The sequence below is a fragment of the Cryobacterium sp. TMT1-2-1 genome, from assembly GCF_004403955.1.
Classification (GTDB): domain Bacteria; phylum Actinomycetota; class Actinomycetes; order Actinomycetales; family Microbacteriaceae; genus Cryobacterium; species Cryobacterium psychrotolerans.
The window spans coordinates 1-83,286 of sequence record NZ_SOHC01000002.1 but is presented as its reverse complement, the minus strand read 5'-3'; the positions used below and the strand labels follow the sequence as shown (position 1 = coordinate 83,286).

73 protein-coding genes and 1 pseudogene are annotated in these 83,286 nt (G+C 69.3%); 44 read left to right on the top strand and 30 right to left on the bottom strand.

The features are described from left to right. Positions 1-214: 214 nt before the first annotated feature. From E3T33_RS00500 to E3T33_RS00490, 3 genes are all read left to right on the top strand, one after another. Positions 215-1,498 carry an MFS transporter gene (locus tag E3T33_RS00500; protein WP_241982772.1) on the top strand — a complete coding sequence of 428 codons (1,284 nt, stop codon included), beginning with the start codon at positions 215-217 and terminating at the stop codon, positions 1,496-1,498. Positions 1,499-1,540: 42 nt separating this feature from the next. Next, a complete protein-coding gene (locus tag E3T33_RS00495; protein ID WP_092321364.1) occupies positions 1,541-2,119 on the top strand; it encodes a hypothetical protein in 579 nt (192 codons plus the stop codon). Between the two features lie 127 nt (positions 2,120-2,246). After that, positions 2,247-2,699 carry a DUF4383 domain-containing protein gene (locus E3T33_RS00490; RefSeq protein ID WP_092321365.1) on the top strand — a complete coding sequence of 151 codons (453 nt, stop codon included), beginning with the start codon at positions 2,247-2,249 and terminating at the stop codon, positions 2,697-2,699. A gap of 35 nt (positions 2,700-2,734) precedes the next feature. On the opposite strand, the gene E3T33_RS00485 is transcribed toward E3T33_RS00490, so the two are convergent. Further along, positions 2,735-3,466 (bottom strand): PIG-L family deacetylase, encoded by a 732-nt coding sequence (locus tag E3T33_RS00485; protein WP_092321366.1) that lies wholly within the window; start codon positions 3,464-3,466, stop codon positions 2,735-2,737. Further along, on the bottom strand, positions 3,463-4,692 hold the full coding sequence (locus E3T33_RS00480; protein ID WP_241982771.1) for a glycosyltransferase: 1,230 nt from the start codon (positions 4,690-4,692) through the stop codon (positions 3,463-3,465). Before E3T33_RS00480 ends, E3T33_RS00485 begins: the two co-directional genes overlap by 4 nt. A gap of 110 nt (positions 4,693-4,802) precedes the next feature. Here E3T33_RS00480 and E3T33_RS00475 point away from each other — a divergent pair, with 110 nt between their 5' ends. Then, positions 4,803-7,031: an ATP-binding domain-containing protein gene (locus E3T33_RS00475; protein WP_092321367.1), complete on the top strand. Its 2,229-nt coding sequence runs from the start codon at positions 4,803-4,805 to the stop codon at positions 7,029-7,031. Here E3T33_RS00475 and E3T33_RS00470 read toward each other — a convergent pair. Further along, on the bottom strand, positions 7,028-8,008 hold the full coding sequence (locus E3T33_RS00470; RefSeq protein ID WP_198417227.1) for a 1-phosphofructokinase family hexose kinase: 981 nt from the start codon (positions 8,006-8,008) through the stop codon (positions 7,028-7,030). The genes E3T33_RS00475 and E3T33_RS00470 overlap by 4 nt on opposite strands. 164 nt (positions 8,009-8,172) lie before the next feature. Between E3T33_RS00470 and E3T33_RS00465 the strand changes: the two genes are divergently transcribed. Together E3T33_RS00465 and E3T33_RS00460 are read left to right on the top strand one after the other, a co-directional pair. Beyond that, complete coding sequence (locus tag E3T33_RS00465) at positions 8,173-8,433, top strand: hypothetical protein (RefSeq protein ID WP_092321368.1); 261 nt, start codon at positions 8,173-8,175, stop codon at positions 8,431-8,433. 176 nt (positions 8,434-8,609) lie between these two features. Beyond that, positions 8,610-11,198 carry an ATP-dependent Clp protease ATP-binding subunit gene (locus E3T33_RS00460; RefSeq protein ID WP_134574521.1) on the top strand — a complete coding sequence of 863 codons (2,589 nt, stop codon included), beginning with the start codon at positions 8,610-8,612 and terminating at the stop codon, positions 11,196-11,198. A gap of 353 nt (positions 11,199-11,551) precedes the next feature. Here E3T33_RS00460 and E3T33_RS15095 read toward each other — a convergent pair whose 3' ends face one another. The 4 genes from E3T33_RS15095 to E3T33_RS00440 form a co-directional block, all read right to left on the bottom strand. Continuing rightward, the gene (locus E3T33_RS15095) at positions 11,552-12,016 is read right to left on the bottom strand and encodes a sortase (RefSeq protein WP_256332680.1); all 465 of its coding nucleotides are present in this window, start codon (positions 12,014-12,016) and stop codon (positions 11,552-11,554) included. A gap of 199 nt (positions 12,017-12,215) precedes the next feature. Further along, the gene (locus E3T33_RS00450; RefSeq protein ID WP_134574520.1) at positions 12,216-13,118 is read right to left on the bottom strand and encodes a hypothetical protein; all 903 of its coding nucleotides are present in this window, start codon (positions 13,116-13,118) and stop codon (positions 12,216-12,218) included. A gap of 269 nt (positions 13,119-13,387) precedes the next feature. Further along, positions 13,388-14,263, bottom strand: a complete 876-nt coding sequence (locus tag E3T33_RS00445) for a hypothetical protein (protein WP_134574519.1) — start codon at positions 14,261-14,263, stop codon at positions 13,388-13,390. Positions 14,264-14,310: 47 nt separating this feature from the next. Then, positions 14,311-15,087: a GntR family transcriptional regulator gene (locus E3T33_RS00440; RefSeq protein WP_092321374.1), complete on the bottom strand. Its 777-nt coding sequence runs from the start codon at positions 15,085-15,087 to the stop codon at positions 14,311-14,313. A 68-nt stretch (positions 15,088-15,155) separates the two neighbouring features. Here E3T33_RS00440 and E3T33_RS00435 point away from each other — a divergent pair, with 68 nt between their 5' ends. The 8 genes from E3T33_RS00435 (at position 15,156) to ligD (ending at position 22,373) form a co-directional block, all read left to right on the top strand. Continuing rightward, positions 15,156-15,896: a thioredoxin domain-containing protein gene (locus tag E3T33_RS00435; RefSeq protein ID WP_092321375.1), complete on the top strand. Its 741-nt coding sequence runs from the start codon at positions 15,156-15,158 to the stop codon at positions 15,894-15,896. Then, on the top strand, positions 15,896-16,723 hold the full coding sequence (locus E3T33_RS00430; protein WP_092321376.1) for a cytochrome c biogenesis CcdA family protein: 828 nt from the start codon (positions 15,896-15,898) through the stop codon (positions 16,721-16,723). Before E3T33_RS00435 ends, E3T33_RS00430 begins: the two co-directional genes overlap by 1 nt. Next, entirely contained in the window at positions 16,720-17,061 is a 342-nt protein-coding gene (locus E3T33_RS00425; protein ID WP_092321377.1) for a DsrE family protein, read from the top strand. The genes E3T33_RS00430 and E3T33_RS00425 overlap by 4 nt, the downstream gene beginning before the upstream one ends. 87 nt (positions 17,062-17,148) lie before the next feature. After that, a complete protein-coding gene (locus E3T33_RS15465) occupies positions 17,149-18,279 on the top strand; it encodes a PIG-L family deacetylase (protein WP_241982770.1) in 1,131 nt (376 codons plus the stop codon). Between the two features lie 101 nt (positions 18,280-18,380). Continuing rightward, entirely contained in the window at positions 18,381-18,806 is a 426-nt protein-coding gene (locus tag E3T33_RS00410; protein ID WP_092321378.1) for a VOC family protein, read from the top strand. A gap of 45 nt (positions 18,807-18,851) precedes the next feature. Continuing rightward, on the top strand, positions 18,852-19,199 hold the full coding sequence (locus tag E3T33_RS00405) for a zinc ribbon domain-containing protein YjdM (protein ID WP_092321379.1): 348 nt from the start codon (positions 18,852-18,854) through the stop codon (positions 19,197-19,199). A 138-nt stretch (positions 19,200-19,337) separates the two neighbouring features. Then, entirely contained in the window at positions 19,338-21,299 is a 1,962-nt protein-coding gene (locus E3T33_RS00400; protein WP_198417226.1) for a heparinase II/III family protein, read from the top strand. Positions 21,300-21,350: 51 nt separating this feature from the next. Beyond that, on the top strand, positions 21,351-22,373 hold the full coding sequence (gene ligD, locus E3T33_RS00395; RefSeq protein WP_092321381.1) for a non-homologous end-joining DNA ligase: 1,023 nt from the start codon (positions 21,351-21,353) through the stop codon (positions 22,371-22,373). Here the strand turns inward: ligD and E3T33_RS00390 are convergent. Genes E3T33_RS00390 through E3T33_RS00380 form a run of 3 tightly spaced genes read right to left on the bottom strand, consistent with a single transcriptional unit; the run spans position 22,370 to position 25,063 of the window. Beyond that, complete coding sequence (locus E3T33_RS00390; RefSeq protein WP_241982769.1) at positions 22,370-23,296, bottom strand: cytochrome b/b6 domain-containing protein; 927 nt, start codon at positions 23,294-23,296, stop codon at positions 22,370-22,372. The two genes, ligD and E3T33_RS00390, sit on opposite strands and share 4 nt — an antisense overlap. Position 23,297: 1 nt before the next feature. Continuing rightward, positions 23,298-24,269 (bottom strand): electron transfer flavoprotein subunit alpha/FixB family protein, encoded by a 972-nt coding sequence (locus E3T33_RS00385; RefSeq protein WP_092321383.1) that lies wholly within the window; start codon positions 24,267-24,269, stop codon positions 23,298-23,300. Between the two features lie 11 nt (positions 24,270-24,280). Beyond that, positions 24,281-25,063: an electron transfer flavoprotein subunit beta/FixA family protein gene (locus E3T33_RS00380; protein WP_166784346.1), complete on the bottom strand. Its 783-nt coding sequence runs from the start codon at positions 25,061-25,063 to the stop codon at positions 24,281-24,283. Between the two features lie 125 nt (positions 25,064-25,188). Between E3T33_RS00380 and E3T33_RS00375 the strand changes: the two genes are divergently transcribed. From E3T33_RS00375 to E3T33_RS00355, 5 genes are all read left to right on the top strand, one after another. After that, a complete protein-coding gene (locus tag E3T33_RS00375; RefSeq protein ID WP_134574517.1) occupies positions 25,189-26,328 on the top strand; it encodes an acyl-CoA dehydrogenase family protein in 1,140 nt (379 codons plus the stop codon). Continuing rightward, positions 26,325-27,413 (top strand): enoyl-CoA hydratase/isomerase family protein, encoded by a 1,089-nt coding sequence (locus E3T33_RS00370; RefSeq protein WP_092321386.1) that lies wholly within the window; start codon positions 26,325-26,327, stop codon positions 27,411-27,413. The genes E3T33_RS00375 and E3T33_RS00370 overlap by 4 nt, the downstream gene beginning before the upstream one ends. Beyond that, a complete protein-coding gene (gene mmsB / locus E3T33_RS00365; protein WP_092321387.1) occupies positions 27,410-28,312 on the top strand; it encodes a 3-hydroxyisobutyrate dehydrogenase in 903 nt (300 codons plus the stop codon). The genes E3T33_RS00370 and mmsB overlap by 4 nt, the downstream gene beginning before the upstream one ends. Next, complete coding sequence (locus E3T33_RS00360) at positions 28,309-29,085, top strand: enoyl-CoA hydratase (RefSeq protein WP_092321388.1); 777 nt, start codon at positions 28,309-28,311, stop codon at positions 29,083-29,085. The genes mmsB and E3T33_RS00360 overlap by 4 nt, the downstream gene beginning before the upstream one ends. A gap of 67 nt (positions 29,086-29,152) precedes the next feature. Beyond that, positions 29,153-30,304 (top strand): acyl-CoA dehydrogenase family protein, encoded by a 1,152-nt coding sequence (locus tag E3T33_RS00355; protein ID WP_092321389.1) that lies wholly within the window; start codon positions 29,153-29,155, stop codon positions 30,302-30,304. A gap of 114 nt (positions 30,305-30,418) precedes the next feature. Here the strand turns inward: E3T33_RS00355 and E3T33_RS00350 are convergent, their stop codons facing one another. Together E3T33_RS00350 and E3T33_RS00345 are read right to left on the bottom strand one after the other, a co-directional pair. Further along, positions 30,419-31,015, bottom strand: a complete 597-nt coding sequence (locus E3T33_RS00350; RefSeq protein ID WP_092321390.1) for a TetR/AcrR family transcriptional regulator — start codon at positions 31,013-31,015, stop codon at positions 30,419-30,421. Then, a complete protein-coding gene (locus E3T33_RS00345) occupies positions 31,012-31,857 on the bottom strand; it encodes a TIGR03084 family metal-binding protein (protein ID WP_092321391.1) in 846 nt (281 codons plus the stop codon). The genes E3T33_RS00350 and E3T33_RS00345 overlap by 4 nt, the downstream gene beginning before the upstream one ends. A 176-nt stretch (positions 31,858-32,033) precedes the next feature. Between E3T33_RS00345 and E3T33_RS00340 the strand changes: the two genes are divergently transcribed. Continuing rightward, positions 32,034-34,949, top strand: a complete 2,916-nt coding sequence (locus E3T33_RS00340; RefSeq protein WP_092321392.1) for a bifunctional diguanylate cyclase/phosphodiesterase — start codon at positions 32,034-32,036, stop codon at positions 34,947-34,949. 92 nt (positions 34,950-35,041) lie between these two features. Here E3T33_RS00340 and E3T33_RS00335 read toward each other — a convergent pair whose 3' ends face one another. Then, a complete protein-coding gene (locus E3T33_RS00335; RefSeq protein ID WP_134574516.1) occupies positions 35,042-38,446 on the bottom strand; it encodes a lamin tail domain-containing protein in 3,405 nt (1,134 codons plus the stop codon). A 529-nt stretch (positions 38,447-38,975) separates the two neighbouring features. Here E3T33_RS00335 and E3T33_RS00330 point away from each other — a divergent pair. Both E3T33_RS00330 and E3T33_RS00325 read left to right on the top strand, forming a co-directional pair. Then, a complete protein-coding gene (locus tag E3T33_RS00330) occupies positions 38,976-39,917 on the top strand; it encodes an ABC transporter ATP-binding protein (protein WP_134574515.1) in 942 nt (313 codons plus the stop codon). Continuing rightward, positions 39,914-41,575 carry an ABC transporter permease gene (locus E3T33_RS00325; protein WP_092321395.1) on the top strand — a complete coding sequence of 554 codons (1,662 nt, stop codon included), beginning with the start codon at positions 39,914-39,916 and terminating at the stop codon, positions 41,573-41,575. The genes E3T33_RS00330 and E3T33_RS00325 overlap by 4 nt, the downstream gene beginning before the upstream one ends. A gap of 23 nt (positions 41,576-41,598) precedes the next feature. Here E3T33_RS00325 and E3T33_RS00320 read toward each other — a convergent pair whose 3' ends face one another. From E3T33_RS00320 to E3T33_RS00300, 5 genes are all read right to left on the bottom strand, one after another. Continuing rightward, entirely contained in the window at positions 41,599-42,138 is a 540-nt protein-coding gene (locus tag E3T33_RS00320; protein ID WP_092321396.1) for a flavodoxin domain-containing protein, read from the bottom strand. 84 nt (positions 42,139-42,222) lie between these two features. Continuing rightward, positions 42,223-43,608 (bottom strand): adenylate/guanylate cyclase domain-containing protein, encoded by a 1,386-nt coding sequence (locus E3T33_RS00315; RefSeq protein ID WP_134574514.1) that lies wholly within the window; start codon positions 43,606-43,608, stop codon positions 42,223-42,225. Continuing rightward, entirely contained in the window at positions 43,605-45,338 is a 1,734-nt protein-coding gene (locus E3T33_RS00310) for an FAD-dependent oxidoreductase (protein WP_166784345.1), read from the bottom strand. The genes E3T33_RS00315 and E3T33_RS00310 overlap by 4 nt, the downstream gene beginning before the upstream one ends. A gap of 135 nt (positions 45,339-45,473) precedes the next feature. Next, positions 45,474-46,955, bottom strand: a complete 1,482-nt coding sequence (locus E3T33_RS00305) for a phosphotransferase (RefSeq protein WP_166784344.1) — start codon at positions 46,953-46,955, stop codon at positions 45,474-45,476. Between the two features lie 29 nt (positions 46,956-46,984). Then, positions 46,985-47,824, bottom strand: coding sequence for a TIGR00645 family protein (locus tag E3T33_RS00300; protein WP_135109219.1), 840 nt, complete (start codon positions 47,822-47,824; stop codon positions 46,985-46,987). Between the two features lie 201 nt (positions 47,825-48,025). Here E3T33_RS00300 and E3T33_RS00295 point away from each other — a divergent pair, with 201 nt between their 5' ends. Further along, positions 48,026-50,353 (top strand): transglycosylase domain-containing protein, encoded by a 2,328-nt coding sequence (locus E3T33_RS00295; protein WP_166784343.1) that lies wholly within the window; start codon positions 48,026-48,028, stop codon positions 50,351-50,353. A gap of 10 nt (positions 50,354-50,363) precedes the next feature. Here E3T33_RS00295 and dnaE read toward each other — a convergent pair whose 3' ends face one another. After that, positions 50,364-53,747, bottom strand: a complete 3,384-nt coding sequence (dnaE, locus tag E3T33_RS00290) for a DNA polymerase III subunit alpha (protein ID WP_241982768.1) — start codon at positions 53,745-53,747, stop codon at positions 50,364-50,366. After that, complete coding sequence (locus E3T33_RS00285) at positions 53,744-54,061, bottom strand: hypothetical protein (protein WP_092321401.1); 318 nt, start codon at positions 54,059-54,061, stop codon at positions 53,744-53,746. Before E3T33_RS00285 ends, dnaE begins: the two co-directional genes overlap by 4 nt. Positions 54,062-54,610: 549 nt before the next feature. Here E3T33_RS00285 and moaA point away from each other — a divergent pair. Both moaA and fdhD read left to right on the top strand, forming a co-directional pair. After that, the gene (moaA, locus tag E3T33_RS00280) at positions 54,611-55,720 is read left to right on the top strand and encodes a GTP 3',8-cyclase MoaA (RefSeq protein WP_092321402.1); all 1,110 of its coding nucleotides are present in this window, start codon (positions 54,611-54,613) and stop codon (positions 55,718-55,720) included. Between the two features lie 6 nt (positions 55,721-55,726). After that, positions 55,727-56,587 (top strand): formate dehydrogenase accessory sulfurtransferase FdhD, encoded by an 861-nt coding sequence (fdhD, locus tag E3T33_RS00275; RefSeq protein ID WP_092321403.1) that lies wholly within the window; start codon positions 55,727-55,729, stop codon positions 56,585-56,587. A gap of 156 nt (positions 56,588-56,743) precedes the next feature. Here fdhD and E3T33_RS00270 read toward each other — a convergent pair whose 3' ends face one another. Beyond that, on the bottom strand, positions 56,744-59,056 hold the full coding sequence (locus tag E3T33_RS00270; RefSeq protein WP_092321404.1) for an FdhF/YdeP family oxidoreductase: 2,313 nt from the start codon (positions 59,054-59,056) through the stop codon (positions 56,744-56,746). Between the two features lie 149 nt (positions 59,057-59,205). On the opposite strand from E3T33_RS00270, the gene E3T33_RS00265 reads away from it, so the two are divergent. Then, positions 59,206-60,600, top strand: coding sequence for an OFA family MFS transporter (locus tag E3T33_RS00265; protein WP_134574513.1), 1,395 nt, complete (start codon positions 59,206-59,208; stop codon positions 60,598-60,600). Between the two features lie 127 nt (positions 60,601-60,727). Here E3T33_RS00265 and E3T33_RS00260 read toward each other — a convergent pair whose 3' ends face one another. Together E3T33_RS00260 and clpS are read right to left on the bottom strand one after the other, a co-directional pair. Further along, entirely contained in the window at positions 60,728-61,291 is a 564-nt protein-coding gene (locus E3T33_RS00260) for a DUF2017 family protein (RefSeq protein ID WP_166784342.1), read from the bottom strand. Positions 61,292-61,299: 8 nt separating this feature from the next. Beyond that, positions 61,300-61,542, bottom strand: coding sequence for an ATP-dependent Clp protease adapter ClpS (clpS, locus tag E3T33_RS00255; protein ID WP_134574523.1), 243 nt, complete (start codon positions 61,540-61,542; stop codon positions 61,300-61,302). A 124-nt stretch (positions 61,543-61,666) separates the two neighbouring features. Between clpS and E3T33_RS00250 the strand changes: the two genes are divergently transcribed. Then, positions 61,667-62,467 carry an HNH endonuclease family protein gene (locus E3T33_RS00250; RefSeq protein WP_134574512.1) on the top strand — a complete coding sequence of 267 codons (801 nt, stop codon included), beginning with the start codon at positions 61,667-61,669 and terminating at the stop codon, positions 62,465-62,467. Here the strand turns inward: E3T33_RS00250 and E3T33_RS00245 are convergent. Further along, complete coding sequence (locus tag E3T33_RS00245; RefSeq protein ID WP_134574511.1) at positions 62,464-62,832, bottom strand: hypothetical protein; 369 nt, start codon at positions 62,830-62,832, stop codon at positions 62,464-62,466. The genes E3T33_RS00250 and E3T33_RS00245 overlap by 4 nt on opposite strands. A gap of 161 nt (positions 62,833-62,993) precedes the next feature. Beyond that, positions 62,994-63,332, bottom strand: a complete 339-nt coding sequence (locus E3T33_RS00240; protein ID WP_092321409.1) for a hypothetical protein — start codon at positions 63,330-63,332, stop codon at positions 62,994-62,996. Between the two features lie 101 nt (positions 63,333-63,433). On the opposite strand from E3T33_RS00240, the gene E3T33_RS00235 reads away from it, so the two are divergent. Both E3T33_RS00235 and E3T33_RS00230 read left to right on the top strand, forming a co-directional pair. Next, the gene (locus E3T33_RS00235) at positions 63,434-65,683 is read left to right on the top strand and encodes a glycosyltransferase (protein ID WP_134574510.1); all 2,250 of its coding nucleotides are present in this window, start codon (positions 63,434-63,436) and stop codon (positions 65,681-65,683) included. After that, the gene (locus E3T33_RS00230) at positions 65,680-66,993 is read left to right on the top strand and encodes a nucleotide disphospho-sugar-binding domain-containing protein (RefSeq protein WP_134574509.1); all 1,314 of its coding nucleotides are present in this window, start codon (positions 65,680-65,682) and stop codon (positions 66,991-66,993) included. The genes E3T33_RS00235 and E3T33_RS00230 overlap by 4 nt, the downstream gene beginning before the upstream one ends. A gap of 24 nt (positions 66,994-67,017) precedes the next feature. On the opposite strand, the gene E3T33_RS00225 is transcribed toward E3T33_RS00230, so the two are convergent. The 5 genes from E3T33_RS00225 to E3T33_RS00205 all read right to left on the bottom strand — a co-directional run bounded on the left by E3T33_RS00225 (position 67,018) and on the right by E3T33_RS00205 (position 71,036). Then, positions 67,018-67,683 (bottom strand): NTP transferase domain-containing protein, encoded by a 666-nt coding sequence (locus tag E3T33_RS00225; protein ID WP_092321412.1) that lies wholly within the window; start codon positions 67,681-67,683, stop codon positions 67,018-67,020. A 119-nt stretch (positions 67,684-67,802) separates the two neighbouring features. Further along, positions 67,803-68,186, bottom strand: coding sequence for a flagellar assembly protein FliW (locus tag E3T33_RS00220; RefSeq protein ID WP_092321413.1), 384 nt, complete (start codon positions 68,184-68,186; stop codon positions 67,803-67,805). Next, on the bottom strand, positions 68,183-69,061 hold the full coding sequence (gene flgL, locus E3T33_RS00215; RefSeq protein WP_338419102.1) for a flagellar hook-associated protein FlgL: 879 nt from the start codon (positions 69,059-69,061) through the stop codon (positions 68,183-68,185). Before flgL ends, E3T33_RS00220 begins: the two co-directional genes overlap by 4 nt. A gap of 15 nt (positions 69,062-69,076) precedes the next feature. Beyond that, positions 69,077-70,534, bottom strand: a complete 1,458-nt coding sequence (gene flgK / locus E3T33_RS00210; RefSeq protein WP_092321415.1) for a flagellar hook-associated protein FlgK — start codon at positions 70,532-70,534, stop codon at positions 69,077-69,079. 10 nt (positions 70,535-70,544) lie between these two features. After that, the gene (locus E3T33_RS00205; protein ID WP_092321416.1) at positions 70,545-71,036 is read right to left on the bottom strand and encodes a flagellar protein FlgN; all 492 of its coding nucleotides are present in this window, start codon (positions 71,034-71,036) and stop codon (positions 70,545-70,547) included. A 304-nt stretch (positions 71,037-71,340) separates the two neighbouring features. On the opposite strand from E3T33_RS00205, the gene E3T33_RS00200 reads away from it, so the two are divergent. From E3T33_RS00200 to E3T33_RS00130, 15 genes and pseudogenes are all read left to right on the top strand, one after another. Further along, entirely contained in the window at positions 71,341-72,204 is an 864-nt protein-coding gene (locus E3T33_RS00200) for a sigma-70 family RNA polymerase sigma factor (protein ID WP_092321417.1), read from the top strand. An 83-nt stretch (positions 72,205-72,287) separates the two neighbouring features. Continuing rightward, entirely contained in the window at positions 72,288-73,478 is a 1,191-nt protein-coding gene (locus E3T33_RS00195) for a flagellin (RefSeq protein ID WP_092321418.1), read from the top strand. Positions 73,479-73,640: 162 nt separating this feature from the next. After that, positions 73,641-74,951 (top strand): flagellar filament capping protein FliD, encoded by a 1,311-nt coding sequence (fliD, locus tag E3T33_RS00190; RefSeq protein ID WP_241982773.1) that lies wholly within the window; start codon positions 73,641-73,643, stop codon positions 74,949-74,951. Next, complete coding sequence (locus tag E3T33_RS00185; protein ID WP_092321420.1) at positions 74,951-75,379, top strand: flagellar export chaperone FliS; 429 nt, start codon at positions 74,951-74,953, stop codon at positions 75,377-75,379. The genes fliD and E3T33_RS00185 overlap by 1 nt, the downstream gene beginning before the upstream one ends. Continuing rightward, positions 75,372-75,677, top strand: a complete 306-nt coding sequence (locus tag E3T33_RS00180) for a hypothetical protein (protein WP_134574508.1) — start codon at positions 75,372-75,374, stop codon at positions 75,675-75,677. The genes E3T33_RS00185 and E3T33_RS00180 overlap by 8 nt, the downstream gene beginning before the upstream one ends. Before the next feature lie 153 nt (positions 75,678-75,830). After that, positions 75,831-76,172: a flagellar basal body protein gene (locus tag E3T33_RS00175; RefSeq protein WP_092321692.1), complete on the top strand. Its 342-nt coding sequence runs from the start codon at positions 75,831-75,833 to the stop codon at positions 76,170-76,172. Next, complete coding sequence (locus E3T33_RS00170) at positions 76,172-76,564, top strand: flagellar basal body rod C-terminal domain-containing protein (RefSeq protein WP_092321422.1); 393 nt, start codon at positions 76,172-76,174, stop codon at positions 76,562-76,564. Before E3T33_RS00175 ends, E3T33_RS00170 begins: the two co-directional genes overlap by 1 nt. After that, on the top strand, positions 76,564-76,896 hold the full coding sequence (gene fliE / locus E3T33_RS00165; RefSeq protein ID WP_092321423.1) for a flagellar hook-basal body complex protein FliE: 333 nt from the start codon (positions 76,564-76,566) through the stop codon (positions 76,894-76,896). Before E3T33_RS00170 ends, fliE begins: the two co-directional genes overlap by 1 nt. After that, a complete protein-coding gene (fliF, locus tag E3T33_RS00160) occupies positions 76,896-78,491 on the top strand; it encodes a flagellar basal-body MS-ring/collar protein FliF (protein ID WP_092321424.1) in 1,596 nt (531 codons plus the stop codon). The genes fliE and fliF overlap by 1 nt, the downstream gene beginning before the upstream one ends. Beyond that, positions 78,488-79,516, top strand: a complete 1,029-nt coding sequence (gene fliG / locus E3T33_RS00155; RefSeq protein WP_092321425.1) for a flagellar motor switch protein FliG — start codon at positions 78,488-78,490, stop codon at positions 79,514-79,516. Before fliF ends, fliG begins: the two co-directional genes overlap by 4 nt. Further along, positions 79,506-80,114, top strand: coding sequence for a FliH/SctL family protein (locus E3T33_RS00150; protein WP_166784341.1), 609 nt, complete (start codon positions 79,506-79,508; stop codon positions 80,112-80,114). Before fliG ends, E3T33_RS00150 begins: the two co-directional genes overlap by 11 nt. Next, complete coding sequence (locus E3T33_RS00145) at positions 80,111-81,439, top strand: FliI/YscN family ATPase (protein ID WP_241982767.1); 1,329 nt, start codon at positions 80,111-80,113, stop codon at positions 81,437-81,439. Before E3T33_RS00150 ends, E3T33_RS00145 begins: the two co-directional genes overlap by 4 nt. After that, a complete protein-coding gene (locus tag E3T33_RS00140) occupies positions 81,436-81,870 on the top strand; it encodes a hypothetical protein (protein WP_092321427.1) in 435 nt (144 codons plus the stop codon). The genes E3T33_RS00145 and E3T33_RS00140 overlap by 4 nt, the downstream gene beginning before the upstream one ends. Beyond that, on the top strand, positions 81,867-82,502 hold the full coding sequence (locus tag E3T33_RS00135; protein WP_134574506.1) for a C40 family peptidase: 636 nt from the start codon (positions 81,867-81,869) through the stop codon (positions 82,500-82,502). The genes E3T33_RS00140 and E3T33_RS00135 overlap by 4 nt, the downstream gene beginning before the upstream one ends. A gap of 17 nt (positions 82,503-82,519) precedes the next feature. After that, positions 82,520-83,286: pseudogene (locus tag E3T33_RS00130) on the top strand (hypothetical protein); the annotation flags it as partial.

Genomic DNA, 83,286 nt, shown 5'->3' with positions numbered 1-83,286 from the left:
CTCGCCACTCGCTACGACAAACTCGCCCTCACCTACCGCGGAGGCGTCGTCCTCCGTGCCATCACCATCTGGTTACACGAATTAGGAGACACGCCCTAGCGCTGAACGATCCGCCGACAGGGGCGGCGAGGCCGACCGGCCTCGCCGCCCCTGTCGCATGATTGCCCGGAGTAGGATGCGCATGCGCATTTTGCCGGGCGGACGGAGGCCTCGAGTGAAGTCGGGAGCCCCGCAGTGGACGGCCTGGCAGGTTGTGGTCGGATTCGGCGCGATCAGCCTCATGGTCGACGTGGTCGCCGACGGCGCGCGCTCCGTTGCCGGCCCGTTGCTCGGCGAGCTCGGGGCCACGGCCCTGGTCGTTGGCCTGGTGACCGGCGCGGCCGAGGCCCTCGGTTACACCCTGCGGCTGGCCACCGGCCCCCTGGTCGATCGCACCGGCCGATACTGGGGTTTCACGATCGTCGGATACGCCGTGACCGGGCTGAGTGTGCCCCTCCTCGCGTTCACCCCGTTCCTGGGCGCGATCGGGCTCTCGGTGGCCGCCACGCTCATCCTGCTCGAGCGCACGGGCAAGGCTGTGCGCACCCCGGCCAAGACGGTCCTGCTCGGCTTCGCGGCCGGCGCCGTCGGCCGCGGGCGCGGGTTCGCCGTGCACAAGCTGTTCGACCAGCTCGGCGCTTTCGGCGGCCCACTGCTCGTCGCCGCTCTCATCGCCACGACCGGGAGCCTCTGGCCCGCGTTCGCGGCGCTATCGATTCCCGCAGTGCTCGCGTTCGCAATGTTGTTGTGGATGCGAAGCCGGGTGCCGGACCCGAGCGTGTACGAGCCCGGACAGGTCTCCGACGAGACTGCGGTTGCCGGGCGGGAGGACGAAACCGAGGCCACGGTGCGTGGCGGGGCCGCGGCACCCGTCGGGAGCGCCGGGCAGGACGGCCTGCCGCTCACCTTCCTGCTCTTCTCCGTCTCGACCGGATTGATCATGTTCGGGCTGGTGGGCTTCGGCGTCATCTCGTTCCATCTCATCGACTCGGACCTGGTCGAGCTCGCCGCTGTGCCGCTGGTGTTCGCGGCCGGTACGCTCGCCGCCGCGGCGGCGGCCCTCGGCAGCGGCTGGGCCTACGACCACATCGGTGGAGCGGTGCTGCTCGTTGTCCCGTTCCTCGTGGCGGGGGTCCCGGCGCTCTCGCTCTCCCCGACACTGGCGGGGGCGCTGCTCGGTGTGGTTCTCTGGGGTGCGGCCATGGGCGTCCAGGACTCGACGGTGAAGGCGCTGGTGGCCGATCTGGTGCCCTCGCCTCGGCGCGGCACCGCGTACGGGGTGTTCGCGGTGTTCCAGGGCGCCGGCGCCTTCGCGGGCGCCGCGTTCGCGGGCGCGCTCTACCCGGATGCGGCGCAGTTGAGCCTGATCACGGTGCCGGCGCAGGCGGTCGCCCTGGTGCTGCTCATCGCGGTGGTCCGACGCCAACGACGGCTGGCGCGGGTCCCCGCCCCGGACTGAATCCCACCGTGTCGGCGCAGTAGGATCGGGTGAGACCTGCCGATGACACATTCGAAAGCCGCCCCGCCGCCCGTCAGACGCATTGTCGACGAAGGCCTGCTCATCGCGATTTCCGCGGTGCGCATGGCGGTGAAGAACGCCATCATCGTCGGTGCCCTGCGCGAGCACAACGACTACGATCCGGCCAGGTATGCCCGGGCGGCGCAGCACGAACTGCACGTGCTCGCACGCCAGAACGAGGAGTACGGCAAACGCGTGCGCGGGCTCAGGAAGGTGCTCGCCCGGTCCGGGCGGGTGCACCTGCTCACCGAAGACGAGCGAGCCGACATCAGTCAATTCGCGCTTCGGCGCCGTGTGCACAAGAAGCTCGCCCTCGCCCTGGACGCCGTGGCCGCCGATGACGCCCAGGTCGCCCGCATCGTTGAGGATGCCCGACAGGCCGCCAGCGCGGAGATCCGTGACGCAGTGTCCGCACGGCTCATCCGGCTGGCCATCGATCGGCGGGATCCCGACTACGAAGAGCGACGTGCCGAGCGCATCGAGGTGTTCAAGCTTGTGAACCTGGCCCTGCTGAAGGCGGCGCATTCCGCCCGGAACGGCACAGCCCACAACGAGTACTGACGCCGGCCGCATTGCGGCCGGGACGCATCGTCGCCAGGGGGCTTGCGGGGCGCGCAAACCGAGAGAATGCTGGGGGTGTTCCTCGGAATATTCACGAATCCATCGTGACTTTGATAGGAGGCACCTCATGTTTAAATCCCCGAACCGCATCCTCGGGATCATCTTCGGAGCGGTCTATATCCTGGTCGGCCTGTGGGGCTTCACGGTGACCAGCACCGTCGGATTCATGACGACGTCCGGCGAATTGCTCATCGGGGTCTTCGAGGTCAACCCGCTGCTCAACGTGGCCCACCTGATCCTGGGTGCCGCCCTGCTGATCGCTGGACTGGCCGGAGTGATGGCGGCGAAGATCGCCAACGGCACGGTCGGTGCGCTGCTTCTCGTCGTCGGCATCGTCGGGTTCTTCATTGTGGACACGACGATGAACGTCCTCGCCCTGAACACGGCCGACCACTACCTGCACCTGGTGAGCGCCGTTGTGCTGGTGGCGGTTGCACTGGCCGCGGAACGGACCCTGACGAGTGACGCGATGGCGCCCGCAGAGCAGCGCGCCCAACGCCGCACCAGCGACACCGACTAGCCGATCGACACCGACTAACATCGACACCGACTAACTCAGAGCAGGCGCAAGCCGACGGATGTCGTGATCGGCTCCCTCTGCCCTCCGGAGTGCACGATGTCGGAACCGTGGACGGTGAGCTGGCTGGCGTGGCACCGCAAGGCCGCCGTCACGGTTCCGACGTGCGCGTCGAGGCCGAACCACTCGGTTTCGAGGCCGGGGGTGTGCACGATTTCGGCGAACGGGGTGCCGTGGGCTCGGGCGGCCGCCAGCGCGGCCTCGTGCATGCGCACGTGGTCGGGGTGGCCGTAGCCTCCGCCGCTGTCGTAGCTGATCACCAGTGTCGGGCGCAGGTGCGCGATGAGGGCGGCGACATCATCCGTCACCTCGCCCAGCGCCGTTCGCACCAGGGCGTCGTCGTCGGTGTCCTCCGCGGCTCCGGCGAGTCCGGGTCGGATCCAGGTCATTCCCGAATCGCGGTAGCGTCGAGGCGCGAGGCCGTCCGCGCGCGCCGGAGGATCGCCGAGCCAGAACCGCCGGGCGATGCCGAGGGTGTCCGCGGCACGCTGCAGTTCGCGTTCGCGTTCTCGGGTGAGCGCATCCGTGCCCGCGAGGGCCGACAGCGGCCCCCGCACCACTTCGCCTCGTTCGCCTCGCGTTGCGGTCAGCAGCGAAACCCTGGTGCCGCGCGTGACCAGCTCGGCGATGAGCACCCCCGTTGAAATCGTCTCGTCGTCGGGATGCGCGTGCACGAACAGAACCGACGGCGCGGCGTCGAGAATGCTCATGCGCGGGCGAGCGTGTGCCGCACGCTGGTCGGGCCCGGCCGGAGGAGGGCGGCGTACACGGTCAGCAGGCCTTCGGCGGAACGCAGCCAGTCGAAGTGTTCGGCGCGGTCGCGGGCGGCCAGGGACAGCCGCCGGGCCAGCCCCGGGTCCGCCAGGATCCTGGTGATGGCCCCGGCCCACGCGGCGGGGTCGCGCGACTCGACGACCAGGCCCGTCTCGCCGTTGACGACGGCTTCCCGCAGGCCCCCGGATGCCGCGGCGACGACGGGCACGCCACTCGCCGCGCCTTCCAGGGCAACGAGCCCGAACGTCTCAGAGTGCGAGGGGATGAGCACCACGCGGGCGCCGCGCAGCAGCGCCGCGAGGTCGGTGCGGGGCTGCGGGCCGACGAAGCGCACCCCGGCCCCGATCCCGCGGCCGGCGGCGAGCGCCCGGAGCTCCTCCACGTAGCCGTCGAAATCGGACGAGGCGTCGCCGGCGATGACGAGTTCGGGCCGGAGAGGCTCCGGCACTGCCGCGATCGCTTCGATCGCGAGGTCAAGGCCCTTCAACGGCTGCAGGCGCGCGGCGACGACGGCGTAGCCGCGGCCGTGCGACGGTTCGACTGCCGGGCGGAACAGCGTGCCGTCCACCCCGGGCGGCACGACCGCGATGCGATCCGCTTCGCCGCCGAGGCGTTCCACGACGGTCGCCGCCTCCGCGTCGCTGATCGCCACGACGGCATCCGACTCCCGGGCCAGCCAGGCCTCACCCATCATGCGCCCCGCGGATTCCGCGCGTTCGCCCCAGGACAGCGGCGTCGACTCGTCGGCGGCAATGCTGTGAAAGCTCTGCACATGCGGAATCCCGAGTTGGCGGGCGAGGGGGAGCGCCGCCATGCCCGAGAACCAGTGGTGCGAGTGGATGAGGTCGTACGGTCCCAGCGCGGCCATGCGTATCCGGAACTCATCGATGAACGCCTCATGGTCGCCCTTGGCCACCGGTTCGGCCGGTCCCGCGTCGAGGAAGCGCAGCGTGACCCCGGGCGTGAGCTGCTGGTCGCCCGGCGCCTCGAACGACGAACGGCGGGTGAGGATGTCGACGGTGTGACCCAGCGACGCCATCGCCTCGGCCTGGTGGCGCACGACGACATTCATGCCGCCGGCATCGCCCGAGCCGGGCTCGGCGGCCGGCGAGGTGTGCAGGCTGACGAGTGCGATGCGCAAGGGAGCTGGGGAGTGGAGCACCCGGGAATCTTAACCGATGGGGGTGTGAATCACCCGGCCCGCAGAGGGGCTGTCCGGGGTTCGGCGCGAAGGCGAGTAAACTCAAAGGTTGGATTTGAAGGGGTGTGTGAGTGGTCGACCAGGAACTGCAGCGGGAACAGGACTATGTCGCGACGCTGTACGCGCGGCTGGACGCGTTGCAGCGTGAGGCCGAGCAGCAGCTCACGGCCGTGCGCATGCTCAATGTCGGCGGCAACCACCAGTCTCGTTCCGAGCGCGACACGTTTGCCCGCCTGTATGAAGACCGGATCGTGCAGCTGCGCGAGGTGGACGACCGCCTCGCCTTCGGCCGGCTGGAGACCGCACCCGACGAGAGCGGCGAACCGGTCTACCGCTACATCGGACGGGTCGGCCTGCGCGACGAAGACCTGAGCCCCCTGCTCCTGGACTGGCGCGTGCCGCAGGCGAGCGCGTTCTACCAGGCCACCGCCGCGACGCCGCTCGGGGCACGGGCCCGCCGCCACCTGCTGTCCAAGGGGCGCCGGATCATCCGGATCGAAGACGAGATCCTCGACGCCGAGCTGCTGGAGCGCGATGCGGCTTCGAACCACCAGGGCGAGGGTGCCCTGCTCGCCGCCCTGACCGCGCAGCGCACCGGGCACATGTCCGACATCGTCTCCACCATCCAGGCCGAGCAGGACCGGATCATCCGCTCCGACCTCAAGGGTGTCCTCGTCGTGCAAGGGGGGCCCGGCACCGGCAAGACCGCCGTGGCCCTGCACCGCGCGGCGTACCTGCTCTACACGCACCGCGATCGTCTGAAGAACTCCGGTGTGCTCATCGTCGGCCCGTCCCCGTCCTTCCTGCAGTACATCGAGGCCGTCCTGCCGTCGCTGGGCGAAACCGGCGTGGTACTGGCCTCGGTCGGCCAGCTCTACCCCGGCGTCGAGGCGACCCGCGAGGACGCCCCGGCCGTGGCCGCACTCAAGGGCCAGACCTTCATGGCGGATCTCATCGCCCGCGCGGTGAGATCCCGCCAGCGTGTGCCCGCAGCCCCGCAGCAGCTCATCGTCAACGGCGACCGGCTGACCCTGCAGCCGCAGCTGATCGAGAACGCCATCCATCGCGCCCGGGTGGGCGGCAAGCCGCACAACGAAGCCCGCGTCGCCTTCGTGAAGAGCGCGCTGAACGCCCTCTCTCGCGAGTGGCTCGCGCAGCTGCAGGCGCAGGGCCGGTCGATGGACGACACAGACCTGCCCATGCTGCGCGAGGACCTCCGCCTGGCCGACGACGTGCGGGTGGCCCTGAACACGGCCTGGCTGCCGCTCACGCCGGAGAAGCTGCTGCAGGACCTGTACGCACGCCCGCAGTGGCTCGCCCAGCTGACCCCGCGCTGGAAGCCCGAGCAGCGCGCGCTCCTGCAACGCCCCCGCGACGCCGAGTTCACGATCGCCGACATCCCCCTGCTCGACGAGGCGGCCGAGTATCTCGGCGAGTACAACGTCGTCGACGCGGCCGCGAAGCGAGCGCAAAAGGAACAGCGGGCGCGCGACATCGAGAACGCCGAACTGGCCATCTCGAACATGAAGGTGAAGGGGCTCGTCAACGCGAAGGCGCTCGCCGACAACTTCGCCGAACTGGGCGATCGGGCGACGACGGCGGAACGCGCCGCGCTGGACCGCAGCTGGACCTACGGCCATGTCGTGATCGACGAAGCCCAGGAGCTCTCTCCGATGCAGTGGCGGCTTGTCTTGCGCCGCGGTCCGCTCCGGTCGTTCACGATCGTCGGCGACATCGCCCAGGCGGCGTCGGCGGCGTCGGCCGGCAGCTGGAAGGACGCGCTCAGACCCGTCCTGCAGTCGTCGCTCGAAGCCGACCGCTGGCGTCTCGAGGAGCTCACCGTGAACTACCGGACCCCGAGCCAGATCGCCCAGGTCGCCGAGACCGTGGCGATGGCGCACGACCTGCCGATCACGCCGTCCCGCGCGGTGCGCGCGAGCGAATGGCCGGTGGAGACGGTGACGGATGTCGCCGAGGCCATCCGTCGCGACCGCGCCCTCGAGGCCGGCGGGACCCTCGCGGTGATCGTCGTCGACGCCGCCATCGATGCCCTGCACGAAGCGCTGGCCGCCGAATTCGACGGCCTGGTGGGCCGCGGGCCGGCCGGCCTCACGCGCGACATCGCGCTGCTCACCCCGCGGGACGCCAAGGGGCTCGAGTTCGATGCGGTGATCGTGGTCGATCCGACGGCCATCGTCGCGGCATCCGAGCGCGGCGCCGGCGCCCTGTACGTGGCGATGACCCGGTCAACGCAACGCCTGTACCTGGTCTCCGACGGGCCGCTGCCGGCCGGTTTCTAGACCGACTGGGCCGTCCGATCCGCCAGGGCAGCGAGTTCCGCTTCCAGGCGTTCGACGTCGTCCCGGTGGCACAGTTCGGTTCCCGGCGTCATCGTGGTGGCCGTTCCGGCGGCAACGGCAGAGCGGAAGGCCGAATCCGGCTCATGACCCTGCGCCATCCGCAGCACGAACGCGCCGACGAAACTGTCGCCGGCCCCCACGGTGCTCCGCACGCGCACGCGCGGCACGGGGAGACGGAGGATCCCGGTTGACGAGGCGAGCACGGCTCCCGCCGCACCCAGCGAGAGGGCGACGAATTCCGCCGAACCCTGGGCGACGAGGGCGGAAGCCGCCTCGACCTGGCTCTGCACGGAGTCGAGCGGCGCACCCATGTGCTCAGCCAGTTCGCGCCGGCTGGGTTTGACCAGGAACACTCCTTCCGCGAGGGCTTCGGCCAGCGCCGGACCGGAGGCATCCACCAGGCATCGCGCATCGCGTGCGCGAGCCAGGCTGGCCACCCGCGCGTAGAAATCGTGGGGAACCCCCGGCGGCAGGCTGCCGCTGGCGACCACGTACCCGGCCGCCGGGATCGCCTCCTCGACGGCCGCCAGGCAGGCACGCCACTCGGCTTCACTCAGCTCGGGCCCCTGCAGCACGAAGCGATACTGCTTGTCCGTGGACGACTCGTCCACCGTGAAGCTCTCTCGCGTGCTCCCGGCTATCGGCACCGCCACCGCCGGCACTCGTTCGGCTTTGATCAGCTGGCGGTAGGCCTCCCCGGTGGGACCGCCCACGGCATAGACCGCGAGCGCCTGCCCGCCGAGCCGCTGCACCACCCGGGCCACGTTGACCCCGCCGCCGCCCGGGTCGAGTCGGGTCGGGCCGCAGCGCAGCTTCTGGTCGTTGGTCACCTCGTCGATGGAGGTGCTGACGTCGAGGGCCGGGTTCACGGTGACGGTGAGGATCGGCCGCATCGACGTGGGCCAGGATGCAGCCATGACCCGGTCCTCCATCCGTTTCGAGGGCTCCGGGATCGCGAGTCCAGCGCCCCATCAGTGTGCGAGCAAATCTCACCTTGGGGGATCGTGACGCCATCGTCAAGCCCCTTGTTCGCCTCATCGGCATCTTGTGTACTTGATTTCACCAACAAACCGGAGGCGTCATGGATGGCAATGTTTTTGCGAACGGATCTGATCTTGAAATCGTGGAGATCTCCCCGACCGAATGGCGAGTGAGCGCCCAGGGCGTTGCGGAGCAGACTCCTGCGGCGATTCTCGGCTTCATCCGGCAAGTTGGAGCCTTTTTCGAGGTGATGAGCCTCGACCGGTGGCGGGAAAGGACCTACTTCTCCTCGTTCACGCGAGCCGCGGAGACTCTCGCGCAGGGGATGAGAGCACGCATGAACGAAGCGGTGATCGCCTAGGCGCCACAGCATGAGCGAAGTCGCCCCCGAGGATGCTCGGGGGCGATTTCTCATTTGCCGGGCCCGCCGGTCCAACCACGTCCCGGGTTCCGGAGGATTGTGCGTCGGGAATGAAACGCCGCCTGCGACGTTAACTTGAGTCAAGGCAACTCAAGTTTCACGTCCCAGGAGGTCAGATGCCCATATTCTTCGGTCCGGCAGGGTCAGGCGAGGGTTCGTTCGACGAATTCATCGCCCGCTACCTTCAGGGTCAGCCCGCGGCTCAGTCCGGGCGTCCCATCGACATCACCCGGCTGCTCAGCCGCCGCACGCACGAGGTGCTCGCCCAGGCCGCCCAATTCGCGATCGACCACGGCCACCCCGACGTCGACGCCCTGCACATCCTCAGGGTCATGGCCCCGCAGACGCCCGCCTCCGACGCCATCCGGCGCACCGGGGCGGACCCCGCGGCCATAGCGAAGGCAGTCGAGCAGCGTCTGCCGGAAACGTCGGCCCAGCGGTCGGCGGCCGCGCCGTCGCTCACGCACTCGGCCCAGCGCGCACTGCTTGATGCCCACCAGGTCGCGCGCGCCTTCGGCTCGACCTACATCGACCCCGAGCACCTGTTCTACGCATTCGTCGTGAACCAGGATGCGCCCGCGGGGCAGGTCCTGGCCGCCGCCGGGGTGACGCCGGAATCGCTGCAGGCGGGCGCGGGCGAGGACCAGGCGGGTGACACGGTCACGAGCCGGCCGGCGGCATCCGAGAACTCCGACACGCCGATGCTCGACAGCTACGGCACGGACCTCACCGCGCGGGCCCGCGCGGGCGAACTCGACCCGGTGATCGGCCGCTCGGATGAGATTGAGCAGACCATCGAGATCCTCTCGCGGCGCACCAAGAACAACCCGGTGCTGATCGGCGAGGCCGGCGTGGGCAAGACCGCCATCGTCGAAGGCCTCGCGCAGGCGATCGTCGACGGCCAGGTCCCCGAACAGCTGCGGGGAAAGCGTGTGATCGCGCTCGACCTTGCCGCCATGGTCGCCGGTACCCGCTACCGCGGCGATTTCGAAGAACGCCTGACCGGCCTGATGGATGAGATCAGCGCTCGCACGGACGAACTCATCGTGTTCATCGACGAACTGCACACCGTCGTCGGTGCCGGCGGCGCCGGCGAGGGCGGCATGGATGCCGGCAACATCCTGAAGCCGCGCCTGGCCCGCGGAGAACTGCACGTGGTCGGGGCCACCACCCTGAAGGAATACCGCAAGGTCGAGAAGGACCCGGCGCTGGAACGACGCTTCCAGCCGGTACGGGTGGGGGAGCCGAGCCTCGAGGATGCCGTGCAGATCCTCGCCGGGCTGCAGGGCCGTTACGAGCAGCACCACGGTGTTCTGTACACCGCCGAGGCGATCCGTGCCGCGGTCGAGATGTCGGCGCGCTACATCACCGACCGCTTCCTGCCGGACAAGGCCATCGACCTCATCGACCAGGCCGGCGCGCGCCTGCGGCTGAAGCGGGGCGTGCGCGTCGATCCGGCCGCGTTGCGCGAGCAACTCGCGGCCCTCGAGACAGCCAAGAGCGCAGCCGTCGCTGCGGAGCACTATGAAGAGGCGTCGCGGCTGCGCGACGAAATGGAGGGCGTCCAGGGGAAGATCGCGTCCGCCGAGTCGGCACCTGTCGCGGATGCCTCGGACTCCCAGGCGCCACCGACCGGGATTGGACCGGCGGTCGTCGGAGACGCGCAGATCGCCGAGATCATCGCCCGGGCCACGGGCATCCCGGCCAGCCGGCTCACCGCGGGCGACCGCGAACGCCTGGGCCGGCTGGAAGACGACCTGCACGAGCGGGTCATCGGTCAGGATGACGCGGTGACGGTGATCGCCAAGGCCGTGCGGCGCAACCGCACCGGCATGGGAGACGCCCGCAGGCCCGTCGGAAGCTTCCTGTTCCTCGGACCGACCGGCGTCGGCAAGACCGAGCTCGCCAAGGCCCTGGCCGAATCGTTGTTCGGCGACGAGAATGCGATGCTGCGCTTCGATATGAGCGAATTCGGCGAACGGCACACCGTGAGCCGGCTCGTCGGGGCTCCTCCCGGGTACGTCGGCTACGACGAGGCCGGGCAGCTCACCGAACGCGTGCGGCGCAACCCGTACTCGGTCGTGTTGCTCGACGAAGTGGAAAAGGCGCACCCCGACGTGTTCAACCTGCTGCTGCAGGTGCTCGATGACGGGCGCCTGACCGATGGGCAGGGGCGCACGGTGGACTTCCGCAACACGGTGGTGATCATGACCTCGAACATCGGGTCGGAGTTCCTCGCGAGTCGGAGCGGCGCCCTCGGTTTCACCACGGAAACCGACGGCGCCGGGAACGGTTTCGGTTCTGAGAAGGCGCTGCGCGACCGGGTCATGGGCAAGCTCCGCGAGGCCATGCGGCCGGAGTTCCTCAACCGGATCGATGAGATCGTCCTCTTCCGCAAGCTCGACCGGGAGCAGTTGCACCGGATCGTGCGGCTGCTGCTGGGCCAGACCGAATCGCGCCTCCAGTCCCAGGGCATCGGCCTCACGGTGAACGATGATGCGGTCGACTGGATCGCCGACCGCGGCTACGAACCGGAGTACGGGGCCCGGCCCCTGCGCCGGGTGATCCAGCGCGAGCTGGACGACCGGATCGCCGATCTCCTGGTCGCTTCCGAGCTGCAGGAGGGCGGGCAGGTCACGGTCTCCGTCGACGGTGACTCGCTGCGCATCGACGCGGGCACGGAACGGATGCCCCTGGCGGCGTAGACCGAGAGGGGAAACGAAAAGCCAGGAACATACCTTGATGGTATGTTCCCGGCTTTTCGTTGATCCGGGCCGCAGTGGCGGCCGGAGGACTCAGCGGGAGAACAGCCGGGTGAAGAAGTTTCCGGCAGGCGCGGGGTCATTCTCGTGCCCGCGGCACCTCTGCGCGCTGGACACGCCTCGCATGACCTGGTCGACATGCTGACCGCAGCCCGCCCAGGTCGTCTTGCCACACTTCTTACACGTTACTGCTCGGCACATCCGATGTTCCTTTCGTCAAGCTGTCTCCGCCGACTATACCCCATGGGGTATCGAGATGACTGAAATCGACGTGATTGCGTCAGCTCCGAGCAGGGTCAGCAGCCGGAGCTGGTCGCGGCCTGGTCGAGTTGCAGCACGGCCACGACGTTCTCCACTGTGGCGGAATTCGGATCGTAGCCGACGGGTCGGTAGCAGCTCACGAGCACCAGGCGGTTGGGGATCGCATCCGTCATCTCGTCGTTGTTCTTGTACTCCGCCTTGTTGAGCGTGAGTGTCTTCTGCGTGACGTAACACAGGGTGCCGTTGGCGGTGTCGATGCCCGCAACGTCTCCGGCCTTCATTACTCTGATGCCGTTGAAGACGGCCTCGTCGACCCAGGAATGTCCGTACAGGTAGACCGTGTTGATCGAGTCCGTTCCCGCGGTTCCGCCGGTGATGGTCGTGTCCCACGAGATGGTCGAAAGCTCGGGCGGATCGAAGCCCCCGCGGTCGTCGATCATCTGCTGGGAATACTCCGACACGGCGCCGTCCACTCCGATGGCGGGGACGCGGAGTCGCAGAGGCGCCGAGGCGGCGATGACGAGGTCGGCGGCAGGGGCTGCCGTGGGCGACCCCGTGGGCGACGCCGAGGGCGCCGCCGCGACGGGGGTCCGGCGGACGGGGGCGGGAGTCCCCGCATCCGTGTTCGCCAGGCTGAAGCCAAGCCAGCCGACGGCTACTGCACAGAGCAGCGCCGCCGTGCCGACGAGCAGGGCTTTCCTAGCGACGAGCGCCAGCCTTGCGGGTAGCGAACGCTGCGGTCAGCAGGCCGCCGGCGAGCAGCATGAGGACGCCGCCTCCGAGGAGGAACGTTCCCTGGCTGCCGTTGGCGCCGGGCAGGCCGAATCCGTCCGTCAGGGAGTCGTGCAGGGTGTTCTTCAGCGGCGCGACCGGCGCGACCGGAGTGGTCTCCTCGGGAGTCGCTGCCCCGCTGAGGAAGTTGTTCGTCAGCGTCGCATCGCAGGTGACGCTGGCTCCGCCGCCGTTGGCCGAGTTGTTGCACTGGTTGATCGTGACCGGCAGCAGCGCGCTCTGGGTTGACGGGTGCACGGTGCAGATGACGCCGGTCGCGCCGCCGCCGCCGATTGCGGAATCGTTGCACTGCGTGATCGTCGCGCTGGATGTTGCGGCCGGGAACGGGTCGCAGATCATCGCCGTGCCGCCGCCGGTTGCGGAGCCGACACACTGGTTGACCGTTGCGCCGGTCTGAGCCTGGTCCTTCTCAGCCGCACCGGTGATGTTGTTGACCACGGTCACGGTGCAATCCAGGTTGCCGCCGCCGCCGTTCAGGGCGTAGTTGCACTGGCTGACGTTGCTGGTGAGTGTGTCGAAGGACTCGGTTGAGGCAGGGCCGCACTTGGACGCCCCATTGGCCCCTTCGCACACCGTGGTCGTGACAGTGGAGCTCTCCACCCCGGTGGTCAGGTTCAGGTTGTTCTCCACGGTCACGTCGCAGATGAGTTCCAGGCCCGGGGTGTTGTTGACGCTGTCGCACTGGGCGAAGTCCTGTGCGGACGCTTTCTCCGAAGGAGCGAGGGTGAGGCCCACGACAGCGATGGCAAGCGCCGCGACAAGGACGGAGGCCCTCGCCAGCGAGGACAGGAGGGGGGTGCGTGCACGCACAGGGATCGACGAAGCTGTTAGCACAGCACTCCTAAGGTAGGCCTCAACGCTAGCACGCAGCGGCCCGTTGCCGAGCCAGGCCGGCCGTGTCGCTGGCTATTTGATACCCCGGGGGGTATGATTGTCTTGACCGTTAGACCACTGAAGGAGAAACCTATGTGCAGTCCCGTCCGTTGCAATGTTTGCGCCAAAATCACCTGGGCCGGATGCGGCGAGCACGTCGCCAGCGTCATGGCTGACGTTCCGCCCGCCCAGCGCTGCACCTGCAACTAAGAAGTAAGAGGATGCTCAACGCATCCATCCGCGCCCGCGAAAGCGAGGCGCTCGAGCGACTGGCCGCCACTACTGGCGGCCAGTCGCTTTGTTCTCTCTCCAGGGGGGCGCCGGTGCCCGCCACGAAGTACTACGAGGGGATGGCGGCGGCCCTGGCCGAGGTGCGACGGGCCATCCGACGCCTGCCCGTTGTGCCGGACGATGAATCCGGCAGCCGGCTGGTCCTCGCGGACACCCGTGCCCGCTGGGCGGCGGAGACCGGCGCGCCCGGACGCTCCGGCCCGAGCTGGGCGGGATACCTTGCCGGCGGGATTGATGCCCTGGATCAGCTGGCCGCCGAACAGCCCGGTGCCGTCGCCGATCCCGCGGACTAGCCGGACCCGCGCACAGAGTTCCCCCTGCGCGAACTGATGGGGGAGAGCGAGCAGCACGGCCGCATAGGCCAGCAGGTGCACGGAGTACCAGCCAAAGTTCGGCAGTCGGTGGCGCACGATCACGAGCGATGTCGTGACCACGAGCACGAAGAGGGCGAGGGCGATGAAGGCCTGCGGCATGTCCTGCATGGTGGTGATCATGGCGATGGCCTGGGTCACCGGATCCTGGCGAGCCGCAAGGAGAAGCATGATGAGAAGGAGATCGCCGGCCACGAGGCCCGCGACGATGCCCGCTCCGGTCGGGATGTCGCGGAGGTTCGTGTAGTACGACACGCCGCCATCCGCCAGGAAGAGGGCCAGTACGACAGCGACCGAGAACCAGGCCAGGCCCGCCAGGGAATCGATCCGACGCAGGCGCCGCCGATGGGTGGTGGCGTGCGGGATCGAATCGCTGGTGTGCGTCACCGGAGCGAAACGAGCGGCGCTTTTCTCGGTCATTTCTTCGCAGACTACGCCCGCTCGTTCCAGGCGGGCGCCGAGGCGGGTCAGGCGGCGGGCACTCCGTCGCCGAAGGTGGCCGTCACGGCATATCGGTCGCCCAGGATATGGCTGCAGCGCAGTTCGATCGCGGTTCCCTGGTGGTAGCCGATCCTCTGGATCCGAAACATCGGGGCGCCGACGGCGCAGCCGAGGCGTTCGGCGTCCACTGCCGTCGCGGTGTCCGCGCGAAGCTCTTCCTGGCCGCCGTCCAGCGTGATTCCACAGCGTTCCCGCAGTTCCTTGTACAACGCGGTGTCGGCGAAGTCGACCTCGAGCAGGGCAGCGACCCGCCGGGCCGGGAGCCACACGTTGTCGACCGCGAGCGGCTGCTCGTCGGCGAGTCGCAAACGCGACAAGAAGAGCAACTCCTCCGTCGGCGGCAGGCTCAAGAGCGCGGCGGTGGTCGGATCGGTGACGACCCGGCGCGCAAGCACAATGCTCCGCTGGGTCATTCCGGATGCCTGCACCGACGCGAACAGGCTGGAGACGGGTCCGAAGGCACTCCCGTGCCCACCCATCACCACCCGAGGCTTCCTGCCGCGTTGGGCGGTGACCGACCCTGTCTCCCGCAAGGGTCGGAGGGCGTTCCGGATCGTGCCGCGGCTGACGCCGTAGGTCTGGGCGAGTTCGACTTCGCCCGGAAAACCGTCGCCGTACTCTCCCTCGGCAACGCGAGCCGCGAGATCGGCGCTGATCCTACGCCAGAGCGGCGGCCGGGGGCCGGCGTCGTGCGCGCCGTCGCCGGCGAGGAGCCTGGCAGCAGCCTCACGATGTCCTGACACGGTTGTCCTTTCCGGTGAAATGTATATACATTGCAATAGTCCCGTCGATCAACCGGAAGGCGCAAGCCATGGAGTCTGAGCAACCGAAGCGCACGCCATCAGGCAGGTCCCGGCGACGTGGTCTCATCTACCTCATCCTCGCAGTTGTCGGGTTGGCGGTCGTGGTCGGAGTCGGCTTCGCGGCGCAGTCCGGCACGGCGGGGACGGATCCGGCCGCGAGCGACGCGAGTGGGCAGGGCTCGGACGAAACGCTGATCGACATGTCGCGTCGGATCGAGGGTGATCCGACCGCGCTCGGGGCCACCGATGCACCCGTCGTCATCGTGGAGTACTCGGACTATCGATGCCCCTTCTGCGCCGTGTTCGCGCGCGACACCATGCCGCTTCTCGTGGACGAGTACGTGACGAATGGGCAGGTGCGCTTCGAATGGCGTGACCTCACGGTGTTCGGGCAGCAATCCATCGACGCGGCCGTGGCCGGCCGGGCAGCCGGCAACCAGGGCCTCTTCTGGGAGTACACCGACGCCATCTTCAAGGACGCCCCGGAGAGAGCCCATATCGACCTTCCGCGCGAGCGCCTGCTCCAAATCGGCCGCGACGTCGGCGTGCCCGACATGGCTCGGTTCGAGAGCGACCTGAGCGACCCCGCACTCCTGAAGCTCGTCACCGACGACACGGCCGAGGCGCAGTCGATTGGCGCGACCGGAACGCCCCTGTTCCTGGTCAACGACACGCCCATCACGGGAGCACAGCCCCTGGCGGCCTTCCGCCAGGCCATAGACCGCGAACTCGAGGAAGCGGCGAAGTAGTGGACATCGGCTACGCGGGCGCCCTGATCGGCGGCGTCCTGACCCTGCTCAGTCCGTGCTCGGTCATGCTCCTTCCCTCGTTCTTCGCCTACGCATTTTCAACACCCGCAAAGCTCCTGGGCCGCACGGGCCTGTTCTACCTCGGGCTGATCACCACGCTCGTGCCGATCGGCGTCCTGGCCGGGACGCTCGGTGCGTTCCTGTTCCAGCACCGCTCCGAGATGGTGATGGTCGCTGCGGCACTCATCATCGGGCTGGGCATCATCCAGGTCGTCGGTATCAGGATGCCCGCGTTCACCCGGGGTGCAACGGCAGAGGGCACGTCATCGGCCTCTGTGTTCCTGCTCGGAGCGGTCTACGGTGTCGCCGGGGTATGCGCGGGCCCCATCCTCGGGTCGGTCCTCACGGTCGCCGCCATCGGCGGAAATGCCGCGTATGGGGGAATTCTGCTGGCCGTCTACGCGCTCGGCATGACCGTCCCCCTGTTCCTGCTCGCGCTCGTCTGGGACCGCCTGAAGATCACCCAACGCGGCTGGTTGAGGCCGCGCATGCTCCAGGTCGGACGGTGGCAGAACTCGTGGTTGCTGATCGTGTCGGGTCTGCTGTCCATCGGGATCGGCGTACTGCTGCTGCTCACCGACGGCACGGCGAGCCTCGGCGGCTTCCTGACCATCGGCGATCAGTTCGCCGCCGAATCCTTTGTCCTGACGCTCTCATCGGGGGTGTCCAACCTGCTCTTCGGCCTGGCGGCGATCGCCCTCCTGGTCGTCGTCGCCGGGATCTACTACCTGCGCACGCGGGCGCGGTCCGGACAGGACCACCGATGAACGACAGGGGAATGCTCCTCCACGTCAGCGGCGCAGACGCGGCGGGGATCCAGGCCGGAATCCGGGCCGCGCGGAATGCCCGGGCGTCCCTGCCGGCCGTGCAGATTGAACTCGTCGTCCAGGGTCCGTGCGTCGCCTTCCTGCGGGCCGGATCGGTCCTCGAACCCGAACTGTCGGCCCTGGCCGAGCAGGCCGTGCGCGTGCTGGCCTGCGGCAACAGCCTGCGCTCGGCCGAGCTGGAAGCCGACCAGCTGTACCGGGACGTGTCGATTGTCCCGGCTGCCGTCGGGCACCTGGCCGCACGGCAATTCGACGGCTGGGCGTACGTTCGAGTCTGAGTAGGCTGGCAGGAGTCTCGGCGCCCGCCGGGGCCCCCTATGCCGGTGGGCGTTGAGGGACGAAGCCGCCCGGAGTGAAGGAGCACGATGAACGTTGACAATCTGAGGAACACGGGCGAGAGCGCGGACCAGCTGCCGGCGTGGAAATCGGTGCTTGCGGTGGTGGCGCATCCCGATGACGAGTCGTTCGGCCTGGGCGCTGTCCTGGCCGCGTTCACCCGCGCGGGCGCCACGGTGGAGCTGCTCTGCCTCACCCACGGGGAGGCCTCAACGCTGCGGGGTGTCCCGGACGACCTGTCAGCCGTGCGCGCTGAGGAACTCGACGCTGCGGCCACAGCGCTCGGCGTCGGCCGAACGACTCTCTGTCACTATCCGGATGGCGCCCTGGGCACGGTGGGCCGTACCGAGGTGGCCGCGGACGTCGTCGGCGCAGCCGAGGCGGCCCGGGCGGACGGGCTGCTGGTCTTCGACTCGAGCGGCGTTACCGGGCACCCTGACCACGCGGCGGCAACGTCCGCGGCGCTGGCTGCGGCGGAGATCCTGAACCTGCCGGTCCTCGGCTGGACTCTTCCGGCCGTCGTGGCGGAACAACTGAACCAGGAGCTCGACGCCTCGTTCATCGGCCACGCCGACGAGGACATCGACGTGCGGGTGAGCGTCGAGCGCCAACGTCAGAATGTGGCGATCCGGGCCCACGCCAGCCAGGCCGTTCCCGGCAGCGTGCTGTGGCGTCGGCTGGAACTCCTCGGTGACACGGAGAGCCTGCGCTGGCTGCGCCGCTCCCAGGGCGCGAGCGAGGCAGCGCCGGCGCCGGCCACGGCCGCGCGAACGATGCGAGTCGAGCATCGCGGCGAGGATAAGTTCGACATTCGCATCCGCGGGCATGTCGTCCGCGTCGATCAACCCAGTGAGGACGGCGGGGAGGACACCGCCCCGACGCCGACAGAGCTGTTCATCGCGAGCCTTGCGTCGTGCGTCGCGTTCTACGCGCGCCGCTACCTGGCCCGGCACGACCTGCCCACCGAGGGGCTGGCCGTTGAGACCAGCTTCGAGATGGGGTCCAGGCCCGCCCGGGTGTCCGGCATCGAGGTGCGCCTCGTGCTGCCGGACGGCGTGCCGGCCGAGCGCCGAGCCGCCCTCCTGGCCGTCGCCGGGCACTGCACGGTGCACAACACCCTGATCACAACACCCCAGGTGACGATCAGCCTGGCCGAGTGATTCCCCGGCCGCCGTGACGGCGGCCGGGGCTCGCGGGGACGCCCGGACGAGCAGATAATCGACTCAGAAACCGGACAACCGAGAAGAATGAGGATTCGATCATGACCCACACCGTTCTCAATCCCTACCTCAGCTTTCGCGACACGGCCAGGCAGGCCATGGACTTCTACCAGTCCGTCTTCGGCGGCGAGGTGACGCACAGCACCTTCGGCGAATACCACGCCAGCGAAGACCCGGCCGAGCAGGACAAGATCATGCACTCCCAGTTGAAGACCGACTGGGGCCTGGCCCTGATGGCGGCGGATACGCCGAACAGCATGGAACTCACGCCCGGGAACACCTACGCGGTGTCCCTCAGCGGCGACGACGAGGTCGAATTGCGCGGCTACTGGGACAAGCTCGTCGATGGCGGCACGGCCGCCATGCCCCTGGAGAAGGCGCCGTGGGGTGACACCTTTGGCATGTGCACGGACAAGTTCGGCGTGAGCTGGCTGGTCAACATCGCCGGCGAACCTGCCGACGGATGACCCGGCGTTCGCTGCGTGTCCCGGGCCCCCCGCTACTCTGGGAAGGTGACTGATTCCCTGCCTCCGTGCCCTGAATGTTCCAGCGAACTCACCTACGAGATGGGGGCCCTTCTGGTCTGCCCGCTCTGCGGGCACGAGTGGGCACCGGAACCGGCCGAAGCCGAAGTGGCCGCGGACACCGTCATCACGGATGCCTATGGCACGCCGCTGGCCGACGGCGACAACGTGACCGTGATCAAGGACCTGAAGCCCAAGGGGAGTTCCACCGTGATCAAGGTGGGCACGAAGGTGCGCGGCATCCGGCTGGTGGACGGCGTGGGCGACCACGACATCGACTGCCGGATCGACGGTGTCGCCCTGCAGCTCAAGTCCAGCGTGGTGAAAAAGGCCTGACCGCCCGCCTGCTCCACGGCGGTGCCGGATGCCCTATGCTGCAGTCGGGGGAGGTCGCCGATTCCGGACTCGGCGACACAATATATGTCACGACGTACTCTGGGAAACCGCTCGCGGCGGCTTGGGGGTCGCGTTCTCGTGACCCTGACTGTGCTGGCACTCACGACCACTGCGACCGGCCTGTCGAGCGCGACCGCCCAGGCCGGTTCCGCGACGAGGTCTTCCGTACCGGCAGCCGGGCAGGATCCGCTGCCCGAGCCGACCGAGGCGCAGTTCCTCGACGGGCCGATCTACGTCGCACCGACCGGACCCCCGGCCGCCGACGCGAGCGATCCGGGGCCGGGGCCGGTCGATTCACGGTCGACCGAGACGCGGGCGCTGGGCCCGGGAACCTATACCTGTTCGGGCTACGCCGGCATCGACACCAAGAATCCGCCCAGCGCCCTGATGGCTGACACGTTCGCCTGGGGACCGTTCACGCCCTATCGGGTCGGCGACGGCACGGGCAACGTCAACTGGAGGGTCAACCCCTACAGGAACCCGTCCTGGTACATGTGGCTGCACTCCCTTCGTTGGCTGGGACAGGGCATTACCGCCGGCTCAGAGGGCGATCTGGTCACCCTCGAGCACACTGCCGCAATCGCCAGGGACTGGGTCAAGGACAATCCCTACTCCTGGAAGAGCGACATCGGCGCCTGGGAATCCACCATGCACCGGACCAATGTCCTCGTCTGCCTGCGCCAGTCCGTCCTGGCCGCTTACGGCGTGTCGGTGCTCCCCACGCCCTACGCCTGGCTGAACGCCTCGCTCCACGACCACGCCAAGTTCCTGATCAACAACTGGAGCGGGGCCTGGAACCACGGCACGGACGAGAGCATGGTCTTGTTCGGTGTGGGATGCCTGCTCAACCGGGCCGACTACCGCAACCTGGCCGTGACGCGCCTGGACTCGTCGATCACGACCGCGATCGACTCTCAGGGCTCCACGAATGAACAGTCGACCGCATACGCCCAGATGAACTACGGGCTCTGGGGGACGGTCGAGGAGGTGCTGCTAGCCTGCAACGCCGTGCCGAGCGCGACCATCTCCGCGCGTCGGGCGCTCCTGGCGACGTGGATCGCCCACGCCACGAGCTCGAACGGCACCCTGCACCAGATCGGCGATTCGGAGCAGGTGAAGACGATCGGCTACCCGGGGACTCCGCTGGAATACGCCGCGTCCGCGGGCACCAGCGGCGTGGCGCCCAGGCAACGGGTCGCGATCTACAAACGGGGGTACGTCTTCGGCCGGTCCGGCTGGGGCAGCACGGTGAAGCCCTTCGCGCAGGAATCCACCTACAGCATCCGGTATGGCCGGTCCCGGGCAGTGCACGGCCACAATGACCACATGGCGCTGACCTACACCGCGCGCGGGCGCACCATCCTGGTGGACGGCGGCCACGCCGGCTACCAGAACGACTCCTGGCGTGCCTGGGCGAGGGGCACGACCGCGCATAGCTCGATGACGACCCCGAAGGCCGCAGTGATGCCGATCAACACCGACCTGACGCGCTACCTGATCAAGGACACGTCCGATTTCTTCGAGTTCCGCGACCAACCAGGTGTCGGGGTCTCGCGCACCCGCGGCGTCCTGGTGTTGAAGGACCCCGACCTCGTGGTGACCCTGGACCGCGCGACCTCCCAGACCTGGCAGCAATTCCAGACGCTCTGGAACCTGCCGGCGGACCAAAAAGCCACCGTCTACTCCCGGACGACGGCCATCGCGGCCGCTCCCGGCGACACCATGCGGACGATCCTGTTCCAGATCCCGTACAAGCAGGAGCTGCCTCGGGGAGCGATCCTGGTCAAGCGCGCGCAGACCTCACCGATCCTGGGCTGGCAGTATCCGGACATCTTCCACCGCAAGGCCGCTCCGACAGCCATGTTCGCGCGCCAGGGCACCCGTGCGTCGATCCTGTCCGTCATCGCACCGGTCAGCGCCACGGGCGTCGTGATGTACAAAGTGCGGGCGTCAGGGACCTCGACAATCGTCGATTTCACGGTCGATGGCAAGAAGGTCAGCGTTCTGATCAGTGCCGGCGGCGGGCTGGTTCGCCAGTAGATCACCGGGCCAGGGGGCGACGCATCGACGTCCCCTGGGTATGTTGTCCGCATGGCGAGCGAAGCGGTTGTCCTCCCTGTTCCCGGGCCGCACGGCGGGCGTGAGGTGCGGATCTCGAGTCCAGGACGCGTTCTCTGGCCGGACAGCGGGATCACCAAGCTCGACCTCGCCCGCTACATCGTGGACGTGGGGGAAGCCTTCGTCGCCGCGAACGGCGATCGTCCCCTCTCCCTGCAACGGTTCCCCGACGGCATCGACGGTGAGCAGTATTTCTCCAAGAATCCGCCGAAGGGCGCGCCGGAGTACGTGCGGTCGGTGATGGTCGTCTATCCGAGCGGCCGGTCGCATCCGCAGCTCGTCATCGACGAACCGGCGGCCGCAGTCTGGGCGGTGCAGATGAACACCGTCGTGTTCCACCCCTGGCCATCCCGCGCCGAGAACACCGACAACCCCGACCAACTGCGCATCGACCTCGACCCGCAGCCGGGCACCGACTTCGACGATGCGGTCCCCGCCGCGCTCGAGCTTCGCGCGGTGCTCGCGGAGGCCGGTCTCACCGCGTTCATCAAGACGTCCGGGAGCCGCGGCCTGCACGTGTTCGCGCCGATCGAGCCGGCGCGGGAATTTTTGGACGTGCGTCACGGGGTGATCGCCGCAGCCCGCGAGCTCGAACGACGGATGCCCGACAAGGTCACGACATCGTGGTGGAAGGAGGAGAGAGGCGAGCGGATATTCGTCGACTTCAACCAGGCCAACCGGGACCGCACGATGGCGGGCGCGTACAGTCCGCGGGCGCTGGCGCACGCGCCCGTCTCCTGCCCGATCGAGTGGGATGAGCTGGAGACGACCGACCCCCGGACCTTCACGATCGCCACCGTGCCCGCGCGGCTGGCAACCACCGGAGACCCGTGGGCGACCATGCACGAGCACCCCGGCACGATCGACGAGCTGCTGCGCTGGTGGGAGCGGGATGTCGCGGGCGGGCTCGGTGAACTGCCCTTCCCGCCCGACTTTCCGAAGATGCCGGGGGAGCCGACCCGGGTGCAGCCGAGCCGGGCCAGAAAGAACGGTTAGCGCCGCACGGAGCCGGTCAGGCCGGCGAGCGAACTGAGGATAGAGGGCCTCGCGGCAATCCAGGCGACCGCCATCACGACCAGGGAGATCGCGAAGATGCCGAAGCCCCACCAGCTCAGGTCATCCCGGGCGGCATACATGTGGTTGAGGTTGCGCAGGGCCCCCGTCGCGAGCACGAGGGTGACGTGGACGATGATGAACCCCACGAACCAGAGCATCACCGGGAAGTGCACGGCCCGGGCGAGCGGCAGGGGGAACACCCGGTCGAGGCGGGCGAAGCGACCGGCCAGGCCCGGAGCCATCCGGATGCCGGTGATCAGGGCGAGCGGCGCCGCGATGAACACCGTGATGAAGTAGGCCAGCAGCTGCAGGGCGTTGTAGTTGACCCAGCCGTTCTCGGTCGGCCAGTTGAGCGACGCGTACTGGATGGCCACGGATACCGCGTTCGGGAACACGTCCCAGCTGAGCGGGACGATCCGCATCCACTGGCCGGTCGCGAAGATCAGCACGTAGAAAATCACCCCGTTGAGCACCCAGAGGGTGTCGAGGCTGAGGTGGAACCAGACGTGGAGTGCAATCCGCACGGGCGGGTTCTTCGTGCGCAGCAACCCCGTGTTGTTGCGGGTCCAGTACGCGGCGGTGCGCTTCGTGGTGCGGATCTGCCAGCCGGTCCGAATGATCAGCAGGATGAAGAACGCGTTCAGGAAGTGCTGCCAGCCGAGCCAGGCCGGGAAACCGACCGGGGCGGACTCCGGCAGCTCCGATTCGCCGGGGTACTCGGTCATGAAGGACGCCACGGCGGGCAGTTCCCGGATCATCCTGGCCGCCAGGACGACCAGGAAGAGTCCGAGGAGGATCGCCGGCACGATCCAGACGAGCTTGAACCACCGGCTCTTCGTGAAGCCGGTCAGGACAGAGGTCAACTTAGCTCTTCCTCGCCTTGACGGCCTCGATGAGCTGCGGCACGACGGTGAAGAGGTCGCCGACGACTCCGAAGTCCGCGACATCGAAGATGGGGGAGTCGGCGTCCTTGTTGATCGCGACGATGGTCTTGGCGCTCTGCATGCCGGCGCGGTGCTGGATGGCGCCGGAGATGCCGACGGCGATGTACAGGTTGGGCGACACGGTCACACCGGTCTGGCCGACCTGCATGTTGTGCTCGCAGTAGCCGGCGTCGACGGCGGCGCGCGACGCGCCGACGGCTGCGCCCAGTGCGTCGGCCAGTTCCTCGACGAGCACGAACTTCTCCCTCGAGCCCAGCCCGCGGCCGCCCGAGACCACGATGTCCGCGGTCTGGAGCGACGGGCGCTCGGAAGCCTGGGTCTGCTCGTGGCGCGCGGTCACCTGTGCGCCGACGGCGGTGTCGCCCGTCACCTCGAGTTCGTGGATGGCGCCCGCGGCCGCCGGGGCGGTGCCGTCGACCGACCCCTGCCGCAGTGAGATGACCGGGGTGCCCTTCGCGGCGCGGGCGGTCACGGTGAACGAACCGCCGAATGCCTGCTGGGTGACGAGGATTCCGGCGGCTCCGGCCGTGACGTCGACGGCGTCGCTCTGGAAGGCGCCGCCGATCCGCACGGCCAGCCGCGCGGCGGCCTCCCGGCTGTCGATGGAGTTGCCGACGAGGACGGCGGACACCTCGCCGGCGGCCAGGACCGCGGCCTGCAGTGCCGCGACCTGCGGGGTCACCAGCAGCGTGTCGGCGTTCTCGATCGAGGCAACGAAGACGGTGCCGGCGCCGAGCGCGCCGAGGCTTTCGGCAACCTCTCCCGCGGTCCCCGGTTCGACGACGATGACGGCGGCCGGCTCGCCGAGCCTGGCCGCGGCGGCGAGGAGTTCGCCCGTGCTCGCAGCCGGCCGGCCGTTGGCGAGTTCAACAAGAACGAGTGCGTATGCCATGTCTTTTCTTCCTAGATCAGTTTCGCCGCGGCGAGGAAGTCTGCGAGCTGCGTGCCGGCCGTGCCGTCGTCTTTCACGATGGTGCCGCCGGACCTGGCCGGTCGGGGGGCGACATCCTCGACCACGGACCAGGAATTTTCGGCACCCGTCTCGTCTGCCGGAAGGCCGAGGCCGGCGAGGCCGAGTGACTCGACCTTCTTCTTCTTGGCGGCCATGATGCCGCGGAAGTTCGGGAAACGCGCCTCGGCGATCTGTTCGGTGACCGAGACCAGGGCGGGCAGGGACGCGCGCACGTCGAGGTGACCCTCGTCGGTCATCCGTTCGCCGGTGACGCCGTCTCCGGTGACGCTGAGGGTGCGCAGGAAGGTGAGCTGGGCGAGACCGAGGCGCTCGGCGAGCATCGCGGGGACGGCTGCCGTGCGCCCGTCGGTCGACTCGTTGCCGGTGATGATGAGCTCGAAGCCTCCCGGGCGGAGGGCCGCAGCCAGCGCTGCGGAGGTCTGCATGGCGTCGGAGCCGACGAGGCCGTCATCGACGATGTGGATGCCGTTGTCGGCGCCCATGGCGAGGGCCTTGCGAATCGCGGCCAGGGCGCTCGACGGACCCATGGTGACCACGGTGACCTCGCTGCCCGCATTCGCCTCCTTGACGAGGAGCGCAGCCTCGACGGACTTCTCATTGATCTCGTCGATCACCAGGTCGCCCTTGCGGTCCACCCGCTTCGTCGACGGGTCGATGCGGCGGTCTCCCCACGTGTCGGGAACTTCTTTAACGAGCACTGCGATCTTCATCACACTCTCCGTTTTCCTCGTTGAAAGTGGGCGGAACGGTCCCAGCCTATATGGTCCAAGAAGTGGCCAACCGATGCGTCGGATGTCCTAGTAGGTTGATTCTCGCGCACCAACGGAGGGGCTGACGAATGTACGCACTAACCGAGGATCAACGATCGATCGTGCAGATGGTTCGCCAATTCGCGACCGAATCGCTGGCTCCGAACGCGGCCGAATGGGACGAGACGCACCACTTCCCGGTGGACATTCTGCGCCGTGCCGGCGAGCTGGGGATGGGCGGGATCTACGCAAGCGAGGAGTTCGGCGGCTCAGGACTGAGCCGGGCCGACTCCATTCTCATCTTCGAGGAACTCGCCAAGGGCGACACCACCATCGCCGCCTACATCTCGATCCACAACATGGTCACCTGGATGATCGACAGCTTCGCCGGCGAAGCCCAGCGCGCGGAGTGGGTGCCGCAGCTGGTGAGCATGGAGGCGCTGGGCAGCTACTGCCTCACCGAGCCCGGAGCAGGGTCCGACGCCGCGGCGCTCACCACACGAATGGTGCGTGACGGCGACGACTACGTCATCAACGGGGTCAAGCAGTTCATCTCCGGCGCCGGTGTGTCGAGCTTCTACGTGGTCATGGCCCGCACCGGTGACGCCGGCAGCCAGGGGATCAGTGCGATCGTCGTGGAGGCCGGCGCACCGGGCCTGTCCTTCGGTCCGCTGGAGAAGAAGATGGGCTGGCACGCCCAGCCGACACGGCAGGTCGTGTTCGAGGATGTGCGCGTCCCGGCGGCACATCTCCTCTCCCAGGAGGGTGACGGGTTCGGCATCGCCATGGGCGGACTCAACGGCGGGCGCCTCAACATCGGGGCGTGTTCGGTCGGCGGCGGCCAGGCCGCCCTCGACCGCACGGTCGCGTACCTCAGGGACCGCACCGCCTTCGGCGGACCGCTGATCAAGCAGGAGGCCCTCCTGTTCGAACTGGCCGACATGGACACGGCCCTGGAATCGGCGCGTACCCTGCTGGCCCGCGCCGCCGAGTCCCTGGACCGCGGTGACGCCGACAGTGTGAAGCTCTGCGCGATGGCGAAACGCGTCGCGACGGATGCCGGCTTCACCGTCGCCAATTCCGCCCTCCAGCTCCACGGCGGCTACGGCTACCTCGCGGACTACGGCATCGAGCGGATTGTGCGCGACCTGCGCGTGCACCAGATCCTCGAGGGGACGAACGAGATCATGCGACTCATCGTGGGCCGCAGCCTGACGGAGGCCAAATGACCAGCCCAAACGACGAGATCCTTCTCACCCGCACCGGCAGGCTCGGGCACATCGTGCTCAACCGGCCGGCGACGCTGAACGCCCTGACCCACGCGATGCTCCAGGCCATCGGCGAGGCGCTCAACGAGTGGGAACACGACGACGAGGTGCAGACCGTGCTCATTTCGGGCGCGGGCGAACGCGGCCTGTGCGCCGGCGGAGACATCGTTGCGATCTACAACGACGCGCAGGAGGGTGGCGGGGAAGCCGCGAGCTTCTGGGCGGACGAGTACGTCGTCAACGCGAAGATCGCGAGCTACCCCAAGCCGTACGTGGCATTCATGGACGGCATCGTGCTCGGCGGGGGAGTCGGGGTCTCGGCCCACGGCTCCGCGCGGATCGTCACGGAGCGCACCCGGATCGGCATGCCCGAGGTGGGCATCGGCTTCGCCCCGGATGTGGGCGGCACGTACCTGCTCGCCCGCGCGCCGGGCGAGCTGGGCACCCACGTCGCCCTGACCGGCGGGATGTTCACCGGGGCCGACGCCCTCGAGCTCGGCCTCGCCGACCACTTCGTGCCCAGCGAGGACCTCGTCCTGCTGGCCCGGGAACTCGAAACCGTCCCGGCCGCCGATGCCATCGCCCGGTTCGCCGGCGCCGCTCCGCCGTCGGCGCTGGCCGGGCAGCGCGCGTGGATCGACGAGTGCTACTCCGCCGACGACGCCTCCGAGATCGTCGCCCGGCTGCAGGCGTCTGACCACCCGGATGCCCGCGCCGCGGCATCCGTGCTGGTCGCGAAATCGCCCACCGCCGTGTGCATCACCCTCGAGTCGCTGCGCCGCGCGCGCCGGCTCGGCAGCGTCGAGGAGGCACTGAACCAGGAGTACCGGGTCACCGTGCGGCTCGCCGCGAGCAGTGAGTTCATGGAGGGAGTGCGGGCGCAGGTCATCGACAAGGACCGCAACCCGCGGTGGTCACCGGCAACCCTGCCGGAGGTGGACCGCGCGGTCGTCGAGAGCTATTTCGCGAGCCTCGGGCCGCGGGAACTCGGGCTTTCAGCACACACGATTGCCCCAGCGGGCGGCGCAGACAGGAGCAGGTCATGACGAAAATCGCCTTCATCGGGCTGGGGAACATGGGTGGCCCCATGGCCGCCAACCTCGTGCGCGCGGGCCACCAGGTGTCCGGTTACGACCTCGTTCCGGCGGCCCTCGACCACGCCCGCGACAACGGCGTCACGGTCCCGGCATCCGCGGCCGAGGCGGTGGCCGGCGCCGAGGTCGTCATCACCATGCTGCCGAGCGGCGCCCACGTGCTGGCGGCCTACCGGGACGGGCTCCTCTCGGCGGCCGATCCGGGAACGCTCTTCATCGATTCCTCCACGATTGACGTGGACGACGCCCGCGCGGCACAGGCGCTGGCGCAGGCCGCCGGCCACCGCGCACTCGACGCCCCCGTCTCCGGCGGCGTCGGTGGGGCCCAGGCCGGCACACTCACCTTCATGGTCGGCGCGGGCGACGCGGACTTCCAGGCGGCGGAGCCGATCCTCGCCCGGATGGGCGCGCGCATCGTGCACTGCGGCGGCTCAGGGGCGGGGCAGGCCGCGAAGATCTGCAACAACCTGATCCTCGGCGTGTCGATGATCGCCGTGAGTGAGGCCTTCGTGCTGGGGGAGAAGCTGGGGCTCACACACCAGGCGCTCTTCGATGTCGCCAGCGCGGCATCCGGACAGTGCTGGGCGCTCACCACGAATTGCCCGGTGCCCGGCCCGGTCCCGACAAGTCCGGCCAATCGCGACTACCAGCCCGGGTTTGCCGGCGCGCTCATGGCCAAGGACCTCGGGCTCGCGCTGAACGCGCTCGAAGCCACAGGGACCGCGGCCCAGCTCGGCCCGCTCGCAGCCTCGATCTACCGCCGCTTCGCCGACGAGGGCGGGGCCGGCCTCGACTTCTCGGCCATCATCAACACAATTCGTCACAACTCGAACCTGGAGGTCTCGGCATGACCGAGTACGACAACATCATCCTCGAGCGCCGCGGCCGGGTGGGCCTGATCACGCTCAACCGCCCGGAGGCGCTCAACGCCCTCAACCTCGGCATGCTGCAGGATGTCGTCGCCGCCGCGACCGCGCTCGACCGCGACCCGGAGATCGGCGCCATCGTGGTCACCGGGTCGGCACGGGCGTTCGCGGCCGGGGCGGACATCAAGGAGATGGCGACGAAGTCGTTCGTCGAGATGTACCTGGCCGACTGGTTCGCCGGCTGGGACCGCTTCACGGCCGTGCGGACACCCGTGGTGGCCGCGGTCGCGGGGCACGCACTCGGCGGCGGTTGCGAACTCGCGATGATGTGCGACTTCATCCTCGCCGCGGACACTGCGAAGTTCGGCCAGCCCGAGATCAAGCTGGGCGTCATTCCCGGCATCGGGGGTTCCCAGCGGCTCACGCGTGCCGTCGGCAAGGCGAAGGCGATGGAGATGCTACTCACCGGCCGCACCATCGACGCCGTGGAAGCGGAGCGCGCCGGCCTGGTGTCGCGGATCATCCCCGCCGACGATCTCCTCGACGAGGCCATGGCGACCGCGGCGACCATCGCGGGCATGTCGCTCCCGGTGGCGATGATGGCCAAGGAGGTCGTCAACGCGGCCTACGAGACGCTGCTCGAGGGGGGCATCCGCTTCGAGCGGCGGGTCTTCCACTCCACCTTCGCGACAGCCGACCAGAAGGAGGGCATGAACGCCTTCATCGAGAAGCGGCCACCCGCCTTCACGAACCGGTAGCCCGCGATCGAGCTTCCCTGAGGTAGTATTGCCGATAAGTGAATTTAGAATCACAATTGGAGTCGACGTGGATTTTTCCCTCTCAGATGAGCATGCTGACCTCAAGGCTGCGGTCGCCAGCATCGTCAAGCCGTATGGCGGCGCCTACTACGCGGAGCACTCCAAGAATCGCGAGCCCTGCGACGAGGTCTGGCAGGCGCTGGGTGAGGCCGGTCTCATCGGCGTCAACATCCCCGAAGCGTTCGGCGGAGGCGGAGCCGGAATGCTCGAGCTCGCGCTCGTCGCCGAGGAGAGTGCCGCCCAGGGTGTCCCGCTCCTCCTGATCCTCGTCTCGGCAGCCATCTCGGCCGAGGTCATCACGGAATTCGGAACCGATGACCAGCGCCAGGCCTGGCTGCCCGGTCTTGCGGACGGCACGTCGAAGATGGCGTTCGCCATCACCGAGCCGGATGCCGGTTCTAACACGCACTTGATCTCCACCACCGCTCGCCGCGACGGCGACGACTGGGTCCTCTCCGGCTCGAAGTACTACATCTCCGGCGTCGACGAGTCCGACGCCGTGCTCGTGGTCGCCCGCACCGGCCGCAAGGACGACGGCAAACCGCTTATGTCGCTGTTCATCGTGCCTGTCGGCACGCCCGGGCTCGACAAGACGCGGATCGAGATGGACGTCATGCTTCCGGAGAAGCAGTACACGCTCTTCTTCGATGACGTGCGCGTCGGGGCCGACGCCCTCGTCGGCGAGGAGGGGAAGGGCTTCGAGCAGGTCTTCCACGGACTCAACCCCGAGCGCATCACCGGCGCCGCGCTGTGCATCGGCATCGCGCGATTCGCGCTCACGCAGGCGTCGAAGTACGCCAGCGAACGCGAGGTCTGGGGGGCTCCGCTCGGAACCCACCAGGGCCTGGCGCATCCCCTCGCCAAGGCAAGCATGGAGACCGAGCTCGCCGCGCTGATGATGCGCAAGGCCGCCTGGCTGCACGACCAGGGCCTGCCGGCCGGCGAGGCGTCGAACACGGCCAAGTACGCGGCGGCGGAGGCAGCCCTGGCCGCCATCGACGCGGCCATCCAGACCATGGGCGGCAACGGCCTCGCCCAGGAATACGGGCTCCTGCCCTACTGGGGTCTCGCGCGACTGCTGCGCATCGCCCCGGTGAGCCGCGAGATGATCCTCAACTACATCGCGCAGCACAGCCTCGGACTGCCGAAGTCCTACTGACCCTGCTGACCCTGGACTCGCCCCCGGGTTGAGTCGCGGAGATCGACCCTTCGTTGTGAAATTGAGGGTACTTTCTCCGCAACTCAACCTGCGGCGGATGTCTGCGCTTCGGTTTTAGGGAACGGGAACGCCCGTCCTGAGCGCCGAACTGGCCATTTCGGTGATCGCGGCCACGATGCGGTCGGCGGGCAGCCGGTTGTCGTACGTGCAGATCGAGTTGATCAGGGCGAGCACGCCCTGCACGACCATGCGCAGTTCCGGCTCGCTCGACCCGGGCGAGATCGCCGCGCAGACACGCATCCATTCGCCGATCAGTTCGCGCTGCTGCAGTCGGAGCCGGCGCAGGTCGTCGGCCGGCAGGTTGCCGGAGTCGCGCAGGTACACGGCGACCAACGACCGGTTCTCGACCACGATTTCGGTCTGCTTGCGGATCATCGCGTCGAGTCGGTCCGGACCGTCCTCCGTCGCGCCAATGATGTCGCGCGTGCCCGAGTGCATCGCATCGATGACGCGCTCGAGCAGCACGCCGAGGATGGTGGCCTTCGAGTCGAAGTGGCGGTAGACGCCTGACCCGACGATCCCCGCGGCGGCCCCGATCTGCGCCATGCTGACCGCCGAATAGCCGCGCTCCGCCATGAGGTCGGCGGCTGAGCGCAGGATCAGCTCGCGCCGGTCGGCGCCCTTGGGCGACTTGGGCCGGGGGTCTGTCATTGCCAGCCTTCGTCCGCGGCGGATTGGCCGGTGTGCTGACCGCGGAACGTGCCCGGCGAGCGGCCGGTGCCGGCCGCTCCCGCGAAGGCCTGGGCGACCCTGAGCCACTCCTCCGCCGTGCCCGGCGTGGCGCGGAGGGACGTGTCCGCGCGATGTCGCCGCTGGGTTACCACCAGCGCGAAGTCGTTGGCGGTGCCGGTGACCCGGTCCGCGGCATCGGCCGGACCCCAGGTCCAGCATTCTCCGCTCGGGGCGATGAGCTCGAGCCGCACAGCCACCCGCGGCGCCTGCAGGCCGCGCTGGGTGAATGCGAATTCGCGGGTGATCACGCCGAGGTGGCACACGTGACGCACGCGATCGGTGAGCGGATGCTCCAGCCCGAGCGCGTCATAGATGTCCTGGCCGTGCGCCCACGTTTCCATGAGCCGGGCGGTGGCGCACGAGGCGGCGCTCATCGAGGGGCCGAACCACGCAGTGCGCGCACCCGGGCCGACCTTGGCGAGCACGCGGCCGAGCGTGGCACGGCTGTCCGCGAACCAGCGCAGCGTCGCCTCAGGGGGGAGGGCCCTGCGCTGTTCATTGACCTGGTCGACCCAGTCCGGTCCGGTAGCGCGGAGCGCTTCGGTGGACGCCCTGAACGCGTGCGGATCGGTGAAGCCCAGCGTCGCCAGATCGCCGAAGTAGGCGAGGTGCACGACCTGGTCGTGGACGCTCCAGCTCTCGGCGGGCGTGCCGAGAGCCCACTGCGGGGCAGGCAGCCCGGAGGCAACGGCGACAAGGTCATCGCTCTCCGCTTCGAGGTCGCGCAGGAGCGAAGCGAAGCGCTCGTCATCCAGTGCCACGGCCGTCTCCTCAGTTGGGTTCAGTCCAGTTTAACGAATGTGAATTGCCAATCACGAGAATTCGCGGATCGACACGCTCCGGCAGAAGTTCGTACCCCCCGGATCCGGCGCGCCGGGGCTGTACCCTTCTAGCGTCGGTCGGCACGTCTGCCCCCCTTCGGTAAGAAGGGAAAGACATGCAGCTGGTCGGGCGTATCGGAGCGGCCCTGGCCGGCGCGGCGGGGCTTGCCATCCTGTACGGGTGGTACACCACGGGAGGCGCGATGCTTTCGAGCATGGTGCCCGGGGTCCTGTTGGTGGCCCCGACCGCGGCGTTCGCGCTCGTGCTCCTCTCGATTGCGCTGGTCGCTTTCGACCGCCCACGTCTCACCGCGGTCCTCGGTGTGGCTGTGCTCGCCATCGGCGGTTTGTCGCTCGCCGAGTACGCCCTGGGAACGTCGCTCGGCGTCGATACTCTGCTGCCGGGAATCGAGCTGAACGGAGATGCGCTGAGGATGGCGCCGTCCACGGCCTTCTCGCTGTTCGTGCTGGGCGGCTCGGTCCTTTCGAGCCGGCTTGCCCGGAGCACGTTGGCGCTCGTCCTCGCGGTCGTCGCCTTGTGTGTGAGTCAAATCGCGATTCTCGGCTACGTCTACGGCGTTTCTTCGCTGTATACCGTTGGCGGCTACACCAGCATGGCCCTGCTCACTGCCCTCGAGCTCGGAGTATTGTCAGCGGCGACCCTGCTTCAACATCCATCCGCGGGTTTGGCCGGGCTGGCGAGGGACGGCGGTAGCGCCGGAAGGCTGGTTCGTCCGGCGATTCCCTTCTTCATCCTTGGTCCGTTCGCCCTCGGCTGGCTCTTCTTGACCGCGCAGCGCATGGGCTGGTTCGACACTCCCTTCGCCTTCGCCGTCCTTGTCCTGAGCATGACCATTCTGGGCTCCGCGTTGACTTGGATAGCGGCCTTGAGGCTTCGCGAACTCGACCGGCAACGTGAAGGCGCGCTGACCAGGCTGGCCGAGACGAACCACATGCTCGAAACCACGGTCGCGGTCCGAACCCAGGAGCTCGCGAAGACCGCCGACGCACTCGAGGCGCTCGTTCGGCTCGCGCCGGTGGGCATCGTGCAGCTCGACGCCGCGGGAGGGCTGCTGACCGCAAACGACCAGTGGCTGCGCGTGAGCGGACTGACCCTTGAAGCGTCCCTGGGTGACGGTTGGATGTCGGCGCTGCACCCCGACGACCTCGATCGGGTACGCGCCGAGTGGTCTGAGAGCAGCGCCGTCGGCGCCGCCTATTCGGCCACTGTGCGTTTTCGCACCCAGGACGGACAGGTCAATTCGGTGCAGTTCACATCCACGCCGATTCGTGACCAGGGAATCGTGACCGGGCATCTGGCCAGCGTCACGGACGTGACCGCCCTGCGTGCCGCGGAGGAGTCGGCGTCGGCGGCCCGGGCGCGGTTCGAGGCGGCCTTCGCCTGGTCGCCGCTGGGAACGGCCATCGTGGGGCTCGACGGCCGGGTGCTGGAAGCCAACCGGCGCCTTTTCGACTTGACGGGCCGGTCGAGCGGAGTGCTTGACCAGCCCATCGAGACGGTGTTCATGGCGCTCGAAACCGTCGGCCCGGATGCCCTGCCGGCCGGTCCGCTGGAGGGCTCGCGGCAGTGCGGGGATCGACGGATGCGGCGCAGCGACGCCGAGGAGACCTGGGTGAAGGTCAGCGTCGCCGAAATCCACGAAGGCGAACACGTGGCGGGTCTCCTGTACCAGCTGGAGGACATCACGGCCCGCCGACTGGCCGAGGCCCGCGTGGAGCACCTCGCCTTCCACGACCCGCTGACGAACCTGCCCAACCGACTGCTCCTGCTGGACCGGCTTGCCCAGGCGCTCCTCCAGGCGGCGCGCCACGGACGGGGAGTCGCCGTGTTGTTCATCGACCTGGATCGGTTCAAGGTCGTCAATGACAGCCTCGGGCACCACGCCGGCGATGCGGTCTTGTCCAAGGTCGCGGAGAGGCTGCGCCACGGTGTTCGGACGTCGGACACGGTTGCCCGCATCGGAGGCGACGAATTCGTCGTCATCTGCCCCGACGTCGAAAGCAGCCGGGATGTCGCCCAGCTTGCGGATGCGCTCCAGAAGTCCATCGCCCGGCCGATCCGGATCGGCGATCACGTCGCATCCGTGGATGCGAGCATCGGCATCGCCTTCGGCGTCGGCCACGACGACCCCGAGTCGTTGCTGCGGAACGCGGACCAGGCCATGTACCTGGCGAAGGACCGCGGGCGCGCTCGGTTCGAGGTCTTCGACGACGATCTGCGTGGTCGGATCGACCGGCGACTGGACACCGAGATCGCCCTGCGCAGTGCGGTCGAACTGGGGCAGATCGAGACCTGGTACCAGCCGATCGTGGACCTGCGGGAGCGCAAGGTCGTGGCCACCGAAGCGCTGGCGCGCTGGCGTCGGCCCGATCGCGGGCTGGTGATGCCGGTCGAATTCATCCCAATCGCCGAGGAGGTTGGCCTGATCAAGCAGATCGGGAGCACGATCCTGAGCCAGGCGTGCCTGGCGGCCACCGTACTGGAGCGCGGTATGGCTGTCAGCGTCAATGTGTCTCCGCACCAGTTCGTGCGAGACGACTTCGGTGCGGTGGTCAAGCGGGCGCTCAGCAGCTCCGGGCTGGCTCCGAACCAACTCTGGCTGGAGCTGACCGAAAGCGCCGTGATGGAAGCGATCGGCTCGGCCGCCCGGACGTTCCAGGAACTCCGCGGCATCGGTGTGCGCCTGGCCATCGACGACTTCGGCACGGGCTACTCGTCGTTCACCCACCTCCGGGAATTCGATGTCGACCTGTTGAAGATCGATGTGACGTTCGTGCGCGATATCGAAACCTCCGCGCACGATCGGGCGATCGTGGAGGGCGTCGTGCGGTTGGCGGACTCGTTGAAGCTGGACGTCGTCGCCGAGGGCATCGAAACGACCGGCCAACTGGAGCTGTTGCAGGCCATGGGTTGCCGCTTCGGCCAGGGGTACCTCTTCTCGAGGCCCGCTCCCGACGCGTCACCGGTCGTGCACTTCGAGGATTTCCTGGCGCCGTCGGCCACAGGTTAGGCGCCGGCGGCCCGGCTGCACCGGCATCGGCCGCTTTCGCCAGCAGGGGCTGGATGGCGAAAGCGGCCGACATGTCCGGATCAGGTCCCGGGCTACCCGGTGGGACCGGCCCACAGGTCGTCATAGGAGACGACGACCGGGGTGGGGAGAGCGGTCCGGCTGAGGTAGCTGTACAGGCCGACCGAGCCGGCTGCCTGGAGTGCGGCGGTCGCGTCGGTCGCCGTCACCTGCCAGGTCGAGGGCTCTGTCGTTCCCACCTTCCAGACCTTTGCCCGGAGGGTGGTCGGCGAGGTGCCCACCACCTGCAGGCGGAACTGGAGGGTGTCGCCGGAGGCGAAGGTGAGCCCGGCAACCGTCGCTGCGTTCAGGATCGTGTCGGTGTCGCGCTGCAGTTGCAGCACCACGCTCCCGCTCGACCCGATGACCACGCGAGCCCCGTATTCCGAGGTTCCCACGCGACGACCGACGAGGCCGACATAGATGCTGCTGGTCGTCGGCCTGGCGAAGCTGGCCGTCGCGCGCAGCTCCGTGTCAGTCGAGGACACGCCGCTTAGGTAGGCGTTCCGCTTGCTCCCCGCGGACGACGTCACCCGAGCGGCGCCGCTGGACACCGCGTAGGCAGGTCCGCTGGTCGTCGTCCAGGCGCCACCGACCTCGGCCGAGCCGAGGCCGCCGGTGACGGTTCGGGTGAACGAATCCTGGGCCAGGACGTCGCCTGCCGGCGGCGGTGGCGGAGGCGAGGTGGCGACGGTGACGGTCTTGCTGGTTGTGCCGATCGCGCCGGCGTTGTCCGTCACCGTCAGGGTCACCGTGTACGTTCCGGCGGCGGCGTAGGTGTGGCTGGCGCTCACGCCGGCCGCAGTCGCGCCATCGCCGAAGTTCCAGGCGTACGAGGCGATGGTGCCGTCCGGATCGGAGGAACCCGACCCGCTGACGGTGACCGTGAGCAGGTTGGCCGTGGTCGTGAACGCCGCGGTCGGAGCGGCGTTGACCGGCCCTCCGCCCGTGGTGTTGGCCAGGCCGGGCGTGCCGCCTGTGGTCGAGAGTGCCCGCCAGTTGGACGGTACCGAGTTGTCGGCCGTGGGCGACGCCAGCTCGAGCGAGGGCCCGGTGCCGTCGGCCGCGGTCGGCCACGGCGCCACGTTCGAGTAACTGACGGAGTCGACCACGCGGGTACCCTGCTCCAGCACGACGGCTTCGCCGGAGTCGTCGAGCGTTCCGGTGAACTCACCGCCGACGAACCGGTTGGCGGCGGTGTAGCGCTGGCGGAACGCCGCGTCATTGGCCACGAAGACCACGCGGCCGCCGGCCGGGATGACGGTGCCGGCCTGGATCGTGAGGCCCACGGCGTTGATCGTCCAGCCCGAGATATCGACCGCCGTCGTGCCCGGGTTGGCGAGTTCGATGTACTCCCCGCCGGTGCCGGTCGGGTGGTACTGGATCTCATTGATCACGACGTTGGCGGTGCTGGACTGGGACGTGGGCACGGGCTTGCCGGAGCCGGTGTTGTTGTTGATGGCGTTGCGCCGGTCTGCCAGGCCCGCGATGAACGCGCTCCGGGCCGAGGACGGGGTGTATCCGCCCCACTTGGTCCTGTCCAGGTTCCAGTCCGGCGTCGTGCGGGACGAGATCGCGTCCCACTGGGCTTCGTATTTCCCGGTCGTCAGGAACTGGTCGGACAGGGTGCGAAGCCGCCGGAAGAACATGGCGCGGATCTCCGGGTACTTGAGCATGGCCTGGGTGAACCTGTTGCTCGTGTCCGGCGTGAGGAAGAGACCCTTGCCGTCCCTCGCCGGAGTGGTGAAGATCCAGTTCAGGTCCCAGTGCCACATCTCCCAGCGCCCGGTCCCTTCGGTGTCCCTGGCGATGAACCAGTTGTACCAGCCGCTGTCCGAGTGGCGGATGATCGAGTTGATCGCCATGTAGTTGACGAGTTCGGGGATGTTGACGTTCTGGTAGATCCACGCCTGTTGCGCGGCGGAGGCCGACGCATCCACTGCATTGGTCAGCGCCCAGGCGTCGGAGAAGTCCTCGTCCTTGCGGGCTTTCTTGTCGAGCCAGAGGGACGCCTCGAGGGCCGCCGGAGACGACGTCCGGGAGAGGCTGCCGCCGTCGCCCTTGTAGATGGCCCAATTGTCGACGCCCTGGGCGTCGCGCCAAGAGCCGTCTTCGGTCTCCATGATCCGTCCGAGGCTCCAGAAGGAGCCGTTGCGCTGCGTGCGCACCGGGATGATGTTCAGGCCGCGCGCTCCGGCCGCATTGACGGTGGCCCAGCCGACATCGGCGAAGTTGTCGGAGTAGTTCTGCAGCGCGAACTCGTCGAGGGGATAGGGCAGCTGGCCGCCGAGGTTGAAGTCGTACCCCTTGGGCAGCTCGACCTTCCAGTTGACCTTCGCCGCGGTGCGCGAGGTGTTTCCGCGGATGTTCATCAGCACGCCGTCGATGACCTGGCCGTTGTAGGCCCAGACGGCCGCGCCCTGGAAATCGTCCTGGCGGTGGTTGGCGAGGATGTTGTTGTAAACGGAATCCTCCATGAACCACTCGATCACCGGCAGCTGGCTGGTCACGCCCGAGTTCAGGACGACCACCCCGCGGTAGCGGACGGAGTCACCCGTCGCCGGGGCCGAGTAGGCCTTGCCTCCGGAGGCGGCGTCGACGCGGTAGCGGATCAGCTTGCCGGCGGTCTGGCCGGGGATCGTGGCCGCGTAGACGCCGTCGCCGGCGCCCCCGGGGCTCGCCGCGTTGTCCAGGAAGTCGACGGCGACGTCGCTCCCGAACATGACCTTGTAGGTGAGCGAGGCGGTGGAGCCGACCTGGAGCCGGGCCGAGACGACGACTGCCTGGTTCGCGGCGGGCCGGGCCGGGGTGGCCGCCAGCTCCGTCACGACCGGTGCCGGTCCGGTGCCGTTGATCGAGTTGAGGGCGCCGGGCGTGCCGCCGGCGACCAGGCTTGCGCCCCAGGCTGCGGCGATGGTGTTCTCAGAGAGGAGGTCCCGCAGCTCGAGCGAAGGGCCGGTGCCGTCCGGGGTCGAGGGCCAGGGGGCCACATCGGCGTAGGTAACGGTGTCGATCGTGGCCAGTGCGCCGTCGACGAGGGTGACCGTTTCCCCGCCGTTGCTCAGGTTGCCGCCATACACCGCGTCGGGGGCGAAGCCGTAGGTGGCCTGGAACTGCACCGCATCCTTGGCCACGACGTAGCGTCCGCCGGCCGGGACGGTGCTGCCCGCAGCGAGTATCGCCGTGATGCCGGCGCTGAAGGACCAGCCCGACAGGTCGATTCCGGTGGTCGACGTGTTGGTCAACTCCAGGTAGTCGTCGGTGTCGAGGTCGGAGCCGGCGTGATAGTTGAGCTCAGAGATTACGATGCCGCCGGGGTCTGCGCTGGCCGGTGGCGCCTCGGCGACCGTCAGGACGCCGGTCACCGCCACCACCAGTGCCGTGACGGACGCAATGCGTCGGTTGTGTGCAGAGGCCAATTTCGGGTTCGCAAAAGTCACAATTTTTCCTTCGAAGAAGGTGAGCGCCTGGGATGGGTGGCCGGGGCGCTCGCGCCGTTCGGGTACGACGCAACGCAAGGCTAGCCGGATGTGCGGAAGGCGCGCACCCCCAAACAGGGGGCAAAATATTGAGCCCGATTGGCACCTTGACAGGCCCCTGCATGGGGGTCAATGTGGTCACTACGTGAAGTCCCTCATTCGCCTCGTGCGCTGCGCGTGACGAGAGATCGGGACGGTGTGCCGGGATCCATGGGTGTGCAATCCATGCGTGTGTGATCCAGGCGTGTGTGATCCACATGTGGGAGATCCGTGCTGAGCCCCAGGCATCCTGCTGAGGCTCAGGCCGGGAGGCATGAGGAGAGCCCCGGGTCACACATAGTCGATTCTCATCTCCTTTGCCGCCGGGGCTCTCGATATCATTTTAATCCCGACTGTCGGTCTTCGCTAGGCCCGCGGAACCAGACCTATCGACCCCCCGGCGCCGGGTTTAACATCGGGCACACAGGGGTCAGCGCAGAGGAGTGGTGCCGTGCTTGCGGTCAAGGTCGACGGTCTTCGGAAGCAGTATGGCGGGGTGACGGTGGTCGATGACTTGTCGTTCACGATCGAACAGGGCGAGATCTTCGCTCTTCTCGGTCCGAACGGTGCCGGCAAGACCACAGCCGTGGAAATCATGGAGGGACACCGCCGCCCCGACGGCGGCACCGTTCGGGTGCTGGGCTTCGATCCGCAGACCGGCGGGCGGGACTTCCGGGAACGGATCGGAATCGTGCTCCAGGAGGCGGGATTCGACGAGGATTTCACGGTGCGCGAGCTCGTGAGCCTGTACCGAGGCATGTATCCCCGGCGCCTGGGAGTGGAGACGGTGATCGCACAGGTCGGCTTGACCGACAAGCAGAACGCGCGCGTCAAGACGCTTTCCGGTGGGCAGCGCCGACGACTGGATCTCGCCCTGGGACTCGTGGGCGACCCGGAGATGCTGTTCCTGGACGAACCGACGACCGGCTTCGATCCGTCGGCTCGTCGACGTGCCTGGGGCCTCGTCGAAGGGCTGCGCGACCTGGGCAAGACGGTGTTGCTGACCACGCACTACCTGGACGAGGCCGAACACCTCGCCGACCGAGTTGCCGTGATCGTTCACGGACGGCTGGTGGCGCTGGGCACGCTCGACGAACTCGCCGCCGAGCATCACGCCGCCGTGGTCTCCTTCCGACTGCCGGATGACGTGGGCATCGGGGAACTCCCGCCGCTGGGGGCGGCCCCCGCCGCGGATGGCGCAGGATGGGCCATGGAAACAAACCGTCCGGCCTTCGTGCTCCATACCCTGACGGGGTGGGCCCTGGACCGCGGGGTGGAACTGCCCGCGCTGAGCGTGCGCCGCCCGTCTCTTGAGGACGCCTACCTGGCGCTGATCTGGGGCGAGGGCACCGGGGAGGACGTCTCAGCACCGGCTTCGTCGCGGCAGCCATGACCGGGCGGCCGGCCGCGACGGCCCAGGCGATCCAGGCGGGGCGTCCGGCCGCGACTCGACTGGCCCTGGACCAGATCGGTTATGCGGTCAGGGCTCTCTGGCGAACCAGGATGGTTCTCATCTTCACGTTCGCGATGCCCATCGTGTGGCTTGTGGTCATCGGCATCGTGGCCGGGAATGAGACCGTCGACGCGGTATCCGGCGTTCGCGTGATGCAGTTCGCCACGCCGGTTGCGGTGGCGATGGGCACGTTTTTCGCCACCTTTCCCACCCTGGCGACCTCGCTGTCCGAGGCCAGGGAGGGCGGCGTGCTCAAGCGCCTGCGCGGAACACCGCTGCCCGCCTGGGCCTACCTGGTCGGGCAGATCGGCGCCGCCCTCATCTTCGCCTTGGCCTCCCTCGCGGTCACCCTGACGGTCGCCGTCGTCGCCTACGGCGTGGAGGTGCGGGCGGAGACCGCACCGGCCCTGCTGGTGACCCTCCTGGTGGGCCTCGCGTCCTTCTCCGCGCTCGGCCTGGCCGTCGCCACCGTGTCCGCCACGGCCGCCATGGCACAAGCGATCGCTATCGGCGCATCCATCGTGCTGGCCTTCATCTCCGGCATGTTCGTCATCGGCGGCGAGCTTCCCGACTGGCTGTCCCGCGTCGCCTCAGCCTTCCCGCTCAAGCCCTACACGGATGCCTTGAAGGCACAGTTCGACCCGTTCGAGGACGGCTTCGGCTGGGACCTGGGCGCGTTGGCGATCATCGCGGGCTGGGGGGTTGCCGGCACCCTCGTCGCAGCGTGGGCGTTTCGCCGGCAGCCGGGCGCCGTGCGCACGCGCGAACCGGGCGCCGCCCGAACCGTGCCGACCGGGCGTGGGAACGCCGGCGACAGCAGCCCGCCCCGCACGGTCCGGCGACCTTCGGCGTCGCGGCTGGTCTTCGACCAGGCGCGTGCAGCGAACCGGGCAACCTGGCGCGATCCGGGATCCCTCCTCTTCGTCGTCATCCCGGTCGGGCTCTACGCGCTGCTCCTGACGATGCAGGGCAACGTGGTGCTGCCGGGCGGGATGCCGTTCGCCACCTTCTTCGCCGCCAGCATGATCACCTGGGGGGCCGGCACGGCCGTGTTCATGAACCTGCCAGAGGCGGTCGCCCGCGCGCGCGACCGGGGCGGGCTCAAGCGCCTGCGCGGCACGCCGCTGTCGGCGAGCCAGTACCTCGTCGGGGTCACCGCCGCTGGGCTGGCCCTGACCTTCCTGATCGCCGTGCTCGTCGCGGCCACCGGGTACGTCTTCTTCGGACTGCGGATCCCGGCGGCGGGCCTGGCTCTCGGGGCGCTGGTCATCCTGATCGGGACGCTCACACTGGCCGCCTGCGGATTCCTGCTGGCGGCACTGGTGCCCAACGCTCGCGCCGTCGGGGCGGTGGGACTGATGTTCCTGTTCGTGCTCTCCTTCGCCTCCGACGTGTTCATCGGCGGCGGGGGACCGGACTGGCTCGGCACCTTCGGCTCGCTGTTCCCGCTCAAGCACCTCCAGAACGCCCTGGCCGACGCCTGGGATCCGGGCGGACCGGTGCTGGACTGGGTCCACTACGCGGTGCTCCTCGCCTGGGCGGCCGGCGCCGCTGCGCTGGCGGTGCGATTCTTCCGCTGGGAGCCGCGCCGGGGATGAGCGGTGGGCCAGGCCCCGGTGGGCTAAGTCCCGGTCGGTGCAGACGCCAGGTCCCGGGCGATGCCTGCCGCCCACGCGTCGATCGCCGGCCAGTCCCGGAAGTCTCCGTCTGGAAGGATCTTCTCGACCGCCGGAATCTTGCTGACCAGGCGGTCGCGCCCCCGGAGCTTCGAGAGGTCCATCGCGCCAGAGAACACCTGCACGTTGCGGGGCTCGATGCTCTCCGCGAATTCCGCGAACTGCTTCGGTTGTGACTCCACGAGCATGTCCCGGCCCTCGGAATCCGTATGATCCGTGCCGAGCGGGCCGCTGCTGAACAGCCACACCGCGCGGGCGGCGAGCAGGTCGCGGTGTCGCCGCACGAACCTGGTCGCGTCCTTGCGCCACGAGCCCATGTAGGCCGCCGCGCCGATCACGAAGGCATCGTAGGCGCCGGGGTCGCCCACGGTCGCCAGCGGACGCGCATCCGCTTCCAGGCCGGCCGCCCGCAGCGTGGCCGCGATTCGTTCGGCGATGCCCTCGGTGGCGCCGTATTTGCTCGAGTACCCGACGAGTACCGTCATGGGGGCTCCTCCCTGTCTCTTCGCGACAGTACACTCGGTCCCCGTCCGAGCATCAGTCAGGTGTCATCAGTCAGGGGTCATGAGTCAGGTGTCCTGCTCGGCGTAGAGCGCCACGAGCAGGTGCACGTCGACGGGTTCCGTGCGCCCCTTCACCGGGATCCGTCCGAGCGGGGTCGTTTCGGCGCCGGACAGGCCGGCCAGGGTTTCGCTGCTCACCACGGCGCCGCCGACCGGGGCGAGCGCCTCGAGCCGGGAGGCCACGTTCACGACGTCGCCGATCGCCGTGTAGGTGCGTCCGCCTGCGGCTCCGACGACGCCCACTGTCGCAACCCCCGTGTTGACCCCCGCACGGAACCGAGGCCAGCCCGGGTGCGCCTCCGCGACGGCCGAGGCCGCGGCCTGCAGGGCCAGCGCCGCGCCGGATGCCCGCTGGGCGTGGTCGGGCTGGTCCCCGTGGGTGTTGAACGTCACCATGATCGCGTCGCCGATGATCCGGTCGATCTGGCCGCCGAACCGATCCACGATCGGCGGGATCGCCACGGTGAAGTACTGGTTGAGCATCTCGGTGACCTGCGCCGGCGAGTGCTTCTCAGAGAACGTCGTGAAGCCCTGCAGGTCGGCGAAGACTACCGATATGGGTCGTTCGGAGGAGGCTGTCTCTGCGCGGTACAGTCCGGCCCACCGTTCCTCGCGCCAGGACCGCTGCGCGGCGATGGCGATCACGACGAAGGCGGCCAGCATGAGCAGGTGCCATTCCCACCAGGACGCATGCCAGTTCCGGCCCCAGACGATGGCGATCTCCGCCTCGGCCAGCAGCGTGAACGCCGCAGCCATGGCCAGGGGAAGTGTTGATCCCGCGGAACGGGGCAGGCGCAGGTACTTGTAGACCGCAGTGGCGTACAGGGCGAAGCCCGCCACGGCAAGCCAGACCAGCGGACCGGATGCACTCTCGGCCACGGCCTGGCCTTGCGGACCGACGCCGGCCAGCGAGGCGACGCCCCAGGCAAGCATCAGGGCCACGAGCCCCCAGAGCAGCCAGGGACCCCGCCGCACGATGGCGAGGGCGCGATCATCGCCGAGGCGCAGGCTCGATGCGGCGGCGAACCCGGCCGCGACGAGCAGGCTGACGGGCGTCGCGAGCACGAAACCGGGGTTGGGCGCGTCGAGAAGCACCCTGGGTGTGGCGAGGGCGTGCAAGGCGAGGAAGCCCGCGGCGGCGAGGAACGCGAGCGACACGAGCAGCAGCCTGTCATCACCGCGCAGCCGGGCCGCGGATCCGGTCGCGTAGGCCAGCGCCGCGTTGATTCCGCCGATCCCCAGGACGAGCCAGAAGTGTGCCGGGTGGTGCTCCCAGGTGCCGTCCAGGTCGGGCCGGAAGACGAGCAGGGCGAGCCCGCCCAGGGGCGCGAGCAGGAGGGCCGCTGTTGGGACGGCCCGTGCCAGGGGCAGGCCGCCCGTGCCGCGGCTCATGTGTGTCGTGGGTCGCCGGCGCCGGCGCGCGCCAGGTACTCGTGCACGGAGGACACGACAACCGAACCTTCGCCGACCGCGGACGCCACCCGTTTGACCGAGCCGCGGCGAACATCCCCGACCGCGAACACGCCCGGCAGCGAGGACTCCAGGGCGCCGGGCTCCCGTTCGTGCGGCCAGGCCCGGCGGCCGCCTTCGGCCAGGACGTCGGCGCCGGTGAGGATGTACCCCCAGCGGTCGCGGACGACGCTCTCCGGCAGCCATTCCGTGTGCGGCGCGGCCCCGATCAGCACGAAGAGGGCGTCGCTGGGCACGACGCGGTCGACGCCGGTCGCGCGGTCGCGCAGCACCAGGTGATCGAGGCGACCGGACGGGCCGCCGCCGACGACCTCCACATGCGTCTCCACCCGGACGCCGGCGGCCTCCATCTGGTCGATGAGGTACCGGGACATGCTCTCGGCAAGGGTCAGGCCCCGCACGAGCAGGGTGACCGACCTGGCATAGCGCGCCAGGTGCAGCGCGGCCTGGCCGGCGGAGTTGCCTCCGCCGACGACGTGTACGGCCTTCCCGGCCTGCGCCCGGGCCTCGACCGCCGACGCCCCGTAGAACACAGAGACGCCGACGTGCTCGGCCAGCTCGGGCACCGCCAGCCGGCGGTACGACACCCCGGCGGCGATCACGACCGACCGCGCGCGAAGAACCTCCCCTGGTGCGACGGTGATCCGGAATGCGACGTCGTCGGCCTGGAGGCCGACGACGTCGCGCGAGTGGGCGAAGCCGGCGCCGAAGACCCACGCCTGCTGGTAGGCACGCGCGGCCAGCTCCGAGCCCGAGATGCCGCGGGCAAAGCCGAGGTAGTTGCGAATGAGCGAGCTGGAACCGGCCTGGCCGCCGATCGATTCGCGTTCAGTCACGAAGGTCCGGAGTCCCTCGGATGCCGCGTAGACGGCCGCCGCCAGTCCGGCCGGCCCGGCGCCGACAATCGCGACGTCGACCTCGGCGGCCTCCGGCAGCTCGGTGGTCAGCCCGTAAGCCTGCGCCAATTCCGCGTAGCTCGGGTCGCTCAGGATCCGACCGCCCCGCACCCACACCAGGGGGACTCCGGCGTACTCCGCTCCGGATTCGGCCAGCATCCTCCTGCCGTCGTCGGAGTCGGGGGCAGCGTAGGCGTGTGGGACGCCTCCGCGGGCGAGGACGCTGCGCAGATCATGGACTCGCGGTTGCGCGTCGTCGCCGATCACGGTGACCTCGCGGGGCCGCAGGCCGATCGCCCGCTCCCACTCGAGGAGGAACTCGGTGACGGTGCGGTGGAAGTATTCGTCCGGCGATTGCCACGGCCTGATCACGTAGTAGTCGATCTGGCCCGTCGCCATGAGCTGGAGGACACTCTCCGCCGTTTCCCGATCCGCCCAGGCGCCCCAATTGATCAGGAGCCCGCGCCGGATGTCCGGGAACAGGCGTCGCGCCTCGGCGAAAACCGTCTCGCCGCCGGGCAGGAGCCTCGGGTCGTCCGCCAGCAGCAGCGCCACCTGTTCGCCGCGGTTGGCGGCCTCGCGCAAGGCCTCGCCGTCCCGGGCGGCGGTGCCAGACTCCGTAATCCCGTAGTCGGCTGAGTAGCGGCGTTCCAGCTCGCCACGCACGCTGGCCCTGGCGCCGGCCTCCCCGATGGACAACAGGATGACGGGCCGCTGCGGTGACCCGCGCTTCGGCGACCCGGTGACCGCAACCATTTCCGCTCCTCCACCCCGGGCTGACACCCCTGGCTGAGCCGACCGGACAGGCCGGCGGAGCCGAGTGTACTCTCGGCCAGTCGCCCCGGCCATCGGGTCGGAGTCGGCGGCCGGGGCCCGCGGCAGTGGCGAGGCTCAGCGGGCGGCGCCGCCAGCCGCCTCGAGGAGGCTCCTGACCGCGGCCAGGGGGATCGGCAGCCACGCGGGCCGGTTGCGGGTCTCGTACACCGTCTCGTAGACGGCCTTGTCCAGCTCGAATGCGTCGAGGAGGGCAGCGTCGCCCCGCGCGTCCCGCCCGGAGCGTGCCGCGTAGCCATCGAGGAACGCCCGGCGGCAGGCCGTGGCCCACTCCGCTGCCCGGGCAGGATCGCGTTCCGGGTGGGCCATGATGATGGTGCCCGCCGCGTAGGAGAACGACCGGAGCATGCCCGCGACATCGCGCAGGGCGACATCCGGCTGGTCGCGTTCGTGCATGGGCCGCAGGGGCTCACCCTCGAAGTCCACCAGGACCCAGCCTCGCCCCGGGGCGTGCAGGACCTGGCCGAGGTGGTAGTCGCCGTGGATGCGCTGAAGCCTGGGCCAGGGAGCCGACCGCACCCGGCCGAAGACGGCCTCGATCGCCGAGCCGTGGGCGGCGAGGGCGGGCACCTCCTGGGCGGCCGCGCGCAGGCGCTCGCGCATGCCCTCCAACACGCCCTGGATGAACTCGGGCGTGGCCTCGCGGGTCGGCATGGCGCGCGCGAGGTCGGCATGCACGGAGGCGGTGGCCTCGCCGAGCGTGCGTGCCGCGGCGCTGAAATCTTCGCCGGCCTCGGCGGCGCCGAGCGCCACCCGCCAGGCGTCCTCCACACCCGGCAGGAACTCCTGGGCGAATGCCAGGTGGCCACGAGCGCGCCCCCCAGGCTGCCCGGGGTCGTCCCACTCACCCACCACACAGCCGAGCGGGGCCGGCACGAACCGGGAACCGGCCTCGGCCAGGGCGGGCTGCAGGACGACATCGGGATTCTCGCCGTGGTGGACGGCCCGGAACACCTTGCAGATGATCGGACGGGAGGGGTTCCCGTGAGCATCGGCGGTGTCGACGATGATCGAGGTGTTGGACTGTTCACCGCTGACCACCCGGCTGGCCACGACGGTCGCCGCGTGCGCGTGCGAGTGCGCATCCGCCGCGCCCGCCGGCAGCGTCTCGCCATGGGCGGACGCGTCGTGATCCCGGGCGGCTGGGGAGGATGCCCGGCCCAGGATGAAGCTCATCAGCGCCGGTGCATACGCCGGGTCGTGCGGGGCGTCGTAGACGAATACGTCCCCGGTGCCCCTGCCCACGAGGGCCGCTTGTCCCTGTGCCAGGGGCGATCCGCGCTCGGTGAGCGGCAGCTGGAACAGCGGCAGCTCCGGGCTTGCCGTGTCGAGCACGAGGTGGGTGCGGATGCTCACCCCGGGTTCGGTCGTCGGCAGGGTCCACTCGCCGATGCTCCGCAGGGCGGCGACGCGCCCCGTGCCCCCGTACCAGCGCTGCCGCGAGACCCACAGGTTGACGTACTCCGGGAGAGCGGTGCCGCGGCCGAAAGCGAGGTGCCCCGTCGCCTCTGCGTCCCGGCCGGACCCTCGCTCACCCATATCGGTCACAGTACGCCAGCCCGGCCCGGCTACAGGCGCGCCAGCAGTTCGGACTTCTTGGCCTCGAACTCGTCCTCGGTCACCACTCCGGCGTCGCGGAGCTGCCCGAGCTGGAGCAGGTGGCTCGCGGCCGCAGATCCCAGCGCGGGGTTCGCGTGGTGCGGTGCGTCCAGGGCCAGGCGCGGCGTCGGTCCCGCGGCCAGGACGGGTGAGGCGGCGGACGGTGAGACCGCCGGCGCGTGCCCGGCCGACTGGGACATCCGGTCGATCCAGGCCAGGGCGATGGCGGAGAGGATGAAGACCATGTGGATGATGACCTGCCAGAGCACCCCGTCCCAGGTGTAGGTCTCGCCGGTGACGTTGTCCTGGCCTGCGCTTGGTGTGGCACCCCGGGCTGCCAGGTCGCCGACTTCGATGAACGTCTTGAGCAGGTGGATCGACGAGATGCCGACGATGGCCATCGCGAGCTTGACCTTGAGCACGTTGGCGTTGACGTGGGAAAGCCATTCCGGCTGGTCGGGGTGGCCCTCGATGCGGATCCTGGACACGAACGTTTCGTAGCCGCCGATGATGACCATGATCAGGAGATTCGCGATCATGACGACGTCGATCAGGCCGAGGACCGCGAGCATGATCTTGGCTTCGTCGATCTCGATCCCGTGTGACCCGGGGTTCAGGAGGGATTCCACCACGCCGGAGCCGAGGTGGAACAGTTCGACCATGAACACGACGACGTAGATGATCTGCGCGAGGATCAGGCCGATGTAGAGCGGTGCCTGCAGCCAGCGGCTGAAGAAGATCATGAATCCGACACCCTGCACCCAACGGGATTGCTCACGGAAAAGGCGCGGTTCGGGTGTTTGGGTCACCGTCCGAGTTTAGGCCACGGTCGGATGGGAGCCTGCTGTGACCGGACTCAGCTGGAACGAGGGCTGTCGACCCCCTTGACCGAAGCCGGCGTCCGGATGATGCTGGATTGCCGATGGCGAGTTCGCCGTCGGCCGCTTGCGGGTGGATGAGGCTTCCAGCTTGGGGGTAATCGGGTGATGTCCAGACGGTCACGGAATTCGATGTTCGATGAGCACCGAACGCCCGGTGGCGTGCTCGGCGGATTCATCGGGCTCGTGATCGTGAGCGCCATGGCGGGGGTGCTCGTCACCGCGGGCATCGCCCCGGTCCTGGCAGTGACGGGGATGGCCGCGACGAACACGATCACCGTGTTCGAAAACCTGCCCGACTACGTGGCCATCGACCAGCTCGCCCAGAAAAGCAACATCTACGCCACCGAGGCCAACGGGACGAAGGTGCTCCTCGCGTCGTTCTACGACCAGAACCGGGTCGAGGTTCCGTTCGATTCGATGAGCCAGTACGTGAAGGATGCGGCCGTCGCAGGCGAAGATCCTCGCTTCTTCGAGCACAGCGGAGTCGACCTCCAGGGCACTGTGCGAGCGACCGTGAAGACCGCCGCCGGCGGTCAGACCCAGGGCGGGTCATCCATCACCCAGCAGTATGTGAAGAACGTCCTGGTGCAGAAATGCGAGGCCATTGCCGATGCCAGGAAACACGACGCCTGCTATTTCGCCGCGACCGAGACGACTCCGGAACGCAAACTCAAGGAGATGCGACTCGCGATCGGCGTCGAGAAACGGTACTCCAAGAACGAGATCCTTCGGCAGTACCTCAACATCACCGGCTTCGGCGGAACGGTGTACGGCATCGAGGCGGCCGCAAACTACTACTACGGCACGACGGCGGCGAAGGTGACCCTGCCGCAGGCCGCGAGCCTGGTGGCGATCGTGAACAACCCGGTCAAGTTCCAGCTCGACTACCCGACCGGCGCAAGCAACGGAACGGCGAACGGGTATGCGGCCAATCGGGAACGCCGCGACTACATCCTCACGGAGATGTACAAGCAGGACAAGATCACGAGGGCGGCCTACACGGAGGCGGTCGCCACGCCGGTCGAGCCGAAGATCACGGAGCCGAGCACCGGCTGCCAGAGCGCCGGTTCCAGCGCCTACTTCTGCGACTACGTCACGAAGAAGCTGCTGAACGATCCCGTTTTCGGCGAGGATGCGGAAGAGCGCAGGCTCAAATTCCGCCGCGGCGGCTACAACGTCTTCTCGACCCTCGACCTGGACCTGCAGCGAGCCGCGATCACCGCGATGAACAAGAACATCCCGAAGGTCTTCGCGCGGGGCGACGTCGGGGGAGTCATCTCCAGCGTGCAGGTCGGCACGGGCCGCGTGCTCGCGATGGTGCAGAACAAGGACTACAGCCAGGATCCGGCCGTGCAGGCGAAGGGCCGCAACTACACCGGCATCAACTACAACACGGACTACACCGAAGGCGGCTCGAGCGGGTTCCAGCCGGGGTCCACCTACAAGGTCTTCACGCTCGCCGAGTGGCTCAAGGAGGGGCACACCCTCAACGAACGGTCCGACACCCGCCGCAAGTCGAACTGGGGAACGTTCCGGGACAGCTGCCTCGGGCCGCAGAACTACGACTCCCAGGGGTTCAACCCGCGAAACGACCAGAACGAGTCCGGGTCGAACTACTCCGCGCTGCAGGCGACGATCGGCTCCATCAACACCGGCTTCATCGGGATGGCGAAGAAGCTCGACCTCTGCGGCATCCGCAAGACGGCCGAGTCGTTCGGGGTGCACCGCGCCAACGGGAAGCCGCTCGATCAGGGCGCCAGCTCGGTGATTGGGACGAACGAGATCGCGCCGCTGACGATGGCCGTAGCCTTCGCCGGGATCGCCAACAGGGGCACCACCTGCTCACCGGTCGCTATTGACCGCGTCGTCGGGGTCGACGGCACCGAAATTCCGGTGCCGAAGACCACCTGTAAGCGCTCCCTGGACCCGAAGCTGATCGCCGGCATGACCTACGCCATGCAGCGGGTGATGACGAACGGCACCGCGCAGCAGTCCTACGCCGACACGTCCCCCCGGGTGCCGATGATCGGCAAGACGGGAACCACTGACGGTGCGAAAGACACCTGGATGAGCGGGGCAACCACCAAGGTCGCCACGGTCGTCGGGGTCGTTGCCGTCACCGGCACCCTCAACCAGCGGCAATTCTCCTTCGATAGCGGCTACGCCGCCACCGCCCGCCACCGGATGTGGCCGGCCGTGATGTCGGTCGCGAACGCGAAGTACGGGGGCGGTTCCTTCCCGGAGGCCTCCGGCTCGGTCATCGGCAAGGTGGAGGCGCCGAAGCCGAAACCGACCCCGAAGCCGGCGATCCCGAAGCCGGCGGCGCCGAAACCGGATGCGACGCCGTCCAAGCCGAAGCCGGAGGCGCCGCCCGCCGAGCCGGAGCCCGCCACACCGCCGGTCGAGAAGCCGAAGCCCGACCAGAATGGGCGGGGGAAGAACCCGAAGGGCGGGTAGGCGACTCGGCTCACGCGCGCCGCGTCGCCGGCCACAGGTGGTGCACGTTGTGGTGCGGCTCCGCTGTGCGCAGGGCGCCCGCGGTCTCCGCGGCCTGTGCCGCATCGGCTTTCGCGGTCGCCAGCCGATCCGCCGCCTGGCGCTGGGCGACCTGACGGGCCACCTCGAACAGGTCCCAGAGGTTCTCACCGGTGACGGAAACGCCCTTCGCGCCGGACCGGCGGGTGCGGCCGCGAACGAGCATGTAGTTCGTCGAGAACACCTGCCCGCCGACGCGTTCCTGGGCGTCGTGGAAGAAGACCACGTTGGAGACCGGGCCGGTGCCGTCGTCGAGGCTGACGAAGACGACCCGTCGTCCGCCCCGCATCGGCGGCGTATTGGTGGCGCGTCGGACTCCGGCGATGAGCACCTCGGTGCCGCCGGGCAGCGACCCGAGCGCCGACGCCGGGGTCACGCCGAGCTCGGCGAAGAGGGAATGGAAGCGTTCCATCTGGTGGTGGCCGATGGCCAGGTGGAGGTCTCGCAGTTCCAGGTCGGTCTGCGTGCGGCCCCGCAGGTCGAGTGAGGTGACGGCGCCGAGGTAGTCGGGCACGGGCAGGTCCACATCGAAGGCGAGCTGGTCGTCGTCGATGGCGACGGCGGTGCCCTGCAGCCCCTGGATGTGGGCGAGGAGTTCGTGGCGGCGATCACGGTCGTACCCGATGAAACTGTCGAGCGCACCGACCCGGGCCAGGGCCTCGAACGACCTGCGCCTCGGCCGCACGCGGTCCCGGAAGTCCTGCAGCGAGGTGAAGGGCTGATGCCGGGCGATCCTGGCGCGCTCGGTCTCGCTGCTGCCGGCCAGTTCCGGCAGCGCCAGCCGGATGCCCTGCCGTCCGTCGACGAGTTCTTCCACCCGGTAATCGAGGGCGCTGTGCTGCACGTCGAGCCCCAGCACGGGGACGCCGAGCGTGCGCGCCTCGGCGACGAGCAGGTCCTTGGGCCACATGCCGGGGTCGTGGGTGAGGAGGCCGGCCAGGAACACGGCCGGATGGTGGGTCTTCAACCACGCGGACTGGTAGGTGGGCAGGGCGAATGCGGCGCCGTGGGCCTTGGCGAACCCGAAGCTGCCGAACCCGGCGAGCACCTTCCAGACCCGGCTGATGACCGCGGGCGGGAACCCGCGCTCGAGGGCGCGTTCCCTCAGCCAGGCCTCGATCTCGGGGAGCTGGTCGGGCTTGCCCAGGTGGCGGCGGAAGACATCCGCCTTGCCCAGGCCGCAGCCGGTCAGTTCGTCGAAGAGGCGCATCACCTGCTCGTGGAAGATGACGACACCCTTGGTTTCCCGCAGGATCGCTTCGAACCGGGGGTGCAGGTAATCGGGAGCGACCTCGCCGTGCCGCGCCTGCAGGTAGAGCAGCGGCATGTTGTTCTGCATCGGCCCGGGCCGGAAGAGCGAGATCTCGACGGTGAGGTCGTTGAACACCTCGGGCTGCAGCTTGCCGACCAGCTCCATCTGGCCGGGGGACTCCAGCTGGAAGATCCCGAGCGTGCGGGTGGAGCGGATGAGCTCATAGGTCGCCGGGTCATCCAGCGGCACCCGGTCGAGGTCGATGGTTTCCCCGGTGAGCCGGCGGTGCTCGGCGACGGCGTGGGCCATCGCGGACTGCATGCGCACGCCGAGGATGTCGAGCTTGATCAGGCCCATCGGGTCCATGTCGTGCTTGTCGAACTGGGACATCGGCAGGCCCATCCCGGATGCCTGCACCGGGGTGCGGTCCAGCAGCGAGGCGTCGGACAGGATGACGCCGCAGGGGTGCACCGAGATGTGCCGGGGGAGCCGGTCGAGTTTCGCGGTGAGGTCGACGAGCAGGTCGAGCTGCTGCGACTCGCGCACCTCGGCGGCCAGCGCCTCGAGCTCCGGTTTCTCGTCGAGGGCGCGCCGGAAGTCGCGGGCGTTGAAGCGCCACATCTGTTTCGCGATCGCGGCGACCTGGTCGTCGGGCAGCCCCAGGGCCAGGCCCGCATCGCGCACGGCGCCGCGCCCCCGGTAGGCGTTGGTCATCGACATCAGGCTGACCCGGTCGCTGCCGAAGGTGGCGAAGATGGCCCGGTAGATGTCGTGCCGCCTGGCCGACTCCACGTCCAGGTCGATGTCAGGCAGGGTCTGGCGTTCGGGGGAGAGGAATCGCTCCCAGAGCAGCCCATTGGAAAGGGGTTCCACCGACGAGGTGTGGAGGGCGTAATTGAGCACGGAGCCCACGCCGGAGCCGCGCGCCTGGATGCGCACGCCCATATCCCGGATGAGGTCCGCGACCCGGGCCACGGTGAGGAAGTAGCTGGCGAAGCCGAGGTGTTCGACGGTCTTCATCTCGTGGGCCAGGCGGGCGTGCGCGGCCTCGACCTGGCCGGTTCCGGCGTACCGGGTGTCGATGCCGTGCCGGGCGCGCCGCCACAACTCGGCGACCGGGTCGCCGGTGACGCCGATGACGCTCGCCTCCGGCATGCGCGGCCGGCCGAGGCCGATGTCGGCGACCGGGTCGAGCGCGCACCGTTCCGCGAGCAGTTCGGTGTCCCGGAGCAGACGCTCGAGGGCTCCACCCTCGTGGGTGCCGGCGTCGACCACCATCCGGGCGACCTGCCGCATCAGCGCTGCCGGCTTCAGCCACGCCTGGCCGTTGGACTGCAGCTGCTCCAGCTGGGCGAGCGGGGTGAGCGCGCGGGCGGCGTCGGCGAGGTCGGCCGTGACCGCCTCCTCCGGGGTGCCGTAGCGAACGGCGTTGGTGAGCACGGCCGGCAGTCCTGCGTGTTCGGCGAGGCCGAGCATCCGGGTGGCCGGCGCCACGCTGCCGGGCCGGCCGGAGTCGGCGAGGTGGCAGACCACCTCGAGGGCCAGCGACCCGGGGGGCATCGTCCGAAGCCACGACGCCAGGCGGGCACGGGCCTCGGCGGTGTCGCGGCGGAGCAGGGCGGCGCCCACGTCGGAGTCGGGACCGATGAGCACCGTGAGGGCGCGGAGGCCGGCCAGCTCGGCGAGGCGGGCCCGGTTGATCGACGGTGTCTTGCCGGCCCGGTGGGCGGAGCCGGATTCATGACAAGCAGAGACCGCGCGGCAGAGGGCGGCGTAGCCGCGGCCGGACGTGCTGCCGTGCGCGAGCACCACCACCCGCCCGATGGGCCGGTGCTCGTCGTCATGCACGGCCAGGTCGGCGCCGAGCCCCGGCCGGATGCCCGCCGCCACGCACGCGCGCACGTGCTTGACCGCGCCGTAGAGGCCGTCCCGGTCGGTCACGGCGAGGAATCCGGCGCCCTGCGCCGCGGCCTGCTCGGCGAGGGTCTCCGGGAGCGTCACGCCGTAGTGCGGGGAGTACGCGCTGGCGACGTGGAGGTGCGGGAAGGCCATGCCCGGTGTCATCCCCAGTCGAGAGCCAGCACCCAGGACCCGTCGACATCGTGTCGCAGGTCGTAACGGTGCTGTTCCTCGCCTCCGCGTGACGCATCGAGGCGCCACAGCTCGGTGTCGATGCGGGTGGGCACCCCGTCGTTCTCCCACCAGCTGGTGCGGGAGAAGACCGCCTGGGGCTGCCCGATGACGGTGTGTTCGAATCGATTCCAGATGAACGAGCGCGGATCGCCGTCCGCGGAGAGCTCCACGTCGACCCGCGCGTCGATGATCTGGGGAGATGTGATCTGGGGAGATGTGATCCGTGGAAATGCGACCTGCGACATGGCCCGACCTCTCTGACTGCCTCGTGCAGCCTGCCTCGTGCAGCGTTCATGCACTCGGCTTCGTGCAGCGTTTATGCACTCGCATGAACTCGAACGTATGTTCGATAGTGAAAAGTGTACGCCACACCTCCGACACCCGCTATTCCCGGCGGAGTTTGCACGTCTCCCTTTTCGCGGCGGCTGATCAAGGACCGAACCAGACCCTTGACGCCGCAGTCTTCACCCGGCAAATATTCGCAAATACAGTCCGCTTCGATGTTGGGGGGAATCCGAATCCGCAATCGAAACATTCGTTGGCCAGGTCGCGGCCAACGGGCCGCCGGGATCGCGATTGCTGCGATGGTCTTGACCATTCCCGCACTGACCGCGTGCAGCGAGAGCGGGAACACCCGTCGAACTTCCCGGTGGAAATCGACCCGCCGACTGCGCAGAAGATCCGTCGACTCACACGTATCTGTACGTTGGCGAACGGTGGCTGCGCGCACGAACGGTCACCTGCACCCAACTGGACTGACGCGACCCACCGCGGCGGGGGGTTAGTCTCGAGGTATGACCAGCGTCGACGTCTTCGCCCCGGTACCGGGCGATTCCGCGCACGCCGAATTGTCGGACGCGGAAATGCCGGACACGGTGACGGACACCCACGGTCGCCGTTTGCGCGACCTGCGCATCTCGGTGACCGACCGGTGCAATTTCCGCTGCGTCTACTGCATGCCCAAGGAGATCTTCGGCCGGGACTTCGCCTTCATGGACCGAGACGAGCTGCTCAGCTTCGAGGAGATCACCCGGCTCGCCCGGATCTCCGTCGCCCACGGTGTCGAGAAGATCCGCCTCACCGGGGGAGAGCCGCTCCTGCGCAAGGGGCTCGAGGAACTCGTGGGCTCGCTCGCCGCGCTCCGCACGCCCGACGGGCGCAAGATCGACATCGCCCTGACGACGAACGGTTCCGCGCTCGCGGTGCGGGCACAGGCGCTCGGGGACGCCGGGCTCGACCGGGTGACGGTGTCGCTCGATTCCCTCGACGAAGCCACGTTCCAGGCCATGAACGACGTGAAGTTCCCCGTCGCGAAGGTCCTGGGCGGCATCGACGCGGCGCACGCGGCCGGCCTCGGCCCGATCAAGATCAACATGGTGGTCAAGCGCGGCCAGAACGACCAGGACATCGTCGCAATGGCCCGCCACTTCAAGGGTTCGCCCTACATCCTCCGGTTCATCGAGTTCATGGATGTCGGCACGAGCAACGGCTGGAAGATGGACGAGGTCGTCCCCTCCGCCGAGGTGATCAGCCGGATCACGGCCGAGCTCCCGCTCGAGGCGATCGCGCCCAACTACGACGGCGAGACATCCGCCCGGTGGCGTTACCTCGACGGGAGCGGCGAGATCGGGGTCATCTCCAGCGTCACCCAGTCGTTCTGCCGGTCCTGCTCCCGGGCGCGGGTCTCGACCGACGGCAAGCTGTTCACCTGCCTGTTCGCCACCGAGGGCCACGACCTGCGGGCCCTGATGCGGGCCGGATGCTCGGACGAGGCGCTGACCGAGGTCATGGGCACCATCTGGCGCGAGCGCACGGATCGCTACTCGGACCTGCGGAGCTCGAAAACCCGGGAGCTGCGCACGACCGGCAAGAAGAAGATCGAGATGTCCTACATTGGCGGGTGAGCGGGGTTGAGCCGGATTACCGCCCGCCGCCAGACCATCCGGGTGACCGTCGGCGATTCCGCGGCGTCCCGGGTCACGCGGGAAGATACGCTCGCCGTCGAGGAGCCGCTGGAAATGCGCGTGAACGGCCGCGCCCTCGCGGTGACGATGCGCACCCCGGGCAATGACTTCGACCTCGTCGCAGGGTTCCTGGTCTCGGAGGGCGTCATCACCCGCGGTGAGCACTTCGCGATGGCCCGCTACTGCGCCGGGGCGACGGACGAGGGCGTGAACACCTACAACGTCCTCGAGGTGACCCTGGCGCCCGGGGTCGCCGCGCCCGATCCGAGCGCGGAAAGGTCGTTCCTGACCACGAGTTCCTGCGGGCTCTGCGGCAAGGCCAGCATCGACGCCGTGCGCACCCGGTCGGCCTGGGACATCCGTGATGACTCGATGCGAATCGAACCGGAACTTCTCGTCACCTTCCCGGACACCCTGCGCGCGGCCCAGGCGGTCTTCGACAAGACCGGCGGGCTGCACGCGGCGGCCCTGTTCGACGGGACGACGGGGGAGATGCTCGTGCTCAGGGAGGATGTCGGCCGGCACAACGCGGTCGACAAGGTCATCGGCTGGGCGCTCAAGGAAGACCGGCTGCCGCTGCGCGGCACGGTTCTGATGGTCTCCAGCCGGGCGAGTTTCGAGCTGGCCCAGAAGGCGCTGATGGCCGGCATCCCGGTGCTGGCGGCCGTTTCGGCGCCGTCGTCGCTGGCCGCCGAGTTCGCGGCCGAGGTCGGGATGACGCTCGTCGGGTTCCTGCGCGGCAACTCGATGGTGGTCTACGCCGGCGGAGAGCGCATCGAGCAGGGCGAGCTGAGCCCCGCGAGCTGAGCCATGCGCGCTGAGCTCCGCGAGCTGAGCCATGCGCGCTGACCCGCGACGATGCTGGTTGAGTTGCGGAGAAAGTACCTTCATTTCGCGCGGGAAGGTGCTTTCTCCGCAAGTCAATGCTGCGGGCGTCGCTGTGGGCGGGGTCGGGCGCGCGCCCTAACTCATTTGCGGGGTGTCCTCAGCGCGCGGCACGAAGCGAACGGCCATCGCCTTGTAGCCGGGCGTGTTCGACTCGCGGGCGACGAGTTCGCGGTGCATCAGGGCGTTCGCCTCGGGGAAGTACGCCGCCGCGCAGCCGCGCGGGGTCGGGTAGAACACGAGACGGAAGCTGTCCGCCCGACGTTCCTCGCCCTGGAAGGTGCTGATCACGTCCACGAGGTCGCGGTCCGCGAATCCCATGTCGGCGGCGTCGTCCTTGTTGATCAGGATGACCCGGCGGCCGCCCGAGATGCCGCGGTAGCGGTCATCCAGCCCGTAGAACGTCGTGTTGTACTGGTCGTGGCTGCGCATGGTCTGCAGGATCAGGTGCCCGGGCGGCGGGGTCAGGTATTCCAGCGGGCTGACCGTGAACCGGGCCAGGCCGATGTCGGTGGCGAAGCTGCGCGAGTCTCGCGGCGGGTTGGGCAGCACGAAGCCGTTCTTCGTGCGCAGGCGCCGGTTGAAGTCCTCGAAGCCCGGCAGCACGCGCGAGATGTGGTCGCGGATGACGTCGTAGTCCTCGGCCATCGCCTTCCAGTCGATGCGGTGGTCCTCGCCGAGGGTCGCCGTGGCCATCCGGGCCACGATCACGGGCTCGGCCAGAAGGTGCTCCGACACCGGCTCCAGCCGCCCCTGCGTGGTGCGGACCACGGACATGGAGTCCTCGACCGAGAGCACCTGCCGGCCACCCGGATGCTTGTCGTCGGTGTCCGTGCGGCCGAGCGTCGGCAGGATCAACGAGGTCCGGCCGTGCACCACGTGAGAACGGTTCGGTTTGGTGGACACGTGCACGGTCAGGCCGACGCGCTGCAGCGCGGCCCCCAGCGCCTCGGTGTCCGAGGCAGCGAGGGCGAAGTTGCCGCCCATCGACACGAACACGTCGACGTCGTCGTTCTCGAACGCCTCGACCGTGTCGACGGAATCCAGGCCGTGCGCGCGCGGGGCATCGATCCCGAATTCCTTGTCCAGGGCATCCAGCATCCACTCGTGCGGCTTCTCCCACACGCCCATCGTGCGGTCTCCCTGCACGTTCGAGTGGCCGCGCACCGGGCAGGCGCCTGCGCCGGGCTTGCCGAAGTTGCCCTGCAGCAGCAGCAGGTTGATGATCTCCTTGAGCGTGTTGACCGAGTGCGGTTGCTGGGTCAGTCCCAGCGCCCAGCAGATGATCGTGGCCCTGGATTTCACCATCATTCCGGCGACCGTGGCGATCTGCAGCCGGGACAGGCCGGTCGCCGCTTCGGTTTCGTCCCAGTCGATGGTCTTGCGGGCGGCCCGGTACGCGTCGATGCCGTCGGTGTTGGCGGCGACGAACTCGTGGTCGACGACGGAGCCCGGCACGCGCTCCTCCTCCTCGAGGAGCAGGTGGCCGAGCGCCTGGAACAGGGCCAGGTCGGCGCCGACCTTGATCTGCAGGAACTCGTCGGCGAGGTCGGTGCCCTTGCCGACAAGTCCGGAGGGGGTCTGCGGGTCCCTGAAATTGAACAGCCCGGCCTCCGGCAGCGGGTTCACGGCGACGATCTTGCCGCCGTTGTCCTTGCACTCGGCCAGGGCCGACAGCATCCGGGGGTGGTTCGTGCCCGGGTTCTGGCCGATCACGAAGATCAGTTCGGCCTGGTGGATGTCCTCGAGCGAGACGGTGCCCTTGCCGATGCCGATCGTGGGGTTCAGCGCGGAGCCGGATGACTCGTGGCACATGTTCGAGCAGTCCGGCAGGTTGTTGGTGCCGATGGACCGGGCGAACAGCTGGTACATGAACGCGGACTCGTTGGCGGTGCGGCCCGAGGTGTAGAACACGGTGCGCTCGGGCGTCGTCGCCCTGATCTGCTCGCCGATGAGCTCGAAGGCGTCGTTCCAGGAAATCTGCGAGTAGTGCGTGTCGCCGGGGCGGATGACGACCGGATGCGTGATGCGCCCCTGGTTGCCCAGCCAGTACTCGGTCTTCTCGGACAACTCGGTGATGGAATGCTCCGCCCAGAAGGCCGGGGTCACCGTGCGCAGCGTGCTCTCCTCGGCGACGGCCTTGGCGCCGTTCTCGCAGAACTCCGCGGTCTTGCGGTGGCCCTGCGACTCGGGCCAGGCGCAGCCGGGGCAGTCGGTGCCGTTCCGCTGGTTCAGCCGCAGCAGCGACCGGGCCGTGCGGGCCACGCCGGCCTGGGCGATCCCGCGGTCCAGGGCCACGATCACGGCCTCGAGCCCGGCCGCGGACGTCTTGGGCTTCTTGACGACGAGGTTGTTCTCGTTGATGTCCTCTACCGGGGCTTTATGTGTCATGAACCCCATCCTGCCCCCAGCGGGGCCGGATGCCCAACGCCGCGCCCATCCGGATGTTGCGCTGGAGCACGATAGGCTGTGCGTTACGGCGTTTTTGCCGATGGCAATGGAGCTGTGGGAACCAGCTCTCCTGTGATGAGGGAATCACCATGAGCTGGCTTGATCGAGAGCGCACGATCGCACCTCCCGGATTCAACCGCTGGCTCATTCCGCCGGCGGCGCTCGCCGTTCACCTGTGCATCGGCCAGGCCTACGCGACGAGCGTCTACAAGACCGCACTAGTCGCGCATTTCGGCGTCAGCCTGACCCAGATCGGCCTGATCTTCTCGATTGCGATCGTCATGCTCGGGCTCTCGGCCGCGGTGATGGGAACCTGGGTCGACACGAACGGCCCGCGCAAGGCGATGTTCGTGTCGGCGCTGTTCTGGTCGGGCGGCTTCCTCGTCGGCTCGCTCGGCATCTTCTCCGGCCAGCTCTGGCTCGTCTACCTCGGGTACGGATTCATCGGCGGGATCGGACTGGGCATTGGCTACATTTCCCCCGTGTCCACCCTGATCAAGTGGTTCCCGGACCGTCCGGGCCTGGCCACCGGCATGGCCATCATGGGCTTCGGCGGCGGCGCCCTGATCGCCAGCCCGGTCTCCACGGCTCTGCTGGGCCTCTACGACCCGAACTCGGGAGCGGAGGGCTGGGTGGCCAGCGGCGACGCGGTCGGCAAGCTCTTCCTCACCCTCGCGGTCGTCTACCTCGCCTACATGATGTTCGGCGCGTTCACGATCCGGGTTCCCGCCGCCGGCTGGAAGCCCGCAGGCTTCGACCCGGCCACGATCGCGGCGAAGCCGCTCGTCACGAGCAACAACGTCTCCGCGGCCAACGCGATCCGCACCCGGCAGTTCTGGCTCGTCTGGGTCGTGCTCTTCTGCAACGTCACGGCCGGCATCGGGATCCTCGAGCAGGCGGCGCCGATGATCCAGGACTTCTTCCGCCAGCCGGACGGCAGCTCTCTCGTGTCGGCCGTCGTGGCCGGCGGCTTCGTCGGCCTGCTCTCCATCGCCAACATGGGCGGCCGGTTCGCCTGGTCCGCCACCTCGGACAAGACCGGGCGCCGGAACATCTACATGGTCTATCTGGGGGTCGGCACGGTGCTGTACCTCCTCCTGGCCCTCGTCGGTTCGTCAACGACGGCGCTCTACGTGCTGCTGGCCTTCGTGATCATCTCCTTCTACGGAGGCGGTTTCGCGACCGTACCGGCCTATCTGCGCGACCTCTTCGGCACCTTCCAGGTCGGCGCCATCCACGGCCGGCTTCTCACCGCGTGGTCCGCCGCCGGGATCGCAGGTCCCCTGATCGTCAACGGCTTCCTGGACGCCCAGGGAACCCCGGGGGAGCTCACCGCCCAGGCGTACCAGCCGGCGCTGCTCACGATGGTGGGGCTGCTGGTGATCGGTTTCATCGCGAACCTGTTCGTCCGTCCGGTCCATTCCACCTTCCACGAACCCGTAGCGACGCCGGCGACGGTGCGCGAACCAGCATTGGAGTCCTGACATGACGAGGACAAAACTCACGCTCGCCTGGGCGCTGGTCGGGATTCCGCTGGCCTACGGGGTGTTCATGACCCTGACCAGGGTCTCGGCGCTCTTCGGCTAGGCGGGCGCCGGCGGTGTCAGGCCGTCAGACGTCGATCGCGTGCACCAGCGACTCCTGCACCATGCCCAGCCATTCGTACACGTTGGCCAGGAACGGGGCCTCCTCGCCGGTGAGGTGCTGCACGCCGTCCGAGGAGAGCTCGAGCCGTTCGGCGAGGGTCAGCCGCAGGTCGGTGAGGGTGCGCAGCCAGGACTGAACGGCCGCGTCGTCGAGCTCGATCGTCACCGGCGGCTGGTCGTCCACGTCGTCCCCACGGTCACTCTCGTCTTCGTTACCGTCGTCTTCGCCGCCCGGGTAGTCGTCGCCCTGGTATTCGTCGTCGCCGAGCGAGGCCAGCACCGCGCGCGCGTTGCGCTCCTTGCGGTCGAGGATGCCGTCGGCCGTGAACCGCCGGAACTCCGCCGCCGCCTCCGCGTCCTCGCGGTAGGCGTCGGGCAGCAGGCGGCGCACCGCGGGGTCGGCGGATGCCCCCAGCGCGTGGCTGGCCGCGGCATCCAGCAGGCCGACCAGCTGGGACACGGCGAGGCGCAGGAGCTCGACCTCCACCGGAACGAACTGCGCGGACACGGCGCCGGTCGCGTCGCGCACGAACCGCATCATCCTTCGGCCCTGGCCAGGGTGGCCCAGAGGCCGTAGTCGTGCATCGCTTCCACGTGACGTTCCATTTCTTCGCGGTTGCCGGTGGCCACCACGGCTCGGCCGTTGTTGTGCACCTGGAGCATGAGCCGTTTGGCCTCGTGCGCCGAAATGGCGAAGTAGCTGCGGAACACGTAGGCCACATAGGACATGAGATTGACCGGGTCGTCCCAGACAATCGTGACCCACGGACGCGCCAGCATCGGGGCGTCGCGAAGGTCCGGGAGCGGGGCGGGAAGGGACACGCCCCCAGCTTCACACGGTCCGGCGCGCAGTGCCACCCGCCGCCGCGTGGGAGGATGGCGGGATGCCTCGCGTGAGCCCTCGATGACCCGCCGGCGGAGAACTTCGAAGGGGTCCCTGGCGAGCGCAGGGCTCATCGCGGCGGTCATTCTGGCCGCGTTCCTCTACTTCACGGATGCGCCTGCTTCTGCACCCGCCCCGCCCCCGGGCGCGTCCGCGGGTGCCACCGTGCCGGCCCCGGCCGGTCCGACGCTGGATTCCGCGGCCGCGGTCGCCGCCGTTGCCGCACTTCCCGACGCCGCATACCGGGACGACGGGAGCTATGCCGGCCACCGGGACGACCTGTTCGGTGACTCCTGGTCCTTCGACTTCGACCGGAACGGCTGCGACGCGCGCAACGACATCCTGAGCCGCGACCTCACGGCCGTCAGCCTCAAACCGGCCCGCTGTGTCGTCGAGACCGGCACGCTCGCCGACCCGTACAGCGGCGAGAGCATCGGCTTCGTGCACGGCGCCGACACGTCGGATGACGTGCAGATCGACCACCTGCTGCCGCTCAAGGCCGTGTATGCCACCGGGGGAGCGGCCTGGACGTTCGAGAAGCGCCGGGCGCTCGCGAACGACCCGGTGAACCTGCTGGCGGTGAAGGGCTCCGAGAACGGCTCGAAGTCCGACTCCCTCCCCAGCGAGTGGCTGCCCGGGGTCTACCCGGATGTCTCGGACCGGCACGATGCGGGCCAGCGGGTCGTCTGGGACGATCTGCCCTCCGACACGGCGCTGCAGTGCTGGTATGTGAAGAAGCTGGTTCCGGTGTTCGTGGCGTACGAGCTCGGGGTGACTCCGGAGGACCGGGCGGCCATGTCAGCCGTGCTCAGAACCTGCTAGGGACATCCTTCCAGCAGCTGGATTCCGTGCTCGGTCTGCCGGTTGACCAGGACCGAGCCCTGGGAGTCGCAGATCGCATTCACGAGAAGCGCGTAGCCTTCACCGTTCTGGAAGTTGCCCTTCTCACCGGCGAGGCCGAAGCCCTGGATGGTTCCGGGGGGTACGAAGGCCCAGACTTCAGGGGCCCCGGGGAACACGCTGGGCAGCCAGGCCCAGTTGCCGTGGATGATCGGCCCGCTGGTGCAGTTGGAGCCGCACGCGGCTGGTGGCTTCGAGACATTGACACAGTCCAAAGCCTGCGCGGCCGTGGGGACGAGCACAAAGGCAGCCGCGAGAGCGGCTGCGGCGAGGGTTTTTCTCAACACGATTACTCCTTCGGAATGGTTGACAGTGCATAAGAGCCGCAACCGCGTGCTGATGCCGCCCCCGATCCGGCTGCATAGAAAACCCTACTCAGAAGCGGCCGCCCGTCAACAGCGTTGGGCCTCCCGTCCTAATCCAGTTGGCAGGCCTGCGCGCGGAACTGCTACTCCAGGTCGTCCCAGTCGTACGCCGTGCTGAAGCCGACCTCCGTGTCGATCACCGGCCTGGGGGAGGACAGGGCCAGGGTGCGCTTGTGCAGCTCGGAGACGAAGTCGACGGTGTTCGGCTCCTCGAGGACCGATTCCTCCGGAACGCCGACCAGCTCGCTGGCGGGACCGACGACCATGCGCACAAGCACGGCCTTCCCGTCATCCGTGAAGGCGGGGATCTCCAGGGACTCGGCCTCATGGTTCTCCCCAAGCGCTGCCACGAACCGGAACAGCCCGTTCGCGATGTCGTCGCTCGTGAGGAACGACGCCCCGGCATAGCTCACCCTCATCATGCGACCACTCTTTACTCGTCGTCGGCCGAGCACAACCCATTGCATGCCCAAGGCGCAGTGGTAAAGTCGCGGGGAATTCCGCTGCAGGGAGGGGAGTGTCCATGGGCACGCAGGCTGAACTGGACGCGGTGCGGACCGCGGGCTCCATCCTCGAGGCCATGCGGGGTGCCGACGACCTGGCCGAAGCCGTGCGCCGGCACGGCGGGGCGCGGGACGTGCGGCTCCTCCTGCGCGCGGCGACCGACCCCGAGGATCAGCTCACCGCCATCGCCGCGATCCACGCCCTCGCGCCGCTGCCCGACGAGTCGGCCGGGAGCGCGCTCGTGTCCCTGCTCGCCAGGGACGAACCCTTTCTCCGTGAGCATGCGGCGTGGGCGCTTGGCGGGCGGCCGCCCCGTGCCGACGCGATCTCCGGGCTTGTGGCCCTGGTCGCCGCCGGTGGCTTCTCCGGGATGATCGCGCAACGCAGCCTCGAGCGCTGGGGCGCGTCGGCACCGGAACGAGTGGCGCTCGCGCTCGACGGCGCGCTCTTGGGGCTCAGCGAACCCGGGGCGAGGGCGCGGCTGGTTGAGACCGCCGGGCTCGTGCCCGGACGAATCCCCGGGCGGCTCATCCGTCGGGTGGCCCTCGACCCGGCCGAGGCCACCGAGGTGCGTGCGGCGGCGATCGCCGCGCTCGGCGATCTCGGGGCGAACCAGGCCGGGACTCGGATCGTGACCGACCTCGCCCGCGGGACCGACTCGCTGGCCGATGTCGCGAGGCTCGCGCTGGCCGACCTGGCCGACCTGGCCGACCTGGCCGACCTGGCCGGCCCGGCCGAGTCGAGCGGGCCGGCCGCACACTCCGACGTCGTGGGGCCGAGGAGGCCCGGCGTGACGATCGCGCAGGTGTTCCTGCCCGCCGACATCGACCGGGAGCTCTCCCAGGTGGGCTCGGGTGACAACGGCGGCATCGCGACGCTGCTCGTGCGGCTCGGGGACGCGCTGGTCGAAGCCGGCGCGTCGACCGGCCGCGCAGCCGATGCGCACGCCCCCGCGCCGGTCTCACGGGTGCTGACCCTGTCCAGGGGGAACCACGCCGGCGCCCTGCGCGGCCTGGCCGACCTCGCCTCCTCCCGGCTCGGGCACGTCTTCGCGACGGTTCCGTTCCTCGGCGAACCGGTGGCCTCGGTGGACGCGTGGCCGCGTCGCGTCGAGGCGCAGCGCGGGCTCCGCCGGATTCTTCGCGCGGCCGGGACGGTCGACGCTGTCCATCTCCGGATGGCCGATGTCGGCACTCTCGCAGCGGTGACGGTCGCGCGCGAACTCCGGATCCCGGTGGTCTTCACGCTGGCGCCTGATCCCCACGCGGCGATCCACGCCCTCGAGGCGGCGGGGGAGCTGACGCGGCAGGACTTCGGCGCTGCCGACGTGCAGGAGCACTTCTGGTTCCGGACGCGACTGGCGCAGCGCGTGACCGCCGAATCCGCGCGCGTCGTGCTCTTCCCTCGGCCGGAGTTGCGGCGGGACCTTCGGCAGCTGGTGGGGGTCGACATCGACCTGGACCCGGAGCGTTTCGCCGTGGTGCCCGAAGGAATCGACCTCCAGGTGATCGAGCGGGCCGGTGCCGACGCGCTCGCCGCATCCGAGCCGGGAGGCGCCCGGCATCCTGACTTCGACGCCCTTGACGCTGTGCTCGGCGGACTCCCGGCGAATCGGCGGGGCCTGCCCCTGGCCATCACGGTCGGTCGGCTGCACACGGTGAAGGGTATGGCGACCCTCGTGGAGGCCTGGCTGGGTGACCCCGCGCTGCGCGCACGCTGCAACCTGCTCCTCGTCGGGGGCGACCTGGAACATCCGTCGGGCGAGGAACGACGCCAGCTGGACCGGATCGACGCGGCCCTGCCGCGTGCCGAGGCGGCCGCCCGCGGACTCCTGCTCGCGGGGCACCGGGCGAACGGCACCGTGGCGCGCTGGCTGGCGGCCGCCCGCTACGGGCGCCCGGGCCTGGCCGCCCCGCATGGCGCGTACGTGTGTGCGAGCGTCAAGGAGGAATTCGGTCTCGCCCTGCTCGAGGCGCTGGCGACCGGGCTGCCGGTGGTCGCGCCCGCCGGCGGGGGACCGGCGACGTTCGTCGAAGACGGCGTGACCGGGTTCCTCGTCGACACCCGCGACGCCCGCGCGCTGGCCGGCGGGATCACCAGCGCCCTGGACCTGTCCGGCGGGGCGCGCGGCGCCGAGAACGCGGAGCGGGCGCACGCCATGGTGGCGCGGGACTTCGCCATCCAGACGATGGCGGATGCCCTCTCCCTGGTCTACCGCGCCGCCGCCGCGCCGGCGGACCCGGCGGCCGGTAAGCTGAGCGCCTCATGAGCGTGCTTGTCATCAGCCCCGACTACGCCTCCCACCTCTACCCGCTTGCCGCCCTGGCGACCGCGTGGCGGGACGAGGGCGAGCGGGTGGTGGTGGCCACGGGCGAAGCCACCGCCGGGATCGTCCGGTCGTTCGGCTACGACCACGTGCCGCTGCAACTGGGCCGAGGCTCCAATCCGGGGGTGATCAGGGCCGAACAGCAACCCACCGGGGAGGATGACGCGTTGCGCGGCTTCTTCGCGGCCACCCGCAACGGGATGGTCGAGACGCTGCGGTTCCAGGCCGAGGCGCGCAGCAGCGACCTCCTCTGGAACCCGGTCGAGGTGGCCGGGGACGTGCAGCGCGTCGTCGAGCGCGTCCGACCGGATCACGTGATTGTCGACCACCTCGCGTTCAGCGCGCGGCTGGCCCTGAAGAGCGCGGGGATCAGCCATGCGGACGTCGTGCTCGGGCATCCGACGGCCCTCCCGGTCGGCACGGAGATCTACGGGTTCGTGTCAACCTGGCCGGAGGCATTCACGCCGGGCCACGACGAGCTGGACTCGCTGCGGAGGCTGTGCGGGAGGGTGCGCGACTCGTTCACGGTGCAGTGGAACGACGCGCTCATCCGCCTCGACCCCGGAGCGACGCCGGCGGCCGACGCGTTCACCGAGTCAGGCGATGTGCTCCTGCTCAACTATCCCGCCGAACTCCACCCCGCGGCCCGGGGGCTGCTGCTTCCGCCGCACGTCTTCCTGGGCTCTGCGGTGCGTGACGACGAGTCGGATGCCGAAACGCGGGAGTGGCTCGCCCGGGACGCCGCCCCCGTTGTCTACGTCAGTTTCGGCAGCTTCCTCTCGGTGCGCGGGGATGTGCTCGCCCGCGTGGTGGAGGCGCTGCGCCCACTGGACGTGCGGGTGGCGCTGGCGGCGGGATCGACCGACCCGGCCGAGCTGGGTCCGATTCCCGGCTCGTGGCTGGTGCGCGAGTTCCTGCCGCAGGTCAGCCTGCTGCGCGGCTCGGCCCTGGCCGTGTCCCACGGCGGCAACAACAGCGTCACCGAGGCGATGACCCACGGCGTCCCGATGCTGCTGCTGCCCTTCTCGACCGACCAGTTCGCGGGCGCCGCCGCCGTCGAGGCGGCCGGGCTCGGCGAGGCGCTGGACCCGAACGCCGCGCCGCCGGAGAGGATCAGGGAGGCCGCCATCCGGTTGCTCGCCCTCGGGGGTGAGGCGCGGGAGCGCCTCGACCGCCTGTCCGCTTCCCTCGCGGACGATGCGGGCCCGGCCCGGGCCTTCGACGCGCTCCGGGTGGTGCCGGACCTGCGCTGATTCGGCCGAGCGACCCGGCGGGCCTCAGTCGTCGACGTCGGCGCCCGTTCCGAGGTCGGCGCAGTCGATCATCCGCACCCCGTGTTCCACCAGGTAGGGGCGGGCCCCGGTGTCGCCGGCGAGACGCTCGCCGAGCGGCGCCCAGTGCCGGCGCCCGATCACGACCGGGTGACCGGGGCGGCCGTCGAAGCCCGCCTGGCGGAGGGTGTCGGGGCCCACGGATGTCGCGTCGTCGTCGTCCCCGGCCCCGATGAGCCGGGCCACGACCCTGCCGTCCAGGTCGGGAACGTCGACCGGGACCACCGCGACGGCTGCCGGGGCGGGTTCGAGGGCGGCCGCCGCAGCGAGGCCGGCCCGCAGTGAGGCGGAGACGCCCTCGGCCCAGTCGACGGCGTGCACGACGACGAGGCCGCCGCCTCGTGCAGGTGTCTCGCCCCGGCCGGGCAGCAGCGATTCCGCCTCGTCGCCCCGCGCGCCGAGAACGACGATCACCGGGGAGCATCCGCCCTCGCGGAGCGCGTCGATGGCACGCAGCAGCCACGGCCGCCCGTCGTCGCCCCGGCGGAGCGCCTTGGGACTGCCGTGCCGCGATCCGGCTCCCGCGGCGAGCAGGAGCCCGGCGATCGGGGTCTGTGCGATCGGTGCCGGGGCGCTCGGTGCCGGGACGCTGGGCGGAGGGGCGCTGTCCATGCCTGCCATCGTACGCAGCGGACGTTCCATCGAGCGCGACCATCGCCCGACTGAGTTGCGGAAAAAGTACCTTCCCGGGCGACAGGAAGGTACTTTGTCCGCAACTCAGCCGGCGTCGGTCAGGCCGCGCGGGCTCCGAGTGCGGCCTGGAGAGGCCAGTCCTGCCCGTCGAGGATGACCTGCGCGCACGCGCCGGTTGTGGCATTGACGACGATCGGCGCCATCAGGTTCGCGGTGGTCCCGGCCTCGCCGGGGTTCACGACCACGAGCACGAACGCATCCTCCGGAACGGTCAGCGCCAGCGCCGTGCACTGCTCGGTCGAGATGACCGGCTGGTAGTCGGTGAGGTGCACGCCGGCGTCGACGACGAACATCCGGGTGCCGGGCGCCTCCGTGGCGCGCAGGGAGTACAGGCCGTCGGCGCCCTCGATCTCGTCGAGCGAGAAGTCCGTCAGCGGGGCGAAGCCCGGGGGAGGGGTGACGAAGGTCAGTGTCGCGCTCATCGGAGGAAGTCCATCAGGGTCGGCTGGAGCACGCGGGCGGTGACGGCGAGGGCCGCCTGGTAGGTGACCTCCTGGAGTTTGAGGTCCAGGATGACCTGGCCGAGGTCGAGGTCTTCGATCCCGGCGCGTTGGGACTCGAGCAGGCCGGATTGCTCCATCAGGGACTCTTCCGCTCGCTCGATTTGTTCCTGCTGGGCGCCGACCCGGGTGTGTTCGGTGGTCATGGCGCTCATCCGGGCGTCGATCTCCGTCAGACGGGAGCCGACGTTCGTGCCGTTGCGCAGGTCCGCGGCAATGGCGTCGATGAGCGCGAAGACCGAACCCGCGCCGGCGCCGAAGACGGCCGCGCCGTCGGCGTCGACCCGAACCGTGGTGTCGGGGCTGATCCGGCGCTCGACCGTGCTTCCCGGCGCCCCGCTGTGCGCATAGCCGGGGGCGCCCGAGAAGGCGACGCCCGTGTCGGAGTTGCCGGCGAAGACGCTGCGCCCGAGGTAGGACGTGTTGGCCTGGCCCAGGATCTCGCGGCGCAGGCCGTCGAGCTCCATCGCGATGGCTTCCTTCGCCGCGGGGGAGAGGGCGCCGTCGTTGGCCCCCTGCACGGTCAGGTCGCGCACGCGGTTCATGGTTGCGGATGCCGCGGACAGGGTCGCGTCGAGGGTCGACATCCAGCCGTTCCCGTCGTCGACGTTGCGGCCGTACTGTTCGGTGGCGCGCAGCTCGGCGCGCACCTTCATCGCGTCCGCGGCGGCGGTCGGGTTGTCGGAGGGGCGGGTGATCGCCTTGAGCGAGCTCGCCTGGTCCTGCAACTTCGCGAGCTGGGCCATGTTGTCGTGCAGGTTGCGCTGCGCGGCGCGCATCTGGGTGTGGCTGGTCACGCGGGCGATCATGGCTTACCTTCCCACCAGTCCGGTGCGGTTGATCAGGGTGTCGAGCATCTCGTCCACGGCCGTCATCACGCGGGCGGCACCCTGGTAGGCGTGCTGCAGCATGAGCAGGTTCACGTTCTCCTCGTCGAGGTCGACGGAGGAGTTGGAGAGCTGCCGGCCCCGGGCGGAGGTCGCGGTGAGGTCGGCGAGGCGTGCCTGCTGCAGCCCCATCCGCGTGTCCACGGCCACGGCCGTGACGAACGAGGCCCAGGCGGTGTCGGGGGAGGCGATGGCGGCGCCGGAGGCGTCGACTGCCTTGCCTGCGCCGAGCTGGGCGATGGCATCGGCGATGGACCCGTCGCGGGCTCCGGCTCCGGGCCGGGCCGCCGCGATCCCGCTGAGGTCGGTGGGGATGACCCGGAGGCTCAAGGCCGCCCTGGTCGGGTCGAAGGCGAAGAAGTCCAGGCCGTCCGCGAGCCCGGTGGAGTTGGTGGAGGTCGCGCCCAGGCGGTGGATGTCGTTGACGGTGGTGGCCAGGTGCGTCGCGAAGGCGTTGTACGAGGCCGCTGCCTCGGCGAGTGCGCCGCCGGTGCCGCTGCCGTTGGCGGCCGCAAGCACCGACAGGGCGCCGGCGAGTTCGCCGCCGTCGAGGGAAACCGGGGTGGCGGGGTTCGTCCAGACCAGGCGCACCGCGTCGGCCGCCGCCCCCTCGAGCCGGGTCGAGCCGGTGACGGCGATCGCGCGGGCTCGGTCGCCCGAGACGAGCGCGTTTCCGCCGATCCCAACGTCGACCGTGCCGTCGGGAAGCTCGCGCACGGTGGCGCCGCTCAGCGCGGCGATCGTTGTCGTCAAGGCGCTGCGCTGGTCGATCAGTTCGTTGGCCGATCCGCCGGTCGCGAGCACCATCCGGATGCGCCCGTTCAGCTCGGCGACCTGGGTGGCGGCATTGTTGAGCTCGGACACCATGCCGACGGCATCCGCGCGCAGGCCGGACCACTGGGCAGTGACGGCCTGGTAGCCCTGCGAGACCTGCGTCGCCAGGTCGCCGGCCTGGCCGAGGAGCAGCGCTGCCGGCGCGGCCTCGCCGGCTCGGTTGGACATGTCCTGCCAGCCGCCCCAGAATTCCTGCAGCCGCGTGGACAGTCCGCTGTCGCCGGGTTCGCGCAGCGACGTTTCGAGCGCGCTCAGCGCGTTCGCCCGCACGGCCGAGTACCCGGCTTCCGCGGCGGAGAAGCGCACCTGCGAGTCGAACGGGGCGCTGCCGAGGCGCGCGATCCCGTCGACGGACACGCCCTGTCCGGCTCGCACTCCGCCGTCGAGCCGCCCGGCGTCGGCGGCCGCGGCGACGGAGGAGGTGGTCACGCGCTGCCGGGTGTAGCCCTCGGTGTTGGCGTTGGCGATGTTCTGGCCCACGACGTCGAGACCCTGGCGCGCGGCAACCAGTCCGGAATAGGCGGTGTTCAGTCCGCTGAAGGTGCTCACGTGATTCTCCTCACAGGCTTCGGTCGATCAGGCGCGAGCCCGTCGCTGCGGAGCCCGCGGCGCCGGTGGCGTCGTAGGTGTTGGCGTCTGCCTCGGGCTGGAGTCCGGCGAGGGTCTCCTGGGTGGACCGGGCGGCGGCGCGCAGGAACCGTTCGTTCGTGTCGCGCAGTTCCTTGATCTGGGTGGTGAGCACGGTCATCCCGGCGAGGTGCGCGGCGAAGATGTCGGCCCACGGGCCGGCCGGAGCCCTGGCCACGAGTTCGCGGAGGGTGGCGTCGTCGCCCGTTCCCCAGTCGAGGCCGAGGGCCGCGACTTCCACCGAGCGGCCGAGGCCGGCTTCGCGCACGAGGCCGAGTACCTGTTCGACCTCGCGGGTGGCGTGCTGCAGCCAGCGGGCCTTGCCGCCCTGAAGCAGGAGCTGTTCCTCCTCGAGCTTGAAGACGAGGAGGTCGAGCAATTCGCGCTCTCGCCAGAGTAAGGCGGACAGTTCATTGGCGCCCATGTGTCATCCACCCTTCCGGCTCGTGCGGACTGCTCGTACGGAGGTACGGCTTCCGGTCCCTTGGTGGGGACTGTCGGCAGGCGCAGGCACAATGTTAGTGATTCGAGGCATGTTCAACTCTAAAGGCTGTCCTCTGAAGAGAGGACAGGGTTTGACCCGTTGTGGGGGGCGCATCCGGTCTACCCCCGGCCGTCGTGCTTGTTAGCTTGGATCTAAGCGAGGGATGAACCCCTCTCAGGGGTCCGAATCCCGTCCGGCTAATAGTCCCAATAGTCCGTTTGCACCGTCGTAAAGGGTCCCACCAGTGAATCGTGCAGAGCGCAACAAGCTCGTGGTCGAGAACCTCCCGCTGGTTGGCTACCTTGTTTCCGAGGTGTGGGCCAAGGCCCGCCACCTCTCCAGGGACGACCTGGCCTCGGCCGGCGCCCTGGCCCTGATCACCTCGGCGGATGCCTTCAATCCCGACCTCGGGGTCCCGTTCGGCGCGTTCGCGCGGCGACGCATCATCGGCGCGTTCGCCGACGACATGCGCTCCAGCGACTGGGCGACCCGCTCGGCCAGGCGGCGGATCAAGGAGACCGTCGCCGTGCAGGAGACCCTGGCCGCGGCGCTCGGTCGCACCGCCACCGTCGACGAGATCGCGGCGGCCCTCGGGGTCGATCGCGAAACCGCGGCCGCCGGCCTGGCCGACGCCTCGCGCACGCTGTCCACGCTGGATGACACGACCGCCGAGTTCCTCGTCGCCGATACAGCGCTCCCCGAGGAGTCGCTCCTCTCCGAGGAACGGCTCGCCTACCTCCGCGCGGCCATCGCGGCCCTGCCGGAGAACATGCGCCTCGTCGTGCAGCAGATCTACTTCGACGACCGGCCGGTCAAAGACATCGCCGCAGAGCTGGGGATCACGCACTCCGCGGTCTCGCAGCAGCGCGCGGAGGCCATCCGTCTGCTGCGCGACGGCCTCGGTACCCACTACTCCGATGACTCCGACACCGCGTATGTGCCGGAGTCGCGTGTCGCGCCGGCCCGTCGCAGCGCCTATCTGGCCCGGCTGGCTGACCACGCGATGATCGGCATCGCCAGCCTCGCCCACGACCGGGTGCCGGCCGCGATCGCCGCGATCTCCGCGCCCGGAGTGTCGTCCAAGGAACTTTCCTCGCAGAACGGCTAACGCGCCTCCGCACCCGGCCGATGGTTCATTGTGCCGGGCCATGGATGGGCCGGTAACACGACCCAATCACGGAGGAAATCATCATGGGTATGCAGGTCAACACCAACCTCGCGGCGAACAACTCGTACCGCAACCTCGCCGCAACGCAGAACGACATGTCCAAGTCGCTGGAGAAGTTGTCCAGCGGCCTCCGCATCAACCGCGCTGCGGACGACGCGGCCGGCCTCGCCATCTCCGAGGGCCTCAAGTCGCAGGTCGGTGGCCTCACGGTCGCGAGCCGCAACGCCCAGGACGGCATCTCGGTCCTCCAGACCGCTGAAGGTTCCTTGAACGAGGTGCAGTCGATCCTGCAGCGCGTTCGAGACCTCGCCGTTCAGGCCGGTAACGACTCGAACAACGCCGACTCGCGCAGTGCGATCAAGACCGAGGTCGACTCCCTGACCAAGGAGCTCACCCGCATCGGTGAGTCGACGAACTTCAACGGCACCAAGCTCCTCGACGGTACCAGCACCTCATTGAGCTTCCAGGTCGGCGCAAACAGCGACGCGAGCAGCCAGATCGTAGTGAACCTGTCCGGGGCGAACGTCAAGGGCATCGCCACGGCGCTGACCGGCGCAGCTTCGGGTGCAACAGGTTCGGCCTTCGCGATTGCCGACATCACCGCTCTCACGGTGGGCGCGGCTACCTTCACGAGCACGACGGCTGCCGGCGTGACGACGTCCGTAACTACCGCGACTCTGAGCGACGCCGTCGGTGGTGCCGGCTTCCAGAGCGTTGACGAGTACGCAACGGCATTGGGTGCCGACGCGAACTTCGCAGCCAACTTCAGCGTGAGCGTGACCAGGGACGGAAACGGTGCCGGCACCGGCATCACCGTCCAGGCCCTGAACGGTGGAGTTGTCTCGACCGCCGTTGCGCCCGCCGCTGGCGTTGCTCTCGGTGGCGCCGCTGGAACCGCGCCTGCCGGCGTTGGCCTGGACTTCACGTCCGCGGCCGGTGCTGCGGCCGCGATCACCTCGATCGATGCTCAGATCAAGAACGTGTCCACCGCTCGCGCCGAGCTCGGTGCCGTGCAGAACCGGTTCGAGAGCGTCATCAAGAACCTGGCCGTCTCCAAGGAGAACCTGACGGCGGCCGGATCTCGCATCCGCGACACCGACATGGCCGAGGAAATGGTCAAGTTCACCCGCTCGAACATCCTGACCCAGGCCGGTACCGCCATGCTCGCGCAGGCGAACCAGTCCAACCAGGGCGTTCTGCAGCTCCTCCGCTAACTAAGCGGGGTTGCCCAACTCATCCGCGCTCTCGCACGGTGAACGGCGCCTGGTGGCAATCGAGGGAGAACTGGACCTCTCCCGCGATTGTCGCCAGGCGCTTTCCGCAGCATCACTGAAGCACTTTCGCATCGAACAGTAGGAGAGGAACACATCGTGTCGATGGCAATCGATGGTCTCGTCAGCGGCCTGGATACCACGGGCCTGATCAAGTCCCTCATGCAGCTCGAAGCGGTTCCCCAGACCCTGCTCAAGAACAAGGTCTCCGAGTCAACGGCGCTCATCTCCGCCCTCCAGGGCCTCAACACGAGCGTCGCCGGCCTCGCCACCCTCGCAACGAAGACGGCGAAGACCGATTCGCTCGACCTCTTCACCGCGTCGAGCAGCACCCCCACGGTCACCGCAGCGGTGACGACAGGCGCAACCGCCGGCCAGATCGACCTCGTCGTCGGCAAACTCGCCCAGACCCAGGTGTCGGTCTCCGACGCGCTCACCGCCTGGCCCGACACCACCCTGACCATCACCGGCGCCGGCGGCACGGCAACCACGATCACCGCGGCCTCGACCTCGCTGGATGACGTGGTTTCGGCGATCAACACCGCCGGAGCAGGCGTCACCGCGACCAAGGTCGCCGTCGGCGCGGCCGGCTTCCGGCTGCAACTCACCGCGACCGCGAGCGGTGCGGCGGGCAGCTTCACCGTCTCCGGCACGGCCGCCGCGATGACCGAGGTCAAGGCCGGCCAGGATGCCCAGGTCACGTTGTGGGCCGGAACCAGCGCCGCACAGGCGATCACCTCGTCCACGAACACCTTCGCCAACCTGCTCCCGGGGGTCGCAATCACCGTTTCCGCGGTCTCGGTTGACCCGGTCACCGTCAAGGTCGCCCGCAATGACGCGGCGATCAGCACGGTAGCCTCGGACCTCGTCAACGGCCTCAACGGGGTCTTCGCCCTGATCGCCACGAAGTCGGCGGTGGTGAACAGCACCAACGGCTCAGGGGCGGCTGTTGTCTCCGGCGGTGTCTTCACCGGCGACAGCACGGTGCGCGACATCAACCAGCGCATCCTCTCCGCGGCCTCGCTCCCGGTGAACGGACGCTCGCCCTCGGAAATCGGGATCAGCATCTCGAAGACCGGCACCATGGAATTCAACGCCACGAAGTTCGCCGCCGCCCTGCAGAAGGACCCGGCCGGCGTCGAGGCAACCCTGCAGGAGATCGCCTCCCGGGTCTCCGTCGCGGCCAGCTCGGCATCCGACAAGTTTTCGGGCCAGATCACCGCGAAGGTCACCGGCCAGCAGTCGCTCGTGAAGGACCTCGGGAACAGGATCGCCGACTGGGATCTGCGGCTGGCCTCTCGCAAGTCTTCGCTGGAGCGCACCTACGCCGCCCTCGAGGTGCAGTTGAGCAAGATGAACTCCCAGTCGTCCTGGCTCAGCGCGCAGATCGCGGGCCTCCCGTCGGGCGGCGCCTGATGAGCATGACGGCAGGGGCCGAGGCCCAGAAACTGCGCTACAACCGCGAGGCCGTGCTCTCGGCCACGCCCGTGCGGCTGCTCACGATGCTCTACGACCGGCTGATGCTCGACCTCGGCCGGGCCGAAGCCGCGCAGATCGCGGCGAACTGGGCCGTCGCCTCGGAGAACCTGCTGCACGCCCAGGCGATCGTCAGCGAACTCTCCGGGTCGCTCAAGGTCGAGCTCTGGGACGGCGGCGAAGGCCTGCTCGCGCTCTACACCTTTGTGTCGAACTCGCTGGTCAACGGCAACATCCACCGCGACGTCGAGCGCACCCGCGAAAGCATCGCGCTGCTCGAACCGCTGCGCCAGGCCTGGCACGAGGCCGCGCAGTCGATGCCCGCACAGCCGGCGCGCTCCACGGGTGGGGGGCTCGGAATTGGCTAGCGCGGACTGGGCGGAGAACCCACACGACGAGTGGATGCGCGTGCTCGACGATCTCGAAAGGTTCCTCGGTTCCTTCGGCGACGGCCTGGACGCCACGCCGTGGACGGCCCCCGTTCGCCTGGGTCCGCTGCCGCCCGCCCTGGTCGGTCGCGCACACAAGGTCCTGGCCGGCCAGCGGGAGCTGGTGCGCGAGATCGAGGCCGCACAGCAGGCGGCCGGGCGGCACCTCGCGGCGGTGCGCGCGGTCTCGGCGGCTCGCAGCGCCGAGACATCCGTGTACGTCGACGTGATGAGCTGACGACGTCCTGAGCGGGCGCAGACCCCCCGTCCGGGTGAACTTCCGATGATTGCCTAACGAAGCCCTGGGCGCGCCCGATAGCTGACTCTGAGCACGGATTGCTCTTCACTGGCCACGGATCGGCCGTCTGTTCCTTTGACGAAGCGGGACTCCGTGCTTGAATCCGTGACCGCCAGCGCCCTGGCGAGTGCCCTGGATGGGCTGGCCCTGCGCCAGCGCACCATCGCGAACAACATCGCGAACGTCAACACCCCCAATTACCACGCCAAGCGAGTCGCCTTCGAGGGCGCCCTGGCGAAGTCGGTAGCGGCCGGCGACGGCCACGCCTCGGCCACCACGGAACGCTCCCTCGAGCCGACGAACGAAATCGGCAACAACGTCAACCTCGACACCGAGACGCTCTCGAACATCGACACGGTGCTGCGGTTCCAGTTCGCCGCCCGCGCCGCCGACGCCCCGTTCAGCGCCGTTCGCGCCGCCCTTCGGACCAGCTGATGACCTTCGACGCGATCGGGATCGCCGGAACCGGGCTCACGCTGCACCGCAAGTGGCTCGACGCCGTCGCCGACAACATGGCGAACATCAACACGGTCAAGAGCACCGACGGGAGCGCCTTCCAGGCCCGTTACGTCGTCGCCCAGGAGGGCGAGGGCAACTCCGGCGCGTACGTCGCCGGGGCGGCCTTCGGCGACGCGGAGGGACGGCTCTCCTTCCAGCCCGACCACCCCCTCGCCGACAAGGACGGGTACGTGCGCCTGCCCGACATCGACATGGCCACCCAGATGGGCCAGCTCATCATGGCGCAGCGCGGCTACCAGGCCAACGCCGCCGTCGTCGACCGCGCGAAGACCAGCTACGAAGCAGCACTACAGATTGGACGTTCCTGATGCCGTTCGGCGCCATTGACAGTGTGCAGGGCACGGCCGGAACCGGCGTGCTTTCCGGCCTGCAGGGCCTGCTGGCCACCCAGGGAACCCAGGGAACGCAGGATGCCGGCGGCGCCGGGTTCGCGAGCGCGCTCACCGGGGCGGTCGACAACCTCCAGCAGACCCAGTCCGCCTCGAACTCCCTCGCCATCCAGGCCGTCACCGGCGACCTGAACGACATTCACACCGCCATGATCGCCTCGACGAGGGCCCAGGTGACGATGGAACTCGTCGCCGGCATTCGGAACAAGGGTGTTGACGCGTTCAACGAGATCATGCGGATGCAGGCCTGATGCCGGCTCAGGTCACCTCGGCGTTCCGGCGATTCGGAAACGCGCTGCGCGAGTTCACCATCGCGCAGCGCACGGTCGCGCTCATCGGTGTGGCGGTGCTCGTGCTGGGCATCGCCGCGCTCTCGATGTGGGCAACCAAGCCCGCCTTCACGCCCCTGTTCTCCGGCCTAAGCGGCTCGGACGCCAACACGATCGTCGACCAGCTCCGCACCGACGGCGTGCCGTACGAGCTCAGCGACGGAGGCGCGACCATCCTGGTTCCCGAGAAGAGCGTCTACGACGAACGACTCAAGGCCGCGTCGGCCGGGCTGCCCTCCTCGAGCACCGGGGGATACGCACTCCTGGACAAGATGGGCGTCACCGCCTCGGAATTCCAGCAGTCGGTGACCTACAAGCGGGCCCTCGAAGGAGAGCTCGCCGCCACGATCGAGGCGCTCGACGGCGTACGGACCGCCTCGGTGCGCCTGGCCATCCCCAAGGAAAGCGTGTTCGTCGCCGAGGCGAACGACCCCACGGCATCCGTCTTCATTGAAACCGAAAACGGCATCACCCTGACGGGCGAGCAGGTCGAGGCCATCGTGCACCTCACCTCCTCCTCGATCGACGGCATGGCCCCGTCCGACGTCGCCGTTGTCGACGCCGGCGGCGCCGTGCTCTCGGCCGTCGGCGTCGGCGCGACCGGCAGCGCCGACAAGCAGTCCTCGGTGTACGAGGAACGCGTGCAGGGCTCGGTGCAGGCCATGCTCGACAAGATCGTCGGGCCGGGCAATGCCAGCGTCGTGGTCGCCGCCGACCTGAGCTACGAGTCCGCCGAGCGAGTCGAGGAGACCTTCACGACACCCACGGATGCCCCGGCGCTGAACGAAGCGGTCAAATCCGAGACGTACGCGGGCAGCAAGGGCGGCGCGGCCGGAGTGCTCGGCCCCGACAACATCTCCGTGCCGGCCGGAGCGGACAGCGACGGAACCTTCACGTCCAAGGACAGCACGCGCAACAACGCCGTCAACAAGGTCACCGAATCGCGCACGATCCCGTCCGGCGCGATCAAGCGGCAGACCGTTTCCGTCGCGGTGAACTCCGAAGCGGCCGGTGACCTCAACGTGTCGGACCTGTCGTCCCTCGTCGCCTCGGCCGCCGGGATCGACCTGGCCCGCGGTGACGAAGTGACGGTCGAGGTCGTCAGCTTCAACACGGCCGGGGAACAGGATGCCGCGGCAGCCCTCGCCGCCGCCGAGGCGGCCGAGAACGCCGACCGCGTCGCCGGGCTGATCCGGATCGCCATCATCGCGGCCGCCCTCGTCATCCCGTTCATCCTCGGCCTGATCGTGTACGCCAGGCGGTCGCGCCGGCAAAGCCGCGAACCGATGGATGTCGGCGACCTGTCGGAGTTCCGCAGCGCCCTGGACGCACCGACGGTTCCGCTGGTCCGAGCCCCGTCGATCACCCCACGGATCATCAACCCGGGACCGTCGATCGCCTACGAGGCGACCGACGCCGAGAACCTGCGGTCGGAGATCGACGCCCTCGCCCAGCGCGACCCCAAGGGCACGGCGCAGTACCTGCGCGGCTTCATGGACGAACGGCAGCCGGCATGAGCGCCGCCGCGACCACCGCGAAGACCCTGACGGGCACCCAGAAGGTCGCGATCGTGCTGATGAACCTCGGCCAGGAGCATGCCGCCGAGGTGATGAAGGAGTTCAGCGAGCTCGAAGCAGCCGCGATCATCGCGGAGATCGTCGGCCTGCGCCGCGTCGACGACACCGTCGCCGACGAAACCCTGACGGAGTTCCATCGGTTGATGGCGACGGGCGCCCGCCAGTCGCACGGCGGGCACGACTTCGCACTCGGGCTGCTCGAAGCGTCCTTCGGAGCAGAGAAGGCGGCCGGAGTCATGACCCGGGTCGCCTCGTCGATGGCGGGCAAGGCGTTCGAGTTCCTCGACGCCGCTGAACCCGGCCAGGTGCTCACTCTCCTCGACGGGGAGCTCCCGCAGACGATCGCCCTCGTGCTGGCCCACCTGCGGCCGGAGCGGGCATCCGCAGTGCTCGCCGGGCTCGACGCCTCCCGCCGCACCGACGTCGCCCAGTGCATCGCGACTATGGGGACGGCAACGCCCGAGGCGGTTCGCATCGTCACCGACACCCTCAAGCTGCGGGCGGGCTCCGTCGTCGGCTCGAGCGAGGCCGCCGAGGTCATCGGCGGGGTCCAGCCGCTGGTCGACATCATCAACCGCTCCGACGTCGCCACCGAGCGGGCCATGCTCGAGGCCCTCGACGAACGCGACCCCGCCCTGGCCGAAGAGGTGCGCTCGCGGATGCTCACCTTCGCCGACATCGTCAAGCTCGAGAGCCGCGACGTGCAGCAGGTGCTCCGCGGCATCGACTCCGGCATCCTGGCCGCCGCCATGAAGGGGTCCTCCGAATCGGTCATCGAGGTCATCCGGGCGAACCTGTCCGAGCGCAACCGGGCAACGCTCGACGACGAGATCGCCGCGATCGGCCCGGTGCGCGTGTCGCATGTCGAGGATGCCCGCGCCGAGATCGTGCGCGCGATCCGCGATCTCGCCGCGCAGGGCAGCATCACCGTCGTCCGCGGGGACGAGGAAGAATATGTCTACTGACATGGCGTTCTCCCGCGTGGCCTTCCCCAACCTCGGACAGGACGGCCGCGAGGTCATCGACGAGCAGTCCCGGGCCCGGGGCCACGCCGCGGGCTACGCGGAAGGCCTCCGGCTGGCCGCCACCCGGATGCACGAGCAGTCGCTGCGACTCGAGGCCGACCACGCCGCGGCCCTCCGGCACGCCGAGGCGAAGGCGGACCGGATGGTCGAGCTGCTGGCCGCCGCCGCGCGCGCCCTGGACGCGAGCGCACTTCCCCTCATCCAGGGCGTCGAGGTCGCGATCGTCGGGTCGGCCGTCGACCTGGCCGAGGCCGTCATCGGCGCCGAACTCGGCGACCGGGAGTCGGCGGCCCGCCTGGCCCTGCGCCGCGCGCTCGACCACGAACACGCGCCCGAAGTGCACACCGTGCGGATGCATCCGGACGACCTCGAACTCCTCGGCACCGAGATCGCCGCCCGCGCCGGCGTGCGGTTCACCGCCGACCCGCAGCTGGCGCGGGGCGACGCCATGACGGAATTCGGCGAAGGATTCCTCGACGCGAGAATCGGCACGGCCCTCCGGCGTGCCAGGGCAGCCCTCGACGGAGTCCGGCAGTGACCACGACCTGGCGCCCGCAGGCGCGGCAGTTCGACGCGGCCCTCCACGCGGCCAGGCCCCAGCGAATGGGCGTGGTCTCCTCGATCGTCGGCCTCGGCGTCGAGCTGACCGGTCTGCCCGCCTCGATCGGCGACCTGGTCACGATCGGCGAGGGCCCCGGCATTGACGCCGAAGTCGTCGCGACGACGCGCGAGGGAGTGCGCTGCATGCCGCTCGGCCGGATGACCGGGGTCAGGATCGGCACGACGGCCAGGTCCACCGGGACTCCGCTGCTCGTCCCCACCGGCACCGGCCTGTTCGGGCGCGTGCTCGACGGGCTCGGCCGTCCCATCGACGGCAAGGGGCCCCTCCGGAACGACGGGATGGTCTCCCTCGACAACGACAGCCCCTCTGCCATGCACCGCGCCCGCATCGACACCCCGCTGCAACTGGGCGTGCGGGTGCTGGACACCATGACGACCGTCGGCAAGGGCCAGCGGATGGGCCTGTTCGCGGCATCCGGTGTCGGGAAGTCCTCCCTGCTCTCGATGATCGCCCGCGGCACGGATGCCGAGGTGTCCGTGATCGCCCTGGTGGGGGAGCGCGGCCGGGAAGTACGCGAGTTCCTCGAAGACGACCTCGGCCCCGAGGGCCTCGCCCGCTCCATCGTCGTCGTGTCCACCTCCGACGAGCCGGCCATGATGCGGCTCCGCGCCGCCTTCACCGCCACGCGCATCGCGGAGTCCTTCCGGGACCGCGGCACCGATGTGATGCTGATGATGGACTCGCTCACCCGGGTCGCCATGGCCCAGCGCGAGATCGGCCTGTCGGTCGGCGAACCGCCGGCGACGCGCGGTTATCCGCCCTCCACCTTCTCCGTGCTCGCCCGGCTGCTCGAGCGGGCCGGGACCGACGCGACCGGGTCGATCACCGGCATCTACACGGTCCTCGTCGACGGTGACGACCACAACGAGCCCATCGCCGACGCCGCGCGATCCATTCTCGACGGGCACGTGGTGCTCGACCGCAAACTCGCGATCACCGGGCACTTCCCGTCCGTGGACGTGTTGGGCTCCATTTCCCGCGTCGCGTCCCGGGTCAACACCGCCGAACGCAACCGGGTGGCCGGCGTCCTGCGGCGCGTGCTGGCCGCTCGCCGGGCCGCCCAGGACCTGCTCGACGTCGGCGCGTACCGGCGGGGGACCAACCCGCTGGTCGATGCCGCGGTCGACCACGAGGCATCCATCACGGCATTCCTGCAGCAGACGATGGACGACCAGACGCCGGCCTCGGCATCCTGGGACGCCCTCACCCGGCTTACGAACACACTGGAAGGCATCTCATGAATCGCGCATTCTCGCTCACCGGGTTGCTCCGGCTGCGCCACCTCCAGCAGGACGAAGCCGCCGGCGCTCTGGCCGCGGCGAACCGGAACGCCACGGAGAACAGCGCCCACCGCACCGAGACCCACAGCGCTATGGCCAACATCCCGGTGTCGGCCACCACCAGCGCCGCACTCAACGCGATGGCGGCCGCGCGCGCGTCGTCGCGGAGCATGCTCGCCGACCTCGACGGGCTCGGCCGGAACTACGCCGTCGCCGTGGGGGAGGCGCAGAACGCCTTCGACGTAGCCCGGGCGCAATCGATCGGACTGGAAAAGCTCCAGACCCGGCACGCCGCGGCGTGGAACGCCGAAGAGCTCCACGGCGAACAGACCGCGCTCGACGAGATCGCCTCCACCCGCTGGCACCAGGGCCAGGCGGGAGCCGCGCGATGACGATGGTTGCCGCCCTCGGCCGGGTCGCCGAGATCCAGTCCACCCTGATCCAGCTCTCCGGGGTTCCGGCGGCGCAGAAGACCGCCGCGGCTCCGGTCGACGCCTTCGCAGCGAACCTGGCCACGGCCCTGGGCACACCCGGCACGTCCGGGGTGCCCTCCGTGGCCACGCCCGGGTCCGGTTCCGGCGTCTCCGGCACCGACGTGACGAACGCCGCAAAGAAATACCTCGGCGTGCCCTATGTCTTCGGCGGGGAGGACGGAGAAGGCATGGACTGCTCCGGTCTCGTGCAGCGCGTCTACGCCGACGTCGGGGTCAAGGTTCCCCGCCTCGTCTCCGGCCAGATGAAGCTCGGCACCGAGGTGGGCTCCCTGGCCCAGGCGCTGCCCGGCGACCTCATCGTGACCGGCGGCGGCGCCCACATCCTCATCTACGCCGGCAACAACAAGGTCATCCACGCTCCCTACCCCGGCAGGACCGTCAGCCTCGTGGACGCCTACATGAAGGATTCCGACATCGACACGATCCGCAGGGTCATCCCGACCGCGACCGCGCCGGCATCGCTCCCGTCCGGCGGCAGCGACGCCTTCAGCGCCGCGCTGGCCGCCTTCGCGGCGGGCGGGTCGAGGTGAGCCTCTCCCTCGCGCGGATGACCGCGCCCCCGTCGCCGCCGTCCGCCGCGGCCGGCCCGGTGACGTCGGCCGATCCCCGTGCCGGCGCTGCGGGCTTCGCCGCCGTGCTGACCGGCGCCCTCGAAGCAGACACCTCCGCACACCTGCCCGCCGAGCCCATGACTGCCGAGCCCGCGCCTGCCGAGCCCGAGACTGCGGAGTCCGAGCCCGCTAAGCGCAGGCTCGGCGTCGAACGTGCCCTGTCCGAACCCGGCAGCGGAGTCGTCGCCCCCGTCTCCGACGCAGCATGGAACGCCGTTCCGGTGGCCGTCCCGGTGGCTGGCGTGCCCGCCCAGCCCGAGTTGACCGCACCCGCCCTGTCCGCCCTGGCCGCGGGGAGCGCATTCGCACCGGCCTCCGCTGTCGCCCCGGCACCGGCCGATCGCCGCCCCACACCGGCGCAGCGGACGGAACCCGCCGCGCCCCGCACGGCGATCCCGGCGTCACTGATCCCTGCTTCGTCACTGATCTCTGCTTCACTTACCCCGGCGTCTCTGACCCCGGCGTCACTGACCCCCGCATCGCTGACCCCGGCGGTGCCGACCGCCCTGCCGCAGTCGCCAACGACGGTCGCATCGGCCGCGCCGAGCCGGTCAAGCGCCACCCCGGGAGCCTCCGCGGCCACCCCGGGCAGTGCGGTGGCTCCGCCCGTCGCGGCTTCCGCGCGGACTGTGGCGGACGTCGCGCCGGTCGCACCGGACGGCAGCCTCGCCCCGGATGCCGCGCCCTCCGCCCCAGCCGCCCA

Coding starts and splice junctions, on each gene's coding strand:
- E3T33_RS00495 (WP_092321364.1), top strand. CDS start 1,541: ATGACACATTCGAAAGCCGCCCCGCCGCCCGTCAGACGCATTGTCGAC.
- E3T33_RS00490 (WP_092321365.1), top strand. CDS start 2,247: ATGTTTAAATCCCCGAACCGCATCCTCGGGATCATCTTCGGAGCGGTC.
- E3T33_RS00485 (WP_092321366.1), bottom strand. CDS start 3,466: ATGAGCATTCTCGACGCCGCGCCGTCGGTTCTGTTCGTGCACGCGCAT.
- E3T33_RS00470 (WP_198417227.1), bottom strand. CDS start 8,008: ATGGCTGCATCCTGGCCCACGTCGATGCGGCCGATCCTCACCGTCACC.
- E3T33_RS00465 (WP_092321368.1), top strand. CDS start 8,173: ATGGATGGCAATGTTTTTGCGAACGGATCTGATCTTGAAATCGTGGAG.
- E3T33_RS00460 (WP_134574521.1), top strand. CDS start 8,610: ATGCCCATATTCTTCGGTCCGGCAGGGTCAGGCGAGGGTTCGTTCGAC.
- E3T33_RS00445 (WP_134574519.1), bottom strand. CDS start 14,263: ATGACCGAGAAAAGCGCCGCTCGTTTCGCTCCGGTGACGCACACCAGC.
- E3T33_RS00435 (WP_092321375.1), top strand. CDS start 15,156: ATGGAGTCTGAGCAACCGAAGCGCACGCCATCAGGCAGGTCCCGGCGA.
- E3T33_RS00425 (WP_092321377.1), top strand. CDS start 16,720: ATGAACGACAGGGGAATGCTCCTCCACGTCAGCGGCGCAGACGCGGCG.
- E3T33_RS15465 (WP_241982770.1), top strand. CDS start 17,149: ATGAACGTTGACAATCTGAGGAACACGGGCGAGAGCGCGGACCAGCTG.
- E3T33_RS00410 (WP_092321378.1), top strand. CDS start 18,381: ATGACCCACACCGTTCTCAATCCCTACCTCAGCTTTCGCGACACGGCC.
- ligD (WP_092321381.1), top strand. CDS start 21,351: ATGGCGAGCGAAGCGGTTGTCCTCCCTGTTCCCGGGCCGCACGGCGGG.
- E3T33_RS00385 (WP_092321383.1), bottom strand. CDS start 24,269: ATGGCATACGCACTCGTTCTTGTTGAACTCGCCAACGGCCGGCCGGCT.
- E3T33_RS00375 (WP_134574517.1), top strand. CDS start 25,189: ATGTACGCACTAACCGAGGATCAACGATCGATCGTGCAGATGGTTCGC.
- E3T33_RS00370 (WP_092321386.1), top strand. CDS start 26,325: ATGACCAGCCCAAACGACGAGATCCTTCTCACCCGCACCGGCAGGCTC.
- mmsB (WP_092321387.1), top strand. CDS start 27,410: ATGACGAAAATCGCCTTCATCGGGCTGGGGAACATGGGTGGCCCCATG.
- E3T33_RS00360 (WP_092321388.1), top strand. CDS start 28,309: ATGACCGAGTACGACAACATCATCCTCGAGCGCCGCGGCCGGGTGGGC.
- E3T33_RS00350 (WP_092321390.1), bottom strand. CDS start 31,015: ATGACAGACCCCCGGCCCAAGTCGCCCAAGGGCGCCGACCGGCGCGAG.
- E3T33_RS00340 (WP_092321392.1), top strand. CDS start 32,034: ATGCAGCTGGTCGGGCGTATCGGAGCGGCCCTGGCCGGCGCGGCGGGG.
- E3T33_RS00325 (WP_092321395.1), top strand. CDS start 39,914: ATGACCGGGCGGCCGGCCGCGACGGCCCAGGCGATCCAGGCGGGGCGT.
- E3T33_RS00320 (WP_092321396.1), bottom strand. CDS start 42,138: ATGACGGTACTCGTCGGGTACTCGAGCAAATACGGCGCCACCGAGGGC.
- E3T33_RS00315 (WP_134574514.1), bottom strand. CDS start 43,608: ATGAGCCGCGGCACGGGCGGCCTGCCCCTGGCACGGGCCGTCCCAACA.
- E3T33_RS00310 (WP_166784345.1), bottom strand. CDS start 45,338: ATGGTTGCGGTCACCGGGTCGCCGAAGCGCGGGTCACCGCAGCGGCCC.
- E3T33_RS00305 (WP_166784344.1), bottom strand. CDS start 46,955: ATGGGTGAGCGAGGGTCCGGCCGGGACGCAGAGGCGACGGGGCACCTC.
- E3T33_RS00295 (WP_166784343.1), top strand. CDS start 48,026: ATGTTCGATGAGCACCGAACGCCCGGTGGCGTGCTCGGCGGATTCATC.
- dnaE (WP_241982768.1), bottom strand. CDS start 53,747: ATGACACCGGGCATGGCCTTCCCGCACCTCCACGTCGCCAGCGCGTAC.
- E3T33_RS00285 (WP_092321401.1), bottom strand. CDS start 54,061: ATGTCGCAGGTCGCATTTCCACGGATCACATCTCCCCAGATCACATCT.
- moaA (WP_092321402.1), top strand. CDS start 54,611: ATGACCAGCGTCGACGTCTTCGCCCCGGTACCGGGCGATTCCGCGCAC.
- E3T33_RS00270 (WP_092321404.1), bottom strand. CDS start 59,056: ATGACACATAAAGCCCCGGTAGAGGACATCAACGAGAACAACCTCGTC.
- E3T33_RS00265 (WP_134574513.1), top strand. CDS start 59,206: ATGAGCTGGCTTGATCGAGAGCGCACGATCGCACCTCCCGGATTCAAC.
- clpS (WP_134574523.1), bottom strand. CDS start 61,542: ATGCTGGCGCGTCCGTGGGTCACGATTGTCTGGGACGACCCGGTCAAT.
- E3T33_RS00250 (WP_134574512.1), top strand. CDS start 61,667: ATGACCCGCCGGCGGAGAACTTCGAAGGGGTCCCTGGCGAGCGCAGGG.
- E3T33_RS00240 (WP_092321409.1), bottom strand. CDS start 63,332: ATGATGAGGGTGAGCTATGCCGGGGCGTCGTTCCTCACGAGCGACGAC.
- E3T33_RS00235 (WP_134574510.1), top strand. CDS start 63,434: ATGGGCACGCAGGCTGAACTGGACGCGGTGCGGACCGCGGGCTCCATC.
- E3T33_RS00230 (WP_134574509.1), top strand. CDS start 65,680: ATGAGCGTGCTTGTCATCAGCCCCGACTACGCCTCCCACCTCTACCCG.
- E3T33_RS00225 (WP_092321412.1), bottom strand. CDS start 67,683: ATGGACAGCGCCCCTCCGCCCAGCGTCCCGGCACCGAGCGCCCCGGCA.
- E3T33_RS00220 (WP_092321413.1), bottom strand. CDS start 68,186: ATGAGCGCGACACTGACCTTCGTCACCCCTCCCCCGGGCTTCGCCCCG.
- E3T33_RS00205 (WP_092321416.1), bottom strand. CDS start 71,036: ATGGGCGCCAATGAACTGTCCGCCTTACTCTGGCGAGAGCGCGAATTG.
- E3T33_RS00195 (WP_092321418.1), top strand. CDS start 72,288: ATGGGTATGCAGGTCAACACCAACCTCGCGGCGAACAACTCGTACCGC.
- fliD (WP_241982773.1), top strand. CDS start 73,641: ATGGCAATCGATGGTCTCGTCAGCGGCCTGGATACCACGGGCCTGATC.
- E3T33_RS00185 (WP_092321420.1), top strand. CDS start 74,951: ATGAGCATGACGGCAGGGGCCGAGGCCCAGAAACTGCGCTACAACCGC.
- E3T33_RS00170 (WP_092321422.1), top strand. CDS start 76,172: ATGACCTTCGACGCGATCGGGATCGCCGGAACCGGGCTCACGCTGCAC.
- fliE (WP_092321423.1), top strand. CDS start 76,564: ATGCCGTTCGGCGCCATTGACAGTGTGCAGGGCACGGCCGGAACCGGC.
- fliF (WP_092321424.1), top strand. CDS start 76,896: ATGCCGGCTCAGGTCACCTCGGCGTTCCGGCGATTCGGAAACGCGCTG.
- fliG (WP_092321425.1), top strand. CDS start 78,488: ATGAGCGCCGCCGCGACCACCGCGAAGACCCTGACGGGCACCCAGAAG.
- E3T33_RS00150 (WP_166784341.1), top strand. CDS start 79,506: ATGTCTACTGACATGGCGTTCTCCCGCGTGGCCTTCCCCAACCTCGGA.
- E3T33_RS00140 (WP_092321427.1), top strand. CDS start 81,436: ATGAATCGCGCATTCTCGCTCACCGGGTTGCTCCGGCTGCGCCACCTC.
- E3T33_RS00135 (WP_134574506.1), top strand. CDS start 81,867: ATGACGATGGTTGCCGCCCTCGGCCGGGTCGCCGAGATCCAGTCCACC.